Origin of the sequence: Acinetobacter sp. WCHAc060006 (assembly GCF_004209135.1) — a bacterium.
Classification (GTDB): Bacteria; Pseudomonadota; Gammaproteobacteria; order Pseudomonadales; family Moraxellaceae; genus Acinetobacter; species Acinetobacter cumulans.
Genome location: NZ_SGSS01000016.1, coordinates 1 through 83,938, shown reverse-complemented (window position 1 = coordinate 83,938; position 83,938 = coordinate 1). Strand labels below are relative to the sequence as shown.

Below are 83,938 nucleotides of genomic sequence, written 5' to 3'. Positions count from 1 at the left end.
GCTGCTCTTTTCGATCTCTATCACACCCTTGCGATCTATAGTAGCGAAATGACTTAGGGATTAATTTCCGAAGTTTTACTCATTTGAGTTAATTTCAGAAATATTTTTCATATTTTTAAAATTTATAAAATATTTTCCCATAGACACGCTTTTTAGAGATATTTTCATCGTTCTTTATGTCATCTGAGCGAAGAATTTTCACAATCCAGCCCCGCGATATAATTGTTAAAAGAGATCATATTTAAAAATAGCTTTGCACCCACTGTGCTGTAAACCACCACGCACTTAATGCCGACATGCCACAGAGCAAATTGGCTAAGATTTTATTTAATTTACTTAATTCAGATCCATATACTTTAATGTTGATTACATAAGCCAAAGCGCCATATAACAAGCCAATCGCCCCACCAAATATAATGAGGACCAAAGGCCACGCAGCATACGCATGCGCTTTTTTAGGTAGTTTATGGCCAACATCTGTTGCTGCTAGAGTATGCATGCACGCTTTCCTTACATTGAACGGGTTGATATGAAAATTTTGCATGGTGCTTGTGCATTTATGGCAAGCACAGTATCTGCATTGCATCATTCATGTGATGCTCAGGTTGATTTAGCAATATTTAGGCCATATACATAGGTGCTTGTGTGCGCTCCAATGTTTAATACCATTCACACTACTGCATAATGATAATCACAAGCCTTTTACGACCCTACTTTGGCTGATCTGCGCCGCACGTGATCATCCAAACTCAAATTACTTTTTAGGCGCGAAAAAAAACTCCACCCGAAGGTAGAGTTTTATATTTAGGCTACGCAGTGTGGCAACATACACGCGATGAAACAGCCAAAAAAGCTTTGATCAGTTAAGGCTTACAGCAGGAACAGCCTTCTACTTTTTCTCTGGGCCAGTTCATTCTGGCACGTTTATAAGCCAGCTCAAAATCGGCAAAATAGCCAATTAATATTTGGTCATCGTATTTTGGTAATGCCTCACAGCCAATATCCCCATTATGTATTAAGTGCACACCTTTTTCTGTAGGTTGCTCATCTACAATAAATTTTATCATTCACAGCTCCCCCTTCATTTTGTTTTAATCGTTCAAGCTAGAATAAAACCATAAAAACTTTATGGTTTTAATTCCATAATAAAATTATGCCTTTTATGGGTAAAAATCAATCGTTTTTAAATGATAAAAATCAATTAAGTTGCTAGATTTAAACTCTACTTTTATTTTTAAGGCTGATGCACAACAGTTAAACCATGTCGGATCTAACTGCATTCTTTTTGGCTTTAATCCAACGTACAAACCAAATCATAGCCACAATGCCCAAGACCACCACCAATACAGGCACTAAAAAGGCCAAGATCGACAGTACAAATGCACCTATCCACTCGCCTGTAGACAATACTGGGTTGGCTATACCGCCTGTGGTGGCTGTGGATACGCCCCGTGCAGCAACTGTACTCATCTGCACGGCTGTGGCTGTACCGCCTCCAACAATAATGGCTGCTGCCCAGCTGGCAAATTGGGACATTTCACCTGAGCTGACTGCCATTGTGGTAAGTGTGCCTGCGACCATGGCTGCTGGTGTGGCAATGGTGTCGAGCATGTTGTCTACCCACGGAATGTAATACGCACCTATTTCACAGAGTGTGGCAAAACCCAAGGCAATACATACCGATGGCATGGCCAGCCATTCGAAGCCTTTCATGGGTTCAAACCAGCCCATAATGGCAGCTAGGCTCATGACCAGTAATGGTACAAATACGCGAAATCCGCAGGCTGCGCTAAGTCCTATGCCTATGCAAAGGCCAAGTAGTGTTTCCATGCTATGTGTCCTGTTTTGGCGGTCTGTTTTTTATTTTTACTTTTTTTGAGCGAACAAAAAAGCCCTATGCTGTAATAGGGCTTTTATTTTAAAACAGGATTGGCTGTTTTAATGTGCTGTGCTTAGGCAACCTTATCGTTGTATTCGGTGCCCAGACATTTGGTACAAGGTGGTAGACGATCAGTACCAATTTCTAAGTAGGTGCGGTGGCCGCATTGAACACAAAAATAGAAGCCTGTTCCTGGTTTAGAGCCTGCAATTACCATTTTTGTTCTCCATGTGTTTTTAGAAATGGTAGATTGAGTATAACCCTCTTGTGATGAATGTCTATTGGTCATTTCGACAATTGATGAAGGCATTTAGGCAAAGTATGATTTCGCTTCGAAATTTTGGTGGGTTTACAGCGCTTTGTTGAGCCAGTTCTCGACTTACAGTTCGTCTACACGCAGAAATTCTTTTTTCTCTCTAATTTACTTTGCTTATCGTTCTTGCGGTGGTTCGTCTACTCTTGTTTCTGCATAAAAATCGTCAGGCATTTGCGCCAAAATTTTAAATAGCTGATCTGCTGTGACAGGTTTTTCACGCAGTATGACCTCATCGCCCATGCAGAAGATTTCGACTTCTTTGCCTTTAAAGTGAAATTCTTTGGGTAAATGAATAGTTTGGCTGTGAACTTTCATAAAAACTTTAGTGGTAGCCATAAGGTGACTCTATTTAGTTTGGATATATATAATATTTCTATTGAATGGTTTCAATTAGATTCCTAATACCTTGTTTAAAATACTAAAAAACATTATATTGCATTACCTCTTGGGAAGATTTTTAGATTGCGTATCGCAGTCTGTTTTGAAAATGTTAATGGCTTATTGTCAAATTTGCCAACCAGTTTTGGGCACTCTGCTAACCATGCTGATGTGCGTTGACCATATGAGTTCCCAAGGGGTACCTTTTGAAATATTTAGAACAGCTTAAATCTTGTAAAACACAAAAAGAATTAGCTATTTTATTAGGTTATTCTGAAAAAAATTTCACACGAATTTTGTTTAGCCAAAAAATTTCCACAAGATATCAAAGCTTTGAGATACCTAAAAAGACTGGAAGTAAAAGAATAATTTTCGCTCCAAATTCTGAGCTTAAAATCCTGCAAACTCGTCTGTCTATAATACTCAGTAATTGTTATGAAGAGCTTGAAATAAAAAGATTATCTACTTCTTCTTATTCGCAATGCATTAGTTCCCATGGATTTAGAAAAAAGCTAACTTTAGATATACCTATTTCGAAGAGTAATCGTGAATCTCTTGGATCACAAATAATTAATCTCGGTATATATAGTAATGCTCAAAAACATGTGGGAAAAAGACTAGTTTTAAATATTGATTTAAAAGATTTCTTTCAAAGCATTACTTTTTCAAGAATAGTTGGTTTCTTCAATAAAAATCAACGTTTTCTTTTAGAATTGGATGTTTCTATTTTAATTGCTCAAATCGCAACGTACAGGGAAACAACAGAAGAAGGTTTTTTACCACAAGGCAGTCCTTGCTCCCCAATCATTAGTAATTTAATTGGCAATATCCTTGATGTAAAAATGGTAAAACTAGCAAAAGAATATAAATTCACATATACCCGATATGTTGATGATTTAACTTTTTCAACAAATTTACCTCAATTTTCAGAAAAAATTGTTAAATTAAATGATAATAATTGGGTAATTGGTTCTACCTTAAAGCATGTAATCAATAGTAGTAAATTTGAAGTTAACTCTCAAAAAACAAGATTAACTAATAATTATAATAGACAAGAAGTAACTGGTTTAACCGTTAATAGTAAAGTGAATATCAATAAAGAATATTATCGTTATACACGATCAATGGTTCAAATGTTTTGTGCTGAAGGTAAATTCTTTAAATCAAAAGTTCATATGGATCAAGACAAAAATACTAGAGGGGCATTGAATGGAGTTTTAAGCCATATTTTTCAAATAAAAAATAAACAGCAAATTGAGTTTGATCCCAAAACTAAAAATTATGATGAATTACAGAGTATTGAAAAACTTTACACTAAATTCCTATTTCATAATTATTTTGTTCACCCACACAGAATGGTAGTAATTGGTGAGGGCTATACTGACCCTATACATTTAAAATTAGCTTGTCACAAGTTGTATCCAAATTCACTAAATTTTTTAAAATTTTCTTCATTACAGCAAACTAAAAGATTTTCTCAAATAATGGGATACAATGGTGGAACTGGATTACTTAATAAATTTCTAGAGAATTACCAATTAATATATCAAGCTAAGAGTATTAGCTTAAAACCCTGCTTAATTATTGTAGATGGTGACAAAGCTGGTGATGGAGTAATTAGAACTGCGCGCAGTAAATTCAAAGATACTTTTCAATCAATTAGATATACACCATTAAATAGTTCATCTATTTTGAATTTTTTTCATGTTTTTAAAAACTTATATATAATACAGTTACCTAAAACCAAAGTAATTGAAGATCTTTATGATACTTGTGTTACTAGCACTCTTATAGGTACACGCTCTTACAACCCATCAAATAAAGATTTTGATTTAAGTAAATTTTATGGAAAAAAAGAGCTTTTTGAAAAAATAATATTTCCAAATCAAAACACAATTAATTTTTCAGAATTTGATTTAATATTTAACACTATTTTTCATATACAGCTTTATCACTATATTTTTAGCAATTCAAAAAATTAAGACCCTACATAAATGCAGGGTCTTTTTACAATAATATCAAATACTTTCAGATTAGATCATCAAGCTACATTCCCTTCTAAAAAGTCCTGTGCAAAGCGTTGTAATACCCCACCCGCTTCATACACAGATACTTCTTCTTCAGTATCCAAACGGCAAGTTACAGGCACTTTAACAATCTCTTCTTTACCATCAGCCGTTGAACGCTCAACCACCAAAGTTAAAGTCGAACGAGGCGCAATATTACCAATCACGCTATACAACTCCGTACCATCTAACTTCAACGTCTTACGGTCAGTACCTGCTTTAAACTCAAGCGGTAATACGCCCATACCCACTAAGTTAGTACGGTGAATACGCTCAAAACCTTCCGCTACAATCACTTCTACACCTGCAAGGCGCACACCTTTGGCAGCCCAGTCACGGCTAGAACCCTGACCATAATCCTTACCTGCAATGATGATCAATGGTTGCTTACGATTCATATATGTTTCAATCGCTTCCCACATACGCATCACTTCGCCTTCAGGCTCAACACGCGCCTTAGAACCCTGCTTGATCGTACCGTCAGAGCGAACCACCATTTCATTAAACAATTTAGGGTTGGCAAATGTTGCACGTTGCGTCGTCAAGTGGTCACCGCGGTGCGTTGCGTACGAGTTAAAGTCTTCCTCAGGCACACCCATTTTCTTCAAGTATTCACCTGAAGCAGAATCCAACACAATCGCATTCGATGGTGATAAATGGTCTGTGGTGATGTTATCACCCAAGATTGCAAGCGGACGCATATTGGCTAAGGTACGCGGTGCAGCAAGCGCCCCTTCCCAATACGGCGGACGGCGGATATAGGTACTTTGCGGACGCCAGTCATACAGTGGGCTAGACGCTTTCTCATTCACGCCCAAATCAAACATTGGAATGTAGATTTTTTTGAATTGCTCAGGCTTAACAGCTTCTTTTACCAATGCATCAATTTCAGCATCAGACGGCCAAATGTCTTTTAAGTAAATTGGGTTACCGTCTTTGTCATTGCCTAAAGAATCTGTTTCGATGTCAAAACGAATCGTCCCTGCAATCGCATACGCTACAACTAAAGGAGGTGAAGCCAAGAAAGCTTGTTTTGCGTATGGATGGATACGGCCATCGAAGTTACGGTTACCCGAAAGTACCGCAGTTGCATACAAGTCACGTTCGATAATTTCTTGCTGAATCACAGGGTCTAGCGCACCCGACATACCGTTACACGTAGTACATGCATAGGCTACGATACCAAAACCGAGTTTTTCTAAATCACCCAATACACCTGCTTCTTCAAGGTATAAAGCAGCCGCTTTAGAGCCCGGTGCAAATGATGATTTCACCCAAGGTTTACGCACTAAACCAAGCTCATTCGCCTTACGAGCAAGCAAGCCTGCTGCTACTGTATTACGCGGGTTTGAAGTATTCGTACATGAAGTAATAGCCGCAATAATCACTGCGCCATCTGGAATTAAACCTTCCGCTTCTTGCGCACGTGCTGCCTCTAAATTGCCTGCAATGCCTTTTGCTTTCAAATCACTTGTTGATACACGTGCATGTGGGTTTGATGGGCCTGCAATATTACGCGTTACAGTTGAAAGGTCGAAACGCAGTACACGCGGGTATTCCGCTTGAGTCATATCCGATGCCCAAAGACCAATTTCTTTGGCATATTTTTCCACAAGTTGAACTTGCTCTGCTTCACGGCCTGTCAGCGTTAAATAATCAATGGTGTTTTGGTCGATATAGAACATGGCAGCCGTTGCGCCATATTCAGGTGTCATGTTCGAGATCGTCGCACGATCGCCTACAGACATGCTGTCCGCGCCTTCACCGAAGAATTCTAAATACGCACCAACTACACGTTCTTTACGTAAGAACTCAGTTAAAGCCAATACGATATCAGTTGCTGTAATACCAGCTTGACGCTGACCGACAAACTCAACACCAATGATGTCTGGCAGACGCATCCAAGATGCACGGCCGAGCATTACGTTTTCAGCTTCTAAACCGCCCACACCAATCGAAATTACGCCAAGCGCATCGGTATGTGGTGTATGTGAATCTGTACCTACGCAAGTATCAGGGAAAGCCAAGCCACCACGGTTTTGAATCACTGGAGACATTTTCTCCAAGTTGATTTGGTGCATGATGCCGTTACCCGCAGGGATCACATCCACATTTTCAAAAGCTGTTTTGGTCCATTCAATAAAGTGGAAACGGTCTTCGTTACGACGGTCTTCAATCGCACGGTTTTTTTCAAACGCGTCTGGGTCAAAACCGCCAAACTCTACAGCTAAAGAGTGATCGACAATCAGCTGTGTTGGCACAACTGGGTTCACTTTAGATGGGTCGCCGCCTTGGTCAGCAATGGCATCACGTAAGCCTGCAAGGTCAACCAGTGCCGTTTGACCTAAAATGTCATGACACACCACACGTGCTGGATACCAAGGAAAATCATGGTCTTGTTTACGGAAAATTAATTCTTTTAAAGACTGCTCTAAAATCGCAGGATCACATTTACGTACCAGCTGCTCTGCCAGTACCTTTGATGTATATGGTAATTTTGCGTATGCGCCTGGCTGAATGTCTTCCACGGCTTGACGCACATCGAAGTATTCTAGCTGGGTACCTTGCAGCGGTTTACGGTAGTTGTTGTTCATGCCTTCCTGCCCTCATACATTTTTTTGCAGCTTATTTTTTGACGTTTTCGTCTTATGTCGCTAGGCATACTACACTGTCAAAACCCCATTTCCCAAATCTTATATTTTTCATAAACTTAACATAAAAAACAGGTGTTTTAGAAACATTTGGTTACATTTGTTTTTGTATATTTACTCTAAATCATGTTTTCGCCCAAAAATCAGGCAATTTCAAACCCATTCTTTAGTCTTATATCCAGGCTAAAGCAGACGTTCATACTTCAATTTTACTGGAAATATCCATTTTTAATGATCAATCTCAGTTGCTGCTATTGTCTTTTTTTCGCTTGACCTCCTTATTTAGGGATTAAGCCATCGCAGAAAGCGGCTTAAACTGCTGAATATTCTCCTCTCCCTTTAGGTATCTTGCTTTTTCCGCCTAATTCGAATTGTGACATACAGTTCAATCCATCATTTTGATGTCGGCCTTGCTCGTTTTGCCATCACACGCTGCCACAGTTTTGAGGTAGCGTTTTCTTCTTTTACTGCATGCATTTTCCCTAGCTGAGGCAATCAGCTCGGTCTGAGTATGTGCTATATTTCAGTCCATATATTTTTAGTATTTTGCATAGGCGATCTTATGACTGGCGCTTCCCTCAGCTTCCAAAAATTCACCTTAAATGGTGTAGATGCACAAAAATTTTTACAAGGCCAAGTAACCTTACACGTCGAACGTCTCGAAGAAAATCAAACACGTTATACCGCTATTTGTGACCTAAAAGGCCGTATTCATTTTGGTTTGTGGCTCACTAAATTGAATGCTGAAAGTTTTGAGATTGTGACTACTGCCGATCAAGCAGAAGAATTTGCCAAACATATTAAAAAATTCGGTGCTTTTTCTAAAATGAAACTGGAAGAAGTTGGTGCCGTTTTCCCAACTTTAACTGAAAACACAACCACCTTTGCGAGCGAAGCAACAGATATTAGCGCTTGGGAAATTCAAGCCATTCAAGCGGGTCTGGCCTATATAGATCAAGCGATTGAGCATGTTTTTCAACCTCAAGAGCTACGTTTACATCAGCGTGAAGGCGTACACTACGACAAAGGCTGTTATTTGGGCCAAGAAGTGATCGCACGTCTTTGGTTTAAAGCGAAACCAAAAGCTTGGTTACATGCAATTCAAGGTACAGGAACTGTACCTGCACAAGCTGAACAGCTCCATGCGCAAGTACAAGTGGTGAATAGCGCTGCGACTGAAAATGGCTATGTGGCTTTGGTTGTGGCACGTCCAGACGCACTGGCTGAATTAGCTATAACCGTTTTAGATTTGCCTGAAGCTTTAAATGGCGATGTGGCGCGTCCTGCTTAAGCACTTTAACTTTTAAAATATGAAAAGCCAAATAACAAAAGTTGTTTGGCTTTTATTCTGATTACTATTTAAAATTACAAAAAAATATAAAGATTTATAAAAATGCTCATGCCTTTTCCATTTCGTTTTTTCTTATTGAATTGCCTCATTCTCATCAGTTGTTTTATATCACCAAATATTTATGCCGAGATAAATTCAGCAGTATTAGAACAATTAAAAAAAGGAAAATATTGTTGATACAACGCACTCGCTGACGAATGATGAAATACAACATCTAAAAAAACAAAATGAGCAACTTTATCAAAAGTCGCTCATCGATTTTAAAATTTTGATGATTCCATCGACCAATGGCCAAGCTATTGATCAATATGCAGTTGATATATTTAACACACTTAAAATAGGCAATAAATCACTCGATAACGGCTTACTACTTTTGGTTGCAAAAGATGATCGAAAAATGCGCTTCGAGGTAGGTTATGGTTTAGAGGGAGATTTCACTGATATAGAAGCTGGGCGCATAATTCGACACACACTCGCTCCAAATTTCCAAAATAATGACTATTTTAATGGCTTTAAAGAAACACATAAAAAGTTACTAGATAAATCAATTACTCTTGGTAAACCTAAAAACGAAGATCAAAAATTAGATCTCATCCTAAAAACAATAGCTGGGATATTTCTATCATTCTTATTGTGCATCCCACTCTATTGGTGTTACACAAAAGTGATTATTAAATTTGGTACTGATGGTGCCTCAGGTGCTTTTATTGGACTCCTTATCTTTGAAATTTTTATTCATCTTTTGATTTTTGGTTATTTAAATTTTGGAAAAATTGCATTTTTACTTTGCGCATCTATTCCTCTTTATGCCCCTTTTATGTTGACTATATTTCTTCCCTTCAATGAACAATACAGATTACTTAAAACTATTTTATATAGCTTACCACTTCAGATTTTTGCTTTATTTGGCTTTGGCATTTTTTACTTCATCGAATTCTACCCTCAAATATCATTCATTATATTAACCTCCCTAACAATTTGTTTTATTTTACTTTTATTAAGATATGCAGTGTTTTTATATCGATTCAGAGCAGGTACTGAAAATGCCTATCTCACTGCTTTTTATAATCAACATTTACAAGAAAAAGCACGACAAAAAATGTTGGATGAACAATATGAACGTTTAAATCATTTCAATAAAACGAGCGAATCAAGTGAGTCATCTTCTTCTAGTTACAGCTCATCTTCTTCAAGCAACAGCTCTTCTAGTAGTTCTTCCTCTTCTTCAAGAGAATCAGGAGGAAGCTCAGGTGGTGGTGGCGCCTCGGGTTCATGGTAATACCTAAAACGAAGTTGCGATTAAATCGTAATTTTTAAAATCATATCATTTAAAGCCAAAGCCTAAAAATTTTGGCTTTTATATCACTCATTTTTTTCCCTCACATAATAAATCACTCCTGCCCGATCATCTGAAAAATAAAATGATTTTCCATCGATCTTATAAATATCAGCAGGTCGCCCATTTACCGTTTTCCCGACTAAAAAACCATCCATAAAGGTTTCAAGTTTTTGTCCTTTACGCATCATTGCAATTTGATAGCCATGACCAATCGCCTCGTCGGTAGAGCCATGCAGGGCCACTAAAAAAGCATTTTTAATAGTGGCATCGGCATGAGGGTCATCAAAATAATCAAAACCCAATGCAGAGGAATGTGAAGGGAAATAAGCATAGGGCGATGGAACATTTTTACAGCCAGATGCACGTTTAAATTTAGAATCCGCCAAGACTTTGCCCTGCCATGAATAACATGCGGGCCAGCCATAATCGACATCTCGTTTTAACGCATAAAAAGTTTCATCTGGCTTTTTACTTCCCAAATGATCGGAACCTTGATTGGTTGCAAATAGAAATTTTCCGATCCATTTTAATCCAACTGCGTTACGTAAACCTGTCGCATACATCCGTTGCTCTGAACCATCAGGATTCATCTCGATGACTGAGGCTCGCACTTTTTCTTTTTCTACACAGGCGTTACAACTCGAGCCAACCGACACATAAATTTTTCCATTTCCACCAACTGCAATCGTCCGTGTCAGATGCCAACCACCGTATTTATAACTCAAACCATAATCGGGAAATGTCGCTAAAACTTCAGCCTTACTCGATGGCTGAGTCTCTCCTTTGTTGAATTTTTGCCGTGTCAGTTGGTGCGTTTCCGCCAAATAAAGCCAATCCTGTCCTTGAGCATCGGTATAAAACTGAACTGAATTTGGATTTCTCAACCCCGTCAAATAAGGAATGATTTTGCCAAATTTACCCGTTTCAGCATTCCAATCATCCAATATATACACAGTGCCTTTTTTATTATCTGTTAAATCATACATATCCGTGACAAACATTCTGTGATCAGGTGCTTGTGCAAAAAAGCGTACCCGTTTGAGACCTTCCGCTGCTGGAATAATTTCATACTGTGCAGGCAAATTTAATGAAAACTGCTTGCCATTTTTTAAATGGATTGGATAAGGTACAAGCTTGGGTTGTTGAGCCCAACTGGTCATTGAACAGACGAAACTTAGGATCAAGATGGCGCTTATTTTTATCATATTTAAATACATCTCAATGAATTATGTATATCTATATTCATCATAGATAGCATATCTCTAATTTATTCAGTTTATATTTTTATAAAATATTATTATTTTGAAATTTAAGGTTTTTTAAACCATATACGCTGTTAAATCACACAACAGTCAAAAAACAAGGAGGAACTTTATCCCCCTAATTTCTTCGTTGTTATAATCATGTTTTTAATTAAAAACCATGAAACAACTTATTCATATCTTTACAAAGATAATCTTTAAAGGAAAAATCACGTGCATGTTTAGCATCAAACTTAACTCTAAGTTCCCCTTTTTCAAAGATATAAACCCGATCTTCTTGACTCACTAAAAACTCAGCGCCAAGCTTCATTAGTAGCGCATCTATTTTATCTTCATGTGCAATGCTTTCATCTTGATTCACTTTGTCATAATTTCGCTTAATGCTTTTAATAAACATTTAAGAACTCACTCGTATATTACAAAAGCGATTAAAACAAACTGAGTAACAAATGCAAAAGATATTTTAAGTTTGTCGATGCAATATAAAGTAACTGAGATATTTTTAAACGCTTAAAATATTTCACAGAAGCACTCTTTACTTTCAAATATTTCTATTTATGATGAATCTGTTAATCTTATTCCTATACACATAGATGGAATTATGTGACTGTTTTTTAAAAGGTTTAAAAATGAAAAAACTACTCTTAGCAGGCCTTATTGCACTTTCTTCTCAATTTGCGGCGGCAGAAACAAATACTCAAAGCATTGATCCTGAGTTTGCAAAAATTGAAAGCATGGTGAAAGCCAACAATATGACAGGTGCTTATCAAGCATTAGATAAATTGGCAAAACAAGGCAATGCTCAGGCGCTGTATAATCTTGCTTATTTAACTCAAACTGGCCAAGGTACGGCCAAGAATGAGAAAAAAGCGATCGAGCTTTATCAACAATCTGCTGATAAAGGCTACCCTGTGGCCAACTATGTGTTGGGTAAAAACTACATCACTGGCTCTTTGGGCTTACCAACAGACATCAACAAAGCCAAACAATACCTAGGTAAAGCATCATCTCAAGGCTTTGACGATGCGTCTATCGATTTAGCGGTGTTGTTATTTTCAGAAAACAAACCTGAATCTGACAAAGCTGGCCTCGCAAAACTTGATCCACTAATCAAAAAAGGCAACTACCAAGCGATTCATGCCAAAGCCTTGTATGACATTAGTTTAGGCTTTAAAAACAAAGACGAAAAATCTGTACAAACTGGCCTAACCAGCATTCAGGATCTTGCGAAAAAAGGCTATATCCCAGCGCTGATGGCTGTAGGTAATATGTTTGTGAATGGCAACATCATTCCGCAAAACTTACCTGAAGCGAAAAAAATCTTTGCAGCTTTAGCCAAAGAGAATATTCCACAAGCAAAAGAATCTTTAGCTGTTGTAGATAAACTTATGGCTGAACAAGCCAAAGGTGGAAGCAAAGCACCAACGAAAAAGAGCTAAACTGCTTGCTATGCATGTGATAAAAAAGCCCTGACTCTTCAGGGCTTTTTTTTGCATTATGAGATGCTATTGCAAGGTGTCGATATATTTCAGACTATAGTTTTAAAACTTAAAAACATAGCTACTCAGCATTAACGTCATTTGCGAGGATCGCTTACATCCTTAGCCATACCACAGCGCAATTAAACAGCTCACCCCAGCAAAGCCAACAATAGTGCTCATGAGTAATGGTGTAAGCGCTTCATCCTTTAAGCCATTCAATTGGCCCAATATGGCAAAAATGGTTGGCATGGGTAGGGCTGCAATAATAGTTCCAGCATAGACCATTTCTTGGCTGGCATTTACACCATAACGTAAACCCGCATATACCAATACAGGCATTAAAATATTATTGCTCAAGACCAAATAAATGGTTTGCAGGTTCATATATTTCAAACTCATACCCACAATACCCCCACCAATCGCAAACAAAGCCAATGGTGATGCGGTATGCCCCAACATATCCAATACAGCATTCAACTGCGTTGGCATTGGTATATGCAATACCGCAAATACAATACCCGCAATGACGCTAACAAAAAGCGGATTTTTAAAAAGCATCAAAAAGGTGTTTCGAAAAACAGCAACCACGCTCGCGCCCTTTTGACTGCCCAATTCTATTAAAATTAACACCGTTGGAATGAGCAACACACTTTCAAAAATTAAAATTGGCATAATGTAGGTCATGGCTTTACTGCCCAGCAAAAGACTGAGCACCGCAGTCCCCAGTAGGCCTGTATTAGACATACTGGCGCCTAAGGCCAAGATAGAAGCGTGGCTCATACGCTGTTTAAAATGCCGAATACTGAGATAAAACCCTAAGCCATAACAGAAATACGCCGCGACTGCGAACACCAAGAAAAAATCTGGAAGCCAAATTTCGGAAAAGTCTTTACTGGCCAAGGACTGAAACATCAGCGCAGGCAAAGCGATTTTGATGACAAAACTACCAATCACTTCAACCTGAGCTTTAGCCAGCACATTCAATTTGACCGCTAAATATCCCAAAGCCAATAGTATAAATATGGGAATAATGACTTCAAAAACCATTCCTTACACTCCTGTTTTCGATCGTGCACTGAGCAAAAAACCGCGCACAAAAATAAACTGCAACCGAAGTTGCAGTTTAAAAATTCTTAGCTCAATAGCTTCATTTTAGCGTAATGCTCTGCACTTAAACTCAATTCTTGAGTGAAAAGGGTTCAAATTGACTGTTTAAAGCATGTGGCTGACAGCGTAAATACTGCGGTGCAATAGCAATCACTTCGCCCAATTCCACAGCTGCATGCCAAGGCCAACGTGGGTCATAAAGTACGGCACGTGCAATGGCAATCGCATCGGCCTGTTCATACTGTAAAATTCCTTCGGCCTGCATGGCTTCAGTAATCAAACCCACGGCAATCACAGGAATGTTTACAGCTTGCTTTACAGCTGCCGCAAAAGGAACTTGATAATTGGCATGTATATCAATTTGTTGCGCCTGATGTAAACCTGCCGAAGATACATGAATATAGGCCGCGCCAAGCTGTTCTAAAGATTGCGCCAATTCTACACTCTGTTCAAGTGTCCAACTGTCTACATGATCCATCCAATCACTGGCAGAAATACGTACGCCAATCGGATAGCCTTCAGGTACAGCATCCTTCATGGCTTGCAATACTTCTAAAGTTAAACGAATACGATTGGCAAAACTGCCTCCATATTCATCCTCTCGGTGATTCGACAGTGGCGACATAAATTGATGCAACAAATAGCCATGTGCTGCGTGTAATTCAATCAGCTCAAAGCCCGCATCGACCGCACGCTTAGCAGAAGCTGCAAAGTCCGCAATGATCTGCTGAATTTCGACTTGGCTTAAAGCATGCGGTGCATGATCTTGTTCCGTAAAAGGAATGCTACTTGCAGAAACCGTTTGCCAGCCCTGCGCATGCGCTGGTGCCATTTGACCTCGGCCCTGCCACGGTTTATCCGTCGAAGCTTTACGCCCTGCATGCGCCAACTGTATTGCAAATGGCATAGGTGACAGTGTTTTCACTTTCGTCAGCAATGCTTTCATCTGTGCTGCTTGCTGCTCATTCCACAGACCTAAATCTGCATAGCTAATTCGGCCTTCAGGCTGTACTGCTGTTGCTTCAACAATACACAGACCCGCCCCAGACAACGCATAATTTGCCCACTGCTGTTCATGCCAAAAACTGAGCTCCCCTTGCTCATTGGCAGAATATTGGCACATGGGTGCAATCAAAATTCGATTTGACAGCGTTAACTGTCCGAACTGCAAAGGCTTAAACAATAAAGTCACGTTCATCCTCGGTTTTATTTTTCAATGATTGTTTATACTTTCACCAGCAGTCTAGTTTAAACCTTTGGCCACTTCAAAATAGCGTTCATCAGGCGGATTGACAACCATAATATTTGTATATTTTTCATCAATTTTAAAGGAATAATGATTGCTTTGATGCATACTTTTTTTTGCAAATCATTCCCTATCACCATGACTTTTTCAGGATGGCTGTTTTCGTTTCGTACGCGTATACATTCATAGCTTAAACGTCAATCATGGCCACACTTTTATCTTCCCCATCAGAGGTCTAACAACAAATTTCCATAAACTACATTCTCAATTACACTTCTAAACTTAAGTGTCTATACCCAAGTCTGAGCAATGCTCGTGCATAAAAAAACAGGCTTTAAGTCGCCTGTTTTTTTATATGCTATACAAGATGTAAAGTGCTTAGAAAGTCACTTTTGAACTTAAGCCAAGTACCAATGCATTATCAACACGGTTGGTAGAACCTGGGTTAATGACATATTGTAAGTTTGGACGTAGCGTTAACCATTTGGTTGGGTTATGGCTATAGTTCAGCTCGATATTATATTCTGCACTTGCATCGTAAGTGGTTTGTGAAAGACGGTCATTCACGTGCACGCGGTTTAAGCCTAAACCAATCATGTCGTTAGGTAAGCGATCTGCCAATCCAATATATTTCAAGCCGACTTGCTGTGAGTTATCTACTTTATTGGTCACACGATCATGCCATGTAAAATTTGCAAAGCTATGTAAACCGCGCTTGCCTTCACCTGTTGAAGTGAGCTGTTGTTCTATCGCCAACCAGCCTGCAAAAGTACGGTTTTTCGCATCTGTGGTATTGGCAATATCTTTTTGGTTTTTCACTTCATTGGCAGTGTTATACAAAGCCCCTAAGCGGTAACTACCAGCCAAGCCATTCACGAATGTTTTTGGTGTCCAAATCACTTCTGCAGGAATGGTGACACCATCTGCATTGTCTGTATCTAAATTCCAACCATGACGTTCTAATGCATTTTCAGGATTAAATTCATATACACCCACTTGTACTGCCCACTCAGGATTCAACTGCTGTTTTACACGTGCACCCCATTGTGAAACAGGTGTGTTCATCCACATATTGCCCTGCCATTTACCCATTTGCGCAGCACAAAATGCAGTACTTTGGAAATCACAAGCCATCACGTTAAAGTCCATGCCTAAACCTAAACGCCCAGCTTTAATACTTAAACCTTGCTCTTTAAATTTCTTTTCAATCGAAAGCTCAGACAAACGCGTCTTTTGATTACCACGGCCAAAGTTTGCTTGTACATTGGCCAGTTGTGGTGCAGTACGGTCTTGTAAGTCATCTAATGTTGTACTTTGGCCTTGGCGAGCTGTAACCACAGCACGAACTGAAACCCCATCCCAACCCGCAAGTTTTTCCATATCTAAAGCTGTTCCCAACCAAAGTTGGCTGGCTACTGTAGCAGCGTGATCTTCATTGCGCCCACCTTCAGCCAAATAAGCCACATCGGCTGCAATATTGGCTTCAAATTTCACACCTTGTTGAGCCAATTTGGTACGCTTACCATTCCAATCACCCAGCATATATTGACCTTTGCTATCAAATGCCTGTTCAGCAGCAAAGACATTGCTCATACTCGCCATAAGACAAAGGGGTATGATCGCTAGAGTAAAATTTTTCATCGGAAAAACCTAAATTTTGAGAGAGTTACAAGATGCCCCCACACAAAGGGTTACACCATTTGGTGTAAAAGTTACATAATATTTACAATTAAATCTCAGCATTATTTTTATTATTTAACAAACTTTAATTTATGAAATATTTATTGTTATATAAATTTATTTAAAAACATTTAACTAAGTAGTGATTTATTCATTTTAATGCCTGCACATAGGCTCAAATTTAGACTCCAATATCATGATTTCAATATCTTATAATTAAATACCAACACCAAATCCTGTACGACATTCAGATGACTTCAACCTAAGGACAATCAATCCGAGTTGTTCTGCTTAGGTTGGGCTATTACACAGTACATGGCATGTTTATTCTGTTCGAAGCTTTATACGCTATGCCTTGTAAACCATCGTAAACATCCCAATATTAGCCTCAACTCCAAAGTACACCTGACACAATGCCTGAATTACCAGAAGTTGAAACCACCAAGACCAGTCTTTTACCGTTGCTCGGTCAACGTGTGCAATCCGTTGAAGTCCGTCAAAGTAGCCTGCGCTGGCCTATTCCAAATGACCTAAACAAACTGGTTGGCCAATGCTTGCAGCAACTTTCGCGCCGTTCAAAATATATTTTGGCCAGCTTTGAACAAGACAGCATGCTGTGGCATTTGGGCATGTCAGGCAGTTTTCGGATCTGTGAATCACATGAAGAATACCGCAAGCATGATCATCTGATTATTCAATTTGAAGATATGCAACTGCGCTACCACGACCCGCGTCGTTTTGGCTGTATTTTATGGCTAAATGAAGACTCACAAACCAAGCTCATTGACACCTTAGGGCCTGAACCTTTAAGTGATCACTTTGATGCGCCCTATTTGGCCGACAAGCTTAAAAATAAAAATACCGCCATTAAAGTGGCCATTATGGACAACCATGTGGTCGTAGGTGTGGGCAATATTTACGCCACGGAAAGTTTATTTAATTTGGGGATTCATCCTGCACAACCTGCAAAGGATTTAAGCCAGCAACAGGTTGAAAAATTAGTTATTGAAATCAAACGCATCTTAAAGCAAGCCATTGATCTAGGCGGTTCGACATTACGTGACTACACCAATGCCATGGGCGAAAATGGCTATTTCCAGCAAACCCTATTGGCTTATGGCCGTGCGGGTGAAATGTGCATTAACTGTGAAACGACTTTGGAAAATATTAAACTAGGTCAACGCGCATCCGTGTTTTGTCCAGAATGCCAACCCTTTAAGCAAGTAAAAACAGTTCAACGAGGTAAAAAATGAAATCTGCCATTGTCCGCCACATTTTAGTGAAAGATAAAGAACTTGCTGAACAGCTTAAAAAGAAAATTAAAGACGGCGCAGACTTTGCCAAAATTGCAAAGCAACATTCGACTTGCCCTTCAAGCAAAAAAGGCGGTGAACTCGGCGACATTAAAAAAGGTCAGCTGGTTGGCCCAATCGACAAAGCGGTGTTTACTTTGCCAGAACGTGAATTACATGGCCCAATCAAAAGCCAATTTGGCTGGCATTTATTAGAAATTAAATTCCGTATGGATTTTTAATATCAGCAGATAGCCACTGTTGCATTTGAATTAGCCATCTAGCACTGCGCAATACCAAGGATCGATGATGTAAAGTATGATCGATCCTTTTTTATTCGCTCGCTTAAAATTCCCATACATTTTCTAATCTAACTTTCTTCAGCACATCCGCCTTCAGTACAGTCCGATCAAAGCATGAGCACAAAAGCCTATTCATTTTATAGATAACTCTTGCGATGCTCACCCTTTCGATATGCGTCTACACGGTCTGCGTGACCGACATTCAGATAAAGCTTTGCTTTGTATTCCTTCTTTGATCAGGTAAAATTATTGCCCATTGCATAATGAATACGACTGAGAGAGTTAATCCGTGCGTAATATTTTAGTTACTAATGCCCTTCCATACGCGAATGGCCCAATTCACATGGGTCATTTACTCGGTTATATCCAAGCAGATATTTGGGTTCGTGCCATGCGTGCAATGGGTCATAACGTGACTTATGTATGTGCGGACGATGCTCACGGCACAGCAATCATGCTACGTGCAGAAGCCAACGGCATTACACCTGAACAGCAAATTGCCAATGTACAAAAAGAACATGAGCGTGACTTTGCTGGCTTTAAAGTTGATTTTGACCATTACGACTCAACCAACAGTGCTGAAAACCAAGCACGTGCTTCTGAGATTTATATTAAAAACCGCGAAGCAAACAACATTGCAGTACGTCCTGTAACGCAATTGTTTGATCCTGAAAAAGCAATGTTCTTGTCGGACCGTTTCATTAAAGGCACATGCCCGAAATGTAAAGCAGAAGACCAATACGGCGATTCATGTGAAGTTTGCGGTACAACATACAACGCAACTGAATTGTTGAATCCAAAATCGACGTTAAGCGGTGCGACACCTGTAGAAAAATCTTCAGATCACTACTTCTTTAAACTGCCGAACTTTGGTGAATACCTACAAAAATGGACACGTGATGAAGGTCGTCTACCTGTGTCGATTGCCAACAAGTTGGATGAATGGTTTGAAGCAGGTTTATCTGATTGGGATATTTCTCGTGATGCGCCTTACTTCGGTTTTGAAATTCCAGATGCGCCAAACAAATATTTCTACGTTTGGGTAGATGCGCCAATCGGCTATATGTCTAGCTTTGAAAACTACATCAAAACTAAACGTCCTGACCTAAGCTTTGATGATTACTGGAAAAAAGATTCGAAAAATGAGGTGTATCACTTCATTGGTAAAGACATCGTTTACTTCCACGCGTTGTTCTGGCCTGCAATGCTTGAAGGTGCAAACTACCGTACCCCTACAAGCTTGTTCGTCAATGGCTTCTTGACTGTAAATGGTCAGAAGATGTCTAAATCTCGCGGTACGTTCATTAAAGCAGAAACGTATCTTGAGCATTTAAACCCTGAATACTTACGTTACTACTTCGCGTCTAAGCTTTCTGACAAAGTTGAAGATTCTGACTTGAACCTTGATGATTTCGTTCAGAAAGTGAATTCAGACCTTGTTGGTAAAGTGGTCAACATCGCAAGCCGTTGTGCGAAATTCATTAATACAAAATTTGATAACAAACTTTCTGCGACTTGTGCAGAGCCTGAATTGGTACAAAGCTTTATTGATGCAGGCGCTTCAATCGCTGCTCAATACGAAGCACGTGAATTCTCTGCAGCCATCCGTGAAATCATGGCGCTTGCTGACAAAGCCAACCAATACATCGACGAGAAAAAGCCTTGGGCACTTGCGAAAATTGAAGGCGAAGAACAACAAGTTCATGATGTGTGTTCTGTCGGCATTAACTTATTCCGTCAATTGGCGGTTTACCTTGCGCCAGTACTTCCTACATTGGCAGCAGAAGTTCAGAGCTTCTTAAAATTAGAATCTTTCGACTTTGCTTCAGGCAAAACTATTTTGGTGAATCATGAAATTGCTCAATTCCAACCATTGATGCAACGTGTAGACCCGAAAGCGGTTGCTGCGATGGTCGATGCGTCTAAAGACTCTTTAGCTGCCCCTGCGGAAGCGCCAAAAGCTGAAAAGAAAAAAGAGAAGAAAGCTGAAAAGAAACCAGAGCCTAAAGTCGGTGAAGCTGAAATTATTGGCATCGAAGACTTTATGAAAGTTGACCTACGTGTAGCTGAAGTTTTAGAAGCTGCAACGGTTGAAGGTTCTGACAAGCTACTTCAATTGACTTTAAATGTTGGTGAAGCTGAGCCACGTAACGTATTTAGCGGTATTCGTGAGTTCTACCAACCTGAAGACCTTAAAGGCAAATTGGTGGTAATGGTGGCAAACCTTGCACCACGTAAGATGCGTTTTGGTATTTCTAACGGTATGGTTTTAGCTGCGGGTAATGGCGATGGTGTTTGGGTGATTTCACCTGAAACTGGTGCTAAAGCTGGTGATAAAGTTTCTTAAGATTTAGATCTGAGATTAGAAAAAGCCTCTACTGTGTAGGGGCTTTTTTGTTTTTCTGAACTTGTAAAAAAGCTTCACCAACTTCTTTCACATAATTATCAATAATCTTAATAAATATAAGTGAATCGGTATAATCCAATTCACTTGTTTTATCTTCTAAATATGCTGTTAAAAAAATTGAAGTAATCTGAGATAGACTAATAGCTGTAAAATGTGCAGGATCAGTAAAACCTGAATTAGATTGACCTACGAGCAATATATCTTCTTTCGCTTCATGCATTGCGTATAAAGAACCCATCTCATAATAGTCAGCATGTATGTTTCGACTTGCTAATTTATAATTATACGACCATTTATCTAAGCCAACATATTCACGAAGCTTTTCTATTTTTGAAAAACCTGTATATTTTCGAGCCCAATGCCAACTATTATCATTACCTATAAAATTTTCTCGTAATTCAGAATAAATTTTTAACTCATCATCTGTAAATGTTTCATGTCCCATTTGTTCTGAAGTTCTATGATGTTCCTCAACTCCTTCAACTGTTTTTACTAATCCATATTTAATAAAATCAATAGCAGCATCTCGTCCATATTTTTGAATAATCAGGCATTGAACAGTCATTTCATACAAGGTTCTCCAACGTGCTAATGCCGCATCAGGATATCCACCCTCTAACAAGTAAATAATTTCACCGCTTATACGACATGCATGAGCATGTTGTTGTATAAAGACTCCAATTAATTCATCATTATGATATTTTATATTTTTCAAAAATTGTTTTTGAAAATTAATCCCAGCTTCTAAACAAATTTCTCTTAAAGCATGAAGTTTAATAAAACCTTTAGACCACTTTTCTCGATTTCTTTTTATAAAAGCATCATTGCTAACTGTTATATTTATGAAGTTTTCTTCATCTTTCAGTGCAAAATTTTCAATTAAATCAGACACAGCTAAATCAATTAATTTATCCAAATTTATTTCTTCATTATTTTTTATAAATCTATTTCTTAATTGATCCAAATAATCTTCAAACATTTCTAATTATCCCTTAAACATAATTTTTATGTCCGTTAATTTTAGTAATGTAACTTCATCTTTGATATTTTTCCAAGAAATTTGATTACATGACTTGCGACATGAACGTCTCCCGTTCGTTAGGAGCATACGGACGTACCCTCTAACGAACAAAGGATTTTTGTTACTTTTGATTCGTCAAAAGTAAGGCTCATATTCCCAATTATTAAAATACCCTCACCCATAGGGAGAGGGAGAAACTATTACTATAAATAATTTCGTTATATTTACTTTCCGTTTAGAAGCAAAGAATCGCAACGTAGTTACGGAACTAAATTTTTAGAAATCTATGAAAACTCAAAAAATATCTGAGAAAATATAAAAACTAAAAAGCCCCTAACTAGAGGGGCTTTTTATTATTTCTGAGGAGTTAGAGCATTCTGCGCAAAGCTTGGCGAACGAGGCCCATACAACAAACCTTTCTGCTCACTTAAACGAGGTGCATACAATAACTGACTCACCGTACCCGACAACACATAAGCTTTATCGCTTAAATGATTCGAAATTTGATCAACCAAAGCACCCACAAGCATACCCACTAAACCAGCATTATTATTGCTGTTAGACATTACTTGCTTTTCCGTTCCTTCCCAAAGTAACTCACCTGTTTTAAGGTCAACCAACTTCGCTTCAACAGCAACCGTTGCAACAGTTTGAATCACTTGATACTTAGAGCCGTATTCTTTCACTTTCACATAAAGCGCAGCATCCGCACCAAAAATTTCTTGAAGTTTTTGAGGACTAATCGTTGCTGCATCCGCGCCGTTATACACACCGTTTTCTTTAAACATGGTGTCAACAACACTAATTGGAAAAACATAATAGCCCGCTTCTGCAACAGGTACGGTCACAGTCGACCAATAACTATTGCTTGCACGCGTATCAGGTGACTCATTCACAGGTGGCATCACCAAAATAGATTTTGGCATGTGGGCACTATAGCCTGCTAAATCACGTGTATTTTTAGGTGCAGTGGCACAACCTGTTAATAATCCAACAACCGCAGTCACAGTAAATAAAGCCTTTAAATTCTTCATTTTTTCGCTCCTGCTACGCTTTGACCTGTCATTTTTTTCAACAACCGATCCATCAACACAGTCGACTCAGGATAAACCTGACGCTCAAGCTCAAAATATTGAATCGCACGCGGTGTATCGTTCATATTGAGGTATTGCAGCCCCAAATGCGCATACATGCCGGGTGGAACAGCTAAGTTTTTTGCCTTGGCTCTTTCAATGTCTTTTTCAAGTTTTAATACTTGATCTTGTGGCGTCGCTTTCTCAGGTAAACTTAAAGCCAAATAAGTTTGCTGCGGAAATTCACCCCAGCTGTACAATGACTTTGGCGCTGTTGCGCACCCAACTAAACTTAGCGAAATAAGACCGCTCATCAATAAAAAAATATGTCGCACGGAAACATCCTATTACTTGTTAGACCACTTGCCAGTCTGTAAATCAAGCACAAGATTATTCACTGCTTCACGTACGGCTAAATCTAAAACTTTACCATTTAAAGTTGAGTCATAAGATGCAGTAGAACCAAAGCCAAGGACTTCTCTCTCACTTAATGCATACTCACCTGCACCTTGTACAGAGTGCACAATTTCAGCCGTTTTTACATCAACGACATTTAAGTTAACTTTTGCATAAGCAATTTGAGTTTTCCCTCGACCGAGCACACCAAAGAGTTGGTGATCACCAACTTCTTTACGACCAAACTCAGACACGTCACCAGTTAATACAAATCGCGCCCCCTTAATTGATTGCGCTGATTTGCTAAAACCTGATTCTTGCTGAAGTTCAGATAAGTTATCGCGGTTTAAAACAGAGAAATAACCTGTTTGCTGAAGATGCGTTTCTAAAATCGTTTTTGCTTGACCACCTAAACGGTCAACATTGTCTGAAAAGATACCACGCATATAGCTCGAACGGTTATCAAATTTACCAATAGATACTGGTGTTTTAACACCTGTATATTTTACCGTTGCCGTAGCTGCAGTTACTTGTGGTGCTTGAAGCGTTCTTGATGTTTCAGTGGTCGAACATGCACTTAATGTTAAACCCATGAAAACTATGCTTGCTAAAAACTTATATGACATTATATCCCTCTGATTTTTTTATAAAACGCGAATAGATCATAGCAATATTACGTAAAAATAACAGTATTTCTGTATTTCTGCAGATGACTTAAGCTGTACTGTTCATTACCTAAAATGTTGTTGTTTTTCTGAGTGTTGATTTATTTCATTGAGCAAAACAGCCATAAAATTGGATATGTCATTTAAATTTTTGTTTGTATTTGCGCTTCTTGTTTTTTAAAAATGCGGTTGTATGAAGCAATAAAAAGCCCCTATCACTAGAGGCTTTAAAACAACACAACATACTTAGTTCAGAATTACATCCCAAATAATATAACCTAGACCAAAGCCAAGCAGTGAATACGTCACCAGAATAAAAAACACAAAACTTGCGTTATTTTTCTTTCTCCAAAAGCTCATACCATCATCCAAAGCTATACAGATACACACCATCATAAAGGCAATAGCAACAAATTGGAAATATATGTAAGATATTAATTTATAAAACTTTATTAAAAAATAAATTTCAGTTTAATGCCCAAAAATCAATATACAGATTTGCAATATTTTATATATACAGATGAGTCATAAGTGGCAATCTTAACGCCGATCAATAAACTCAACATAACCACGCCCCTGCGCTTTTAACTGTTGGAACTCCCCCGTCCACTGATAAGAGCTCACATATCCTGCGGCCAAGCCATAACACATAGGCGTATCCATAACCGCCACAATATCCAACACTTTTACACCTTCATGATGTGCCGTCCAGCAGAACGACTGTGGTACTTCCATCGCATGGCCATCGGGTGTAATCATAGGCTCTGTTTTAGATGCAATTACTTCAAAATACGCATGATCATATTGAATAGAAGTTCCGTCGATATGACGGTAATTCACCGAAGTATAGGCAGGCTGACCAGCAAATCCGACAAAGGCCAAGACCAACTGTTCTTCGGCATTTAAGTTAATCACCTGATAAGAAAACGACGTTAAAGGCAAACTTATATCCTGTAAGCCTAAAGCCTTGGGCAACATCGAAACCGATGCCGATTTAAAATGTTCTAAGGTGCATAAACCACTGACTTCCACGCTATGTCCCTGTTGGCTAATCGTGCCGTCATAGCGCATAAGCAAACTAAAATGTTGATACCAACGACTATGTGCAAACCATGTCAACGCTGTTGTAGGCGTTAAGCTTAAATCCACTTTTAAATCATCTAAGGCCGACACCAAACGGTAAATGCCCGCCTCTTCATAAAGTGATGCATCCTTAGCAAAATCAGCTCGAAATGGAGATTGCTGAAATTTTAAATCTTGTGAAACTGAATACATTCGAAATGCTTCAGCTTGAGTCGAAAGCGCTGTGCTATGTACCAACGTCGCTGTGTCTGTAGGCGAATAGGCCGACAATTTGGCTGAGGCTTGCGTGATCTGCGCACCTGGCTCAGCAATAATCGAGGCAAAGGAAAGATAACGATATGGTTCAGGCAAGTCAGGAATCATCACGCCATAATGACTACTGCCAAACTGAGCATGAAATAAATGTGCATCAAAATTAAAGTCACGCGGGAGGCTTGCTTGCTGTGCAGGACGGACAGCACCTAAAATTGGTGTGAGGCCTTGCCCAAGCTGATAATTGAATAACTGACGGAGCGTATTTTGTTGCGGTTTACTTTTTAATAATGAAAGCATATATCGCTCTAGGGAGAATAAGATGCTTCCAAATTACGGGCTAAATATAGACTTGTTCATAGCCAATAAGGCCTGACAAATGTGTTTTGTGGTCACACAGCATAAATTGTCAGACAATTTTTTAGAGTAAAAATAGCCTTATTTCATACCAAAAATTAGCTTTAAACCAAGTACAGTCATCACCGCACCAGCTGCGCGGTCAAAGCCTGCTTTAAATTTCAGATAGATACGGCGTGGCTTTTCTGCAGAAAGCGCAACTGCCACCAAAGAGCACCAGCCTGCATCTATAAAGAAGCACAGCAGAGGCAACACAAAATAAAAATAGGTTGGAATTTCTTTGGGTAAAAGTGCTGTAAAAATACTGGCCAAAACAATGGCAATTTTAGGGTTTGACAACTGAGTAATTAAGCCCGTGGTAAAAGCTCTGCGTAAAGACATTTGTGCCGTAACATCTTGCCCTGCATCAATCGGTTCTTTGGCATGTTTAATAATTTTAAATGCCATCCAAAGCAAATATAAACCACCACAAATTTTTAAGGCCAAATATGCAGACGGCACTGCCAATAAAAAGGCTTGTAAACCAAGCACGGCCAATAAAGCAAAAATAGCGGCGCCTAGTCCTGTGCCAAGTGCTGTAAATAAGCCATGCTGACGTGAAATCGCAATTGAGTTTTTAGCCACATAGATCGAAGTTGGCCCTGGGCTCATTGCTCCTAATAATAAAGCAGCAGCAATTGAACCTAAAATCCACAATGATTCCACAGCACTTCTCGTCTAAAAAATTCGTCCTAATTTTAGCGGGATCATCACTGAATTTCTCACTATTTATTTCGCTACATACGCAAATTGACCGTATAAATCACTAGAAGATGAAAAAAACAGCGAATCATTCATCAGTTTTAAGCCTTCAGTAGATGGATTAAACGGCACACATAAAAAAAAGCCCTACGTTGATGTATGGCTTTTTTAATTGCTTATTCTGCTTTGTCGTGTTTGAACATCTATTTAATAACGATCATCATCTTGTGCACTTGCTTCATTGAACGCGAGTTCATCTTTTGGACTTCTATAATCACGTTCATTGACAGGAACTCCGCCAATAATCATGGTTCGCGCTTCAGTTTGAGGTTTACTCAAATCTTCTTTGGACTCGCAGGCAGTAAGGTTCATCACTATGCCGACCAGTATGACTGTGCTGAATTTCTGGCACATCGCCACGGATAATTTTGTCATGTTATCCCCTCTATCATTATTGTTGTTATTTTCAGCATAGCATTATTATTCAAAGATGCATCCCCTTTTTATCGTATATATTTAGGCTGTTTTTGAGGAGATCAATGTACTTAGAGCATCTGAGAACTACACGCGACAATCCAATCTCATGCTGAATGAATACAATAAAATAATTTACCTTAAATATATCATTTTATTTATGTTTTATAAAAAATTACTCGCTAAACAACACGCTCCTTAAAAATTTTCATCTGGTTATACGCAGTACACAGCCGATCTTTCGCTGTGGCCACATGATTTACTCTTACAATTTGCAACAATTTAGAATATTTACAACGGACATTTTTGTCCGTTAAATAGCGCTATAAATATACATTTACTTTAGAACTTATTATGTCTTTACGCCAAGAACGTGCCACCCAAAACCGTGAAGAGCTTTTGGCAGCAGCCATTCGTATTTTTCGTATGCATGGCATCAATGCTCCATTACAACTGATCATTGATGATGCTCAAGTGGGACGGGCAACGTTTTATCGTAATTTTGCAGATCGTCGTGAGTTGGTCTTAGCATTGATGGAGCAAGCCCTCAATCGTTTAGAGTATCGAGCGCGTCAGCATGCGCAATATCAAGATGGCTTTATTCGACTCATTTATGACCATATTCATAATATTCCTTATCTTACCGCGCTAATGGAATACTGGCGTGTCATCGACCGCCATGACCCAGCAATGGTACAAATTTACCAACGTCGTGACAGTATTTTACAACCGCTGATTGATACAGCCATTCAACATGGACTTTGTCGTGCTGACTTTAGTACCCAAGATTATGCCATGGTGACCTCTATCCTTCGCTCTGCACTACAAGGCTACACCCATGCCGAACAAGAACAATTAGCCACCCGTGCAGTTGAATTATTACTCAATGGTATACGTGCTTAGGTCACTTCACTATGAGCCAGCCACCGCGTCTTTTAGAACCTGCTCCCGATTGGACTGCCGAAGAGAAACCCACTTTACCTGGGTCTCCCGCAGCCATTGCGCACCCCACTTATAAGCGCTATTTATACTTCTGCATTGGGCTTTTTGTTGCTCTTTCGGGCAGCTTAAGTAATGGTTTTATTACCGCGAATTTACCTCTAATCCAAGGTGAATATGGCCTAACACCTTCTGAAGTGGCATGGATTCCCGCAGCCTATGTCATGGCCAATGTCAGCTCAAACCTGATTTTATTTAAAGCCCGCCAACAATACGGACTAAGGCTATTTTCGGAAATTGGTCTGGTGGCCTTTATTGCCGTTTTAATTTTACATTTGTTTGTTCATACCTTTGAAATGGCTGTATTTGTACGTATTGTCAGTGGTTTGGTGGCAGCACCACTTAGCTCATTAGGCATGTATTACATTATGCAGGCCTTTTCGCGAGTCAATTTTGGTCGTGGTCTGTATTTAGCACTGGGCTTTCAGCAATTGGGCATCCCTTTGGCATGGATCATGTCGCCTTATTTGGTCGATGTAAATGATTGGGCGCTGTTATATACCTTCGAGTTGGGCTTAGCACTGTGCTGTTTGGCCATGGTGGTTTCACTCAAACTCCCACGTAGCCTACGTATTGCCGTCTTTGAATTTCAAGACATCTTTACCTTTGTGCTTTTGGCAACTGGCTTTGCATGCTTATGTGTCGTGCTAACCCAAGGGCCTATTTTGTGGTGGCAAAATACCGAATGGCTGGCCTATTTACTCATCGCTGCCTTGGTGCTGATCTGTGTCGGCTTGTGCTATGAACATTATCGCGTCAACCCGCTGATTATTACGCGCTGGCTGAGTACCTCGGCTACAGTGCGTTTTATTATTGGCGCATTTGCCATTCGTTTTTTAATGTCCGAACAAAGCTATGCTGCTGTTAATTTCTTAAAAACGATGGGCATGGGCCCAGACCAATTTGTGACTTTTTATGCCGTCATTATGGCGGGCATTGTATTGGGTACCTTATTTAGCGCCCTTACCTTTTCTCGTGAAAAAATGGTGCTCCATTTATTGGCTGCTGTATTGCTCATTCTAATTGCCAGTGCTTTAGACCATCATTTAACCGTAGATGTCCGTCCAGAAAATTTTTACCGTAGTCAGTTTTTGGTCGGTTTTGCCAGTGGCATGTTTATTGGTCCCTTATTGCTCACAGGCATTATTAGTGCTTTGCAAAAAGGCCCTAGCCACATGGTGACCTTTATTGTTTTATTTTCTGCCAGTCAAACTTTTGGTGGCTTGGTTGGATCGTCATTTTATTCTAGCTATCAGCAAATGCGTACACAGCATTATCAAGCGGAAATTATGAATGATTTACCCCTCACCAGCCCACAAGTTGAACAACGGCTAGAAACTTATAATCGTAGTGCACATATTTACACCCTTGACCCGCAATTACAGCAAAATCAAGCCTTACGTACGCTTTATCAAGCGGTCACCAAGGAAGCCCAAGTACGTGCTTATAATGATGTCATTTTTCTCAATCAATTTTTTGCAGTGATGCTGTTTTTTTGGGGGCTATATACGATTGGCATCAACCGTTACCGTAATTATCGTGCCCTTAAACATGTGCAAAACAATACCAGCTAAGACACAGCAAATACGTACCCTCATTAAAACATCACGATACCGATTGAAATTTAGCGCATATAGAGAATTTTCATGTCAGAACAAGAAAAGCCGACTACACCTACTCCAACGACCACACCTGCACCTGTGGCTACACCCAGTAGTAAATTAATACCAACCGATAAACGTGTGTTGGTTCTGATGTTTTTTGTATTGTTAGTCGGGATTAGCTTAATTTTATGGGCATGGAAGCTTGGACCTTTTCATAGCAGTATTGAGTCGACTGAAAATAGCTATGTCAAAGGTAAAACCACAGTGCTCTCTTCACAGATTAATGGTTATGTGAAAGATGTATTAGTCACTGACTTTGAAGTGGTCAAAAAGGGCCAACCTTTAATGCATATTGATGCCACAACCTATAATCAAAAAGTCACTCAAGCACAATCAGGCATTGATCAGGCCGAAAATAGTTTGGCCAATCAAAGCCAAGCCATTCAACAACGTAAGGCGGATATTATCGCCGCACAAGCCAAAGCAGATCAGGCTGAAGCCAGCTATGTGCTGTCACTCAACCAATTAAAACGCTATCAACAATTAGGTGACTCAGGTGCCACCTCTAAAACAGAACAAGACAAAGCCAATGCTGATGTCAAAAATAATCTTGCGCTACTACATCAAGCTGAAGCCAATGTATTAGTTGCAGAAGAAGCCCTAAAAACAGCACAAGTTGCACAAACAGGTTTAAAAGCCCAAGTGAGCAGTGCTCAAGCGCAATTTGATCAAGCCGTTACCACCAAAGACTACAGCATCATTTCTGCCCCAATGGATGGTCAGCTCGGTGAAGTCAGCCCACGTGTTGGCCAATATGTTGCTGCAGGCACACAGTTGATGTATCTCATTCCTGAGCAGCGCTGGGTTACGGCTAACTTTAAAGAAACACAAATTGCGCACATGAAAATTGGTCAAAAGGCTTGGTTTAGCGTCGATGCACTGAATCATCAACAATTCACAGGCAAAGTCTCACGCATTTCACCAGCAACAGGTTCTGAATTTAGCGTATTAAAACCCGACAATACCACGGGCAATTTTACCAAGGTGGTCCAACGGATTGCAGTGCGTATTGAAATTGATCCCAATCAAACAGACTTTGCCCGTTTACGTCCAGGTATGTCGGTTGTCACCTCTGTCGACACCGCATCTGAAGGCACTCATTAAGAGGTGAGTGCCGATGTTAGCAATCGTCGGACTACACAGAATCTATTACAATAGTCATGATTTTTGTTCAGTCCACCTTTGCTATGTTTGATGCCATTGCCCATACCATCCAAGATCAAGTGCTGAATTTGCATGGCGTACAAGTCAGCTTAAGACGATTAGATTTGGTACATCCACAAATCTCAGGCAATAAGTTTTTTAAACTCAAATACAATTTTCTAGAAGCACAGCAGCAAGGCTATCGCAAAATTTTGACCTTTGGTGGCGCCTATTCCAACCATATTGCAGCCACGAGCTATGCTGCCCAGCAATTTGGCTTCCAAAGTATTGGCATCATTCGAGGGGAAGAACTTAAAACCAAAGCGCTTAATCCTACCTTAGCGAGTGCTACACAGTTTGGTATGCAATTACATTTTGTCAGTCGTGAAGACTATCGACGTAAACAAAACCCAGACTATTTGGCACAGCTACAACAACAATTTCCAGACTGTTATATCATCCCCGAAGGAGGCACCAATGCTTTGGCCATTCGGGGCTGCACAGAGATATTAAAACCAAGCGATCAACAGTTTGACCTGATCTGCTGTGCTGTGGGTACAGGTGGCACGATGACAGGGCTCATTGAAGCCAGCCTTCCACAGCAGCAGATTTTGGGCTTTTCAGCCTTAAAAGGCCTGTTTTTAAATGATGATGTCGCCCAACTTACCCGTAAACGAAATTGGAAGATTATCGACACCTACTGCTGTGGTGGTTATGCCAAAACTACGCCTGAACTCTTGCAATTTATGCAAGACTTTGAAGCCATGCACGACATTCCTTTAGAACAGGTCTATACAGCGAAAATGATGCTGGGTATAGAACACCTGATTTTGCAAGGCAAAATTAGCCCTGAGCAACGGGTTCTTGCACTCCATACAGGTGGCTTACAGGGAAAAATCAAAACAGATTCAGGCAAGACATCTGTGGCACCTTAATAAGGCGATCCTTTCCCCCCCCCTGCAATCCCATACAAAGTTTGTGATTTAAAATTTTCTAGATAGATCCGATGGTCTTGGACTGTCCAATATCTACTAAATTTAAATCACTTAGCCACCTTCTGCTTTAGCATGTTGCATTGCAGCCATTTGAATCTGCCCTTAAAACGCGAAACAACATTCGGCTTCTGCCTAAAATTGTCTATAATGCTGTGCTTTTCTGTTCCATTGAGTTTGCCATGTCTTCAAATCACTATGATGTTTTAGTTTTAGGTGCAGGTGCATCGGGTTTAATGACAGCATATATGGCAGCTCAACGTGGCCGTAAAGTGGTGGTAGTGGAAAAAGCCAATAAAGTCGGCAAAAAAATTCTCATGTCGGGCGGTGGTAAATGTAACTTTACCAACCTGTATGTCGAGCCTGAAAACTTTATTTCACACAATCCACATTTTGTGATTTCTGCTTTAACGCGTTATACCAATTGGGACTTCATTGGCATGGTGTGCGAATACGGCATCGAATATGAAGAGCGCAAACATGGCCAGCTTTTTACCTTAAATGGCGCCAAAGAAATTTTGGCAATGCTATTGGCGGAATGCGAAAAAACAGGCTTGGTCGACATTAAAACCAACTGTGAAGTAAAAGCAGTCAACGCTTTAGAATCACAGGGCTTCCAAGTTGCAACTTCACTGGGCTACTTTGAAGTCGAATCTGTGGTAGTGGCCTCTGGTGGTTTGTCTATTCCTACCCTCGGCGGTTCAGGTATTGGTTATGATATTGCCAAGCAATTTGGTCATCATGTTTATCCTACACGCGCAGGCTTGGTTCCGTTTATGTTTTCGGACAGCTTTAAAGAAGTCACCACGCGCTTAAGTGGTAATGCCGTTGAAGCAACGTTGTCTAACGATTTAAATAGCTTTACTGAAGCCCTGCTCTTTACCCATCGCGGTTTGAGTGGACCAAGCTCGCTACAACTGTCAAATTATTGGGATGCAGGTCAAAGCTTTAAAATCGATTTTTTACCTAGCCTAGATTTACTTGATTTTTTAAAGTCGAAAAAGCAAAACCAAGCCAAAGTTCTACTGCGTACTTTATTGGTTGAGCATTTACCTAAAAGCGTGGTGACTGAATTACAAAACTTAATTTGGTTAGAACAAGCCGACACGGCAATTGGCAATATCAGTGATGATAAGCTAGAACAAATCGCACAGCGCTTATCTGCATTTGAGGTAAAACCATCAGGAACTGAGGGCTACCGCACTGCAGAGGTAACACTAGGTGGTGTAGATACCACTGAAGTTTCATCCAAAACCATGGAAAGTAAAAAACAAAAAGGTCTGTATTTTGTTGGTGAAATTTTAGATGTTACGGGTCACTTGGGTGGCTTTAATTTCCAATGGGCATGGTCATCAGCACATGCAGCCTCAGAGTATGTTTAATGCTCAGCTCATTTCAAGCTTAGAATAAAAAAGAGGCTGTTGATATCAACAGCCTCTTTTTATATATGCATTTTAAATATTGCGAGTACTTATTCTAAGTAATCCGTTTTAAACAATTGTACATGTTGACTGTTGCCCATACGATCAATCGTACGATCCATTTTAGCCACAGCATGTTGAATATGACTTGGTGTTGCAACTGTGTTTGACGTGATGAAATTGAATACTTTATGCATCATTTGGAATACCCCCATTATTTTAACTCCGTTTATATAATTGAAAGCATAATTCATGCCTGTTTCAATCCGATGAAAACGATGGCGTCTCTTTTATTATTTATGCTTCAATGTATTCACTAAAATATCAAAATAAGATTAAATTTCAATCATTATTTTTTACTTCTTGTTCATTTTCAACTTGTTCTGTCACTGGTTGTTGTTTTTCTTTGCGCTTTTTTTGTGCAAATATAAATTGATATGCACTAGCAAGAAACCCAATAGTAATGCCAGCAATCACAATAGGCGCAAAAAATTTATTCGGGGCTTTCTTAGACATTCTTTTTACCTTTTTTCGTATATAGATTTAACTTGAGTTCATGAAAATAACCACTCTAAAGTGGTTATTTTCAGTCTGTTTGTACAGATTATTTTAGGTCATTCAGGTGTATCGGTTGGAGGTGGCGTAATAATTGGCTTTTGTGGTGCGACTAATTGCGCTTTCACATCCGTCGGCTTTTCAGCTTCTTTTTTCGCTTTATCTAACAAATCAGACAATAAGCACTCTGCAGGTTGACGTCCTCCTAAACCAAAGGCCAAAGCAAATGCAACGGCAACGGCGCCTAATGTTAGGCCAAAAGCCAAATTCACAATCGAATCTGCAATGCCCATCGCACGTAGACCCATCGCGACAACCAAGCCCATAATCAATACACGGACTAGATTAGCTAACCAACGCGAACTATTGTACTCCCCACGTTGTACGACATTTGCCACAACATTTGCCAGCCAAAAACCAATCACTAAGATTACAGCGCCGAGCAAGATATTGGCACCAAAGTGAATAAACATAGCAATTAAGTCACTGATTTGTGCAAAGCCCAAACGGTTAGCAGCTTCAGATACTGCAAACAGCATGGTAAAGAATACAATCAGATAACCCACAATATCAGACAGTTTCGTGCTTCCTAAAAAGCGCTGTAAGTCCACTTTTGCTGGTACGTTATCTACACCTGTACCCGCTAGAACTTCAGAAACTAAACGTGCCACCAAACGCGATACCACATAAGCCAAAATTAAAATTAGGCCTGCGGCAATAATATTGGGAATGGCATACATCACTTCGTGCAACATTGCAGTCGCTGGTTGCGAAATCGCATCAATGCCTAAAGCTTCAAATGCCACAATTAATGCAGTGAAGATAATAATGGCAAATACAAATGAGCCCAGTAAACGTGCAACATTGCCATTTTTAAACAAGCCCAGTTTTTCAGCTTGTTGTTGTATGCTCAAACTGCTGACCAGACCTTCGACAATTCCACGCACAATTTTTGCCAAGATGTAACCTACGAAGATAATCACACCAGCAATAAACAGATTTGGCAAATATGAAACGGCTTCATTCACCATATTTTGTACAGGATACAGCAAGCCATTCAGACCTAAAATCGACAGCACAATCGGTAAAAATAGCAATAAAATCAGCCAGTATACGATATTACTGATATTTTCACTCAGTGGGCTCACACCAACATCGGAGCTAAGTTTTTCATCCAGTTGTGTTTTATCTAATAGTTTTTGAGAACTGACTTTGACCAAATTGGCCACAATCCAGCCAATAAATCCAACAGCCAATGCCGCTAAAAGCTGAGGAACAAAAAGCAGGAACTGCTGAATCATATTACTAAATGGACCACTAATACTGTTCAAATTCAGCACATTTAATGCACCAATGACAGCAATTACCAAGATAATCCAAAATACAATCCGAGACACAATACTTTCGATATTTGAGCGATGACCTGTTGCATTGGACAATTTGTCATTGGTGCCAATTTTTTGCAAAAGCTTTTTAATTGCCCCTGCAACCAATAAAGCAATAATCCAACCAATTAATAAAATAGCCACTGCACTTAAAATTGGATGGAACTGATCCCAGTAATACATTGCATCGAACTGCCCATTTGGGCGATTAAGATATTGATTCATTTTGTTTGGCCCTCTTTATTGCTAAAAATCATGTCGTAACACGCTTTAATACTTGTTGTACGAGGTCTTTATATCTGTGACACAGTTATCTTTTTATATAACCTTTAAACATTAAGATTTGTTCACTTTCTAAACAATAGTTAAATGCATAACTACAACAAAAGAGCACAGAGCATTGCAAAAGACCCAGCACATGGGCTGGGTCTTGGATTTAAAAATTATGTATATTAGAGACTTAAATCATATACTCATAACATGAGTGATCAGGTTTTATTGAAGTAGATCACGTTGTAATCCACCTTAAACACAGATGCTCAACTTCACTGTAGAAACCTATACTTTTTGATTGCTTCTCACCTAATTCAAGTAATAAAGCTTAAGCAAACTGAATCAAATGGTTTATTTAATATTTAATTTCAACATTTTAAATATTGAAAACATACTGAGGATCGAACGCTTTTTAGCTAGGGTTTCATCCCAGCAAACATATACAATAATAAAGCAAGTAAGAAAAATCCCACTAACATCAAAATATAGACAGGCAATTTTTCTTTATGTTGTATGTCTGCTCGACTCAAACTAAAAGGTGGTTTTTTAAAATCATGCATCATAATCTTTACACCTTGTGTCCTTTGACTCTTTTATTTTAACAAGCCAAACACTACACACTGTATAAATGCATTAACATCTAGTGAAAACCTGTAAAGCATAAATGTATCCGTCGAGCACAGTCAAATGTACTCAAGGTGATACTTTATCTGAACATTAAAATAAGCGTTTAGGGCGTGTTGTATCTTGTGTATCTATGGTCATTTCATGTTCATCTTTTAAGTGCACACCCGATAAGCCCAGTTGTTTAGATTTGTTCATCAGCCCCAATAAGCGCTGTATGGCAAGCTGTGTAGATAAACCTGCAGGGCGCACATTAGAAATACAATTACGCATCGCATCATGACAGCCACGCCGTGCTTGCCAAGTATAGTAAATCCCCATGCTGTCAGGTGAACTCAACCCTGGCCGTTCTCCAATTAACATGACCAACATATCTGCTTGTAAAATTTCGGCAATTTCATCGCCCAATGCAACACGACTGCCAGTCGCAATGACAAAAGGTGCTACACGCCATTGCGCCTGCTGACAACTTGCATAAAACTGCTGCATAAAATACGGCGCGTTATCTTCTATGGCTCGTGCAGACAGACCATCTCCCGCCACAATCACCACATCATAAGTATTGGGGTTTGACTGCGCATAATCTTTGAGTAACTGATGTGAAGCCTCTGAGAGTTCCCGCCCTAAATCAGGCCGTTTTAGGTAAATATCTTTATCCTGTGCGCAGCTTTCAACTTGCAAAACCTCAGTATTCACCTCAATGAGTTGTGAGCGTATCCCCTCTATATCTAAAGCCTTTAACACAGCATCTTTCGCTTGGGCATGTGCCAACTGAAACTCTAGAGCTGGTTGGGTGGGTAAACTCCCTCCCACACGTCCTAATGCAATACGTGCATCAGTAAACTGTTTTAGGCGTTCCCACGCGTTGGCCTCAACACATGTTTGAAACTGAAGATCTGCTGATAATTTCATTGACTTCTGCTCCCTATGAAGACCTTAAAAGTCGTGCAAATTGATCTGGCATTTGGCTTGGCCAATGCAATTGCTGTGCTTGTTGCTTCAATATACCTTGTTGCTCTAACCAGACTGCAAATTCTGGTGCGGGCTCTAAGCCCAACAGCTGTCGAATGTATAAAGCATCATGAAATGACGTGGTTTGATAATTCAGCATTACATCATCTGAACCAGGAATACCCATCATAAAATTAAGGCCTGCGTTGGCCAGTAAAGTCAGCAACACATCCATATCATCTTGATCAGCATCGGCATGGTTGGTGTAACAAATATCGCAGCCCATCGGCACACCCAGTAATTTTCCACAAAAATGGTCTTCTAAGCCTGCACGTATAATCTGTTTACCATTGTACAAATACTCAGGCCCTATAAAGCCCACCACAGTATTAACCAAAAAGGGTTTGTACTTTCTTGCCACGGCATAAGCACGGGCTTCTAAAGTTTGTTGATCCACCCCAAAATGGCTGTTGCTTGATAAGGCACTGCCTTGCCCTGTTTCAAAATACATTACGTTCTGCCCAACGGTGCCACGTTTCAGGCTCAGTGCCGCTTCATAACCCTCTTGTAACATGGCAAGATCAATACCAAAGCCTGTGTTGGCACTTTGCGTTCCTGCAATGGACTGAAACATTAAATCCACTGGTACATTTTGGTTCGCCAGCTGTATGCCCGAGCTCACATGCGTGAGTACGCAAGACTGGGTCGGAATGTCATATTCTTGGATAATATAATCCATGAGCTTGAGTAGCTCTGACAGGTTCTGCACATTATCTGTTGCTGGGTTAATGCCAATCACAGCATCGCCATTGCCATACATCAGTCCATCTAAAATACTGGCAGAAATCCCCAATACATCATCTGTGGGGTGATTGGGTTGTAAGCGCGTCGATAAATGTCCTTCTAAACCAATCGTATTACGAAATTTTGTGATCACTCGGCATTTTTTGGCAACCAAAATAAGATCTTGATTACGCATGATCTTACTGACCGCTGCCACCATCTCAGGAGTCAACCCGAGTTGTAGCGCCTGTAGTTTTTCTGTTGTGGCATCTGCACTTAATAACCAATCGCGAAAATCCCCTACGGTAAAATGTGAAATAGGATAAAACGCGACGGCATCATGCTCATCCATAATTAAACGTGTCACTTCATCACGGTCATAATCGACCAACGCCTCATTTAAAAACTGCTTTAATGGCACATCTGCTAAACACATTTGTGCAGCCACTCGCTCTGTGGCATCCACTGCAGCTATACCCGCCAACTGATCGCCCGAACGTTCTGGCGTCGCCTTAGCCATTAAGGTTTTTAAATCAGCAAAAACATAATGATGATGTACCACATTCATTTGGTAGAGCATGTTTCCCTCCTAATTCCCTTTATCGCTATTTCAGCTCTTGTTCTGCTTGTTGAATATTTGCAAACTCTTCTTCAGGTGTACCCGCAACCAAGTGATGACGGCTATACAGCAAGAAATACAAGATAAATAACACGTAAATGGCAGCCGCCATCAACCAAACTTTAGGGTCTACGACAAAACCAGCAACAACAGCAATAGCCGCCAATAGCAAAGCAATACTTGCGGTCACCACACCGCCAGGTGCTTTATACGGGCGCACCAAGTCAGCTTTTGAGGTCTTTAATTTAATATAAGACAGCATCATCAGCACATAAGAAATGGTTGCGCCAAACACAGCCATCAAGATAAGTAAATCACCTTCACCTGACAATGACATACAAAAACCAATCACACCCGGCACTATAATTGCCCAATGGGGAGCATGGTTTTTATTGGTCAAAGACAATTTTTTAGGGAGATAACCTGCACGAGACAAGGCAAAGATCTGACGTGAATAAGCGTAGATAATTGAGAAGAAACTTGCGATTAAACCCGCCAAGCCCACAAAGTTAACAAAACCTGCCAACCAAGTATTGGCGCCATAAACTGCTTTTAATGCATCGACCAACGGTGCGCCAGAGGCTTTTAATGCATCAGCACCGGCGGCACCAGGCCCTAAAAATAAAATACTAAGTGCAAAAAAGGCCAAAATCAGCATTGAGCCAATTAAGCCTCGAGGCAATGATTTTTCAGGCTCTTTGGCTTCTTCTGCTGCCAATGGCACACCTTCAACAGCCAAGAAGAACCAAATGGCATAAGGCACTGCTGCCCAAATCCCTAAATAGCCTAGTGGCAAGAAAGCACTTGCACCTGTAGCCTCTGTATGTACAACAATATCAAATAAATTCGCGCTGTTAAATGCTGGCAACATAGCGAAAATAAATACCATCAGTGCGACAGCAGCCACTGCTGTAATCACAAACATGATCTTAAGTGCCTCACCCGCACCCTTTAAATGAATCCCCATAAACAGTAGATAACAGACCAAATAAATAATCCAACCACCAATACCAAATAAGGATTCGCAATAAGCACCAATGAAGCACGCAATAGCAGCAGGTGCAATTGCGTATTCAATCAGAATCGCAGTGCCCGTGAGATAGCCCCCCATCGGGCCAAATGCAGTACGCGCAAAACTATAACCGCCACCTGCGGTCGGGAGCATGGTCGACATTTCCGACATGCATAAACACATACATAAATACATGAATGCAACCACAACGGTCGCAATAAACATACCACCCCAGCCACCTTGAGCAAGGCCGAAGTTCCATCCTGCAAAATCACCTGAAATGACGTAGGCCACCCCTAAGCCAACTAAAAGCAACCAGCCCACAGCCCCTTTTTTGAGTTGTCGTTGTGCAAAATAATCGGCTGTTTCTGCATGCGCTGTCGATGGTGCAACAGCAGATTTTAATTCAGACATAGGCACCTCTGATCTTATGTTTATTTTTCACTCAGTGATAAGCACAAGCTATACCAATTTTGAATTTTTAGTCAAATTTGCCTTGTTCTAATTTGTTATCTTATTCAAATTTATTGAGTTTTAAGTATTTTAGTACGCCCATCTGGCCATCAGGGAAAGTCTGCATTTCCAAAAGGAAATGAGCTATAATTATGCACTTCATTTTTTATGCACTGATTATTTATGGCGTATAGTCAACAAAGTGTAACGCTTGATCTTGACACTGACGTCACTCATCACTGTACATTACACTACACCCGTGATCAGCATCTGATTGGGATCATGGAATTTAATAAACCGAGCTTTCTGCTGAAATGGGGCGATTTAGAATATTTTCGTCGTCGTACAGAAGAGTTCTCGGTGATGCCTTTTCCGGAATGCATCAATGCGATGGTGATTGATATTCGCAATGTCTCAGCCTTCTTAGACAACGAGGTGCCGATCATTCCTTGGCGTTTATTAGAAGAAGAATGCCCCGTTCGCTTGGTTGTACCGCAAGACCGCTTAGACCATTATGCAGGTTTCTTTGAACCAACTTGGCTAACCACTGATGTGGAAACAGCTATTCAAGAAATTCGCGAATTTATGGATATGTTTGTGCATTAATACCTTGGCCATTTGAGCCTGTATTACATGTCTATAGCTCTTGATTCAAAATCAAAAACGGCGCTCAAAGCGCCGTTTTTATATGTATCATCATGATTAACGTTTTTTCAATTCATCACGAATTTCACGCAACAATTCAATATCTTCTGGTGTTGCTGCTGGAGCTGGCTCTTCCACTTTTTGACGACGAACTTTGTTCATCAATTTCACTAACCAGAACACAACCCATGCAAGCAATAGGAAGTTAATCAAAATGGTGAGGAAGTTACCATAAGCTAAAACATTTAAGCCTGCATCTTGCGCTGCTTTTAAAGTTGTCAGGTTATTTGGATTATCACCCAGTACAACGAACCAGTTTGAATAATCCACGTCACCACCGAGGATCCATGAAATCAATGGCATCACAATGTCTTTTACCATGGAATCGATAATTTTACCGAAAGCACCACCGATAATGACACCAACAGCTAAGTCCATTACATTGCCTTTGACAGCAAACTCTTTAAATTCTTGAATAATACTCATGTCATCTCCAGAAATTTTTCACTTTAATTATGTGATGAAGTATACATTAATTTATGTATTTCGATTTCCGCCTAATTTACTTAGTTTTTGTTCATTTCTAAATGCCAAGTATAAAAATACACACAATCTTTTTGACCTTATGTGCTATTCGAGCAACTGATCTGGCGCACTTTTATTTTAAATCAGCTTCAAACAAAAGTTAAACGACATCTTTGTACATAAAAAAACCGCTGATTTGCATCAGCGGTTTTTTATCCGAAGATAAGAATAACTTATTTGTTACGCTTACGTTCGTTTTCAGTCAACCAACGCTTACGGATACGGATTGACTTAGGTGTTACTTCAACTAGCTCGTCATCTTCAATGAACTCAAGCGCTTGTTCAAGTGTGTATTCAACTGCAGGAACAAGAGTTAACGCATCGTCAGTACCTGAAGCACGTACGTTTGTTAACTGTTTCGCTTTAGTTGGGTTAACAACCATGTCGTCAGAACGTGAGTTAATACCCACGATCATGCCTTCGTATACTTCAAGCTGTGGTTTAGCAAATAGACGACCACGGTCTTGTAAGCTGAACAATGCATAGCCAAGGCAAGTACCTTGAACCATAGAAATCAACACACCGTTTTGACGCTTCGCAACAGTACCTTGTTTCATTGGACCGTAGTGAGAGAAGCTAGACGTCATGATCCCTGTACCAGAAGTCATCGTCAGGAATTCAGAACGGAAACCGATTAAGCCACGTGAAGGAACAGTTGCTTCAATACGGATACGGCCTTTACCGTCAACTTCCATATTGGTCATTTCGCCTTTACGGTGACCCATTTGTTCCATTACAGCGCCTTGGTGCTGCTCTTCAACGTCAAACGTTACGTTTTCGTAAGGTTCTTGTTTTTCACCGTCGATTTCTTTCAAGATTACTTGTGGACGAGATACGCCCATTTCGAAACCTTCACGACGCATGTTTTCAATAAGTACTGAAAGGTGAAGTTCACCACGACCAGACACTTTGAAACGGTCAGGACTGTCAGTATCTTCAACACGTAATGCTACGTTGTGAATCAATTCGCGGTCTAGACGTTCACGGATGTTACGTGAAGTTACGAATTTACCTTCTTTACCAGCAAACGGTGAGTTGTTTACTTGGAAAGTCATAGACACTGTAGGTTCATCTACAGAAAGCGCTGGAAGTGCTTCAACTGCTTTTGGATCACAGATTGTGTCAGAGATATGAAGTTCATCGATACCAGTTACACAAACGATGTCGCCTGCTTGAGCAGATTCAACGTCGATACGTTCAAGACCATGGTAACCCATGATTTTTAAGATACGACCGTTACGTGTTTTACCGTCTTTGTCGATTACAGTTACAGGTGTATTTAACTTAACAGAACCACGTTGAATACGACCAACACCGATTACACCAACGAAGCTGTTGTAATCAAGTGAAGAGATTTGCATTTGGAATGGACCATCAACGTCAACTGCTGGTGGCTCAACGATGTCTACAATTGTTTCGAACAATGGAGTCATGTCTTCAGCAAGTTCTTCTGGAGAAGGACCCGCTACACCGCGAAGACCAGAAGCATAAACAACTGGGAAGTCTAACTGTTCGTCAGTACCACCAAGGTTGTCAAACAAATCAAATACTTGGTCAATTACCCAATCCGGACGCGCGCTTGGCTTGTCCACTTTGTTAATAATTACGATTGGTTTCAAACCACGTGCGAACGCTTTAGACGTTACGAAACGAGTTTGTGGCATTGGACCTTCTTGTGAGTCTACAAGAAGAAGTACGCAGTCAACCATCGACATTACACGTTCAACTTCACCACCGAAGTCGGCGTGTCCCGGGGTGTCCACGATGTTGATACGGTATTCAGTATCAGTACGTTTGTCTAACCATTTGATTGCAGTGTTTTTTGCAAGAATGGTAATACCACGTTCAGACTCAATAGCGCCAGAATCCATTACACGTTCGATCTCGCCTGCGCGATCGCCAAGAGCACCTGATTGCTGTAAAAGTTTGTCTACAAGAGTCGTTTTACCATGGTCGACGTGCGCGATAATGGCAATGTTACGGAGAGTTTTAATATCTGACATGTGTATTCGATACGCCTAAAGTTTGAGGGCAAATTATACAGAAAAAATATAGATTTTAGTAGTGACAGTTTATTGACATGATCAATTTTTTTCGCCATACGGCCCCTTTTAATTTTGTAAAGGGATGTAAACAGATTAGAATAGCGCCACCTAGCCTTAATTTGCTGTACCTTATGTCTGATTTGAACCAATCTCCTGACCCTAAAGATCAACTCGATTTAGTCTATGGACTCGAAGATCGACCGAAACCATTCGTCGCTTTTTTAGCAGCCTTCCAACATTTATTGGCCATTATTGTCCCTATCGTGACGCCTGGCCTGTTAATTTGTTTGGCTTTAGGTGTCTCTAAAGAAGACACGAATATGATTTTATCGATGTCTCTAGTCATTTCAGGCATCGCAACTTTCCTACAATGTAAAAAAGTTGGCCCTTTTGGTGCTGGTCTTTTAATTGTTCAAGGTACAAGCTTTAACTTTATTGGCCCAATTATTGGTATTGGTTCAGCAATGGTGGCTGCGGGCACGCCTGTAGAAGCAGTGATGGCTTCTATTTTTGGTGTGGTGATTGCAGGTGCATTCATTGAAATGGGCGTATCACAAATTTTACCGTGGATTAAAAAACTAATCACACCACTGGTTACAGGTATTGTGGTTCTGCTTATTGGCTTAACCTTAATCAAAGAAGGTTTAATTTCAATGGGTGGTGGTTATCAAGCCATGGGCGATAAAACCTTTGCCAATGCAGATAATCTCATCATGTCATGCACGGTATTGGCTTTAATTATTTTACTCAACCGTGTGTGTATTACATGGGTAAAAAGCTCAGCGATTTTAATCGCACTTGTGGTGGGTTACATCCTTGCAGGCTTTATGGGGCACTTAAACTTTGATGGTTTAAAAGATGCACCACTGGTACAAATTCCAACACCAATGCACTTTGGCTTAAGCTTCTCTTGGAGCTTATTTATTCCAATGGCATTTATTTACCTTGTAACTTCGTTAGAAGCCATTGGTGATATTACCGCAACTTCAAAATTATCAAACCAACCTGTAAATGGCCCACAGTGGATGCAGCGCATTAAAGGCGGTGTCCTCGTTAACGGTGCTAACTCATTCCTTGCAGGTATTTTCAACACTTTCCCAAGCTCTGTGTTTGCGCAAAATAACGGTGTCATTCAATTGACTGGTGTTGCAAGTCGCTATGTAGGTATTTGGATTGCTGCTTTATTGGTGATTTTAGGCCTACTTCCTGCTGTTGCAGGCGTAATCCAAGCTGTCCCACAGGCCGTACTCGGTGGTGCAGTTATGGTGATGTTTGGTGCTGTTGCTGCTTCAGGGATTAATATCCTCTCTGGGATTCAGTTAGATCGTCGTGCATTATTAATCATCGCGATTTCTTTAGCGCTCGGCTTAGGTGTTGCTCAAGTACCACAAATTCTTGAACACTTGCCTGAACTCATTCGCAACATTTTCAGTTCTGGTGTTGCAACTGGCGGTATTGCTGCCCTTGTATTGAATATTATTCTTCCTGAAGTGAAGAAATAATTCATTTTGCTCAAGCACCGTCAAGCGTTATCCCTTGGCGGTGCTTTTGTTATGGAGAAATAAAATGGTTCCTCAAAGTGAAGTTGTAATTCGTCAGGAAGCGTTTCTTGATGGTCGCGTATTGTTCGTAAATGCACCAACAGATGACTTGCTCAGTAATTTAGCTTCAAACATCAATGCCAGTGTTTGGACTTGGAATTTTAACGATTTTCAATATTTTCAAGCCCGTCAAGCAACTGTACATTTTGGTGTTGAACTCCCTCAAGGCGCGTTTGATCAAGCCATCGTTTTTGTTCCTAAATCTAAAGAATTACTCAATTATATTCTGCATAACCTTGCGAGTCGTTTAAGCCTAGGTGCTTCGATCTTCTTAGTGGGTGAGAAAAAAGGTGGCGTTGAACGTGCATCTAAACAGCTTCTTCCTTATGGTAAAACCCTTAAGCTAGACAGCGCACGCCATTGCCAAATGTGGCAAACGGTACTAGAAAAAAATACCACTGCCAAAGCATTGGAAGATTGGGCACAACGCTATACCGTACCAACACCACAAGGCGATTTAAACATTTGTGCATTACCCGGTGTATTTAGTCAAAATCGTTTAGATGTGGGTACAGCAGTATTCTTACCTTACCTATCTAAAGTAAGCTCTGGCAAAATTGCAGACTTCGGCTGTGGCGCAGGTGTAATTAGCGCTTATTTGGCCAAATTAAATCCAAAAAATCGTATCTTTGCGATGGATGTCGACGCCTTTGCTCTTGCTTCGACTAAAATGACTTTTGAAGAAAATTCTCTTGTTCCAGAACAACTTGAGATCAAGGCGGTTAGTGGCATAGAAGATGCACCACTGTTTTTACACGCAATCGTCAGTAATCCACCCTTTCATCAAGGGATTCAAACCGACTACAATGCCAGTGAAAATTTATGCAAAACTGCACGACGTCATCTCAAGTCGGATGGCGAACTGTGGATTGTTGCCAACCGTTTTTTAAATTATCCCGTTTTAATTGAACAAAGTTTTGGTCAGTGTATTACCAAGGCTGATCAACAAGGCTTTAAAGTGCTCTTCGCTAGCACTCAAAAAAAATCTTAAGGAATAACGATGAGCGAAACGAATCAACAGGCGCAACTCAAGCGTAAGCTTGGCGCCCGCCATCTAAATATGATTGCCATTGGTGGCTCTATTGGTACAGGTTTATTCCTTGCTTCTGGTGCAACCATTGCGAATGCTGGTCCAGGTGGTGCACTACTGGCCTATTGCTTAATTGGGGTAATGATTTATTTCCTCATGACCAGCTTAGGTGAGCTTGCAACACATAACCCAACTTCAGGTGCTTTCTTCACATACGGCACCAAGTATGTAGAAAGTGGTTTCGGCTTTGCTTTGGGCTGGAACTACTGGTACAACTGGGCAATTACCGTTGCATTCGAACTCGTTGCAGTTCAATTCATTATGAAATTTTGGTTCCCAGATATACCAGGATTTTATTGGAGTGCGCTCTTCCTAGCGATCGTCTTCGGTATTAATGCCCTTACAGTCAAAGGTTTTGGTGAGTCTGAGTTTTTCTTCTCCTTAATTAAAGTGCTAGCGATTGTTGTGTTTATCATCATTGGTATTTTCATGATTGGTAAAATCATGTTAACCCCTGGTGTAGAAACATTTGCCAACTGGACTAAAGGTGAAGCACCGTTTGTGGGTGGTTTGTCTGCCCTTATTGGTGTTGCCATGATTGCCGGATTCTCCTTCCAAGGTACAGAAATGGTCGGAGTTGCAGCAGGTGAATCTAAAGATCCAAAGAAAACAATTCCAGTAGCAATCAAGCAAATTTTCTGGCGTATCTTATTGTTTTATGTGGTGTGTATTTTCATTATTGGCACGCTCGTTTCATACGATGACCCATTGCTTTTACAAGCAGCATCTAGTGAAAATATTGCACTTTCACCATTTACGTTGTTGTATGAAAAAGCAGGCTTTGCTTTTGCAGCCTCTGTAATGAATGCTGTGATTTTAACTGCAATCTTATCTGCAGGTAACTCTGGCATGTATTCATCAACACGTATGCTGTTTGATATGGCAAAAAATGGCAGTGCGCCAAAAGCCTTCTCAAAATTGGACCGCCGTGGTGTACCAATGAATGCGCTTTATGCAACCACTGCAATTGCTGCTCTATGCTTCTTGACCACATTTATTGGTGAGCAAGCTGTGTTCAACTGGCTTTTAAATATGTCTGGTATGTGTGGCTTTATTGTCTGGTTAGGCATTGCGATTTCACACTACCGCTTCCGCAAAGGGTACGTACACCAAGGCTATAAGCTTGAAGATCTAGCTTACCGCGCTAAATTCTTCCCGTTTGCACCATGGTTTGCTTTCATTTTGTGTGCAATTGTCGTTCTCGGTCAAAACTACCAAGCAGTACTTGACGGTGACATCTTAGCAGTCATTTCAACGTATATTGGTATTTTCTTATTCCTAGCAATTTGGCTGGGCTATAAGTGGAAATACAAAGCAAAAATGGTTTCATATCAAGACATGGATGTACGTCCAATGAATGTTGATAAAGACGCCTAAAAGTTAACCCCAAAAAAAGCTACACTCCGGTGTAGCTTTTTTTATTTGTAATCACAATCAAAAAGAAAACTGCGGTCCCTACTTATTAAGTATTCCGACACCAAAATCAGTACATTCATGGTTTCGCCAATATACAAGCAACTTAACTCAATTTAATATCAGCTAATTTTGAACCATCAATCACAATCGCCTGACGACAAATTCCTTCTGCTTTACGTCTTTTTTCAAAAGTTCGTGCAGATAAAGTCGTAAAATTATCAAAAAAACAAATTTCACGGCTATTCATTGAATACACCAAAGAATGGTGTCCCACCCCTTCAACAGTATCGTAATACACAATTACAAAGTAACCCTGATCGATCTTTTCTTTAATTTGCTCATAGCTTAAAGCAGCTTGAATTGGAATATTGAGTTGCTTGGCTTCTTGATAGTATTCAATTTCTTTAGGTTGCTTATCTGGATCTGGTGCCGTATGAAAACTGGTTTTACAACCTAACTTTTGCAATGCCAATGCTAAACCGATACTAAATGCCCCTTCGCCATCATAGCCAGTAATTTTAACCAACCGCTGTATGTCTGCCTGTATCCCATAGTGCTGTAGCACCATCCACACAGCATAAACTCCACTATTAGATTTTAGCTTTAATAAAGCCTCTGGTATCTTCAAGCCCATAACAACTCGCAGTCAATTGATTTCTTTATCTTCATACAGGCTTATTCTAACAAACTCAGCAAAATTCGCCCCCATAAAAAAAGCAGCCTTTCGGCTGCTTTTTTTTAAACTCAATTCAATAAATAATTATTGAATCTTATTTAGCTACAACAGTACGGCTACCAGAAATCGTAGCGAATACGCGACGGTTCATAGCACGGCCTTCTTTAGTTTTGTTGTCAGCAATCGGTTGATCCCAAGCGAAACCTTGAGTAGACAAGCGAGCTGCATCTACGTTGTATTCGTTAACAAGTGCTGTTTTAACAGAGTTAGCACGAGCTAAAGAAAGACGTTCGTTAAGTGCACGTGGACCAGTGTTGTCTGTGTGACCTTCGATACGAGCAGTAGCGTTTGGATACTCAGAAAGTTTCTCAGCTACTTTAGCGATTTCTGGTTTGTATTGATCTTTGATGTTTGATTTGTTTGTATCAAAGAACACACGAAGTTCCATGTTAAGGTCTTCAGTCAACTCTTGTGGAGCTGGTTGAACTGGAGCTACAGGAGCTACAGGAGCAACTTCAACTACAGGAGCAGCTGGTTTCAAGTGACCACCAAGAACTACGTTAAGACCAGCTAAAGCTGTGTAGTTCCAGAAATCTTCGTCGATGTTGTAAGTTGCACGAGCTTCTGTACGAAGAGATAGAACGTCATTTAAGCGCCAGAAAGCACCTAGACCTGCGTTACCTAAAGTACCTTCTTCAGACTCACCATCTGCAATTGAACCTGCAGCTTTATATTTGTAATGACCAGCACCTAAAAGTACATATGGCTTGATTTTGCTGTCATAGTTTTTAGTGATCAAATCAGAAGTAGCATAGAAGTTACCATTGATTTGAGTCTGCTTATATTCTGCACCTGCAGGTACGCCAAGGCCTTCTACATCACCTTTCACTTGGTTATATTCAGCTTCAAAACCTAACCATGGAGTAAGTTCTACACCCAATGCAGCTCCAACGAATAAATCGTCTTGTAGCTCACCATCAGTAGAGTCCATCAAGTGGTCTTTAGCACCATTGTTGTGCTGAGTGTCTTGGAATGTGTAACCAAGCATTAATGGAGTAACAGTTACGCCTGCGTTTGCAGCTGCTAAAGGAGCAGCTACGAGCATTGCTAAAGCAATACGACTCATTTTCATGGATTTATCCTCCAGAGATAACAATTGTTGTTCAAGCCTAAAAATACCGGCATCCTGAGATAGGCTTTCTAATACCCCAGTTTTATTTTTTAAGCTATTCACGCCGAATCATACAAACACTTCAATGGTTTTCCAAGTGCTTGATTAGTCTAATCAAGTAAATTATTGACAAAATTACTTACAATTTCCGTTGTAATTCGGTAATTTTTTACTCAATTTATTCTTGTGAATCGCTTATTTTTCACTTGCTAAATATTTTAGCAGTTTTATTAAAACTTGAGTAATAAAAATTTTTGCTCAACTCAAAAATGTGTTGAAGCACATTATTAATAACATGAATTAATAAAAATAAATACCAAATACAAGGTTCAATCCAATGTTTTTTATAGTAAAAAATGGTTTCACACAATTAGAACTCATCGTGTGCGTGGCAATTATTTGTATCATTTCAAGCTATGCATTACCCGCATTCCAACGGCATCAAGCCATGCAAGAAATGCAACTTACAGCAAAAAAAATACAAACATTTAGTCGTCAAGCTAAAAATTTTGCCTCCATTCAAAATTCCAATATTGTGATCTGTCCGAGTGAAAATTTCACTCAATGTCAGCCGAGCAAATGGAGCACTGGCTTTGTAATCTTTGTCGATAACAATAAAAATCGACAAATTGATAGTACAGAAAACATTCTGCATCAGGAAAAACTCAACCTTAAATACAGCACTCTCGATTGGCATGGCACGCTCAGCATTCCGAGCCTAACCTTTCAGGCCACAACAGGAATGCCTATTGGTTCTAACGGAAGTTTTTTTCATTGTTCACTGATCGATTTGCCTCATCAAAAAATCATCATGAGTAAAATGGGCCATGTACGGCTAGAAAATATCAACAGTTGTTAGAACTGGTGGGTCTAAAGTTCTGGCACAAAGGTCATTTTCTCCACGGCTTTTTTTTATATACTGCTGTGGGTTTAACTATTTTAATAAAACAGATTCGGAGAAAATCACAATGACTGACATCGTAATTGTTAATGGTGCACGTACCGCAATGGGTGGCTTTCAAGGAAGCTTAGCAAGTGTAACAGCACCCATTTTAGGTGCAGCTTCAATTAAAGAAGCAATTGCTCGCTCAGGCTTACAAGCAACGGACATCGAAGAAGTCATTATGGGCTGTGTGCTTCCTGCTGGCTTAAAACAAGGCCCTGCGCGTCAAGCGATGCGTTTAGCAGGTTTGCCTGATTCAACAGGCGCAGTCACCATTAATAAATTGTGTGGTTCTGGCATGAAAGCTGTGATGCAAGCAGCAGACATGATTAAAGCTGGTTCTGCACAGTTTGTAGTTGCTGGTGGTATGGAATCCATGACCAATGCACCTTATGTATTGCCTAAAGCTCGTGCTGGCTTCCGTATGGGTCATGGCGAAATCAAAGATCACATGTTCCTTGATGGTCTTGAAGATGCTGAGACTGGTCGTTTAATGGGTTCATTTGCACAAGACATGGCCAACAGCAAAGGCTATACACGTGAACAGATGGATAACTTTGCCATTCGTTCTTTAAAGCGTGCGCAAACAGCGATTACTGAAGGCTATTTTGCAGATGAAATTGTGCCTGTAACTGTGAGTACGCGTAAAGGCGATGTAGTTATTGATAAAGATGAACAACCATTCAATGCCAATATCGACAAAATTCCAACATTACGCCCTGCTTTTGCTAAAGATGGCACCATTACTGCTGCCAATGCGAGCTCTATCTCTGACGGTGCTTCAGCATTAGTTTTAACCTCTGCAGAACAAGCTGTGGCAAAGGGCTTAAACCCTTTAGCTAAAATTGTTGCGTATGCTTCAAATTCACAGCATCCATCTGAATTTACCATTGCTCCTGTGGGCGCGATTCAAAAGGTATTAAATGCTACAGGTTGGGACGCTCAAGACGTTGACCTTTGGGAAATTAATGAAGCCTTTGCTATGGTGACGATGTGCCCAATGGATGAGTTCAAACTGGATGCAGAAAAAGTGAATATTAATGGTGGTGCATGTGCACTTGGCCACCCTGTGGGTTCTACAGGCTCACGCATTATTTTAACTTTAATACATGCCCTTAAGCGTACTGGCGGTAAACGCGGTATTGCTGCGCTGTGTATTGGTGGCGGTGAAGCAACTGCTGTCGCGATTGAAGTACTTTAAGACTTTAAGGCACTCCTTTTAAAAGAATTTAGGTAGATGAATAACATCGCTTTAGTTCCTTATTAATGGATAACTTAAAGTCCTATATCAATCTTCACTCACAAAAAATCTGTATAAAATCCTCCGTCATGGGGGATTTTTTAATCCGATCTTCAAATCAAAATTTCTTATCGTCATTTTAATAAAGCTTGCATGCTAGCAATTACAATTTTGAACACAGCAATCACATTGGCTTAAGAATTTAAGCTTAATCTTAAGTGACCACAACAACAAAAAACGCGGTGCTCACATGCAACTCAATCATTATTTAAACTTTAAAGGTAATACTGAAGCGGCATTTAATTTTTATAAGTCTGTCTTTGGTGGCGAGTTTTTATTTGTTATGCGTTATAGCGATGCGCCCACACAAGAAGGTCAATCCCCTTTATCTGAGGCAGACCGTCAAAAAATTATGCATATTTCTCTTCCGATTAATGAACATACCGTTTTAATGGCCTCAGATATTAGCGAACAATTTTGTGCTCAAACCAATAAAGCATTTACCGTAGGCACCAATCATTATATTTCGATTAATCTAGATGCCAGTGAACAAGATGAGGCAAAACGACTGTTTGATGCACTTGCCGTCAATGGCACAGTTGAAATGGCTTTGAGTCCAACATTCTGGGGGGCTTTATATGGTGCACTCACCGATCAATTTGGTATTCAATGGATGATCAATTGCCAATTAGAAACTGCGTAATTGAGGTCAGCATCTCAGCTCATTCGACACAAAAAAGCGACCCAATGAAAGGTCGCTTTTTTTTATACGGTGACCATGTCATTTTATGCAGATTGATCTAACCGAAAAGATGTCATTGTCAGTGATCCACCCACTGCTTTGGCATTAAATAAACTCAACTCGTCTTTGTCTTCTTGTAAAGCCAGTGCATAGATCATTGGATAATAATGATCAGGTGTTGGAATGGCGAGTTTAAAAGCCGTGCCTTGTTTATCCCAATCAATGAGTGCTTGGTGATTACGCGCTAACAAAAAACTCTGCATTTTCTGGTCTGCTTCGAGCGCCCAATCAAAACCATATTCATGGTTGATTTTATCAAAGGCAACTCGACCCAAGTTATGAACCAAATTACCACTCGCAACAATCAACACCCCTTTACGGCGCAGCCCCGCAAGCTGTTTTGCCAAATCATAATGATATTGTGCACCTTGGCTATAATCGATGCTCAACTGCACCACAGGAATATTGGCGTCAGGAAAAACGTGACATAACACTGCCCAAGTGCCGTGATCTAGGCCCCACTCATGGTCATGATGAATATCAATGCTTTGGATTGCATCGACAGTTGCATCGACCAAAGCTTGATTACCTGACGCAGGATATTGCATATCAAATAAAGCTTGTGGAAAGCCACCAAAATCATGAATGGTACGTGGCATTTGCATCGCAGTGACCGCTGTACCACCTTGAGTCAACCAATGCGCTGAAATACATAATATGGCCGTTGGTGGGGTTTCTAAAGTCGCCCCCACTCTATTCCATTCACGCGTGAATTCATTGTCTTGAATGGCATTCATGGGGGAACCATGCCCTAGAAACAAAACAGGCATAGGTGCAGTGTGTGGAAGTGTTGCATTCCAATTTTTGAGAAGAGATAAATCGCCTGTTTGCATGTGCATGATATTCACCTATGTGATGGATATTTTTATTATGCAAAGTTCATACATGTCCCGATAGTCTGTTTACGTCACTACAACATTGCAAAAATGGAACGCTGGGGCTAAATAAGGCAAATTGATCATATAGCGAAGTGCTGAGATTCACCCTTCCATTAGCAACATTTCTATTTGCATTTAATTTGGCAAAAAAAAGCTGAACCTCAGTCCAGCTTTTTCAGTTACTTAATTGAATTAAGCACCTGTTTGATAATGTGCTTGCGGTACAGCCGTTGAAGCTTGGTAAGGATGAGTAAAGTCACCCAAACCAGCAGCAGCTTCATGAATATCTTTGCCTTCTTTGATCACAAAAGTGTCAAAGCCTGCACGCTTCATGTAATTTAATACATCTTTAAATACATCACCTGTGGCACGAAGTTCACCTTGGTAGCCTTGGCGACGTAACAATGCAGCAAATGAATAACCACGACCATCATTAAAGCCTGCAAAATCAATAAAAATTGCATCAAGTTGATCTAGCGGAAATTCATTAGTTTCAGGAGAAGCATCCACTGTTAAGAACAATGCTTTTTTGCCCGTTACATTTGCAATCTGATCTAACTGCTCAACAGTCAATAGCACATCACCTTGTGGTAATACGCCATCTTCTGCAATGATTTCATAGCTGTTGTCTGCAATTGTGCCATCTTTAGAGAGCACTTGTAGTGCGGTATTAAGCATAAGCACGCTCCTTAAATGGTTGAATGCCAACACGGCGATAGGTATCAATAAAGTCTTCACCTTCCGTACGAAGATCAAGATAGGTATTTAAAATTTCTTCGACAACATCAGGTACGCGATCCGCTGCAAATGATGGCCCTAAGATGTCACCAATCGATGCATCATGATCAGCATTACCGCCAAGCGTGATTTGGTAGAATTCAGCGCCTTTTTTGTCTACACCTAAAATACCAATATTACCCACGTGGTGATGACCACATGCATTCATACAACCTGAAATATTCAGATCAAGCTTGCCAAGGTTATAAATCGTATCTAGATCATCAAAACGACGTGAAATTGCTTCAGAAATTGGAATTGATTTCGCATTGGCCAATGAACAGAAGTCACCGCCTGGGCAGCAAATAATGTCAGTAATAAAACCAATATGTGCACGCGCTAAATCTTTTGCATCTAGCACTTGCCAAAGTTCAAACAAATCTTTTTGTGGAACGTCTACCAACGCAATATTTTGTTCATGCGTTGTACGTAACTCACCAAATGTGTACTTGTCTGCAAGATCTGCAATCAAGTTCATTTCTTCAGTGGTCACATCACCTGGTGCAATACCTGCACGTTTAAGTGAAATCGTTACGATGCGGTAACCTTTTACTTTATGTGCATTGGTGTTGATGTTGAACCATTGTTTGAATTTTGGATATTCAGCAAATTTTGCAGTGAAATCTTCATCTGCATAATCTTGGTAATTAAATGGCGTAAAGTTCGCATCCATTTTTGCCAAAGTGGCAGCATCAATTTTTAATGTTTTGATGGTATGTGCAAATTCAGCTTCAACTTTTTCTGCAAATACTTCTGGCGTTAATGCTTTTACCAAAATTTTGATACGTGCTTTGTACTTGTTATCACGGCGACCGTGTAAGTTGTAAACACGTAGTACAGCTTCTAAGTACGCAATTAAATCTTCACGAGGTAAGAAGTCACGAATAAAGCTACCAATAATTGGGGTACGACCTAAACCACCGCCCACTTTAATTTTATAGCCCATCTCGCCTGCTTCATTACGCACGATGTAAACACCGATGTCATGAAAAGCTGTTGCAGCACGGTCAATTTCTTCAAGTGCAGATACTGCAATTTTGAACTTACGTGGTAAGAAAGCAAATTCTGGGTGGAAGGTTGACCATTGACGAATCAATTCACACGTTGCACGTGGATCTTCGATTTCGCCTGCAACCACACCTGCATATTGGTCTGTTGTCGTGTTACGAATACAGTTACCAGAGGTTTGAATGGCATGCATTTGTACTGATGCCAACTCTTCTAACATATCTGGCACATTTTCAAGCGCTGGCCAGTTAAATTGGAAGTTTTGACGTGTTGAAACGTGTGCATAACCACGGTCATACGCTGTTGCAAGTGAAGCAATTTTACGCAGTTGCTTCGAGTTCATTAAACCATAAGGCACAGCAACACGGAGCATGGGTGCATAGCGCTGCACATATAAACCATTTTGCAGACGAAGCGGACGATATTCGTCTTCTGTCAATTTACCTGCTAAATAACGTTCCGTTTGATCACGGAACTGTGCAACACGTTCATTAATCAGTTGCTGATCAAAATCAGTATATAAATACATGGCGTACAGCTAGTAGTTTCTATTATAACGATGCACAGAATAACGAGATTTGATCTATCAAGAAAATGCGTTTTTTACATATTTAATAGCGATTTTATTGATAAGACTATCTCAATATCATTGATATAGGTACTTTCAGGCCATTTGTAATTGCTTTTTTTAATATTGATTATTTTATTTAATCTTTAGCATTTTTTATCATAAAGAAAAGCCCACGATGTAGGCTTTTACTTTAAGAGGATGTTAATTGCAATCAACCACAGCATGCATTCATCTATGATCATTCACTAATCGTCAGCTGTAGACTTAAACCAAGTGCCAGCACCAAGCGCTTGTCCAATATATTGATAACTGGCCTGAGAACGTGAAAATTTAATTGGACAGGCCAACTGTGGCTCGGTTTCTACGGCCTCAGCATTTAAGGGAACATTGACTACCCAATTCCGCGCAGCTGCCAAAGGTGAATTTAAAGCCTCTTGCAAGGATAATACGGGTTCTACACATACATCCAAGTTTTGAAACAATGCTTGCCATACTGCAAATGGCTCAGATGCAAATTTGTCTCGTAGCGCTTGTTTCACTTCTGCTCGGTCAGCCTGATCAAATGATGCTCCCTTCTGTAAAAGAAGGGGTAAGTCCAGTGCCTGCCCTAAAGCGAGCATAAATTGGGGCTCTAAACTACCCACTGCAAAATAGCGCCCGTCTTGCGTTGGGTAATAGTCATAAAATGTTGCGCCATTCAAATGCGTTTGCTCGGCTTCGGCATGCTCACCACCAGCCAAACTACTGGCTGCCGCCATATTGTTTAATGCCACAGCACAATCAGTCATAGAAATATCAATATACTGTCCTATACCGCTTTGATAGCGCTCAATGACTGCAGCCAATATTCCCATAACAGCATGCATAGAACCACCTGCAACATCGGCAACTTGTATGCCGAGTGGCGGTGGCCCACTCTGCTGACGGCCACTGTATCCCGCGATTCCAGACAAGGCTAAATAATTAATATCATGACCAGCTTTATCTTTATAAAGTCCGGTTTGCCCATAGCCTGTAATTGAGCAGTAAATCAATTTAGGATTAATCTGTGCCAAAGTTGCATAGTCCAAACCTAAGCGTTGCATAACGCCTGGGCGGAATTGCTCAACCACAATATCGACCTCTAATATTTTTTGATACAGCAATGCAATACTGTTTGGGTCTTTTAAATCGAGTGCGATCGATTGCTTGTTTCTGTTTAAATAACTATGTGCTACAGCCTGCCCATTTGCATAAGGTGGCATCAAACGAACCAAGTCTAGACGCGTAGGTGATTCAATATGCACAACCTCTGCGCCCAGATCGGCCAAATACAAAGTGGCGAATGGACCAGGTAGAAGTGTGGAAAAATCAAGAACTTTCAAGCCTTTTAGTGGTGCTGACATTGGAGTTTTTACTCTATTTATGTTGATTTTTTATGCATATTAGAAATATAAATGATACAAAACAATGTCATGTTCAGCCATTTACCTTGATAGTTTCGGCAATTTACCATGTAAAAATGGTATTTTCGCTGTTGTAAATTGCCATATTTAATTTTTTAAGTGTCAGTTAGGTCAAAATTTGTGAACATTAAAGAGCCTGAAGGAATCAACATGAGCCGCGATACGATCAGTATCCATTTCGTCAATGCTGCTTTGTCTGGTGTAAAACGCTTAGGCATGGATGTCGAAACTTTATTGTCTCACGTCGGAATTGAAGCCGAACTACTGCGCCAACCCAAAGCGCGTATTTCTCCAGAACAGTACACGCGTTTTATCAAAATGTTGTGGATGGTGACGCAAGACGAACACGTCGGTTTTGATATTCAGCCACGTCGTTTAGGCACTTTTGCCATTATGTGTCAGCTGATTATTCATGCCAAAACTTTGGGTGATGCATTAGAGCTGTCCTCTCAGTTTTATAAATTGTTTGGCGATGAATGGTCTGTAACCTTAGAACGCGATAAGCACGAAGCGCGTTTGGTACCACTCATCCCAAAATCTATGGACCCTGATCATTTTATTACTGAAAGTATGCTCATGATTTGGCATGGATTGGCATCTTGGTTGATTGAGCGCCGCCTGCCTTTAGAGCGTGTACATTTCGGCTATAGCCGCCCAGAACATGCGGATGAATATGATGCGCTTTTCTTTGCGCCTGTAATGCAATTTGATGCGCCACGTACTGAAATCACCTTTGCTGCGGATTATTTAGATCTTCCAATTCGTCAAAACGAAGAATCATTAGAAGAATTCTTAAAAGCTGCCCCTGCACAACTGCTGGTGAAATTTAAAAATACCAACTCACTCACTTCACGTATTCGTGAAGTGCTGAAGAGCCAAATTGGCGAAGAAATGCCAACATTGAACGATGTTGCCTCAATGTTATATCTTTCACCTCAAACATTGCGTCGCCGTCTAGCAGCCGAAGGTAAAAGCTATCAAGGTGTAAAAGATGCACTGCGCCGTGATGCCGCGATTCACCTATTGCTAAACCCTGCTTTAACTTTAGAAGATGTTGCACAGCAAGTTGGCTTTAGTGAAACCAGTACTTTCCACCGTGCATTTAAGAAGTGGACAGGTGTAACACCAGGCCTTTACCGTCAACTGCATGGTTATCACTAAGTCGAAATGAGACTTTTTGACTAATTTACTGTCTTATACTTCTCTGTGATTCATTTAGCCCAAGCACTCTGCTTGGGCTTTTGCATTGTATTAAAACAAACTCAACGATACTTTAAGCTAGGACTGAAACAAAAGTGCCTCTATGCCAAGAGGATAAATCGGTAAGTTCAATTGAGTAAGTTGTGCCTGCGTGTACCACGTCGCTTGATACTCATCGCCATTCGACTCTATACCTTTAATCATTGCCTGAGCATACATACGCTGATCTATAAATACAGCAGAATATACAAACACAATTTCATGACCTGCTTTTCCATCAAACGTAAAAATATTTTCGAGTACATCGAGATATTTCAGCTGGGTAATTTCTTGCTGAATTTCTTCCTGCACTTCTCTGCGGATGCTATCAGCAGCGCGTTCTCCGAACTCAATTCCGCCGCCGATGGGCATTAAATAATGCTCGTTCTTTGTTGGGTCATAGGCTTGAGCTAAAAGAACCTGCTCTTGATGTCTAAATAAACAAATCACTTTTGCACGTATGTGGCTCATTGATCACTCCTACAGAAGGCGCAATATCTTAATACAGACAAATCAAAAAATTAAAATTAATTCAGGCACACATTTGAATACTTGTTTTAGCTACAAGAGACAAAATCAAACTGGCAAAAAATCACATCTGACCTGACCCGTTCTTGTCATTGCACTCATCCAAATTATCCGTACACTCAAAAAACCAATAAAAATTTATACATCAAAGGGACAGGATTATGAGCGAGGCTTACATCATTGATGCCATTCGCACACCGCGCGGAAAAGGTAAAAAAGATGGTTCACTGCATGCCGTTAAACCGATTAGCCTGCTGACTGGTTTATTAAACGAATTACAAAACCGCCATCAGTTTGACACTGCTGCAGTTGACGACATTGTATTGGGCTGTGTGACCCCAATTGGTGACCAAGGCGCAGACATTGCCAAAACCGCAGCCATTGCAGCAGGTTGGGATAATGATGTGGCAGGCGTTCAAATCAACCGTTTTTGTGCCTCAGGTTTAGAAGCAGTCAATATGGCTGCGCAAAAGGTGCGTTCTGGCTGGGAAGACCTTGTGGTAGCTGGTGGTGTAGAGTCGATGTCTCGTGTGCCGATGGGCAGTGACGGCGGTCCTTGGGCGCTCGACCCTGAAACCAATATGGCTTGTGATTTTATTCCGCAAGGCATTGGAGCCGATTTAATTGCCACCATTGACGGCTATAGCCGTGCAGATGTGGATGCCTTTGCGGCCAACTCTCAGCAAAAAGCAACGGCAGCACAAGCCAAGGGTTATTTTGACAAGTCTGTCGTTCCGGTTAAAGACAAAGCAGGCGTCACTGTTTTAGCTAAAGATGAATTTATTAAACCAACGACCACAGCAGAAGGCTTAGGCAAGCTCAACCCAAGTTTTGCCATGATGGGTCAAATGGGCTTTGATGCCATCGCATTGCAAAAGTACCCTGAAGTGGATGCGGTCAACCATGTACACCATGCAGGCAATTCATCGGGCATTGTCGATGGTGCTGCCGTGGTATTGCTCGCCTCTGAAAGAGCGGTCAAAGAACAAGGCCTAAAACCGCGTGCCAAAGTGCTTGCAACTGCATTAGTGGGCGCAGACCCGACCATTATGCTGACGGGCCCTGCACCTGCTGCACGTAAAGCCTTAGCCAAAGCTGGCCTAACCATTGATGATATTGACCTGTTTGAAGTGAATGAAGCTTTTGCTGCAGTGGTGATGCGTTTTATTACCGAGCTCAAGGTAGACCCTGCCAAAGTCAATGTGAATGGCGGCGCGATTGCATTAGGACATCCGCTAGGTGCAACAGGTGCCATGATTTTAGGAACCCTGATGGATGAACTAGAACGCCAAGGTAAAAAGCGCGGTTTAGCGACTTTGTGTGTGGGCGGCGGTATGGGCATCGCAACGATTATTGAGCTAGTTTAATTAACCGAACCGTACACAGCATTTGATACTTGGTATGTGTCATCCACAACCTGACCAAAAATTGAAAATAATGTTTCTGCGAACTTTTAGAAAAAAGACATTAGTTGACAGGTTTTGTGGATGCCAAATGGTTTTCTTGCGGAGCATCGCTCCTCATTTTGCCGAATGAGAAATGTATTTCGCAAGGTAGGTCGAACCTGAATGAAGCTAAAGCACCGCTTTAGCTGAAATGAAATAACAGTAATGAATAAATTTGGAAAGACTCCGTAGTGACGATGAATAATTTAAATCTCAAAAATCACTAGCAAAGTCATAAAAATATTTGGATAAAATTTATGAGCGCAATTCAATTTGAAAAAAATGCCGACAATATCGTCATTTTAACTTTAGATTCTCCAAACCAATCTGCCAACACCATGAATGCAGATTTCCGTGCTGCACTGGCTGAAACAGTAGACAAACTGCAAGCTGACGAAAACATCGCAGGGATCATTTTCCGCTCGAACAAAAAAACCTTCTTCGCCGGCGGTGATTTAGATGAACTGATTCAAGCTACACCTGAGCATGCAACTGAATTCTTCAATATGATTGAAGAGATGAAAGCCAAACTTCGTTATATCGAAACCCGTGGCATTCCAGTTGTGGCCGCTTTAAATGGCACAGCGCTTGGCGGTGGCTGGGAGTTAGCTCTTGGCTGTCATTATCGTATTGCACTCAATGATGCTAAGGCAAAGTTTGGCTTGCCTGAAGTGACCTTAGGCTTACTGCCGGGCGGTGGCGGTATTGTACGCATGGTACGTTTATTGGGTTTGCAAAATGCATTTCCACTCTTAATGGAAGGCAAACAAATTGGTGTCGAAAAAGCCAAATCATTGGGGCTCATTCAAGACACTGCAGATAGCCTTGAAGACTTGATGGACAAAGCTATTACTTGGGTCAAAGCCAATCCAAAATCACAACAGCCTTATGATGTAAAAGGCTATAAAATTCCGGGCGGTACGCCATCCACACCTGCTGTGGCGCAAATGCTCGCCATTGCCCCTGCTATGCTGCGTGACAAAACCAAGGGCTGTTACCCTGCGCCTGAAGCCATTATGTCGGCTGCTGTTGAAGGCGCTCAGGTGGATGTCGATACGGCGCTCACCATTGAATCACGTTACTTTACTTACCTTGCAACAGGTCAAATTTCTAAAAACATGATCGGCACCTTCTGGCATGGCCTTAACGCCATCAAATCAGGTGCAAGCCGTCCAAAAGACGTCGCGAAATGGCAAGCCACAAAAGTCGGCATTTTAGGCGCAGGCATGATGGGCGCAGGCATTGCTTATACCACAGCATCAAAAGGCATTGCTGTTGTACTCAAGGATGTTTCTGTAGAAGCTGCTGAAAAAGGCAAAGCCTATAGCCAAAAACTGCTGGATAAAAAAGTATCTCAAGGTCGTTTAAGTGCAGAAAAACGTGATCAAGTTTTAGGACTGATTCATGCCACTGCAGATGCTGCAGATCTACAAGGCTGCGACTTAATCATTGAAGCGGTATTTGAAAATGTCGAACTGAAAGCCAAAGTGACGCAAGAAGCCGAAGCCTACCTGGCAGATAGCGGCATTTTTGCATCAAATACCTCTACTTTACCGATTTCAGGCTTGGCACAGGCATCCCAAGATCAAGCTAAATTTATCGGGCTGCATTTCTTTAGTCCTGTCGACAAAATGCAATTGGTCGAAATTATTAAAGGTAAAAACACGTCAGCTGAAACCTTAGCCAAAGCCTATGACTATGTACAGCAAATTGGCAAAACACCAATTGTAGTCAATGACAGTCGCGGGTTCTTTACCAGCCGTGTCTTTGGCACTTTTGTACAAGAAGGTTTACGTCTGCTGTCTGAAGGTGTGCACCCTGCCCGCATTGAAATGGCTGCGCTGAAAGCCGGCATGCCTGTAGGTCCATTGGCCATTCAAGATGAAGTGTCTTTAACGTTATCTGAGCATGTTGCTGCTGAGACCCGTAAAGCCCTACAAGCTGAAGGCAAAGACTTGCCTCGCTCAGGTGCGGATGACGTTATTCAAACGATGATTCATGAGTTCGGACGTAAAGGTAAAGCAGCTGGTGCAGGTTTTTATGAATATCCTGAAGGCGGTAAAAAGCATCTCTGGGATGGCTTAAGCAAATGGCAAAAGGATAGCAATATTTCTGAACAGGAAATGATTGACCGCTTCCTGTTTGTACAATCACTCGATACCTTGTGCTGCTTAGAAGAAGGTGTTTTAGAATCAACTGTCGATGGCAATGTCGGATCAATTTTCGGTATTGGTTTTGCCCCTTGGACAGGCGGTGCTTTGCAATTCTTAAATCAATATGGATTGGAAAAAGCGCTATTGCGTGCCAATACACTAGAAGCAAAATACGGCGAACGCTTTAAAGCGCCGCAATTGTTGAAGGATAAAGTAGCAAAGGGTGAATTGATCTAAGCCATCCGTTTCATATTTAAAAAAGGAGCCAAGTGCTCCTTTTTTATTTTATATAGCCACACTAAAGCATTTTAAAGGCCGAATAAATTGCACTTCAGAGGAAAAAATTGGATCTAGTGAGGACGATAGATCATGGATGAGATAGCCCGTTCAATAAAAACAAATACATGAATTGATCTCAATTTATTGTTCAAGCAATCTGCTTTTTGGGGACAAATAAAAACCTTAAAATAATCATGACTTTCCTAGATAATCATCCCTAATTCAGTCATTCCATGTTATAAGATAACATCTCGTTGATTATTTGATTATTGGAATCCATCATGACCGATTCTACATCTCCTGAAAAATCACCTTGGGGTTGGAAAGCACTCATTATTTCCTGTATTTTGGGTGCCTTGTTCATGGGCTTTTTCTGGCTTGCTGTCAGCAATGAACCAGATTACATGCCAAGCCAGCAAAAGAAAGACAATACCCAGCAACATGCTTTTAAAAATGCGCCTGCGATGTCTCAGGAACAAATGGCTGAAGCACAGCAGCAAAAACAAGCACGTGAAGCTGCGCGCAATCAAACGGCTGAAGATATGAATATGAGTGAAAGTGAGCATGCAAATATGGATGGCATGTCACATGGAGCATCATCAGAAACCGCTCACGGCCACTGATCTCCTGTATAAAAAAAGCGCTGATCTACAGCGCTTTTTTTATTTTAAAAGATGTTCACATGCGTGTTTTAGTAAATGGATTGATATCACAACACAGAGGCAAATGATCACTGAGGCTCAGCCAATCTTGGACATCACCTATCCTCAACTTTACATTTTTTAGATTCCAATATTGATCGGATGCAAAAATATAATCGATATGATAAGCCTTAAGTGGATTGCGCTGAAGAAAGAAGGTCGGCTGACTTTCATGGCCTTGTTGCTCTGCCAAGGCGCGATGATAAACACTAAAAATATTTTGTTTTTCCAGCATGCTGACCACATCTGAATGATTCCACCAGCGATCCCAAACATCCCATTTTGAATTGCTATTGAAATCCCCGCAGATCAGTACTGTCTCATCGAGTTGCGCCAAGTTAAGCTGCAAATACTTCCAAATCTGGCCAATATATTGAAAAGTCGGAGAATTGGCTTGTTTCGCCCAAACTGCAAGTAACTGTACTGTATCATTGAGTAACACAGGCAAAAAAAGCTCAAGATTTTCATCAGGTAAATGCAGTGCTTTAAGCTTTATACCTGCGCGAACAAAGATCCCTAGTCCTTTATTTTTATTTTCACCTTTCCAAAGAAAATCTGAAAAATAACGCTGATACAAGCCATTCGCCTGTTCAGGACTTTCACATTCTTGAATGACATAAATATCTGCTTGAAATTGCAAAATAGCCTCAACCTTTTTACGAAAAGCGCCATTGCAATTCCAAGTGATGATTTTCATCTTTATTCCAGTTCGAGTCGCATGTCTATATGCGGAATACCGCAATCGAGATATTCCTCACCTTGTACCTTAAAGCCAAGCCCTACATAAAACTCAATCGCATGAACTTGAGATGACAACTTAACAAAAGGTCTGCCCTGTTTTTTTGCAACCTCAATCACAGCAAGCATCAACAATTTGCCTATGCCTTTGCCACGAGATGAAGACAGCACTGCTACACGGCCAATACTGTGATTTTCCAGTAATCGCGCAGTCGCAATACACGCTTCACCATCCATGACTGCAAAATGCAGACTTACCAAGTCTTGTGCATCCCACTCATCAGCTGGAGCAATCTGTTGTTCTCGAATAAAAACTGCTTCACGCACAGGCCCCACTGCGGATTGCAATTCGCTCCATCCACCAGACAAAACTTTGAAGTTAGACATCACGTTTTCTCAGCATTTACAGCCAATATCTTGCTGGTCCCACTGATCATTCAAGAGCAATTCTAATGAATGCTTTTGAATCCCATACATCTCTTTCAATGCTTGTATTTGTGCTAATACAGCCTGATCTGGCTCACTATAATCTTGACGCTTAACCGCCAAAATCATTTTGTTCTTACTGGTATGCTCCAAGGCCACAAACTCAAACACTTTAGTTTCATAACCATAGGCTTTCAACAATAAAGCCCGAATCGTATCGGTCAGCATTTCCGCCTGTTGCCCTGCATGAATACCAAACTGTAACATCGGTGAAAGTACTTTTGGCGCAGTCAGTTGTGGACGCAATTCTTTATGACAACACGGTGCGCACATAATCATCTGCGCATTTAAACGAATGCCCGTATGAATCGCAAAATCCGTCGCGACATCACACGCATGTAAGGCAATCATCACATCCAAGCGTTCTGGCTCGTATGTACGTACATCACCTTGGAAAAAACCGAGCTGCTCAAAACCTGCCTGAGCAGATACATTTTGACAAAACTCAACCATTTTCGGATTCAGTTCAACACCTGTCACAAAAGGCGTTTGCTGATGCTTTGCCAAATAGTCATACAGCGCAAAGGTTAAATAACCTTTACCTGAACCAAAGTCGACAATATGCAAAGGCCGATCAGGCTGCTGAATTTGTTCTACTGCCCCCGCACAGATCTCAACAAACTTATTAATCTGTTTCCATTTGCGGGCCATGCTTGGAACGATTTGCGCTTTGGCATCTGTAATGCCCAGCGGTTGCAAAAATAAACTGTCCTGATCAACATAACGGTGCTTAACACGGTCATGGCCTTGCTGTTCAGCCCCAGACTTAGCGACAGCCTTATGCTGAGTGACAGTGAGCATGGCTTTTTTCTTGTTTTTCTTCAGCTGTAATTCTTCAGTGGCCGTAAATAAATTGGCCTGCTTACAACACAGTAATAACTCACGCACAATATCCAAAGCTTCACTTAAAGGATAATTTTTAGTGACATCTTGAGTTTTATATCGGTATAAAATACTCAGCATAGGTTGTTGCTGTAGTGAAATGACTCTTAAGGTCAATTTTTCAAGCTGCTCAAGTTCACCCTTGTATTGACTCAGGATCAAGCGCTCAAATTGATGCTTATCAATCGCTTGCTGAAATACATCAAGGAGTTGCTGTTCCTGTGGAAAGAGAGAAGCCGAAGCGGACATACTTTAAACCTAAAAATAATTGCAGCTAAAGTTTAAATCTTCTTACGACAAATGCAAATTTCAATTATTATACATCTGTATATTTTAAATATTGGGCGACATTAAATGATAAACAACGCTCCACTGATTCCAGATTATGACCCGCTTGAAGAACGAATTAATTATCTCAGCCATGGTGTAGGTGCAGTTTTAGCCCTTATTGCTGGTATTTTATTGGTCATTAAAGGGGCTTATTTGCCTGCATGGCAATGGTTCGGGCTATGCGTTTATGCCTTGAGCATGGTGTTATTATTTTCTGCGTCTATGCTTTATCACATGTCGACCACTGCCGATCGACGCTATTTTTATAAAAAACTCGACCATACGGCTATTTATTATTTAATCGCAGGAACCTATACCCCATTTTTAGCCATTGCTATTCCCACCACTAAAGCACACTACTTATTAATTGCTCTGTGGGTCATCGCTATAGTAGGTACACTATTCAAGTTAATATTCATTAACTCTTTCCAAAAAGTATCACTCTTTGCTTATTTGGCTATGGGCTGGCTGGCTTTATTGGTCATTGATGATATGAAACACTTTTTAAGCGCTCAAGCTTTAACCTTTTTAATCATTGGTGGGCTTTCTTACACCGTAGGCGCATTGTTTTATGCATTAAAAAGAGTAAGATATACCCACGCTATCTGGCATATTTTTGTATTGTTAGGTGCAGGATCACACTTCCTGTCCATCTATCTGTACGTGATTTAATCATCTCTTTCTTCATTTCAGCGACCCTGAGCGAGTAGAACAGAGAAGATTGCTGTTGTTTTTTTAAGAAATTACGCCTTTTTTAAAAAGATTACGCTTTTAAAACTAAGTTTTTTTTATTTTTAGTAAGTGTAAGGTCTATCATGGCGTCAACAAATTCTGCTGCGCAAGCGCCAGCAACCAATTCAAAATTTCGTGTACTTACAGCCAGCCTTGTAGGTACTACAATCGAATTTTTTGATTTCTATATTTATGCAACGGCTGCCGTTATTATTTTCCCGCATTTGTTCTTCCCTGCAAGTACAGATCCGATGACGGCGACAATTCAGTCTTTGGCTACGTTTGCAATTGCCTTCATTGCTCGCCCGATTGGCGCAGCACTCTTTGGCCATTTAGGCGACCGAATTGGTCGTAAGGCCACCTTGGTCGCAGCCTTGCTGACCATGGGGCTTTCCACCGTTTGTATTGGCTTACTCCCAACCTATGCACAAATTGGTATTTTTGCGCCGTTGTTATTGGCACTGTGCCGTTTAGGTCAAGGTTTAGGTTTAGGTGGTGAATGGTCTGGTGCAGTACTTCTGGCAACAGAAAATGCACCTGAAGGCAAACGAGCTTGGTATGGTATGTTCCCTCAACTCGGAGCTCCTATCGGCTTTATTCTTGCAACAGGTTCATTCCTCACATTAGGTCACTTCATGTCTGAAGCCGACTTCATGCAATGGGGCTGGCGTATTCCATTTATCTCTAGCGCATTGCTAGTGATTATGGGCCTTTGGATTCGTTTAAAACTTCATGAAACGCCTGCGTTCCAAAATGTTTTAAACAAACAAAAAGAAGTTAATATTCCGTTTAAAGAAGTGATAACCAAGCATTGGGGCATGCTCATTTTAGGTACAATTGCAGCCATCTGTACTTTCGTTGTGTTCTACCTAACTACAGTATTTGCTTTGCAATGGGGAACAACTCAACTCGGTTATACACGTGAAGAGTTCCTTAAACTCCAATTGGTTGCAACGCTTTGCTTTGCAGCATTCATTCCATTGTCAGCAGTTTTTGCCGAAAAATTCGGTCGAAAAACCACTTCAATTGCTGTGTGTGTAGTTTCAGCAATCTTTGGCCTCATGTTCTCTAGCTTACTTGAGTCTGGTAGCACAGCTATTGTGTTCTTATTCTTGTGTATTGGTTTAGCCATTATGGGCTTAACTTACGGCCCAATTGGTACAGTATTGTCTGAAATATTCCCGACTTCAGTACGTTATACTGGTTCTGCACTGACTTTTAACTTGGCAGGTATTTTTGGTGCATCTTTCGCGCCATTAATCGCAACTAAACTTGCGACAGGTTATGGTTTATATGCTGTAGGTTACTACCTTACTGCCGCGTCTATTCTTTCATTGATCGCATTCTTGCTGATCCGTGAAACGAAAAATGATGACGTAAACAACCAAATCTAAGTCTTGTCATGCATATAAAAACGCCAGCAATGATGCTGGCGTTTTTATTTCACTCTAGCGCTGTGCAAGCCAAGCAATTATTCAATATCAAGATTAATCTTCCAGCTCTTGCTGCAAGTCATCCATCATCAGTTGGTAAGTATCCGCAAACTGCTCTGGATCACCACCCGAATTATAATAACTCGGCACAATATAGGTCACGACCTGCTGGTGCACATCATTAAAATACAGCACATTCACCAAAGCTTCGATCTCATCTTCTTGAATACCACTGGTCAATGCTAATTGCTCAAATTTTTGGTAAAACTGTGCAGAAAACGCCTGATCACTCACTTCAGACGCACGATTAAACTCTTGTGCAAGTTGTACCAATCCTAGATTTAAATGCTCAGCTTGTTGCTCATCCAAGCCAAATAAGGTACCCACTTCTTTATAAAATTCTGACATATAATTATTCTCAAGTAATTAAAATGATCTTGTGCCAAAACTACATTTACACTATCCGCATAACAATGTGTTTTCAATCATCATGATGTTGCTTTTATCATTTTAGCCAGCACCACTCTAATATAAAGAATCTGTGAATCTCTTCACAAGAGCTGTGTTTAAATCAACTCAATAATATCGATGGTTGGTGGCACACGAAAACGAAATGGCACACCGACCATCCCCGTGCCTACAGTCACAAACACATCTGCATGTTCATGCTGATATAAACCTTTTTTATGACCTAATATCGAAACTTTTTTCATCACATAATCGGTCAGCCATGGCAATTCCACTTGGCCACCATGTGTATGCCCCGACAGCATTAATGGACGTGTTGGAAGTTCAGGTACCATATCTACCGTATCTGGATTATGCGATAAAATAATCCAAGGTTTATCTTGCGGTAACTGTGGCATAAAGCGCATATCGGCTTTACCTGCCCATAAATCACCAATGCCAATTAAACGAAATTCATTAAACTCAACCACCTGCCCTTCAATATCCATTACGTTGTTTTGGCTTAAGGCACGATTTAGCAATTCTTGTATCGGTGGTCCAGGATATTGCTCATCATGATTACCATTGACTGAATAAACAGGTGCATCAATTTGCTGTAACACAGCCAATTCTTCAGCCAATTTATTTTCAGGTTCATAAGTCCAATCGCCTGCAACCACCACTAAATCGGGCTTATGTTCATTTAATTTTTCAACAATTTGCTTTAACTGACGTTCATGGCCCGAAAACAACCCAATATGTAAATCTGCAATGAGTGCAATTTTGACAGGCTTCAGCATTTTACGGTCTTCGTGAAGCTGATATTTAAGGGTTTTTACCTGTATAAAATGTGGCTCAATAAAACGTGCATAGCATAATAGCCCCGTAATGAAGGCAATAAAAATAGCTTCATGTACGGCGTAATAACCACTCCATCCCGCATAAAAGCTAAAGAAAAACAGCGGAATTAATAAATAGGAGCAATAAAAAGCCAATAGGTGAACAAAGGCCTTAAAAGGATGTATGGTTTCCGTTCGTGATTGGCTCAGCCATGCCTGAGAGATGGCCCAAATAGCCAAGAGTCCCATTGCTATATAAAAATAAATCACCACGGAATTCATATCCCACATATATCTGCTCTATCAGTTAATCGATCAGTTTTCTTAGTCACTATATTTATCTTTTCATAGCTCGCCACTATACTCAAATCTAATTTTGAAATTAGCTTACTATATGACGAATGCCCAGCCCAAAGCTCAGCACTTAGCCCCCACTCAAACATCGCGTCCAACAAAAAAAACAGCGGTCTTACTCAGTGTGAGCTTATGTTTAGGTATTCCTGCATGTACAACATTACCCAAGCAAGTCCAGCAACCTGTTGAGTACGGTTTTAGTACACCCACAGAACAAACTACCTTAGGCAAAATTATTACCCCTTTACGCGATGCTAAGCCGGGTTTAACGGGTTATCACGTCTTATATGACCCGCTTGAAGCACTGGCAGCCCGATTAGAGCTCATCAATAAAGCCGAAAAAACGCTCGATCTACAATATTACATTTGGGACAATGACAAAATTGGCTCAATGGCCCTGCATTCGATTATTCAAGCGGCAGATCGTGGGGTAAAAGTTCGTTTATTAATTGACGACAACAATGCCAAGAAAATGGAAGGCATTTATCTTGCGCTTGATCAGCACACCAATATTGACGTCAAATTGTATAACCCCTATCGCTTTCGACATTATCGCGCAATGGATATGTTGCTCGATTTAAAACGCATCAACCGTCGTATGCACAACAAAAGCTTTATTGCAGATAACCAAATCGCTTTAATTGGTGGCCGTAATATGAGTAATCAATATTACAATGTCAGTGATAACTATCAATTTTCTGATGTAGATGTGATGTTGGTGGGTTCTGCATCTGATGAAATTGTGCATTCTTTTGATGAATACTGGAACGACGATTACGCTTTCCCGGTAAAGCAATTGGTCAATCCACGCCATTACACATTGCGTTTTCCTGAACTGAAACAACAATTAGAAAAGCATGATCAAGAAGTAACAGTACAAAACTATTTAAACTTGGCCAACCGCTCCCATGCCTTTGACAATTGGCTCAACAACAGTATTCAACTGGACTGGGTTAAAGCCGAAGTAGTCAAAGATTCACCGAGTAAAATTAAAGCCAAAGCAAAAAAAGAAGAACATCTAAACTTTCAATTGCTGAATCATTTAGACCGTCCAAATGAAAGCATCGATATTGTTTCTGCATATTTTGTCCCTGAAAAAAAGGGCGCAAAACAATTAATCGATTTGGCTGCACATGGCACGAAAGTACGGGTACTGACCAACTCATTTAAGGCCAATGACGTGCCTGTTGTACATGCGTTTTATGCCAAATATCGCGAAGACTTGCTCAAAAATGACGTGCAATTGTATGAATTTTTGGCCAATCCAAATATTGAAAACTTAAATGCCAATACTGATGAATTGGCCAAAAAAGCCAAAGTCAGCATTAAAGGGCTGAGCCGTTCAAGTTTACATGCCAAACTGATGGCACTAGATGAAAAACAGGTCTTTATTGGTTCATTTAACTTTGATCCACGTTCGGCTTATCTCAATACCGAAATTGGTGTCTTGCTATATAGCCCACAATTGGCCAAAGCCGTACACCATACAATGGATGAAAACTTAAGTAAGTTTGCCTATAAACTGGTCTTAGATGCCAACCAAAATATTAACTGGAAAATTAAGCTGGCCAATGAGCAAATTCGAACCTATGAAAAAGAGCCAAAAATGAAATGGTGGCAACGTGCTGGCATGAAAATGATTGCTTGGTTACCAATCGAAGGCTTTATGTAAAAGCCTTCTTAGCATGCTGTTTAAGATGCAACAGGCGATGTATGAAGTACTTTTGCTTGTAACGCCACAAGGCCTTCTGTCATCTTCTGTTGTACTTCAGCTGTTAAGCTATCTACCGTATGCCCTGTCGAATCAATGGCAGGCAAACTCATTAAATGCGCTGTAACTTCTGGCATTTCAAGCACATTTTTTACATGCTGTGCAAAGGTCATATCATCAATAAATGGCGCCACCATATCCAGCTCACCTTGCTGATTGACATAGCAAATTAAGCAAATTTGTACAGGTTTTTGCGCCTCAATGGCTGCACCTAATAAGCGGCCATGTACCTTTTTAATTCGAGTACCATCTGTTGTGGTGGCTTCTGGAAAAAATAATACTGGACTATCTTGTTTTAAAAAATCAGTCATTTGCTCACGAATTCGCATGGAATCACCTGAGCCACGTTTAATAAATAAAGTTCCACCACCCTTCGCTAACTTGCCCAATAAAGGCCAAGACTCAATTTCTGCTTTGGCCAAAAAGAACACCCGTGCACCTGATCCCAAAACAGCAATATCTAGCCAAGAAATATGATTACTCACCCACAGTGCAGGTTCACGCGGTATTTCACCATGTACCTTCACATCAATGTTAAACACCTTACACAGTTTGCGACAAAAGTACTGCACATAACGGGTATTTTTAGGATTGTTCGGATCTTTATATAAACGGTGACGAAACACCAAATAAAACCCTGCACTTACAGCAACGACCATGGCCACGACTTTTCGAACATAAAGCACAAATCGGGAGACGCCTTTAGAGTTTGTTTGTGGATGTACTACAGGTTGAGTCATAAAATGATCGCTGTTAAAAATATTGTATTTCGTGACATAAAATGCCTTTCACGCATCATACTATACTGCGTGTTGAAATTTTACATTGATCATAAAAACCGAAAACTGTGATTTCTTTTTCCCATTTTTATCGAATAAACAAATCAATTAATATAATACTATTGAATTAATAGATCCACATTCTCATGCACAAGCTCGACCTTCAGTCAGAACAACTGTCAAAACACACCGCTTTAGCGATGATTGGTGGCCTTTCATTGCTCTATATTGGTTTTATGCTGAGCTTTGCCTTACTTTTTTCGTGGGTATTTTAAAGTAGTACTTTGCTCGGCACCTGAGTTTTCGCCTAAAATAGCTGTTTAATCTATAAATTATTGGCTGGGTGAATCATTTGAATAAACAGCACAGTGGCGATCGCGTTATTTTGGTCAGTGTAGCAGTACAAATGCTGGATGATCTCGATGCTGAAGAATTTCATCTACTTGCGCAATCGGCTGGTGCCGAGATTCTGCAACATATTCATGCCTCACGTATTAAGCCAGATGCCAAGCTGTTTATTGGTTCAGGTAAAGCCGAAGAAATTGCCGAAGTAGTTCAAGCACTTGAGGCAGATCTAGTCATTTTTGACCATGCGCTCACGCCTGCCCAAGCACGTAATCTTGAAAAAATCATGCATTGCCGTGTCGTAGATCGGACTGAACTGATCCTAGACATTTTTGCACAACGCGCACGTACCTATGAAGGTAAGTTACAGGTCGAATTGGCGCAGTTACAACACATGGCTTCACGCCTAATCCGCAGTCGTGGCAACCTAGACAGCCAAAAAGGCGGTATTGGTCTAAGAGGCCCAGGCGAAACTGTACTTGAAACAGACCGCCGTTTGCTTCGAATCCGTATGGGTCAACTCAAAGAGCGCATTGAAAAAGTCCGCCAAACCCGTATACAAGGTCGTATTGCGCGTAAAAAAGCCGCTGTACCAACGGTATCTTTAGTGGGTTATACCAACGCAGGAAAATCCACATTGTTTAATATCTTAGCAGGCAGTGATGTCTACGCAGCTGACCAACTGTTTGCCACACTTGATCCAACCTTACGCCGTTTAACCTGGGACGGGATTGGTAACTTAGTCTTGGCAGATACGGTTGGTTTTGTACGTAACTTATCGCATTCATTGGTTGAATCCTTTAAAGCAACGCTTGAGGAAACAGTCGAAGCCAGTTTATTACTGCACGTCATCGACTCGAGTAGCCCAGATATGCTTGAGCAAATTGAAGCAGTAGAAAAAGTCCTCCGTGAAATTGGTGCAGATGTGCCTGTATTACGCGTTTACAATAAAATTGATCAATCAGGTGAACAAGCGAAAATTGTTTATCATCGCCCACACCAACCTGAGCGTGTCTATGTATCTGCGCATACCTCGCAAGGACTCAATTATTTACGCCAAGCTGTGCATGAATGCTTAATGGGAAATATGCAAAGCTTTGAGCTCTCGCTAAAACCAGCCTATGGCAAATTACGCACGCAGTTTTATGTCCTCAATGTCATTCAATCCGAACATTATGATGATCATGGCAACTTAAAATTACATGTTATTATGTCGCCACATAAACTTGAACAATTGATTAAACAAGCGCATTTACCGCTTGAAGAAATCTTAAGTGAACGTGCTCAGCAGTTTCAACGTCCCCTAGAAGAATTTGAAATCGATGATCAAATCAGTTAAAACAAAAGAAATAAAATTTTAATGAAAGATCAAGAATGGATTGGATTAAAACACTCGATTGGAAAGCATGGGTCGGCACTGTTGCACTGATTATTATTTTTCGTGAAGGTGCGGTCTGGCTCATGGGGCAATTTAACCATCCAGAACTTGGAAACTTAGTAGGTCTGCTGAGCTTACTGGCCGTGCTGTTATTATGGCGTAAGTTCAAGCATCTGCCAGCACGCATGATTGATACCAACAATAAAATCATGAAAGAAAGCGCCTTTGCTTTCTTACCCATTAGTGCAGGTTCTTTGCTGATGCTCATGCATATGGGCAAAGAAATTCCGCTATTTTTAACCGTATTAGTTGTTAGCACGCTCATCCCGCTTTGGGTGTATGCCAAAATCTCTAAAACGTGGCTATAGGAGAAATTTATGCTGACTATCCTCCTTGCCTTCGTATTAACCATTATTGCTTATATCTGCGCGAAACCCATCAATAAAGTCCTACCACAAATTCCTGTGATTGTGATTGCAATGTGTTTTGTCATTGCGCTTCTTGCTGTATTTGGCATTCCTTATGAGCAATATATGTCACAAGTAAACCCATTGTTTAATCACTTACTGGGCTATGTAACCGTTGCATTGGCGATACCACTGGCTGCCATGCGCTATGATGACCTCCCACTAAAGGGAATTGTCAGTATTCTTATTTTTGCCAGTATTAGCGCTGTCGCCCTGCCAATGGGACTTGCCTATCTCTTGCACTTATCCGATGCCACCATCATGGCCTTTGCAACACGAGCAGTGACGACCCCTATTGCCATCAATATTGCAACCTTGCTTCAAGCGCCAGTCAGTTTAGCTATTTTAATTGTCATTTTATCTGGTGTGATTGGTGCTGCATTTTCACCATTTATCCTCAGGCACATTAACGATGAACGCGCCTCTGGCCTTGCACTTGGGCTAGCTGCCCATGCCATTGGAACAGCGCAAGCATGGCAACGAGGAAGCATTGCTGGTCGCTATGCAGCCTTTGGTATGGCTGTTAATGCAGTATTCACTGCAATTTGGCTGCCATCTTTCATTTTAATGCTACAAAAAATATGACTGAGTGATCATTTTTCCCTCATTGTTCCATTCGTTTATTCCACTTATAATTAAATAAGTGAATGAATTAATAGATAAATAGGAGCTTTTATTCATGCGTAAATTGATGTCAGCACTAGTCCTTATCTCACTCTCTAGCCTTGCCTTTGCCAACGATTTAACTGGTCTTTGGCAAAATATTGATGATAAAACAGGTTCACCTAAAGCACTTTTAGAAATCCGTAAAGCCAATAACGGGACGTACACAGCCAAAGTTATTCGTATCACACCACGTGCAGGCTATACCCCAAAAGAAACGTGTGTAGGTTGCCCTGCGCCTTATACCAATAAACCTATTTTGGGTTTAGATGTCCTCACAGGCTTACGTGAGAGTACAGACAATAATTTTGATCGTGGCCAAATTTTAGATCCGCTTTCAGGAAAAATTTATAGCACCAAGGCAAAATTAAGCCCAAATGGTAAACGTTTAACACTACGTGGCTATGTTGGAGTCTCTGCATTAGGTCGCAGTCAAACATGGATTCGCCAAGACTAACAATTAGTCAAAATAAAATATGAATTTCGTCACATTTTTCTTGGCAAAATTCATTTTTTATGAAGTTTTTTATCAAAAGCTAGTTGCACGTCAAGAGATTCTTACCTAACATGAAACTAAGTTCAAAGATTGAACAGTTTAATAACTAGGAAGAAGAACGATGCATAAAAATACCAAATGGGCATCTCTCATCGGTTTACTCTTTTTAAGTACATCGGGTTTTGCCCAGGACCTCACTGGGGTTTGGAAACAAATTGACGATAAAACAGGTTCACCTAAAGCACTCATTGAAATTAAAAAAGATACCAACGGGTCTTTTAGTGGAAAGATTATCAAGATCACACCTCGACCAGGTTATACGCCACGAGAAAAATGTGTAAATTGCCCACAACCCTATACAGACCAACCTATTTTAGGCTTAGAAGTATTTAAAGGCCTCAAATTGGTGGACGAAAACAACTACGATGAAGGAAAAATTCTTGATCCTTTATCCGGGAAAATGTACAGCCTAAAAGGCAAGTTAATGTCAAATGGCAAACGCTTGCACTTACGTGGCTATATTGGAATATCAGCAATTGGCCGTACACAAATGTGGATTCGCCAAGAATAATTGCTTAGTTTCTTTGCTCTATAAGCTCAAAATCATAAAAAGGATAGCATGATGAAAAAGCTCAAACTTACAACACTTTTGATGGGTGTGTTCATGGCAGGCTCTGTTGCTGCTCAAGACTTATCTGGCCTTTGGCAACAAATTGATGATAAGTCAGGTTCCCCAAAAGCATTGATTGAAATTCGCAAAGAAAACAATGGTACGTTTACAGGTAAAATTATTAAGGTGACCCCACGCCCAGGTTATACTCCTCAAAAAACCTGTAATAACTGTCCTGCACCCTATACGAATCAACCTATTTTAGGCATGGATATCCTAACTGGGTTAAAGCATGTAGATGGTACAGAAAACTATGAAAAAGGTCGCGTGATCGACCCACTTTCAGGCAAAGTTTATGATGCAAAAGTTCGTATTAATGGCAATGGTAAACGCCTAACGCTTCGTGGCTATATGGGTGTTTCAGCCCTAGGCCGTAGCCAAACATGGCTTCGTCAAGACTAATTTTTCCGACCTATCAAAAACCGCCACAAGGCGGTTTTTCTACTTTATATTGATCATTTTTTAAAAAATAAAGTTGACTATTCTAGTAAACTTTATAACATAGGCCCGCAAATTAAAAAGCTTTTTTAGGGGGTTTGGACGATCATGTTGAAAAGTATTTTGCTTGCTGTAAGTACCTTGTGTTTTGCAGGACATTCTTTTGCAGAAGATATCTCTGGTTTTTGGCAACAAATTGATGATAAATCAGGGGCTGCCAAGGCAATTATCTCAATTCAACAAGATGACAATAATAGCTATACAGGTAAAATTATTAAAGTTACCCCACGCCCAGGCTATACACCGCAAAAGACCTGCAACAAATGCCCTGCCCCGTATACGAACCAGCCAATTTTAGGCATGGAAATCATTAAAGGTTTAAAGCATATTAAAGGCACCAATAACTATGAAAAAGGTCGTATTATTGACCCTCTTTCAGGCAATGTATATGACGCTAAAGTCCGCTTAAATAGCACAGGTAAACGCTTAACCATTCGTGCCAGTATCGGCGTATCAGTCTTAGGTCGTAACCAAACTTGGATTCGTTTAGATTAATCCAGTATAAAAAAAGCCCCTCAATAGGGGCTTTTTTTATGATTATCTTTTAATATCTACAGTTGTACTGGATTGTCTACCGAAAACAGGCTTTGATCTTCCAAACGGTAAGCAAGTAACTGATTACCCCATACACAGCCACCATCGACATTTTGAATCTGTGTCGAAATGGTTTTGCCTTGTAGTGCCGCCCAATGTCCAAAAATTACCTGATGGGTCTGAGCCGCCTGTGATTCAAATTCAAACCATGGCTTGAATCCTTCTGGCATTGGATCATCGAGTGAGTCTTTAAAACTAAACTCTAAGCGACCTTCTGCATCGGTTAAGCGCATACGAGTCAAATAATTGGTAATACAACGTAAACGCTCATGACCCGTTAAATCGTCAGACCAAAGCGTTGGCTTCTTGCCATACATATTTGCTAAAAAATCATCCAATACCGCAAAGTCTTCATCTGAAAGTACAGCTTCTACTTCTTTGGCTAAACGAGCAGTTTGCTCTACGCTCCAATTGCATGGAATACCGGCATGCGTAATCACGGTATGTTCATTCGGAAATAAACACAGTGGTTGCTGACGAAGCCATTGAATCAAGTCATCACTTTCTAAGGCATGAATAACATCTTCAGTCTTGTCCTGTGGCTTAATCTCTTTAATACCACGCGCAACTGCCAATAAATTTAAATCATGATTGCCGAGCACAGTTGCAGCTACGCCATTATCAACTAACTTCTTGATAAAGCGAATTGCGCCCAAAGAGTTTTCTCCACGAGCAACCAAGTCACCCGCAAACCACAAAAAATCTTGATCTGCATCAAACTTAATTTCTTTGAGTAATGCTTTTAAAGCTTCAAAACAGCCCTGCACATCACCAATTACATAATTATATCGAACTGCGCGTGTCATTTTGTTAAACCATTTGATCAGCTAAAGCAACGAATTGAGCCAATGTTAAGGTCTCTGGACGAGCCATCGGATCCACCCCGGCATTTTCAAATCCATCTTCAACCAACATCCCTTTTAAGCTATTACGCAAGGTTTTACGACGCTGGGTAAATACATGCGAAACCAAACGAGCCAAGGCTTTTTCATCTTTCGCGACAATTGGTTTATCTGCATAAGGCTCTAAACGAAACACAGCAGAAGTCACTTTTGGTGGCGGATTAAACGAACCTGGTGGTACTTCAAACAAAAATGTTGGTTTACAGAAGTATTGAATCATCACCGATAAACGACCATATTCTTTGGTGTTTGGCGATGCTGTAATGCGATCCACCACTTCTTTTTGTAGCATGAAGTGCATGTCTTTGACTTTGTCACCAAACTCCAAGAGATGAAATAACAAAGGTGTAGAAATATTATACGGCAAGTTCCCGACTACACGCAGAGGACGACCTTCGGCAAACAATTCGGTAAAATCGTATTTTAATGCGTCGGTTTCTACAATAGTTAGACGTTCAGGATGTGGCACTCGGCCAGGTAAGCCTGCAGCTAAATCACGGTCAAGTTCAACCACGGTTAAAGCATCACATTCACCAATTAAAGGTGATGTAAGTGCAGCAAGACCCGGACCAATTTCGACAATATTGTCACCAGTACGCGGATTCACCGAACGTACAATTTTAGCAATGACACGTTGGTCATGTAAGAAGTTTTGCCCAAAACGCTTACGCGTGTGATGCCCTTCGTCTTTTGGGTTTAGGGCATTAATTTGATACATAGACATTTCCAACGTGTAAATAAGACAAAATCATGAATGCGCTAAATCAAGCGCCAAATCCACAGCAGCATGCAAGCTAGAGCATTTTGCTAAACCAGTGCCTGCGAGGGAGAGTGCTGTGCCATGATCAACAGAAGTACGAACAAAGGGTAAGCCCAAAGTAATATTGATAGCTTCACCAAATCCTTGAGATTTTAACACAGGTAAACCCTGATCGTGATACATCGCCAAAACTGCATCTGCATCTTTTAAGTTTTCAGGGGTAAATAAAGTATCCGCAGGTAAACTGAGACTCATATTGATTCCCTGGGCACGATAGCGCTCAAGCACAGGATTAATCACTTCAATCTCCTCCATGCCCAAATAGCCATCTTCACCTGCATGCGGATTTAAGCCACACACCAAAATATGCGCATGATCTTTTTTAAATTTGGTTTTTAAATCATGAATTAAAATATCAATCACTTGATGCAAACGTTCTTGAGTAATCGCATCTGCCACTTCACGTAAAGGCAAATGTGTTGTTGCCAACGCCACACGTAAAGTTTTAGTTGCCAGCATCATCACTACGCGTTCTACACCAGCAAATTCCTGATAATACTCAGTATGTCCACTAAAATGAATTCCTGCTTCATTGATCACTGACTTCTGCACAGGCGCTGTCGCAACCCCCACACTTTTGCCAGACATCGCATAATCAGCAGAACGTCGTAATTGCTCTAAAACATAAGCTGCATTTTTCGGATTTAACACACCCAACACAACATCTTCATATAAAGGCACATGCTCGACATACAGTTGCCCTTGGGCAGCGGGTTCTTCTTGCCCTTTATATTCAATAATCTGAATATTGATATTTAACATTTTGGCACGATCGCGCAACATATCTATGTCAGCCAAAACGACAATTGGTCGCTCATCAACACGTGCTGCCAAACTCAAGCTAATATCAGGCCCAATGCCAGCAGGCTCACCACTGGTAATATATAAAGGACGCATGTGTTTATCCTGTATGTGTAATCCTCTTATTATACTGTGCGATACGCATGAGGGGCCGAATTAAATTGACTAAAAATGAATGGTCAAAATATGTGAGCCTAAATACTCATCAACCACGATAATCTTTCTTCCAACAACAATCCAATCTATAGATCAATGGAAAAATGACACTAGAAACCTGAAGTCAACATCTAAAAAAGATCATTGCGCCATCAACACCCTGTAAACAAATCCAATATATAAATACTAAAAATAACGTGCTCCATCCCCCTACGAAAACGCAACCCAGATCATAAAAATAAAGATCCAAATGAGCGGATTTAGCAGATTAGAATCTGACATCATTTATTTTCATCTGCTTTTTTAATATTTTCTGAATTCTCTGCTGTTTATTGCTGAAGAAATGTACTAGAATACAGCGCTTGAAATTTATATTTTCATTTGTGATTCTTCACGTTTTCGTTTAGAATCGCGTCTCCTTTTGTTTGGACAGCTTCCATAGTCCAAACCAACTATAATAGGTAGTGGTTTAATGAAAACTCTCAGCGCTAAGCCAGCTGAAGTTCAACACGACTGGTACGTTGTTGATGCTTCTGGCAAAACTTTAGGTCGCCTTGCGACTGAAATCGCTCGTCGTTTACGCGGTAAGCACAAAACTTCTTATACTCCTCACGTTGACACTGGTGACTACATCGTTGTTATCAATGCTGAGCAAGTACAAGTGACTGGTAAAAAATCACTTGATAAGAAATACTATCGCCACACTGGTTTCCCTGGTGGTATCCGCGAAACTAACTTTGAAAAGTTAATCGCTCACAAACCAGAAGCAGTTCTTGAAAAAGCTGTTAAAGGTATGTTGCCAAAAGGTCCTCTTGGTTATGCAATGATCAAGAAGATGAAAGTGTATGCAGGTACTGAGCATCCACACGCTGCTCAACAGCCACAAGTTTTGGACATCTAAGGGATACAGCACATGGCTACTAATTATGGTACAGGTCGCCGTAAGACCGCAACTGCACGTGTTTTCTTGTCAGCTGGTACAGGCAAACTCGTAATTAACAACCGTTCTTTAGAACAATACTTCGGTCGTGAGACTGCTCGTATGGTTGTTAACCAACCTCTAGAGCTTCTTGAAGCTACGACTAAATATGACCTTTACATCACTGTTGCTGGTGGTGGTATCGGCGGTCAAGCTGGCGCTATCCGTCACGGTATTACTCGTGCGTTGATCGCTTCTGACGAAACTCTTAAACCTGCTCTTCGTCAAGCTGGTTTCGTTACTCGTGATGCTCGTGAAGTTGAACGTAAGAAACTTGGTTTACGTAAAGCGCGTAAACGTCCTCAATTCTCTAAACGTTAATTCGTTTTCCGAATTCGGACAAAAAAGCCTTGGATTTTCCAAGGCTTTTTTATGTCTTAATTTTTATGACAATTATGCAGTTATCACAACAATACGATAAACAAAAAGACTCAAACTCCCAATTAAGCATATAACCGACAATATGAGTGTAGTTGTGCAGATGGTCATTTTTATTTTTTGTTCAGGACTATCCTCCTCTGCGCCATAATCAGAGGCATAAGCACCAGCAAGGGCATTATAAAAAGCAATACCCATAAAAAGAACAGCACCGAAAAATAGTAATTTTTGTACAACTGCAATGGTCATATTGTTTTAATGATCAGCTAAGTCAATTCCCTTAAAATATATCGGATTAAAACCGATAAAACAAAACAATGATTTTCGCTACGCCTATATTGATATTGCTAAAGTCTCCGTGATTTTACTGTCTAATTTTAGTATCCTATCTTATTCATTTCTCATCGTCTCGGATTATGTCAGTCGAAAATGCACCACTCCAAGGGATTACGCTTTACAGCCATGCGGATGACTTTCGCTCACATTGGATTCGATATGTCCTTGCAGAGAAACAAATAAAATATAATTTAATTCTTGTTGATGAAGATGATGAGGATCTAGCCAGCCTAAATCCTTATAACCAATTACCAATGATGATTGAAAATGAGTTAAAACTTTTCAACACTTCCATCATTTCAGAATATTTAGACGATCGCTATCGACAAAACAAACTGTATGCCGATGCACCAATGCCTCGCGCAGAACAACGCCAATACATTTGGCGCTTTGAACAAGATTGGATGAAATTAGCGGATATTATGCTTCGCCATCCAGATACACTGAATGAAGAGAATCGAGTTAAAGCACAAAAGCAACTACGCGATACCCTCATTTCACTCACACCCTTGTTTCAGCATTTCCCATATTTTATGTCTGAACAATTAAGTATTTTAGATTGCATGCTAGCCCCTATATTTCTGCGTTTAAAAAGCATGGGGATCGAACTACCTGCACAACACTGTCGCCCAATTCATTTATATTGCCAACGAATTTTTAGTCGTCCTGCATTTATCAAATCTATGACATTGCAAGAAAAAAATCGTTATGGCATGTCCTTAGCTAAAGCATAGGTTTTATTATGTCTGAACAAGAATTAAATATCACACCCACACGTCCATATTTAGCGCGTGCTATTTATGAATGGGTTTGTGACAATCAACTCACCCCTTACCTTCTTGTCGATGCAACACAACCCCACACCAGCGTACCAGAACAATTCATTCAAGATGGTCAAATTACGCTAAACCTTGCACCACATGCCGTACACGCACTTCTTATTAGCAATGAAGCTATTAGCTTTTCTGCACGCTTTGGTGGCGTATCACGTGATTTATATATCCCAATGTATGCAGTAATTGGTCTGTATGCCCGTGAAAATGGTCAAGGTTTATTCTTTGATCCAAGTGAATATGAACATATCAATACAGGTCAAAATGCTTTAAAATCAAGCAATGAAGAACAAACCGAGCAACCAAAGAAAAAACCAAGTTTAAGGTTGCTAGATTAAAAATTAACGGAGCACATGAATGGCTTTTGATTTAGTACAATATTTTTCAGAACAAATTGACACTCAAAAGCCAGCGCTTTTAAGTCAACTTAACCGCCAAGAACGTCGAGAGCATATTCAAGAAATTAATGCACTTACACTCGGCGAGTTAATTCAACAATGGCGTGAAAACGAAACCAAAGTCTATCAAGAAATTAATGCTCTTGATCCACTGTATATTCAAGAAGTTGCTCGACATCTCACCACCTCTGCACACAACGAATCAATTCTTGCTAAAGCAGAACTAGAAACTCTCACCAGTGAAATATTTTCTCTTCAGCTACATGAGCTTAAACAACTCCATGATACGGGTAGTCATACACAAAACAGTATTCGAGAACTACTGATTGGTCAAATTGAACATCTTTCTGGACAAGCAAATGACTGGGTTTGGTCAACAAACAACCTAACAGAACTTATTGGCTCTAAACCAATCCCTCAGGACGATATATCATTAGATGCATCTATGAAGGAGTTTAATCAAATGGTTAGCCAACAACACACACAAGACGATCAAGCACAAACTGAAACTGTTGTGAGCATCCCAACATGGTCTAAAATTTTAGAACCGATTGTTGCACTCGCAGTTTTATGGGTTTTGGCTTCAGCAGCCTGCAATATTTTTGCTTAATATGAAATCAAAGTGTTTCAGCAATATTGCATTGCACACTTAAATACAAGCCCAGCACTTAAAACTGGGCTTTTTTACCCCCCATTGCTTGCCAAAAAAACATCGATCAACAGTTTTTAAGCCAATTACAAATGAATTACTTAACGGTTATTCTAATAATATAAGCAATAATAATAACATCATGCAAAATCGCATGATTTTTTAGAAGTATTAAAAACTCATTTAAACAGTAAGTGTTTAATTTATTTCATTTTAATATATGAATTCTTTATATAAGAATAAGATTTTTAAGTAATAAAATATGGCTTATTATTTTTTTAAGAGCTAAAAATCATACGCTTAATTATTTATATTTTTGTATACTTTTGTAACCAATCCCGCAAAACCTGTAAAATTTCATGTTTTTTCGTACAAATTACATTTTGTAATATTGAAATAATTTTACCAAAACTTAGTAATTTAGTCTGATTTAAACAAAATTTTAAATCATAAATGCAAACTAACGCACACTATTTATTCGCCATTTTTCACAATCTCGATCTAAAAATTATGCATTTATAACGTATAAAAATAATTTCGTTGAAAAGATATATTGCTTTGCTAATAATAAATTTAAGTAATTAACCTCTGAAATTAATTACCGTAACAAACAATAAATAAACAACATGTATAACCGAAAGAGAGAAATAACTATGGCTAAAGTATCATTAGATTCACTCACAAGTATTGATGGTTTTCATGCTGCAGCACTTGTAGACGGAGAAAGTGGCCTTGCACTAGCGACTCAAGGTGGTGGGGATATTGACTTAGAATTAGCAGCTGCTGGTAATACCGAAGTTGTTCGTGCTAAACGCCGTGTAGCACAGTCATTAAACCTAAACGATAGTATCGT

The 83,938-nt window shown here is 40.3% G+C and carries 81 protein-coding genes and 2 pseudogenes; 39 read left to right on the top strand and 44 right to left on the bottom strand.

Annotated features, from left to right (window positions below; translation table 11 throughout):
- Positions 1-241: 241 nt before the first annotated feature.
- The 5 genes from EXE29_RS10845 to EXE29_RS10825 form a co-directional block, all read right to left on the bottom strand.
- On the bottom strand, positions 242-499 hold the full coding sequence (locus tag EXE29_RS10845) for a hypothetical protein (RefSeq protein ID WP_106986546.1): 258 nt from the start codon (positions 497-499) through the stop codon (positions 242-244).
- A gap of 364 nt (positions 500-863) precedes the next feature.
- Positions 864-1,067 (bottom strand): hypothetical protein, encoded by a 204-nt coding sequence (locus EXE29_RS10840; RefSeq protein ID WP_120364657.1) that lies wholly within the window; start codon positions 1,065-1,067, stop codon positions 864-866.
- Positions 1,068-1,254: 187 nt separating this feature from the next.
- Positions 1,255-1,830 (bottom strand): DUF4126 domain-containing protein, encoded by a 576-nt coding sequence (locus EXE29_RS10835; RefSeq protein WP_106986544.1) that lies wholly within the window; start codon positions 1,828-1,830, stop codon positions 1,255-1,257.
- 122 nt (positions 1,831-1,952) lie between these two features.
- Complete coding sequence (locus tag EXE29_RS10830; RefSeq protein ID WP_178962371.1) at positions 1,953-2,168, bottom strand: zinc ribbon-containing protein; 216 nt, start codon at positions 2,166-2,168, stop codon at positions 1,953-1,955.
- A 141-nt stretch (positions 2,169-2,309) separates the two neighbouring features.
- Positions 2,310-2,531 (bottom strand): antitoxin, encoded by a 222-nt coding sequence (locus EXE29_RS10825; RefSeq protein ID WP_120364655.1) that lies wholly within the window; start codon positions 2,529-2,531, stop codon positions 2,310-2,312.
- Positions 2,532-2,779: 248 nt separating this feature from the next.
- Here EXE29_RS10825 and EXE29_RS10820 point away from each other — a divergent pair, with 248 nt between their 5' ends.
- On the top strand, positions 2,780-4,555 hold the full coding sequence (locus EXE29_RS10820; protein WP_120364654.1) for a retron Ec67 family RNA-directed DNA polymerase/endonuclease: 1,776 nt from the start codon (positions 2,780-2,782) through the stop codon (positions 4,553-4,555).
- A gap of 59 nt (positions 4,556-4,614) precedes the next feature.
- Here the strand turns inward: EXE29_RS10820 and acnD are convergent, their stop codons facing one another.
- Positions 4,615-7,233, bottom strand: coding sequence for a Fe/S-dependent 2-methylisocitrate dehydratase AcnD (gene acnD, locus EXE29_RS10815; RefSeq protein WP_120364653.1), 2,619 nt, complete (start codon positions 7,231-7,233; stop codon positions 4,615-4,617).
- 619 nt (positions 7,234-7,852) lie between these two features.
- Between acnD and ygfZ the strand changes: the two genes are divergently transcribed.
- Together ygfZ and EXE29_RS10805 are read left to right on the top strand one after the other, a co-directional pair.
- A complete protein-coding gene (gene ygfZ, locus EXE29_RS10810; RefSeq protein ID WP_120364652.1) occupies positions 7,853-8,581 on the top strand; it encodes a CAF17-like 4Fe-4S cluster assembly/insertion protein YgfZ in 729 nt (242 codons plus the stop codon).
- A 229-nt stretch (positions 8,582-8,810) separates the two neighbouring features.
- Positions 8,811-9,920 (top strand): TPM domain-containing protein, encoded by a 1,110-nt coding sequence (locus EXE29_RS10805; RefSeq protein ID WP_120364651.1) that lies wholly within the window; start codon positions 8,811-8,813, stop codon positions 9,918-9,920.
- 83 nt (positions 9,921-10,003) lie between these two features.
- On the opposite strand, the gene EXE29_RS10800 is transcribed toward EXE29_RS10805, so the two are convergent.
- Positions 10,004-11,185, bottom strand: coding sequence for a PQQ-dependent sugar dehydrogenase (locus EXE29_RS10800; RefSeq protein ID WP_120364660.1), 1,182 nt, complete (start codon positions 11,183-11,185; stop codon positions 10,004-10,006).
- A gap of 208 nt (positions 11,186-11,393) precedes the next feature.
- Positions 11,394-11,639 (bottom strand): hypothetical protein, encoded by a 246-nt coding sequence (locus EXE29_RS10795; RefSeq protein WP_106985968.1) that lies wholly within the window; start codon positions 11,637-11,639, stop codon positions 11,394-11,396.
- A gap of 232 nt (positions 11,640-11,871) precedes the next feature.
- On the opposite strand from EXE29_RS10795, the gene EXE29_RS10790 reads away from it, so the two are divergent.
- Positions 11,872-12,681 carry a tetratricopeptide repeat protein gene (locus EXE29_RS10790; protein ID WP_106985975.1) on the top strand — a complete coding sequence of 270 codons (810 nt, stop codon included), beginning with the start codon at positions 11,872-11,874 and terminating at the stop codon, positions 12,679-12,681.
- 162 nt (positions 12,682-12,843) lie between these two features.
- Here the strand turns inward: EXE29_RS10790 and EXE29_RS10785 are convergent, their stop codons facing one another.
- The 3 genes from EXE29_RS10785 to EXE29_RS10775 all read right to left on the bottom strand — a co-directional run bounded on the left by EXE29_RS10785 (position 12,844) and on the right by EXE29_RS10775 (position 16,717).
- Complete coding sequence (locus EXE29_RS10785; RefSeq protein WP_120364650.1) at positions 12,844-13,770, bottom strand: AEC family transporter; 927 nt, start codon at positions 13,768-13,770, stop codon at positions 12,844-12,846.
- A gap of 130 nt (positions 13,771-13,900) precedes the next feature.
- On the bottom strand, positions 13,901-15,022 hold the full coding sequence (locus EXE29_RS10780; protein WP_106985974.1) for an NADH:flavin oxidoreductase/NADH oxidase: 1,122 nt from the start codon (positions 15,020-15,022) through the stop codon (positions 13,901-13,903).
- Positions 15,023-15,454: 432 nt separating this feature from the next.
- Positions 15,455-16,717: a carbohydrate porin gene (locus EXE29_RS10775; RefSeq protein WP_120364649.1), complete on the bottom strand. Its 1,263-nt coding sequence runs from the start codon at positions 16,715-16,717 to the stop codon at positions 15,455-15,457.
- A gap of 452 nt (positions 16,718-17,169) precedes the next feature.
- On the opposite strand from EXE29_RS10775, the gene mutM reads away from it, so the two are divergent.
- The 3 genes from mutM (at position 17,170) to metG (ending at position 20,697) form a co-directional block, all read left to right on the top strand.
- Positions 17,170-18,009: a bifunctional DNA-formamidopyrimidine glycosylase/DNA-(apurinic or apyrimidinic site) lyase gene (gene mutM / locus EXE29_RS10770; protein ID WP_106985966.1), complete on the top strand. Its 840-nt coding sequence runs from the start codon at positions 17,170-17,172 to the stop codon at positions 18,007-18,009.
- Positions 18,006-18,290, top strand: a complete 285-nt coding sequence (locus EXE29_RS10765; protein ID WP_117006384.1) for a peptidylprolyl isomerase — start codon at positions 18,006-18,008, stop codon at positions 18,288-18,290. The genes mutM and EXE29_RS10765 overlap by 4 nt, the downstream gene beginning before the upstream one ends.
- Before the next feature lie 349 nt (positions 18,291-18,639).
- Positions 18,640-20,697, top strand: a complete 2,058-nt coding sequence (metG, locus tag EXE29_RS10760; protein ID WP_120364648.1) for a methionine--tRNA ligase — start codon at positions 18,640-18,642, stop codon at positions 20,695-20,697.
- Between the two features lie 28 nt (positions 20,698-20,725).
- On the opposite strand, the gene EXE29_RS10755 is transcribed toward metG, so the two are convergent.
- The 8 genes from EXE29_RS10755 to EXE29_RS10725 all read right to left on the bottom strand — a co-directional run bounded on the left by EXE29_RS10755 (position 20,726) and on the right by EXE29_RS10725 (position 26,780).
- A complete protein-coding gene (locus tag EXE29_RS10755) occupies positions 20,726-21,736 on the bottom strand; it encodes a DUF5677 domain-containing protein (protein ID WP_120364647.1) in 1,011 nt (336 codons plus the stop codon).
- A 395-nt stretch (positions 21,737-22,131) separates the two neighbouring features.
- Entirely contained in the window at positions 22,132-22,812 is a 681-nt protein-coding gene (locus EXE29_RS10750) for a DUF799 domain-containing protein (RefSeq protein ID WP_120364646.1), read from the bottom strand.
- Positions 22,809-23,165, bottom strand: coding sequence for a DUF4810 domain-containing protein (locus EXE29_RS10745; protein WP_171406268.1), 357 nt, complete (start codon positions 23,163-23,165; stop codon positions 22,809-22,811). The genes EXE29_RS10750 and EXE29_RS10745 overlap by 4 nt, the downstream gene beginning before the upstream one ends.
- 33 nt (positions 23,166-23,198) lie before the next feature.
- Positions 23,199-23,873 carry a CsgG/HfaB family protein gene (locus tag EXE29_RS10740; RefSeq protein ID WP_171356280.1) on the bottom strand — a complete coding sequence of 225 codons (675 nt, stop codon included), beginning with the start codon at positions 23,871-23,873 and terminating at the stop codon, positions 23,199-23,201.
- Between the two features lie 285 nt (positions 23,874-24,158).
- Positions 24,159-24,272 carry a hypothetical protein gene (locus EXE29_RS17925; protein ID WP_372658793.1) on the bottom strand — a complete coding sequence of 38 codons (114 nt, stop codon included), beginning with the start codon at positions 24,270-24,272 and terminating at the stop codon, positions 24,159-24,161.
- A gap of 180 nt (positions 24,273-24,452) precedes the next feature.
- Positions 24,453-25,547 (bottom strand): DUF6670 family protein, encoded by a 1,095-nt coding sequence (locus EXE29_RS10735; protein WP_120364644.1) that lies wholly within the window; start codon positions 25,545-25,547, stop codon positions 24,453-24,455.
- Positions 25,548-25,685: 138 nt separating this feature from the next.
- A complete protein-coding gene (locus tag EXE29_RS10730) occupies positions 25,686-26,309 on the bottom strand; it encodes a LysE family translocator (protein ID WP_106985958.1) in 624 nt (207 codons plus the stop codon).
- A 243-nt stretch (positions 26,310-26,552) separates the two neighbouring features.
- Entirely contained in the window at positions 26,553-26,780 is a 228-nt protein-coding gene (locus tag EXE29_RS10725; RefSeq protein WP_228198777.1) for an NF038215 family lipoprotein, read from the bottom strand.
- Between the two features lie 393 nt (positions 26,781-27,173).
- On the opposite strand from EXE29_RS10725, the gene EXE29_RS10720 reads away from it, so the two are divergent.
- From EXE29_RS10720 to EXE29_RS10700, 5 genes are all read left to right on the top strand, one after another.
- Positions 27,174-27,722 carry a TetR/AcrR family transcriptional regulator gene (locus EXE29_RS10720; protein ID WP_120364643.1) on the top strand — a complete coding sequence of 183 codons (549 nt, stop codon included), beginning with the start codon at positions 27,174-27,176 and terminating at the stop codon, positions 27,720-27,722.
- Positions 27,723-27,733: 11 nt separating this feature from the next.
- Positions 27,734-29,392, top strand: a complete 1,659-nt coding sequence (locus tag EXE29_RS10715) for an MFS transporter (protein ID WP_120364642.1) — start codon at positions 27,734-27,736, stop codon at positions 29,390-29,392.
- 72 nt (positions 29,393-29,464) lie between these two features.
- Positions 29,465-30,586, top strand: coding sequence for an HlyD family secretion protein (locus EXE29_RS10710; RefSeq protein WP_120364641.1), 1,122 nt, complete (start codon positions 29,465-29,467; stop codon positions 30,584-30,586).
- 83 nt (positions 30,587-30,669) lie between these two features.
- The gene (locus EXE29_RS10705; protein WP_120364658.1) at positions 30,670-31,560 is read left to right on the top strand and encodes a 1-aminocyclopropane-1-carboxylate deaminase/D-cysteine desulfhydrase; all 891 of its coding nucleotides are present in this window, start codon (positions 30,670-30,672) and stop codon (positions 31,558-31,560) included.
- A 239-nt stretch (positions 31,561-31,799) separates the two neighbouring features.
- A complete protein-coding gene (locus EXE29_RS10700) occupies positions 31,800-32,999 on the top strand; it encodes a BaiN/RdsA family NAD(P)/FAD-dependent oxidoreductase (protein ID WP_106985971.1) in 1,200 nt (399 codons plus the stop codon).
- A gap of 89 nt (positions 33,000-33,088) precedes the next feature.
- On the opposite strand, the gene EXE29_RS17505 is transcribed toward EXE29_RS10700, so the two are convergent.
- From EXE29_RS17505 to eat, 6 genes and pseudogenes are all read right to left on the bottom strand, one after another.
- A complete protein-coding gene (locus EXE29_RS17505) occupies positions 33,089-33,238 on the bottom strand; it encodes a hypothetical protein (RefSeq protein WP_155687855.1) in 150 nt (49 codons plus the stop codon).
- A 142-nt stretch (positions 33,239-33,380) separates the two neighbouring features.
- Positions 33,381-33,554: a hypothetical protein gene (locus tag EXE29_RS17500; RefSeq protein ID WP_165382494.1), complete on the bottom strand. Its 174-nt coding sequence runs from the start codon at positions 33,552-33,554 to the stop codon at positions 33,381-33,383.
- Positions 33,555-33,661: 107 nt separating this feature from the next.
- Positions 33,662-35,203, bottom strand: a pseudogene (locus EXE29_RS10695) (mechanosensitive ion channel); the annotation flags it as partial.
- Positions 35,204-35,968: 765 nt separating this feature from the next.
- The gene (eutC, locus tag EXE29_RS10690) at positions 35,969-36,787 is read right to left on the bottom strand and encodes an ethanolamine ammonia-lyase subunit EutC (RefSeq protein ID WP_120364639.1); all 819 of its coding nucleotides are present in this window, start codon (positions 36,785-36,787) and stop codon (positions 35,969-35,971) included.
- Between the two features lie 13 nt (positions 36,788-36,800).
- Positions 36,801-38,189, bottom strand: a complete 1,389-nt coding sequence (locus EXE29_RS10685; RefSeq protein WP_120364638.1) for an ethanolamine ammonia-lyase subunit EutB — start codon at positions 38,187-38,189, stop codon at positions 36,801-36,803.
- A 25-nt stretch (positions 38,190-38,214) separates the two neighbouring features.
- Positions 38,215-39,654 carry an ethanolamine permease gene (eat, locus tag EXE29_RS10680; protein ID WP_120364637.1) on the bottom strand — a complete coding sequence of 480 codons (1,440 nt, stop codon included), beginning with the start codon at positions 39,652-39,654 and terminating at the stop codon, positions 38,215-38,217.
- Positions 39,655-39,876: 222 nt separating this feature from the next.
- Here eat and EXE29_RS10675 point away from each other — a divergent pair, with 222 nt between their 5' ends.
- Entirely contained in the window at positions 39,877-40,299 is a 423-nt protein-coding gene (locus EXE29_RS10675; protein ID WP_106985950.1) for a hypothetical protein, read from the top strand.
- A gap of 96 nt (positions 40,300-40,395) precedes the next feature.
- On the opposite strand, the gene mscL is transcribed toward EXE29_RS10675, so the two are convergent.
- On the bottom strand, positions 40,396-40,824 hold the full coding sequence (gene mscL / locus EXE29_RS10670; RefSeq protein WP_106985949.1) for a large conductance mechanosensitive channel protein MscL: 429 nt from the start codon (positions 40,822-40,824) through the stop codon (positions 40,396-40,398).
- 272 nt (positions 40,825-41,096) lie between these two features.
- Positions 41,097-42,926, bottom strand: coding sequence for a translational GTPase TypA (gene typA / locus EXE29_RS10665; protein ID WP_106985948.1), 1,830 nt, complete (start codon positions 42,924-42,926; stop codon positions 41,097-41,099).
- A 173-nt stretch (positions 42,927-43,099) separates the two neighbouring features.
- Between typA and EXE29_RS10660 the strand changes: the two genes are divergently transcribed.
- From EXE29_RS10660 to EXE29_RS10650, 3 genes are all read left to right on the top strand, one after another.
- The gene (locus tag EXE29_RS10660; protein ID WP_120364636.1) at positions 43,100-44,470 is read left to right on the top strand and encodes a uracil-xanthine permease family protein; all 1,371 of its coding nucleotides are present in this window, start codon (positions 43,100-43,102) and stop codon (positions 44,468-44,470) included.
- Between the two features lie 64 nt (positions 44,471-44,534).
- Complete coding sequence (locus EXE29_RS10655) at positions 44,535-45,560, top strand: methyltransferase (protein WP_106985946.1); 1,026 nt, start codon at positions 44,535-44,537, stop codon at positions 45,558-45,560.
- 9 nt (positions 45,561-45,569) lie between these two features.
- On the top strand, positions 45,570-47,036 hold the full coding sequence (locus EXE29_RS10650) for an amino acid permease (RefSeq protein WP_106985945.1): 1,467 nt from the start codon (positions 45,570-45,572) through the stop codon (positions 47,034-47,036).
- A 142-nt stretch (positions 47,037-47,178) separates the two neighbouring features.
- Here the strand turns inward: EXE29_RS10650 and EXE29_RS10645 are convergent, their stop codons facing one another.
- Positions 47,179-47,709, bottom strand: coding sequence for a cysteine peptidase family C39 domain-containing protein (locus tag EXE29_RS10645; RefSeq protein ID WP_106985944.1), 531 nt, complete (start codon positions 47,707-47,709; stop codon positions 47,179-47,181).
- A 136-nt stretch (positions 47,710-47,845) separates the two neighbouring features.
- Positions 47,846-48,883, bottom strand: a complete 1,038-nt coding sequence (gene omp38 / locus EXE29_RS10640) for an outer membrane protein Omp38 (RefSeq protein WP_120364635.1) — start codon at positions 48,881-48,883, stop codon at positions 47,846-47,848.
- 376 nt (positions 48,884-49,259) lie between these two features.
- Between omp38 and EXE29_RS10635 the strand changes: the two genes are divergently transcribed.
- The 3 genes from EXE29_RS10635 to EXE29_RS10625 all read left to right on the top strand — a co-directional run bounded on the left by EXE29_RS10635 (position 49,260) and on the right by EXE29_RS10625 (position 51,808).
- The gene (locus EXE29_RS10635; protein ID WP_117006371.1) at positions 49,260-49,781 is read left to right on the top strand and encodes a GspH/FimT family protein; all 522 of its coding nucleotides are present in this window, start codon (positions 49,260-49,262) and stop codon (positions 49,779-49,781) included.
- 109 nt (positions 49,782-49,890) lie between these two features.
- Positions 49,891-51,066 carry a thiolase family protein gene (locus EXE29_RS10630; protein ID WP_106985941.1) on the top strand — a complete coding sequence of 392 codons (1,176 nt, stop codon included), beginning with the start codon at positions 49,891-49,893 and terminating at the stop codon, positions 51,064-51,066.
- 289 nt (positions 51,067-51,355) lie between these two features.
- Positions 51,356-51,808 (top strand): VOC family protein, encoded by a 453-nt coding sequence (locus tag EXE29_RS10625; protein WP_120364634.1) that lies wholly within the window; start codon positions 51,356-51,358, stop codon positions 51,806-51,808.
- A gap of 83 nt (positions 51,809-51,891) precedes the next feature.
- On the opposite strand, the gene ygiD is transcribed toward EXE29_RS10625, so the two are convergent.
- From ygiD to EXE29_RS10605, 4 genes are all read right to left on the bottom strand, one after another.
- Positions 51,892-52,746 carry a 4,5-DOPA-extradiol-dioxygenase gene (gene ygiD / locus EXE29_RS10620; RefSeq protein WP_120364633.1) on the bottom strand — a complete coding sequence of 285 codons (855 nt, stop codon included), beginning with the start codon at positions 52,744-52,746 and terminating at the stop codon, positions 51,892-51,894.
- A 231-nt stretch (positions 52,747-52,977) separates the two neighbouring features.
- Entirely contained in the window at positions 52,978-53,463 is a 486-nt protein-coding gene (locus EXE29_RS10615; RefSeq protein WP_120364632.1) for a DUF934 domain-containing protein, read from the bottom strand.
- Complete coding sequence (locus EXE29_RS10610) at positions 53,456-55,099, bottom strand: nitrite/sulfite reductase (protein WP_120364631.1); 1,644 nt, start codon at positions 55,097-55,099, stop codon at positions 53,456-53,458. The genes EXE29_RS10615 and EXE29_RS10610 overlap by 8 nt, the downstream gene beginning before the upstream one ends.
- Before the next feature lie 287 nt (positions 55,100-55,386).
- Positions 55,387-56,526 (bottom strand): CaiB/BaiF CoA transferase family protein, encoded by a 1,140-nt coding sequence (locus EXE29_RS10605; RefSeq protein ID WP_120364630.1) that lies wholly within the window; start codon positions 56,524-56,526, stop codon positions 55,387-55,389.
- 210 nt (positions 56,527-56,736) lie between these two features.
- On the opposite strand from EXE29_RS10605, the gene EXE29_RS10600 reads away from it, so the two are divergent.
- Positions 56,737-57,747: an AraC family transcriptional regulator gene (locus tag EXE29_RS10600; protein ID WP_106985970.1), complete on the top strand. Its 1,011-nt coding sequence runs from the start codon at positions 56,737-56,739 to the stop codon at positions 57,745-57,747.
- A gap of 117 nt (positions 57,748-57,864) precedes the next feature.
- Here the strand turns inward: EXE29_RS10600 and EXE29_RS10595 are convergent, their stop codons facing one another.
- Complete coding sequence (locus tag EXE29_RS10595) at positions 57,865-58,296, bottom strand: NUDIX hydrolase (RefSeq protein ID WP_120364629.1); 432 nt, start codon at positions 58,294-58,296, stop codon at positions 57,865-57,867.
- Positions 58,297-58,514: 218 nt separating this feature from the next.
- Between EXE29_RS10595 and EXE29_RS10590 the strand changes: the two genes are divergently transcribed.
- From EXE29_RS10590 to EXE29_RS10580, 3 genes are all read left to right on the top strand, one after another.
- Positions 58,515-59,720, top strand: coding sequence for an acetyl-CoA C-acetyltransferase (locus tag EXE29_RS10590; RefSeq protein ID WP_120364628.1), 1,206 nt, complete (start codon positions 58,515-58,517; stop codon positions 59,718-59,720).
- A gap of 335 nt (positions 59,721-60,055) precedes the next feature.
- Positions 60,056-62,188: a 3-hydroxyacyl-CoA dehydrogenase NAD-binding domain-containing protein gene (locus EXE29_RS10585; RefSeq protein ID WP_120364627.1), complete on the top strand. Its 2,133-nt coding sequence runs from the start codon at positions 60,056-60,058 to the stop codon at positions 62,186-62,188.
- A gap of 323 nt (positions 62,189-62,511) precedes the next feature.
- On the top strand, positions 62,512-62,853 hold the full coding sequence (locus EXE29_RS10580) for a hypothetical protein (RefSeq protein WP_120364626.1): 342 nt from the start codon (positions 62,512-62,514) through the stop codon (positions 62,851-62,853).
- Positions 62,854-62,908: 55 nt separating this feature from the next.
- On the opposite strand, the gene EXE29_RS10575 is transcribed toward EXE29_RS10580, so the two are convergent.
- From EXE29_RS10575 to EXE29_RS10565, 3 genes are read right to left on the bottom strand one after another with little or no spacing between them, the layout of a single operon-like run.
- Positions 62,909-63,628, bottom strand: a complete 720-nt coding sequence (locus EXE29_RS10575) for an endonuclease/exonuclease/phosphatase family protein (protein ID WP_120364625.1) — start codon at positions 63,626-63,628, stop codon at positions 62,909-62,911.
- Positions 63,629-63,630: 2 nt separating this feature from the next.
- Entirely contained in the window at positions 63,631-64,056 is a 426-nt protein-coding gene (locus tag EXE29_RS10570) for a GNAT family N-acetyltransferase (RefSeq protein ID WP_117006359.1), read from the bottom strand.
- A 9-nt stretch (positions 64,057-64,065) separates the two neighbouring features.
- On the bottom strand, positions 64,066-65,286 hold the full coding sequence (locus EXE29_RS10565; RefSeq protein WP_117006358.1) for a class I SAM-dependent methyltransferase: 1,221 nt from the start codon (positions 65,284-65,286) through the stop codon (positions 64,066-64,068).
- Positions 65,287-65,394: 108 nt separating this feature from the next.
- Here EXE29_RS10565 and trhA point away from each other — a divergent pair, with 108 nt between their 5' ends.
- Together trhA and EXE29_RS10555 are read left to right on the top strand one after the other, a co-directional pair.
- Entirely contained in the window at positions 65,395-66,039 is a 645-nt protein-coding gene (trhA, locus tag EXE29_RS10560) for a PAQR family membrane homeostasis protein TrhA (RefSeq protein ID WP_171356287.1), read from the top strand.
- Between the two features lie 143 nt (positions 66,040-66,182).
- Positions 66,183-67,493, top strand: a complete 1,311-nt coding sequence (locus EXE29_RS10555; RefSeq protein ID WP_106986585.1) for an MFS transporter — start codon at positions 66,183-66,185, stop codon at positions 67,491-67,493.
- A 93-nt stretch (positions 67,494-67,586) separates the two neighbouring features.
- Here the strand turns inward: EXE29_RS10555 and EXE29_RS10550 are convergent, their stop codons facing one another.
- Positions 67,587-67,940, bottom strand: coding sequence for a hypothetical protein (locus EXE29_RS10550; protein ID WP_106986584.1), 354 nt, complete (start codon positions 67,938-67,940; stop codon positions 67,587-67,589).
- 158 nt (positions 67,941-68,098) lie between these two features.
- Positions 68,099-69,109 (bottom strand): metallophosphoesterase, encoded by a 1,011-nt coding sequence (locus EXE29_RS10545; protein WP_117006357.1) that lies wholly within the window; start codon positions 69,107-69,109, stop codon positions 68,099-68,101.
- A 103-nt stretch (positions 69,110-69,212) separates the two neighbouring features.
- On the opposite strand from EXE29_RS10545, the gene EXE29_RS10540 reads away from it, so the two are divergent.
- Positions 69,213-70,844 carry a phospholipase D-like domain-containing protein gene (locus tag EXE29_RS10540; RefSeq protein ID WP_117006356.1) on the top strand — a complete coding sequence of 544 codons (1,632 nt, stop codon included), beginning with the start codon at positions 69,213-69,215 and terminating at the stop codon, positions 70,842-70,844.
- Positions 70,845-70,864: 20 nt separating this feature from the next.
- On the opposite strand, the gene EXE29_RS10535 is transcribed toward EXE29_RS10540, so the two are convergent.
- Positions 70,865-71,683, bottom strand: a complete 819-nt coding sequence (locus EXE29_RS10535) for a lysophospholipid acyltransferase family protein (RefSeq protein WP_120364624.1) — start codon at positions 71,681-71,683, stop codon at positions 70,865-70,867.
- Positions 71,684-72,065: 382 nt separating this feature from the next.
- Between EXE29_RS10535 and hflX the strand changes: the two genes are divergently transcribed.
- The 7 genes from hflX (at position 72,066) to EXE29_RS10500 (ending at position 76,734) form a co-directional block, all read left to right on the top strand.
- Positions 72,066-73,406, top strand: a complete 1,341-nt coding sequence (gene hflX / locus EXE29_RS10530; protein WP_120364623.1) for a ribosome rescue GTPase HflX — start codon at positions 72,066-72,068, stop codon at positions 73,404-73,406.
- Between the two features lie 35 nt (positions 73,407-73,441).
- The gene (locus tag EXE29_RS10525) at positions 73,442-73,813 is read left to right on the top strand and encodes a hypothetical protein (RefSeq protein ID WP_106986579.1); all 372 of its coding nucleotides are present in this window, start codon (positions 73,442-73,444) and stop codon (positions 73,811-73,813) included.
- Positions 73,814-73,822: 9 nt separating this feature from the next.
- Positions 73,823-74,497 carry an LrgB family protein gene (locus tag EXE29_RS10520; protein ID WP_120364622.1) on the top strand — a complete coding sequence of 225 codons (675 nt, stop codon included), beginning with the start codon at positions 73,823-73,825 and terminating at the stop codon, positions 74,495-74,497.
- A 94-nt stretch (positions 74,498-74,591) separates the two neighbouring features.
- Positions 74,592-75,032, top strand: a complete 441-nt coding sequence (locus EXE29_RS10515; RefSeq protein WP_120364621.1) for a DUF2147 domain-containing protein — start codon at positions 74,592-74,594, stop codon at positions 75,030-75,032.
- Between the two features lie 160 nt (positions 75,033-75,192).
- Positions 75,193-75,642: a DUF2147 domain-containing protein gene (locus EXE29_RS10510; RefSeq protein WP_106986576.1), complete on the top strand. Its 450-nt coding sequence runs from the start codon at positions 75,193-75,195 to the stop codon at positions 75,640-75,642.
- A gap of 48 nt (positions 75,643-75,690) precedes the next feature.
- Complete coding sequence (locus EXE29_RS10505) at positions 75,691-76,143, top strand: DUF2147 domain-containing protein (RefSeq protein WP_410159315.1); 453 nt, start codon at positions 75,691-75,693, stop codon at positions 76,141-76,143.
- Between the two features lie 144 nt (positions 76,144-76,287).
- Positions 76,288-76,734 carry a DUF2147 domain-containing protein gene (locus tag EXE29_RS10500; protein ID WP_117006352.1) on the top strand — a complete coding sequence of 149 codons (447 nt, stop codon included), beginning with the start codon at positions 76,288-76,290 and terminating at the stop codon, positions 76,732-76,734.
- 56 nt (positions 76,735-76,790) lie between these two features.
- Here EXE29_RS10500 and EXE29_RS10495 read toward each other — a convergent pair whose 3' ends face one another.
- Genes EXE29_RS10495 through pdxA form a run of 3 tightly spaced genes read right to left on the bottom strand, consistent with a single transcriptional unit; the run spans position 76,791 to position 79,452 of the window.
- Positions 76,791-77,639 carry a symmetrical bis(5'-nucleosyl)-tetraphosphatase gene (locus EXE29_RS10495; RefSeq protein WP_120364620.1) on the bottom strand — a complete coding sequence of 283 codons (849 nt, stop codon included), beginning with the start codon at positions 77,637-77,639 and terminating at the stop codon, positions 76,791-76,793.
- Between the two features lie 4 nt (positions 77,640-77,643).
- Positions 77,644-78,453, bottom strand: coding sequence for a 16S rRNA (adenine(1518)-N(6)/adenine(1519)-N(6))-dimethyltransferase RsmA (gene rsmA / locus EXE29_RS10490; RefSeq protein WP_120364619.1), 810 nt, complete (start codon positions 78,451-78,453; stop codon positions 77,644-77,646).
- A 30-nt stretch (positions 78,454-78,483) separates the two neighbouring features.
- Positions 78,484-79,452 (bottom strand): 4-hydroxythreonine-4-phosphate dehydrogenase PdxA, encoded by a 969-nt coding sequence (gene pdxA / locus EXE29_RS10485; RefSeq protein ID WP_120364618.1) that lies wholly within the window; start codon positions 79,450-79,452, stop codon positions 78,484-78,486.
- A 532-nt stretch (positions 79,453-79,984) separates the two neighbouring features.
- On the opposite strand from pdxA, the gene rplM reads away from it, so the two are divergent.
- Together rplM and rpsI are read left to right on the top strand one after the other, a co-directional pair.
- Positions 79,985-80,413 carry a 50S ribosomal protein L13 gene (gene rplM / locus EXE29_RS10480; protein ID WP_002117832.1) on the top strand — a complete coding sequence of 143 codons (429 nt, stop codon included), beginning with the start codon at positions 79,985-79,987 and terminating at the stop codon, positions 80,411-80,413.
- Between the two features lie 12 nt (positions 80,414-80,425).
- Positions 80,426-80,812: a 30S ribosomal protein S9 gene (gene rpsI / locus EXE29_RS10475; RefSeq protein ID WP_106986570.1), complete on the top strand. Its 387-nt coding sequence runs from the start codon at positions 80,426-80,428 to the stop codon at positions 80,810-80,812.
- 72 nt (positions 80,813-80,884) lie between these two features.
- On the opposite strand, the gene EXE29_RS10470 is transcribed toward rpsI, so the two are convergent.
- Entirely contained in the window at positions 80,885-81,118 is a 234-nt protein-coding gene (locus tag EXE29_RS10470) for a hypothetical protein (RefSeq protein ID WP_120364617.1), read from the bottom strand.
- A 167-nt stretch (positions 81,119-81,285) separates the two neighbouring features.
- Between EXE29_RS10470 and EXE29_RS10465 the strand changes: the two genes are divergently transcribed.
- From EXE29_RS10465 to EXE29_RS10450, 4 genes and pseudogenes are all read left to right on the top strand, one after another.
- Positions 81,286-81,939, top strand: coding sequence for a glutathione S-transferase N-terminal domain-containing protein (locus EXE29_RS10465; protein ID WP_120364616.1), 654 nt, complete (start codon positions 81,286-81,288; stop codon positions 81,937-81,939).
- Between the two features lie 8 nt (positions 81,940-81,947).
- On the top strand, positions 81,948-82,376 hold the full coding sequence (locus EXE29_RS10460; protein WP_120364615.1) for a ClpXP protease specificity-enhancing factor: 429 nt from the start codon (positions 81,948-81,950) through the stop codon (positions 82,374-82,376).
- A gap of 19 nt (positions 82,377-82,395) precedes the next feature.
- Positions 82,396-83,046 (top strand): hypothetical protein, encoded by a 651-nt coding sequence (locus tag EXE29_RS10455; RefSeq protein WP_106986565.1) that lies wholly within the window; start codon positions 82,396-82,398, stop codon positions 83,044-83,046.
- 692 nt (positions 83,047-83,738) lie between these two features.
- Positions 83,739-83,938: pseudogene (locus EXE29_RS10450) on the top strand (roadblock/LC7 domain-containing protein); the annotation flags it as partial.

Excerpts from the sequence above, each read along its gene's own strand:
- EXE29_RS10510 (WP_106986576.1), top strand. The coding sequence starts at position 75,193 with ATGCATAAAAATACCAAATGGGCATCTCTCATCGGTTTACTCTTTTTA.
- EXE29_RS10755 (WP_120364647.1), bottom strand. The coding sequence starts at position 21,736 with ATGTTTGAAGATTATTTGGATCAATTAAGAAATAGATTTATAAAAAAT.
- EXE29_RS10585 (WP_120364627.1), top strand. The coding sequence starts at position 60,056 with ATGAGCGCAATTCAATTTGAAAAAAATGCCGACAATATCGTCATTTTA.
- ygiD (WP_120364633.1), bottom strand. The coding sequence starts at position 52,746 with ATGCACATGCAAACAGGCGATTTATCTCTTCTCAAAAATTGGAATGCA.
- rsmA (WP_120364619.1), bottom strand. The coding sequence starts at position 78,453 with ATGTATCAAATTAATGCCCTAAACCCAAAAGACGAAGGGCATCACACG.
- EXE29_RS10500 (WP_117006352.1), top strand. The coding sequence starts at position 76,288 with ATGTTGAAAAGTATTTTGCTTGCTGTAAGTACCTTGTGTTTTGCAGGA.
- EXE29_RS10720 (WP_120364643.1), top strand. The coding sequence starts at position 27,174 with ATGTCTTTACGCCAAGAACGTGCCACCCAAAACCGTGAAGAGCTTTTG.
- EXE29_RS10470 (WP_120364617.1), bottom strand. The coding sequence starts at position 81,118 with ATGACCATTGCAGTTGTACAAAAATTACTATTTTTCGGTGCTGTTCTT.
- EXE29_RS10700 (WP_106985971.1), top strand. The coding sequence starts at position 31,800 with ATGTCTTCAAATCACTATGATGTTTTAGTTTTAGGTGCAGGTGCATCG.
- EXE29_RS10685 (WP_120364638.1), bottom strand. The coding sequence starts at position 38,189 with ATGCTCTACCAAATGAATGTGGTACATCATCATTATGTTTTTGCTGAT.
- EXE29_RS10505 (WP_410159315.1), top strand. The coding sequence starts at position 75,691 with ATGATGAAAAAGCTCAAACTTACAACACTTTTGATGGGTGTGTTCATG.
- EXE29_RS17505 (WP_155687855.1), bottom strand. The coding sequence starts at position 33,238 with ATGATGCATAAAGTATTCAATTTCATCACGTCAAACACAGTTGCAACA.
- EXE29_RS10835 (WP_106986544.1), bottom strand. The coding sequence starts at position 1,830 with ATGGAAACACTACTTGGCCTTTGCATAGGCATAGGACTTAGCGCAGCC.
- EXE29_RS10600 (WP_106985970.1), top strand. The coding sequence starts at position 56,737 with ATGAGCCGCGATACGATCAGTATCCATTTCGTCAATGCTGCTTTGTCT.
- EXE29_RS10575 (WP_120364625.1), bottom strand. The coding sequence starts at position 63,628 with ATGAAAATCATCACTTGGAATTGCAATGGCGCTTTTCGTAAAAAGGTT.
- EXE29_RS10460 (WP_120364615.1), top strand. The coding sequence starts at position 81,948 with ATGTCTGAACAAGAATTAAATATCACACCCACACGTCCATATTTAGCG.
- EXE29_RS10610 (WP_120364631.1), bottom strand. The coding sequence starts at position 55,099 with ATGTATTTATATACTGATTTTGATCAGCAACTGATTAATGAACGTGTT.
- EXE29_RS10660 (WP_120364636.1), top strand. The coding sequence starts at position 43,100 with ATGTCTGATTTGAACCAATCTCCTGACCCTAAAGATCAACTCGATTTA.
- eutC (WP_120364639.1), bottom strand. The coding sequence starts at position 36,787 with ATGAAATTATCAGCAGATCTTCAGTTTCAAACATGTGTTGAGGCCAAC.
- EXE29_RS10540 (WP_117006356.1), top strand. The coding sequence starts at position 69,213 with ATGACGAATGCCCAGCCCAAAGCTCAGCACTTAGCCCCCACTCAAACA.
- EXE29_RS10655 (WP_106985946.1), top strand. The coding sequence starts at position 44,535 with ATGGTTCCTCAAAGTGAAGTTGTAATTCGTCAGGAAGCGTTTCTTGAT.
- EXE29_RS10750 (WP_120364646.1), bottom strand. The coding sequence starts at position 22,812 with ATGAAGAATTTAAAGGCTTTATTTACTGTGACTGCGGTTGTTGGATTA.
- EXE29_RS10580 (WP_120364626.1), top strand. The coding sequence starts at position 62,512 with ATGACCGATTCTACATCTCCTGAAAAATCACCTTGGGGTTGGAAAGCA.
- EXE29_RS10605 (WP_120364630.1), bottom strand. The coding sequence starts at position 56,526 with ATGTCAGCACCACTAAAAGGCTTGAAAGTTCTTGATTTTTCCACACTT.
- EXE29_RS10830 (WP_178962371.1), bottom strand. The coding sequence starts at position 2,168 with ATGACCAATAGACATTCATCACAAGAGGGTTATACTCAATCTACCATT.
- EXE29_RS10565 (WP_117006358.1), bottom strand. The coding sequence starts at position 65,286 with ATGTCCGCTTCGGCTTCTCTCTTTCCACAGGAACAGCAACTCCTTGAT.
- EXE29_RS10795 (WP_106985968.1), bottom strand. The coding sequence starts at position 11,639 with ATGTTTATTAAAAGCATTAAGCGAAATTATGACAAAGTGAATCAAGAT.
- EXE29_RS10545 (WP_117006357.1), bottom strand. The coding sequence starts at position 69,109 with ATGTGGGATATGAATTCCGTGGTGATTTATTTTTATATAGCAATGGGA.
- mutM (WP_106985966.1), top strand. The coding sequence starts at position 17,170 with ATGCCTGAATTACCAGAAGTTGAAACCACCAAGACCAGTCTTTTACCG.
- EXE29_RS10725 (WP_228198777.1), bottom strand. The coding sequence starts at position 26,780 with ATGACAAAATTATCCGTGGCGATGTGCCAGAAATTCAGCACAGTCATA.
- EXE29_RS10550 (WP_106986584.1), bottom strand. The coding sequence starts at position 67,940 with ATGTCAGAATTTTATAAAGAAGTGGGTACCTTATTTGGCTTGGATGAG.
- EXE29_RS10595 (WP_120364629.1), bottom strand. The coding sequence starts at position 58,296 with ATGAGCCACATACGTGCAAAAGTGATTTGTTTATTTAGACATCAAGAG.
- EXE29_RS17500 (WP_165382494.1), bottom strand. The coding sequence starts at position 33,554 with ATGTCTAAGAAAGCCCCGAATAAATTTTTTGCGCCTATTGTGATTGCT.
- EXE29_RS10785 (WP_120364650.1), bottom strand. The coding sequence starts at position 13,770 with ATGGTTTTTGAAGTCATTATTCCCATATTTATACTATTGGCTTTGGGA.
- pdxA (WP_120364618.1), bottom strand. The coding sequence starts at position 79,452 with ATGCGTCCTTTATATATTACCAGTGGTGAGCCTGCTGGCATTGGGCCT.
- EXE29_RS10800 (WP_120364660.1), bottom strand. The coding sequence starts at position 11,185 with ATGATAAAAATAAGCGCCATCTTGATCCTAAGTTTCGTCTGTTCAATG.
- EXE29_RS10775 (WP_120364649.1), bottom strand. The coding sequence starts at position 16,717 with ATGAAAAATTTTACTCTAGCGATCATACCCCTTTGTCTTATGGCGAGT.
- EXE29_RS17925 (WP_372658793.1), bottom strand. The coding sequence starts at position 24,272 with ATGAGCTTTTGGAGAAAGAAAAATAACGCAAGTTTTGTGTTTTTTATT.
- EXE29_RS10650 (WP_106985945.1), top strand. The coding sequence starts at position 45,570 with ATGAGCGAAACGAATCAACAGGCGCAACTCAAGCGTAAGCTTGGCGCC.
- EXE29_RS10710 (WP_120364641.1), top strand. The coding sequence starts at position 29,465 with ATGTCAGAACAAGAAAAGCCGACTACACCTACTCCAACGACCACACCT.
- EXE29_RS10570 (WP_117006359.1), bottom strand. The coding sequence starts at position 64,056 with ATGTCTAACTTCAAAGTTTTGTCTGGTGGATGGAGCGAATTGCAATCC.
- EXE29_RS10525 (WP_106986579.1), top strand. The coding sequence starts at position 73,442 with ATGGATTGGATTAAAACACTCGATTGGAAAGCATGGGTCGGCACTGTT.
- EXE29_RS10520 (WP_120364622.1), top strand. The coding sequence starts at position 73,823 with ATGCTGACTATCCTCCTTGCCTTCGTATTAACCATTATTGCTTATATC.
- EXE29_RS10590 (WP_120364628.1), top strand. The coding sequence starts at position 58,515 with ATGAGCGAGGCTTACATCATTGATGCCATTCGCACACCGCGCGGAAAA.
- acnD (WP_120364653.1), bottom strand. The coding sequence starts at position 7,233 with ATGAACAACAACTACCGTAAACCGCTGCAAGGTACCCAGCTAGAATAC.
- EXE29_RS10675 (WP_106985950.1), top strand. The coding sequence starts at position 39,877 with ATGGCGTATAGTCAACAAAGTGTAACGCTTGATCTTGACACTGACGTC.
- EXE29_RS10535 (WP_120364624.1), bottom strand. The coding sequence starts at position 71,683 with ATGACTCAACCTGTAGTACATCCACAAACAAACTCTAAAGGCGTCTCC.
- rpsI (WP_106986570.1), top strand. The coding sequence starts at position 80,426 with ATGGCTACTAATTATGGTACAGGTCGCCGTAAGACCGCAACTGCACGT.
- EXE29_RS10705 (WP_120364658.1), top strand. The coding sequence starts at position 30,670 with ATGTTTGATGCCATTGCCCATACCATCCAAGATCAAGTGCTGAATTTG.
- ygfZ (WP_120364652.1), top strand. The coding sequence starts at position 7,853 with ATGACTGGCGCTTCCCTCAGCTTCCAAAAATTCACCTTAAATGGTGTA.
- EXE29_RS10645 (WP_106985944.1), bottom strand. The coding sequence starts at position 47,709 with ATGGGCTTGAAGATACCAGAGGCTTTATTAAAGCTAAAATCTAATAGT.
- EXE29_RS10630 (WP_106985941.1), top strand. The coding sequence starts at position 49,891 with ATGACTGACATCGTAATTGTTAATGGTGCACGTACCGCAATGGGTGGC.
- EXE29_RS10495 (WP_120364620.1), bottom strand. The coding sequence starts at position 77,639 with ATGACACGCGCAGTTCGATATAATTATGTAATTGGTGATGTGCAGGGC.
- rplM (WP_002117832.1), top strand. The coding sequence starts at position 79,985 with ATGAAAACTCTCAGCGCTAAGCCAGCTGAAGTTCAACACGACTGGTAC.
- EXE29_RS10845 (WP_106986546.1), bottom strand. The coding sequence starts at position 499 with ATGCATACTCTAGCAGCAACAGATGTTGGCCATAAACTACCTAAAAAA.
- mscL (WP_106985949.1), bottom strand. The coding sequence starts at position 40,824 with ATGAGTATTATTCAAGAATTTAAAGAGTTTGCTGTCAAAGGCAATGTA.
- EXE29_RS10715 (WP_120364642.1), top strand. The coding sequence starts at position 27,734 with ATGAGCCAGCCACCGCGTCTTTTAGAACCTGCTCCCGATTGGACTGCC.
- EXE29_RS10740 (WP_171356280.1), bottom strand. The coding sequence starts at position 23,873 with ATGTCATATAAGTTTTTAGCAAGCATAGTTTTCATGGGTTTAACATTA.
- EXE29_RS10825 (WP_120364655.1), bottom strand. The coding sequence starts at position 2,531 with ATGGCTACCACTAAAGTTTTTATGAAAGTTCACAGCCAAACTATTCAT.
- EXE29_RS10465 (WP_120364616.1), top strand. The coding sequence starts at position 81,286 with ATGTCAGTCGAAAATGCACCACTCCAAGGGATTACGCTTTACAGCCAT.
- EXE29_RS10515 (WP_120364621.1), top strand. The coding sequence starts at position 74,592 with ATGCGTAAATTGATGTCAGCACTAGTCCTTATCTCACTCTCTAGCCTT.
- typA (WP_106985948.1), bottom strand. The coding sequence starts at position 42,926 with ATGTCAGATATTAAAACTCTCCGTAACATTGCCATTATCGCGCACGTC.
- EXE29_RS10840 (WP_120364657.1), bottom strand. The coding sequence starts at position 1,067 with ATGATAAAATTTATTGTAGATGAGCAACCTACAGAAAAAGGTGTGCAC.
- omp38 (WP_120364635.1), bottom strand. The coding sequence starts at position 48,883 with ATGAAAATGAGTCGTATTGCTTTAGCAATGCTCGTAGCTGCTCCTTTA.
- EXE29_RS10455 (WP_106986565.1), top strand. The coding sequence starts at position 82,396 with ATGGCTTTTGATTTAGTACAATATTTTTCAGAACAAATTGACACTCAA.
- EXE29_RS10765 (WP_117006384.1), top strand. The coding sequence starts at position 18,006 with ATGAAATCTGCCATTGTCCGCCACATTTTAGTGAAAGATAAAGAACTT.
- eat (WP_120364637.1), bottom strand. The coding sequence starts at position 39,654 with ATGTCTGAATTAAAATCTGCTGTTGCACCATCGACAGCGCATGCAGAA.
- EXE29_RS10615 (WP_120364632.1), bottom strand. The coding sequence starts at position 53,463 with ATGCTTAATACCGCACTACAAGTGCTCTCTAAAGATGGCACAATTGCA.
- EXE29_RS10555 (WP_106986585.1), top strand. The coding sequence starts at position 66,183 with ATGGCGTCAACAAATTCTGCTGCGCAAGCGCCAGCAACCAATTCAAAA.
- EXE29_RS10625 (WP_120364634.1), top strand. The coding sequence starts at position 51,356 with ATGCAACTCAATCATTATTTAAACTTTAAAGGTAATACTGAAGCGGCA.
- EXE29_RS10735 (WP_120364644.1), bottom strand. The coding sequence starts at position 25,547 with ATGCTTTCATTATTAAAAAGTAAACCGCAACAAAATACGCTCCGTCAG.
- EXE29_RS10745 (WP_171406268.1), bottom strand. The coding sequence starts at position 23,165 with ATGAGCGGTCTTATTTCGCTAAGTTTAGTTGGGTGCGCAACAGCGCCA.
- EXE29_RS10635 (WP_117006371.1), top strand. The coding sequence starts at position 49,260 with ATGTTTTTTATAGTAAAAAATGGTTTCACACAATTAGAACTCATCGTG.
- EXE29_RS10790 (WP_106985975.1), top strand. The coding sequence starts at position 11,872 with ATGAAAAAACTACTCTTAGCAGGCCTTATTGCACTTTCTTCTCAATTT.